The sequence below is a fragment of the Streptomyces sp. CLCI03 genome (assembly GCF_053615355.1).
Map to the genome: position 1 here is coordinate 4,248,152 of NZ_CM132132.1, position 106,849 is coordinate 4,355,000.

Genomic DNA, 106,849 nt, shown 5'->3' on the forward strand with positions numbered 1-106,849 from the left:
GTGGGCCTCGGAGGCAGGCAAGCGGGTCGTGCACGCCGGGCAGCACCTGCACGGCGGCATGGGCGCCGACCTGGACCATCCCGTCCACCGGCACTTCCTGTGGGGACGCCACCTGGACGCCTACCTGGGCTGCGGCAGCGAGCTGCTGGCCGAGCTGGGGGCCTCGATCGCGGCCGCCCCCGCATTCGCTTCGACAGCCGAGGGAGAGCAGGCATGAACGTCGGCGACACGCTGCCGCCGCTGGAGATACCGGTCACCCGCACGTTGATCGTCGCGGGTGCGATCGCCTCCCGCGACTACCAGGACGTGCATCACGACGCCGCGCTCGCGCAGGAGAAGGGCTCCCCGGACATCTTCATGAACATCCTGACCACGAACGGCCTGGTCGGCCGGTACATCACCGACCACCTCGGGCCGCGCGCCGTCCTGCGCAAGGTGGCCATCCGCCTCGGTGCCCCCAACTATCCGGGCGACACGATGACCCTCACCGGCACGGTCACCGCCGTCTCGGGGACCGCTGCCGCAGGGACCGTTGCCGCCGGGACCGTCGTCGAGATCAGGGTCGTCGGCGCCAACGGCATCGGCCACCACGTCACGGGAACGGTCACCGCGGAGGTGCCGGCATGAGCGTCCGCATCCGCGACGAGCTCGGTGGCCGGGCCGCCATCGCCGGCATCGGAGCGACCGAATTCTCCAAGGACTCCGGCCGCAGCGAGCTCAAGCTCGCCGTCGAGGCCGTGCACGCGGCCCTCGACGACGCCGGCCTCACCCCCGCCGACGTCGACGGCATGGTCACCTTCACCATGGACACCAGCCCCGAGATCGCCGTCGCCCAGGCGGCGGGCATCGGGGACCTCTCCTTCTTCTCCCGGATCCACTACGGCGGCGGCGCGGCCTGCGCCACCGTCCAGCAGGCCGCCCTGGCTGTCGCCACCGGGGTCGCGGAGGTCGTCGTCTGCTACCGCGCCTTCAACGAGCGCTCCGGGCGCCGCTTCGGGTCCGGGGTCCAGCAACGGGAGCCCTCGGCGGAGGGGGCGGCGCTCGGCTGGTCGCTGCCCTGGGGCCTGCTGACCCCCGCCTCCTGGGTGGCCATGACCGCCCAGCGTTACCTGCACACCTACAACCTCACCCCCGAAGCATTCGGGCACGTCGCGGTCACCGACCGCCGGCACGCCGCGAACAACCCCGCCGCGTACTTCCACGGCAAGCCCATCACGCTGGCCGACCACGCCGCCTCACGCTGGATCGTGGAACCCCTGCGGCTCCTGGACTGCTGCCAGGAGACGGACGGCGGTCAGGCCGTCGTCGTCACCACGACCGAGCGCGCCCGGGACCTGCGGCACGCGCCCGCCGTGATCACCGCGGCCGCGCAGGGCGCGGGGCGCCGCCAGGAGGGCATGACCTCCTTCTACCGCGACGACCTCACCGGGCTGCCGGAGATGGGCGTGGTCGCCCGACAGCTCTGGCGGACCAGCGGGCTGCGGCCCTCGGACATCGACGTCGGCATCCTCTACGACCACTTCACCCCCTTCGTGCTGATGCAGCTGGAGGAGTTCGGCTTCTGCGCGCCCGGCGAGGCCGCCGACTTCGTGGCCGCGGACGCACTGCCGCTCAACACGCACGGTGGCCAGCTCGGAGAGGCGTATCTGCACGGGATGAACGGCATCGCCGAGGCCGTGCGTCAGCTACGCGGTACCTCCGTCAACCAGGTCGCGGGGGCGGCGCACGCGCTCGTCACAGCCGGCACCGGGGTTCCGACCTCGGGTCTGATCCTCGGCGCCGACGGCTGAGAAACCGGGACCCACGGTCCCCGCCCCCTCCACCTTCAGGGGGTGGGGGCGGCCTTGTTCCTACAACCTGAGGTGGATCCACCATCGGCACCTGCGGCCGATCCCACGGCGGGCGGGCGCTCCTAGCGTGGAGACATGACCACGCCTGTGTGCACGCTCGCCTCGAATCCGACGCCGTACCCGTCGTTCTCGGCGTACGTCCGGACCCGCGGCACGGTCCTGATGCGCACCGCGCGCTCCCTCACCGCCAACCCGTGCGATGCGGAGGACCTGCTCCAGACCGCCCTCGCGAAGACGTACGTGGCCTGGGACCGGATCGAGGACCATCGCGCCCTGGACGGTTACGTCCGGCGGACCCTCGTCAACACCCGTACCTCCCAGTGGCGCAAGCGCAAGGTCGACGAGTTCGTATGCGACGAGCTTCCGGAGACCGAGGCGGTTTCGGCCTGCGACCCCGCCGAGGCGCAGGCGCTGCGCGACGCGATGTGGCGCGCGGTGACCCGGCTGCCCGATCGGCAGCGGGCCATGGTCGTCCTGCGGTACTACGAGGACCTGAGTGAGGTGCAGACGGCGGAGCTGCTCGGGGTCTCGGTCGGCACCGTCAAGAGCGCGGTCTCCCGCGCGCTGGGCAAGCTCCGCGAGGACCCGGAGCTCATGCCGGTCCGGTGAGGCGAAGGGTGTTTCACGTGAAACCTGAGGACGTCCCAAGATGTTTCACGTGAAACACGCCCTGGTTTCTACTCCCGGGTAGTGACAGACCGACCGGTACGTGCGCAGAATCGGCAGCATCCGTAGCCGCCGCAGCGCCGCAGCGCTCACCGGGAGGACGCTTTGCTCAGCACCATGCAGGACGTACCGCTCCTCGTCACCCGCATACTCCGTCACGGGATGACGATCCACGGGAAGTCCCAGGTCACGACCTGGACCGGGGAGGCTGAGCCGCATCGCCGCAGCTTCGCCGAGATCGGCAACCGCGCCACCCGTCTCGCCGGCGCCCTCCGCGACGAGCTCGGAGTACAGCAGGACGAGCGGGTCGCCACCCTCATGTGGAACAACGCCGAGCATGTCGAGGCGTACTTCGCGATCCCTTCCATGGGCGCGGTCCTGCACACCCTCAACCTGCGGCTTCCTCCTGAGCAGCTGGTCTTCATCGTCAACCACGCCGCCGACCGGGTGGTGCTGGTCAACGGCACGCTGCTGCCCCTGCTCGCACCGCTGCTGCCGCACCTGCCGACCGTCGAGCACGTGGTGGTCAGCGGCATCGGCGACCGGTCCGCGCTCGAAGGCCTGAACGTGCGGGTGCACGAGTACGAGGAGCTCCTCGAAAACCGCTCCGACAGCTACGACTGGCCGGAACTGGACGAGCGCCAGGCGGCCGCGATGTGCTACACCTCCGGCACCACCGGGGACCCCAAGGGCGTCGTCTACTCCCACCGCTCGCTCTACCTGCACTCGATGCAGGTCAACATGACCGAGTCGATGGGCCTGACCGACCGGGACACCACCCTCGTCGTCGTTCCGCAGTTCCACGTGAACGCGTGGGGGCTGCCGCACGCCACCTTCATGACCGGTATCAACATGCTGATGCCGGACCGGTTCCTGCAGCCCGCCCCGCTCGCCGAGATGATCGAGCGGGAGAGGCCGTCGCACGCCGCGGCCGTCCCCACGATCTGGCAGGGCCTGCTGGCCGAGGTCACCGCCAATCCGCGCGACCTCACGTCGATGAAGCAGGTCACCATCGGCGGCGCGGCCTGTCCGCCCTCCCTGATGGAGGCGTACGACAAGCTCGGCGTCCGCGTCTGCCACGCCTGGGGCATGACCGAGACCTCGCCGCTGGGCACGATGGCGCACCCGCCGGCCGGCCTGAGCGCCGAGGAGGAGTGGCCCTACCGGATCACCCAGGGCCGCTTCCCGGCAGGTGTCGAGGCCCGGCTGATCGGCCCTTCCGGTGACCTCCTGCCCTGGGACGGGGAGTCGGCGGGCGAGCTGGAGGTGCGCGGCAACTGGATCGCGAGCTCCTACTACGGCGGTGCGTCCGGCGAACCCTTCCGGCCCGAGGACAAGTTCAGCGCCGACGGCTGGCTCAAGACCGGCGATGTCGGTGTGATCAGCGCCGACGGCTTCCTCACCCTCACCGACCGCGCCAAGGACGTCATCAAGTCCGGCGGCGAGTGGATCTCCAGTGTGGACCTGGAGAACGCGCTGATGGCGCACCCCGAGGTCGCCGAGGCCGCGGTCGTCGCCGTCCCCGACGAGAAGTGGGGCGAGCGCCCGCTGGCCACGGTCGTCCTCAAGGAGGGCGCGACCGTGAACTACACGGGCCTGCGCGAGTTCCTCGCCTTGACCGTCGCCAAGTGGCAGCTGCCGGAGCGCTGGACGTTCATCGAGGCGGTGCCGAAGACCAGTGTCGGCAAGTTCGACAAGAAGGTGATCCGCAAGCAGTACGCCGACGGCGCCCTGGACGTCACCAAGCTCGACTGACGAGCGCGGACGCCTAACCCCGAGTGAGCCATGGCCGCAGCAGCCTGCTGACCGCGGGCATGGCCACGTAGGTCATCAGCGTGCTGAACACGAGGGCGAAGGCAGCCGTTCGCAGCACGAAGTGCAGATCCACCAGGTACGGCCCGAGCACCGCGTTGCCGATGAGCGAGATCGGGAAGATGGCCAGCCCCGAGCTGATCACCATCTTCCACCGCGGCGGCGCGGGCCGGGTCGTACCCGGCTTGGCGAACCAGGTCTCCATGCCGTGCAGTTCCCGGCGGGCTATCTCCGTGTGGTGGTGGCCGAGGCAGTTGGAGAACCACTCCGCCCGCTCCGGGGAGTCCTGCCAGCGCTCGAAGGCGGCCTGGTTGCGGAAGCGGTGGACCAGGAACCACGGCCCGCCCTCCGTCGCCGGCCGGAAGAGCCCGTACCCCAGGTGGTCCGGGAAGCCCGCGGCCGTCTCCAGGATGCCGTGGGCCCAGGCCTCGAAGGTCTCCTCGTGGCCGGGCTCCACCTGCCGTGCGATGAGCAGATTCACCTCCCCGTTGTCGGCGGGGACGGTGTGCTCGCTCGTGTTGATGATGGCCATCGGCCCAGGATTACTAGTTGGTGCCGATCTTGGCGAGCAGGTCCACGATGCGGCCCTGGACGTCCGCCGTGGTGGACCGCTCGGCGAGGAAGAGGACGCTCTCGCCGGACGCGAGCCGCGGCAGTTCGGACGGGTCGATGCCGGTCGTCGTGTAGACGACCAGAGGGGTGCGGTTCAGCTGCCCGTTCGCGCGCAGCCAGTCCACGATCCCGGCCCGCCGACGGCGCACCTGCATCAGGTCCATGACCACCAGGTTGGGCCGCATCCGCGTCGCCAGTTCCACGGCGTCGGTGTCGGCACCCGCCCGCGCGACCTGCATGCCGCGCCGTTCCAGGGCGGCGGTCAGCGCGGTCGCGATCTCGTCGTGTTCCTCGATCAGCAGCACCCGGGAAGGGTGCTGTTCGCTGTCCCGCGGGGCCAGCGCCTTCAACAGCACGGCCGGATCGGCGCCGTACGCCGCCTCGCGCGTGGCGTGCCCCAGCCCGGCCGTGACCAGTACGGGGACCTCCGCGGCCACCGCGGCCTGACGCAGGGACTGCAGAGCCGTCCGGGTGATCGGCCCGGTCAGCGGATCGACGAACAGCGCGGCGGGGAACGCGGCGATCTGCGCGTCCACCTCCTCGCGGGAGTGCACGATCACCGGCCGGTAGCCGCGGTCGCTCAGCGCCTGCTGCGTCTGCACATCGGGCGCGGGCCACACCAGGAGCCGGCGCGGGTTGTCCAGCGGCTCCGGCGGCAGCTCGTCGTCCACGGGCCGCGGCACGGGCCGATTGACCACCTCGACGGCGCCGCCCGGGCCGTCCAGCGGCTCGGGGCCCTCGTCGGAGCCGGCCTCGGGAGCCCCTATCGCGAAGGCGCGGCCCTGCGGGGCGGGCTCGGCGAGCCGGCGACGGCGGCCGGACCCGGAAGCGGCACCGGCCGCGGCGGGGTTGGCGCCGCCCGGATCGACCGAGATGCCCTGGCCGAGGGTGCCGAGCGCGCGCACGCTGATCGGCTGCGCGGCCTGGCCCTCCGCCGGGGCGTCCTGCGGCCGACGCGCACCGGGGACGGCGACCTGGCCGGAGGCCCCGTCGCCCTCGGGAGCGGTACGGGCGGCCGGAACCGGCCACGCCGGGGCGCCGGCCAGCGCGCGGCGCCGCCCGGTCGGATTCTCGGCGGAGTCCTCGGGCTGCGCGGCGGCGGCTGCGGCGGTGGCAGCGCCGGCTGCCTCGGGCTCGGGTTCGGCTGCGGGGGCGCCCAGCACCCTGCGGCCACGCCGCCCGGCCGGAGAGTCCGCGTCGGAGCCCGCCGCGGGGGCAGCCGGTGTCGGGCCGGCGGGCAGCGCGAAGCCGCCCTCGGGAGCGATGGGCCGCGCGGGAGCGGGCGTCGGCCCGAGCCCGGTCGCGGGGACGGGGCCGGCGGGCTGCGCCGCACCGGCCGGGCCCAGCGCCCGGCGCCGTCCGGCGGGATGCTCGGTCACCGGAACCGGCGGCACCGTGGGCACGGGCGGGAGCGCGGGCATGGCGGTGCCCTGTGGGGGCACGGGCCGGCCGGGACCGTCCGGCCCGCCGGGACCTTCGGCCTCGCCGCTGCCGTCACCGGCCCGGCCGCGCCTGCGTCCGGTGCCGAGCCCTGCCGGGTTCACCGGGGACTGCGCGAGTTCGGGGCCCGTCTCGGGAGCGTCCGCGGCCTCGCCCGCGCGCCGCCGCCCGGAAGGCAGCGCCAGCGCGCCACCACCCTGTGCGGCCTGTGCGGCCTGTGCGGCCGGGGGGCCGGCGGGCTCGTCGTCCAGGAAGGCGTCCACCCCGCGCCGGGCACGCCGCCCGCCGGAGACCTTGCCGGGAGCCGCGCCCCCGGCCGTCCCCGCGCCGTCCGTGGTCGGGCCGGCCGGGGGCTCCTCCTCCGGCTCCGGCAGGACCACCGTTCCGGCGCCCGAGCCGAGCGGGAGTTCCAGCACGTACGCCCCGCCGGGCGCGCCCGGGACCTCCACCGTCTGCAGGACGCCGCCGTGCGCGGCCACGATCCCCCGCACGATCGGCTCGTGGACCGGGTTGCCGCCCTCGTACGGCCCGCGCACCTCGATCCGTACGACGTCGCCGCGCTGAGCGGCGGCCACCACGATCGTCGAGTCGCTGTAGCCGCTGCCCTGGCGGGTCTTGCCGGTGGCGTCCACCCCGGCCACGTCCGCGACCAGGTGGGCCAGCGCGGTCGCGATCCGGTCCGCGTCCACCTCGGCCTCGATGGTCGGCGCGTGCACGGCGAACTGCGCGCGGCCCGGACCGATCAGCTCGACGGCCCCGTCGACGCCCGCCGCGACGACGGTGTTGATCAGGACGTTCTTCTTCGTGAGCCGGTCCCTGCCGGTGTCCAGGCGCTGGTAGCCGAGGACGTTGTCCACCAGCGTGGTCATCCGCGAGTACCCGGCCGCCAGGTGGTGCAGCAGCTGGTTGGCCTCGGGCCACAGCTGTCCGGCGTCGTCGGCGGCGAGCGTCGCCAGCTCACCGCGCAGCTCGTCCAGCGGCCCCCGCAGCGATTCGCCGAGGACGGCCATCAGCTGGGCGTGCCGTGCGGCGAGGGCGTCGTAGGGCCGACGGTCGGTGAAGGTCATGACGGCGCCGACGAGCTGCTCCCCGTCCCGTACGGGCGAGGTGGTCAGGTCGACGGCGACCGGCTGTCCGGCCTTGTTCCACAGCACCTGCCCGCGGACGCGGTGCTTGCGGCCGCTGCGCAGGGTGTCGGCGAGCGGGGACTCCTCGAAGGGGAAGGGGGAGCCGTCGGCGCGGGAGTGCTGGACGAGGCCGTGCAGTTCGCGGTTGCCGAGGTCGGTGGCCCGGTAGCCGAGGATCTGGGCGGCGGCCGGGTTGACCAGCACCACCCGTCCGTCGGTGTCGGTGCCGACGACGCCCTCGGCGGCGGCACGCAGGATCATCTCGGTCTGCCGCTGCGAGCGGGCCAGCTCGGCCTCGGTGTCCACGGTCTGCGAGAGGTCGCGGACCACGAGCATCAGCAGCTCGTCACCGGTGTAGGCGGGTTGCGGCTCGCGGTAGGCGTCGCGTCCGTCGAGATGCGCGCTGGTGACCTCGACGGGGAACTCGGAGCCGTCGGTACGGCGCGCGGTCATCCGTTTGGGTTTGGCGCGGCCGCCCTCGTCCTCGCCGGGCCGGCGCATCGAGCCGGGGATCAGCTTGGAGTCGAACTCGGGCAGGAGGTCGAGCACGCCCCGGCCGACGAGCCCGGTGCCGGGGCTCTCCATGACCTCGAGCGCGATCGAATTGGCGTTGACGACCGTGCCGTTGGCGTTGACGAGCAACAGCGCGTCCGGAAGAGCGTCGAGTATTGCTGCGAGGCGAGCAGCGCCTCGGGATGGCCTGCTGCTCACGACGAGCTTCCTCCCTGACCACAACTACCGGCAAGTCACGGGAGGAGTCTAAGGCCACAGGCCCGCGATGGGGTGGCCGATGTGTGGTGGATACCGCCCATCCCGCGCATCCTCCCAGGTCAGGAACGCCCACTCGGAAGCAGAGGTTCCAACTCGTCCCAGCGTCGGATCTCGCATCCGTCGGTCCGCCGGAACGTGGCGTCCACCTTGTGGCCGTTCCACGTTCCGGTGATCCGGGCGGTGGCGGGGCCCCCGTGCTGCATGGTGCAGATCTGCCGCTTGGAGACGGGGGCGAAGGGGTCCTTGCCCTCCCTGGCGAACTGGTTCAGCCGGGCGCAGGCCCCTTCCGCCTCCGGGTGGTCGCCGCCGACGGGGCCGCATTCGAGCCGGTACTCCCGGTCCAACTGGCGGTTTCCGGTGTCGGCCATGGCGATGGTGAGGCGGTCGGGCGTCGCCAGCAGCCGGCCCAGCGGGAGCGGCGGTAGCGGCCCGGCCACCGCGGCGGCCAGGGCGGAGGTGACGGCGAAGGCGGCGAGACGCAGCATGGGGCACTCCAGGTCGTCCGTACGTCGTACGCCTGCCCAACGACCGGAGCGCGCCGACGTTGCGTGTCGCGGCCGCTTTAAGGCTTTGCCCTCCGCCCGTCCCGCCTAGTACCGTGGGAGCGGATTGGTGAGGGGCCCTGCGCCTGTGTCATCATCTGCACGCACCTTCGTACGCGAGGGTGTGCTGGAGGCGTCGCCTAGTCCGGTCTATGGCGCCGCACTGCTAATGCGGTTTGGGGCTTACACCCCATCGAGGGTTCAAATCCCTCCGCCTCCGCACCTCATCGAAGCCCCGGTCCTGACGGACCGGGGCTTCGCTGCGTTCCGGGGCGATCCGGCCGGCTCCGACCTTTGCGCGAAGCCATCCGGATGATCTCCATCCGAGCCGTTTCCGCAGGTCAGAAGCGGTTTGGCTAATGGATTTCGCGTCCCGGCGAGGTCCATGTATTGTTGTTCTCGCAAGGCCAACGGGGCGCAAAACCCCGAGAAGCCCAAGCACTCGTAGCTTAACGGATAGAGCATCTGACTACGGATCAGAAGGTTGCAGGTTCGAATCCTGCCGAGTGCACAGCAGGACAGAGGCCCCCAGGAGAAATCCTGGGGGCCTCTGTCGTATGTCCTTGTGGTTGTCGTGAAGGCCCGGCGTCTCCTCCTTGATGGGGACGGGGTCCCCCGGAGGTTGTCGGGGGTGGGATGGCTCCTGCGGGGGACGCGGACGAGGGGCCGGCGTCGGTACGGTTTTCGGAGATCGTCCGAGGTCGGACGTCGTAAGTCGGAAATCGGGGGCACTCATGGGACTGTTCGGGAACGCTCACACCGTCGACCCCGAGTCGGCGCAGCGGGACTACGCGCGCTTGCTGGGGCAGGGGGAGCGGGTGCACGCCGCGTACCTGCTGATCCGGGACACGATCCTGTTCACCGATCGGCGGCTGGTGCTCGTCGACAAGCAGGGGCTCACGGGGAAGAAGGTGGAGTACCACTCCGTCCCGTACCGGAGCATCACGCACTTCTCCGTCGAGACCGCCGGGCACTTCGATCTCGACGCCGAGCTCAAGATATGGATATCCGGCAGCTCGACGCCGATCGAGAAGACCTTCACCAAGGGTGTCGACATCTACGAGGTGCAGGCGATCCTGACCCAGTTCGTCGCCCGGTAGGCGGCCCGGCCCTCAGAGGACGCGGGGCAGGCCGGTCACCGACATCACCAGGGAGTAGAGCGAGGTGGTGGCAGTGATGAAGAGGCGGTTGTTCTTGGCGCCGCCGAAGGCGATGTTGGAAACCGGTTCGGGGACGCGCAGGCGGCCGATCAAGGTGCCGTCCGCGGCGTAGCACCGGACGCCGTTCTCCATGGCGGCCGCCCACAGTCGGCCCTCGTCGTCGAAGCGGATGTTGTCGACGCCGGGGCAGGTGGTGAAGACGCGGTCGTCGGTGAGGGTGCCGTCGTCGGTGACCTTGAAGGCGCGGATGTGGCCGGCCCGGGTGTCCGCGGCGTACAGCTCGCTCTCGTCGGCGGAGAAGACCAGCCCGTTGGGGCCGAGGAAGCCGTCGGCGACCAGCCGGACCTCTCCGGTCGAGGGGTCGGCCCGGTAGAGGTTGCAGGAGCCGATCTCGCTGGGCGCGCGGTGGCCCTCGTAGTCGCTGGTGATGCCGAAGTCCGGGTCGGAGAACCAGACGGAGCCGTCCGAGCGGACGACCGCGTCGTTCGGGCTGTTGAGTCGCTTGCCGTCGAAGCGGTCGGCGATGACGGTGAGGCTGCCGTCCGGTTCGGTGCGGGTGACGCGCCGGTTGCCCTGCTCACAGGTGATCAGGCGGCCTTCGCGGTCCAGGGTGTTGCCGTTGGAGTGGCCGGCCGGGGAGCGGAAGACGGAGACCGCGCCGGTCGCCTCGTCCCAGCGCAGCATCCGGTCGTTGGGGATGTCGCTCCACACCAGTTGCCGCCAGGCGGGCAGATAGAGCGGGCCCTCCGCCCAGCGGCAGTCGTCGTGGAGCCGGTCCAGTCGGGCGTCGCCGTTGGCGCAGCGGCCGGTCCTGAAGCGTTCATCCAGAATCTCGTACAAGGCGAGGTCGGCTATGGCAGACATGATTCCCCCCGGAAGAGTCTCACCGAATTCTGTTCGGTCTGATGGTGAGATTGCAGGATCAGGTACCGTCTTCGCAAGGGTCGACAGGCCCATGAGAGGGAGATTGCGTGGACGACATCGACCGTGCGCTCGTCCTGCGCCTGCAGCAGGACGCCGGCCAGTCGTATGCCGCTCTCGGCACGGCCGTCGGGCTCTCGGCGGGGGCCACCCACGAGCGGGTACGGAAACTGCGCGAGCGTGGGGTGATCCGGCGGACCACCGTCGACGTCGATCCGGCGGCCGTCGGCAGCGGCGTCCTGGCCTACGTGATGGTCGACTCCAACGCCTGGATGGGTGAGTCCGGGGCAGACTTCGCCGCGATCCCCGAGATCCAGGAGGCGCACATCATCGCCGGTAGCGCGTCGGTACTGGTCAAGGTGCGGACGGCCTCGACCGAGCAGCTGCAGGACGTCCTGCGCCGCCTCTATGCCATCGACGGCGTCAGCGGTACGCACGCCACCGTCGTCCTGGACACCTTCTTCGAGCGTCCGCTCCCGCTGTGACCTGGTGGTGCACCGGGATCCGGTGGAAGGACGGGCGCCCCGCCATCGGGTGGTTCGGGGAGGGGCGCGGCGAGCGGGTGAGCGAGCTCGCGTACGGGCGGCGGATCGCCTTCGCCGCCCGCGGGGAGCGGCACTGCCTCGGTGTGCGGCGGGCCGGGAAGCGCACCCCCTGCCCCACCGCGGAGACCGTGTCGGGCCGCGCGGGGAACGCGCAGTGCCCCGAGTGTGCCCGCCTCGACCGGTCGTTCTCGGTGGCGGCCGACACCAACGCCGCCGATCCGCGCACCTACCGGGTCTACCTGGCCTGGTTCGGGCCCGGCATGGTCAAGGTCGGGATCACCGCCGAGGAACGCGGTTCGGTCCGGTTGCTGGAGCAGGGGGCGGTGGCATGGGCCTGGCTCGGGCGTGGTCCGCTGATGGCCACCCGGCGCACCGAGGAGCTGCTGCGGGCGGCGCTCGGGGTGCCCGACCGGATCGCGTACGCCCGTAAGCGCGGCGTACGGGCCCACCTGCCGGCGGCGTCCGAGCGGGCCCGGGAGGTCGCCGAACTGCACGCACGGGCGGCGGCGCTGACCGGGTGGCCGGAGTCGCTGGAGCGGGTGGGCTGCGAAGTGGTCGACCACGCCGAGGCGTTCGGGCTGGACGCCCTGCCGGGTCTGCCGGGGCCGGGACGGGTGCTCACCGAGATGGTGCCCGGCGGGTTCGTCGTGGGCCGGCTGGCGGGCGCGGCCGGTCCCGATCTGCACTTCGCCGACGGACTCGTGGTGGACACCCGGCTGCTGGCGGGCTGGGAGCTCGTCGCCGTGGGGGACGAGGCGGTGACCTCGGTCCCGACGGCGCAGATCCCGGCCGTCCTCGGGGCTCCCACCGAGCAGGACGGACTGTTCTGACACGAGTGGACCGAGGCCCGGACCCTGGCGCGGAGCACGGGGTGGAGCACGGCCCGATCGTGGCGGCCCTGGTCAAAACTTGGATCCCTTTGGCCTTCCGGGGCCGATTCCGGTGGACATGCCGGGGCGGCTCGGCCGAGGGTGTTCGACATGACCACTCAGCCGGTACCGGCCTTCGAACCGCCTTATGTCATGGCCGTTTTCAGCAACATCCGCACCGACGACGACAGTGGATATCCCGAGACCCTCGCGCGGATGAAGGAGATCGTCCGGACGAACCCGGGCTACCTCGGCTACGAGTCCGCCCGCACCCCCGGGGGCCTGGGCATCACCGTCGCCTACTTCCGCGACCACGAGTCCCTCACCGCGTGGCGCAAGGACCTCGAACACCAGGCGGCCATGAAGCAGGGCCGCTCCGACTGGTACGAGAGCTACACCCTGCACGTCGCCACCGTCGAGCGGAGCCACGGCTTTGTCCGCAACGGCTGAGGCGGTCCGCGCCTTCCGGGAGCGGCTCGGGCTGCCCGGACTGGTCGACGTCCACACCCACTTCATGCCCGAACGGGTCCTGGACAAGGTGTGGGACCACTTCGACGCGGTCGGCCCGCTGACCGGCGTCGAGTGGCCCATCACCTACCGGCACGAGGAGGAGCGGCGCGTCGCGCTCCTGCGGGAGTTCGGGGTCCGCGCCTTCACGGCCATGCTCTATCCGCACAAACCGGCGATGGCCGCCTGGCTCAACTCCTGGTCCGCCGATTTCGCAGCCCGCACCCCCGACTGCCTGCACACCGCGACGTTCTTCCCGGAGGAGGGCGTGAGCGGGTACGTCCGCCAGGCCGTCGAGTCCGGGGCCCGGATCTTCAAGTCGCATCTCCAGGTCGGCGGCTACGACCCGAACGACGACCGGCTCGACCCCGTCTGGGGGCTGCTCGCCGAGGCCGGCCTGCCGATCGTGATCCACTGCGCCTCCGGCCCCGTCCCGGGCAAGCACACCGGACCCGAGCCGATCGCCCGGCTGCTGGCCCGCCACCCGAGGCTGCCGCTGGTCATCGCGCACATGGGCATGCCCGAGTACACCGATTTCCTCGACCTCGCCGACCGGTACGCCGAGGTACGCCTGGACACCACCATGGCCTTCACCGACTTCTCCGAGCGGATGTGCGGCTTCCCACCCGGGGACCTCGGACGCCTCGCGGACCTCGGCGACCGGATCCTCCTCGGCACCGACTTCCCGAACATTCCCTACCCCTACGAGCACCAGCTCGCCGCGCTCGAACGGCTCGGCCTCGGCGACGACTGGCTGCGGGCGGTCTGTCACGACAACGGAGCCCGGCTGTTCCGACTCGACGGCTGACGCCCCGGCCCGGATCGGGCACGGCCCCCGGCGTGCGGTCCCGATGTCCGGATCCGTGGTCCTGCCTCTTCCCTGGAATGCCTTTCTCAGGAAATTCACAGGAAGGCACAAGAACGCTCTCAGAGGCACGGGACAGCGTGATCGGTATGACTGCGACGACCACCTCCCTTGCGTCCACGTCCACCAACCACCCCGCGGCCCTGGTGCGGCCCGACGGCGGGCCCTGCCGGGTGCTCGTCGTCGACGACGAGGCCTCGCTCTCCGAGCTGCTGTCCATGGCCCTGCGCTACGAGGGCTGCGAGGTCCGCAGCGCCGGTGACGGGGCGGGCGCGGTGCGGGCGGCCCGGGAGTTCCGGCCCGACGTGGTCGTCCTCGACATCATGCTTCCCGACATGGACGGGCTGGCCGTCCTCGGCCGGCTGCGCCGGGAGATCCCCCAGGTCCCCGTGCTGTTCCTGACGGCCAAGGACTCGCTGGAGGACCGGATCGCGGGCCTCACGGCAGGCGGTGACGACTACGTCACCAAGCCCTTCAGCCTGGAGGAGGTCGTGGCCCGGCTGCGCGGCCTCGTCCGGCGCTCCGGGGCGGCGCAGGCCGCGCGCGGCGGTTCGGTGCTGGCCGTCGGCGATCTGCGGCTGGACGAGGACAGCCACGAGGTGGTGCGCGGCACCCGGGAGATCCACCTGACCGCCACCGAGTTCGAGCTGCTGCGCTACCTGATGCGCAATCCCCGGCGCGTGCTGAGCAAGGCGCAGATCCTGGACCGGGTGTGGTCCTACGACTTCGGCGGTCAGGCCAATGTGGTCGAGCTCTACATCTCCTACCTGCGCAGGAAGCTGGAGAGCGGCCTCGGTATGCCGCCGATGATCCACACCCGACGCGGCGCCGGATACCTGATCAAGCCGGCGGAGCCGGCCGAGCCGGCCAAGACGGCCCGGTAGTGGTCCTGCGCAGGAAACGGCGGCCACGTGGCCGCCGGCCCTGGTCGCTGCGCACCCGGCTCGTCGTCTCGGCGGTGGCACTGATCGCCGTGGTGGGCGCGGCCATCGGGACCGTCACCACCTTCGCCCTGCGGTCGTACCTGGTCACCGAGCTCGACGACCAGCTGAAGGCCTCCGTGAGGATGGCCGTCCGGGCGCCCGGTGCGAAGCCGGCCCGGGAGAACAGCGCCGGCTTCGTCATGGCACCCGGCAGCCCGCTCGACGCCGCCGGGGTCCGGCTCGATCCCGCCGGGACCGTCCTCGGGACGGCTCGCAACGTCCGCGCCGAGGGATGGTCGGTCGACCAGCCGCCGCCGCTGACCGAGGCCCAGGGCAATGCCCTCGCCGAGGCCGCGCGGAAGTCCGCGCAGGGTACGCCCGGGCCGGTGGACGCGGAGCTCCCCGGTCTCGGCAGCTACCGGGTGCTGATCTCCCACGAGGGAAGCCTCGCGCTCGCCTTCCCGCTGGGCGACGTCGACTCCACCGTGCGCACCCTGGTCGGGGTGGAGCTGTGCGTCACCCTGGCCGGGCTGATCGCGGCCTCCCTTGCCGGGCAGGCCTTGGTCGGGGTCGCCCTGCGCCCGCTGCGCCGGGTGGCCGCCACCGCCACCCGGGTCTCCGAACTCCCGCTGCACAAGGGCGAGCCCGCCCTCCACGAGCGGGTCCCGGACGCCGAGGCCGACCCCCGCACCGAAGTGGGCCAGGTCGGCGCGGCCCTCAACCGGATGCTGGGCCATGTCTCCTCCGCCCTCACCGCCCGCCAGCAGAGCGAGATGCGGGTCCGGCAGTTCGTCGCCGACGCCAGTCACGAGCTACGCACCCCGCTGGCCTCCATCCGCGGTTACGCCGAACTGACCCGACGGGGCCGTGAGGAGCCCGGCCCCGACACCCGGCACGCCCTCGGCCGGATCGAGTCCGAGGCCACCCGGATGACCGGCCTGGTCGAGGACCTCCTGCTGCTGGCCCGGCTCGACGCGGGCCGCCCGCTGTCCACCGGCGACGCCGAGACCGACCTGGCCCCGCTCGTCGTCGACGCGGTCAGCGACGCCCGGGCCGCGGGCCCCGAGCACCACTGGCGCCTGAACCTGCCCGAGGAGCCGGCCCCCGTCCGGGCCGACCCGGCACGGATCCAGCAGGTGCTGGTGAACCTGCTCGCCAACGCCCGTACGCACACCCCTCCGGGCACCACCGTCACCGCGCGTGTTTCACGTGAAACATCCGCCGTCCGGCTGCGGATCGAGGACGACGGGCCCGGGATCGCTCCCGACCTGCTCCCCCGTGTCTTCGAGCGCTTCGCCCGTGGTGACGCCTCCCGCTCCCGTGCGGCCGGCTCCACCGGTCTCGGGCTGGCCATCGTCCAGGCCGTGGTCACGGCGCATGGCGGGCGGGTCGACGTACGGAGCGAGCCCGGACGGACCTGCTTCGAGGTCCTGCTGCCGCACGCGCGGCCGGACCGGCCGGACTCACAGGCAGGGCACAGGCTCAGCACACAGCGGTGACAGGGCGCCCCGGGAATGTCGGACCATGCGAACCGACACCTCTCCCGGGGCCCTTCCGGCAAGGGCGCCCCTCGCGCTCGTGGCCGGCGAGCCCGTCCTCGACGTGGTGATCCCCGTCTTCAACGAGGAGAAGGACCTCGGCCCGTGCGTCCGCAGACTGCACGAGCACCTCACCCGGACCTTCCCCTACCCCTTCCGGATCACGGTCGCCGACAACGCGAGTACCGACCGCACTCCCGAGGTCGCGCGCGGGCTCGCCTCCGTACTGGACGGCGTACGCAGCACCCGGCTGGAGGAGAAGGGCCGGGGCCGGGCCCTGCGTCAGGTGTGGTCCGCTTCCGACGCCCCCGTCCTCGCCTACATGGACGTGGACCTCTCCACCGACCTCAACGCCCTGCTGCCGCTGGTCGCACCGCTGATCTCCGGCCACTCCGACCTCGCCATCGGAACCCGGCTGGCCCGGTCCTCACGGGTGGTACGGGGCGCGAAGCGGGAGTTCATCTCGCGCGCCTACAACCTCCTGCTGCGGTCCTCCCTCGCCGCCAGGTTCAGCGACGCGCAGTGCGGCTTCAAGGCGATCCGGCGCGAGGTCGCCGAGCGGCTGCTGCCCCTGGTGGAGGACACGGGCTGGTTCTTCGACACCGAACTGCTCGTGCTCGCCGAACGCGCCGGGCTGCGGATCCACGAGGTGCCGGTGGACTGGGTCGACGACCCCGACTCCACCGTCCACATCGTCCGGACCGCCTCCGAGGACCTCAAGGGCGTCTGGCGCGTGGGCCGGGCACTGGCGGTCGGCGCGCTCCCACTGGACCGGCTCGCCCGCCCCTTCGGCGACGATCCGCGCGACCGCGCCGCACTGCCCGAAGTGGAAGGCGGACTCGCCCGGCAGCTGCTCGGCTTCTGCGCCGTCGGAGCGCTGTCCACCGTGCTCTACCTGCTCCTGTACTCCGCCTTCCGTGCCGGGACGGGCCCGCAGTTCGCCAACGGCGCCGCGCTGCTGCTCTCCGCGATCGCCAACACCGCCGCCAACCGCCGGCTCACCTTCGGGGTCCGCGGCCGGGACCGGGCCGTGCGCCACCAGGCCCAGGGCCTCGTGGTGTTCGGCATCGGGCTGGCCCTCACCAGCGGCTCCCTCGCCGCGCTCGGGGCAGCCACCGCCGAACCCGCGCACAGCACCGAACTGGCCGTGCTGATCACCGCCAACCTCGCCGCCACCGTGCTGCGCTTCCTGCTCTTCCGCGCCTGGGTCTTCCCCGAGCGGCGCGACACTCCCGTGAACGCGAAGGACGACATCCGATGACCACGGCAGCACCCTCGCTCTTCCCGGTCCCCGAGGCCCGCGCCCGTACCGGCCACCACGCGGTCGACCGCCCCCGCTGGGAACTCCCCTCCCTGGTCGGGCTGCTGATCGCCACCGCCGCCCTGCTCCTGTGGGACCTCGGCTCCTCCGGCTACGCCAACTCCTTCTACTCCGCCGCCGTACAGGCGGGCAGCGAGAGTTGGAAGGCCTTCTTCTTCGGCTCCTCCGACGCCGGGAACTCCATCACCGTCGACAAGCCCCCGGCGTCGCTGTGGCCGATGATGCTGTCCGTCCGGCTCTTCGGGCTCGGCGCCTGGCAGATCCTCGTACCGCAGGCCCTGATGGGCGTCGCGACCACCGGTGTCCTGTACGCGGCCGTGCGCCGCCAGTTCGGTCCCGGGGCCGGTCTGCTCAGCGGCGCCGCCTTCGCGCTGACGCCCGTCGCCGCGCTGATGTTCCGCTTCAACAACCCCGACGCGCTGCTGACCCTGCTGCTGACCGTCACCGTGTACTGCGTTCTGCGCGCCCTCGACGGCGCCCGCACCCGGTGGCTGGTCTGGGCCGGGGTGGCGGTCGGCCTCGCCTTCCTCACCAAGACCCTGCAGGCCTTCGTCATCCTGCCGCCGCTGGCCCTGCTCTACGCCGTCTGCGCGCCCACCCGGCTGCGCAAGCGGTTGGGCCAGCTGCTGCTGGCGGGGCTCGCGATGGTGGTGGCCGGCGGCTGGTGGGTCGCGATCGTCGAACTGTGGCCGGCCTCCTCCCGCCCGTACATCGGCGGCTCGCAGAACAACTCCTTCCTGGAACTGACCCTCGGCTACAACGGCCTGGGCCGGATCAACGGCAACGAGACGGGCAGCGTGGGCGGTGGCGGCCGGGGCGGCGCCGGCGGAGGCGGAGGCTGGGGGGAGACCGGCATCGACCGGCTCTTCTCGGGCAACATCGGCGGTCAGATCTCCTGGCTGCTGCCGGCGGCCCTGGTGCTGCTGGTGGCGGGCCTGGTGATCACCTGGCGGGCCCGCCGGGCCACCGACTCACTGGAGAGCATGGCTCGCGCGGCCTTCCTGGCCTGGGGCGGCTCGCTGCTGATCACCGCGGTCGTCTTCAGCTACATGCAGGGCATCTTCCACGAGTACTACACCGTGGCGCTGGCGCCGTTCGTGGCCGCGCTGATCGGCATGGGCGCCGCCCTGCTGTGGGAGGAGCGGGGAGGCAAGGCCGCCGCGATCACCCTGTCCGGGACGCTCGCCCTGACGGCGGTCTGGTCGTTCGTACTGCTCGGCCGCGCCACCGGCTATCTGCCGTGGCTGCGCTGGGCGGTGCTGGTGGGCGGGCTGCTCGCCGCGGTCGCGCTGCCGTTCGCGGCGCGGGCCGGGCGCCGGGCGCTGCAGGCCACGGCGGCGCTGGGCGTGGCGGCGGCACTGGCCGGGCCGTTCGCGTACTGCCTGACCACCGTGAGCACCGCGCACACCGGCTCCATCGTGACCGCCGGACCGGCGGTGGCGGCAGGCCGGGGCGGCCCCGGCGGCATGATGGGTGGATTCGGCGGACCCGGCGGGGCGGGCGGTCCCGGGGAAATGCCCCAGGGTGGCCCCGGCGGGCAGCAGAACGGTGGCCGGCCGGGCGCCGGTCAGCAGGGCGGCGTCCCGCCGCAGGGCGCGCCGACCCAGGGCCAGGGTGGCCGAGGTGCTCAGGGCGGCCAGGGCGGTCAGGGCGGGATGCCGCAGGGCATGGGCGCAATGCCGCAGGGCTTCGGCGGCCAGGGCGGACGCGGTGGCGAGCGGTTCGGTGGCGGCCAGGGCGGTCCGGGGGGCCTGCTGAACGGTGCCCGGGTGAGCGCCGAGGCCAAGACGGCCCTCACCACCGACGCCGACACGTACACCTGGGCAGCGGCAGCCATCGGCTCCCAGAACGCGGCGAGCTACCAGCTGGCCTCCGGTGCGCCCGTCATGCCGATCGGCGGCTTCAACGGAAGCGACCCCTCGCCGACCCTGGAGCAGTTCCAGCAGTACGTGCGGGACGGGAAGATCCACTGGTTCATCGGCCAGGGCACGAGCACCGACGCGGCCGGCGCCGGCGCCGCCGAGGGCGGCATGGGCGGTGGCCCCGGCGGTGGTCGTGGCGGCCCCGGCGGGGGAACGAGCTCGGCCATCGAGACCTGGATCGAGGCCACCTTCAAGGCCACCACGATCGGCGGAGCCACCTTCTACGACCTGACGGCTCCGACGAGCTGACCAGGTCTCACGGCACCGGGCAACGCTGCCCGATCAGGCCGGATCGGTGCTGCCCACCGATCCGGCCCACCGCTGTCTGATCCGCGCCGATCGACAGGCCACCGCCTAGTAGTGCTTTGTTAGCTGGTCTTGTCACGTCGGGTGTCTGGTAGTTCGCTGGTTGTATGAGGGCTGGGGAGCTTGCGGCGGCGCGGGTTCGGCTGGAGGAGTTCGCCTCTGAGGTGTTCGAGCCGTTGGTGCGGCGGGACCAGCGGTCGAAGGGCTCGTTGTATTTGCGGGGGTTGCTGCTGGACGGCCGCAGGAAGTCGATGCAGCCGATGGCAGAGCGGCTCGGGGTCGATCACCAGCAGTTGCAGCAGTTCATGACGTCTTCGACCTGGCCGGTCGATCAGGTCCGGTCCCGGCTGGCGTGGCGGGCGGTTGCCGCGGTAAGACCGCAGGTGTGGGTGGTGGACGACACCGGCTTCCCCAAAGACGGCCGCTCCTCGCCCGGAGTGGCCCGCCAGTACTCCGGCACCCTGGGCAAGGTCGGCAACTGCCAGATCGGCGTCAGCGTCCACGCCGCGTCCGACACCGCCTCGTGCCCGCTTTCCTGGCGCCTGTTCCTGCCCGCCACCTGGGACGGGCCCGAAGCCGAGGCCCGCAGGCGGGCCTGCCGGATCCCCGATACCGAACACCACCGGCCCAAGTGGCAGCTGGCACTGGACATGCTCGACGAACTCGCCGGCACCGGCCTGCGGCCCGCCGCCCTGGTCGCGGACGCCGGCTACGGCGCGAACGCCGACTTCCGCCACGGCCTGGAAGACCGCGGACTGGCCTACGTCCTGCAAGTGAAAGCCGAGATGACCGCTCACGGGCAGGACGCCGAACCGCACCAGCCCGAATACGGCGGCCTCGGGCCGCGTCCTCTGCCGCGCTACCGCACCCGCCCGGTCTCCTTACGCGAACACGTGATGGACGCCGGCCGGGACCGGGGCCGGACCCTGACCTGGCGCAAGGGTTCCAAGGGCGCGATGAGCTCGCACTTCGTGCTCCTGCGCGTCCGCCTCGCCGGCCGACGGCCCGAACCCGCAGCCGACGGAACGATCCCGCTGGTCTGGCTGATCGCCCAGTGGCCCGAAGGACACGACGCACCGGTCAAGTACTGGATCTCGAACCTGCCCGACGACATACCGGCGAAGGACCTGGTCCGGCTGGCGAAGTCACGCTGGCGGATCGAGCACGACTACCGCGAGCTGAAAACGGGGCTGGGCCTGGACCACTTCGAGGGCCGCTCGTTCACCGGCTGGCACCGCCACGTCACCCTCGTCACCGCCGCCCACCTCTTCCTCACCGAACAGCGGAGGACCCCAAAAGCCCCTGCCAGGGCCTGACCCTCTACCAGGCCCTGGACCTCCTCCAACACCTCATCGCCACCTGGACCGGCACCTGCCCAACCTGCCGACAACCCACCCCCTGGCAGCCCTACGACACCACCTAACAAAGCACTACTAGGGGGCGGAACAGGCATTCCCGGCTGATCCACCTGTCGTGAGGAGGATGCCTGCATGGTGACCGCGGCCGATCCCGGCGAGACCCGCACCAGTGTGTGGCCGGCCGCCAGGCCCGCCGCACCCGCCAGACGCCGCGGCGAGGCACCCTCAGGGTTGGACCGGGAGGGAGTGGCGACGCGGGTTGGCCGGGGCGGCTGAAGGCGCCGGCCCGCGGCTACCGGCGGGTGCCGGCGGACCACCCGTGGCTGGCTCCGCTCACCGCCGCCCACCCGAACATCGGCCCGGCTGCGGGGGGACGGTTCGGCGGGCGCCGGAGGGCGATTTCTGTCTCGCGCTCGACATCCTGATCGCGGGTATCGAGGCCAAGGCCCCGACCGACCGGCCGGAGCTGGCCCAGCCCCAGCCCCAGCCCCAGGGCCAGGCTTAGGCCTTGACGGCCGTTTCGGTGGCGGGGGCCGGCTCGTTCGACGCCGCCGGGGCGTGGGCCGCCGGCTTCGACTTCAGGGCGACCTCCTTGATGAACACCACCAGGACCAGTCCGAGCAGCGCGAACGGGGCGGCGTAGAGGAAGACGTCGCCGACGCCGTGCCCGTACGCGGACTCGATGACCTCGCGGAACGGCGCGGGCAGCTTGTCGAGGTCGGGGATCCCGCCTCCGGCGGTGCCGCCGTGGCCGAGGGCCGCGGCCTTCGGGCCGAGGGCGGCGAGGCCGTCCTGGACGTAGTGCGTGACCCGGTGGGCCATGACCGCGCCCAGCGCGGAGACGCCCATGGCGCCGCCGAGGGAGCGGAAGAAGGTGACGACCGAGCTGGCGGCGCCCAGGTCCTCCGGGGCCACCTGGTTCTGGGTGGCGAGGACCAGGTTCTGCATCATCATGCCGAGACCGAGGCCGGTCAGCGCCATGTAGATCGCGATCTGCCAGTACGGGGTGTCGTGACGCAGGGTGCCCAGCAGACCCAGGCCGGCCGTCAGCAGGACGCCGCCGGAGACGAGCCAGGCCTTCCACCGTCCGGTCTTGGTGATCACCTGACCGGAAACCGTGGAGGAGACGAAGAGGCCGGCGATCATCGGAATCGTGAGGATTCCGGACATCGTCGGGGACTCACCGCGGGCCAACTGGAAGAACTGGCTGAAAAACACGGTCCCCGAGAACATCGCGATGCCCACGAACAGGGAGGCCGCCGAGGCCAGGGAGATGGTCTTGTTGCGGAACAGCCGCAGCGGGATGATCGGGTCGCTCGCGCGGGACTCGACGAGGACGAACAGCAGGCCGAGCAGCAGCGCGCCGCCCGTCATCGCCCAGGTCTGCCAGGAGATCCACTCGTAGGAGTCGCCGGCCTGCGTGACCCAGATCAGCAGCAGCGAGACGGCGCCGCTGATCAGGAAGGCGCCGAGCCAGTCGACCTTGACGTCGCGGCGCACGACCGGGAGGTGCAGGGTGCGCTGGAGCACGATCAGCGCGATGATCGCGAACGGCACGCCGACGTAGAAGCACCAGCGCCAGCCCAGCCACTCGGTGTCGGTGATGACACCGCCCAGCAGCGGGCCGCCGACGGTGGCGACGGCGAAGACCGCGCCCAGGTAGCCGCTGTACCGGCCGCGCTCGCGCGGGGAGATCATCGCGGCCATCACGATCTGCGCCAGGGCGGAGAGGCCGCCGACGCCGATGCCCTGGACCACGCGGCAGGCGATCAGCGTGCCGGTGTTCTGGGACAGGCCCGCGACCACGGAGCCGAGGACGTAGATCACGAGGGATATCTGGACGAGCAGCTTCTTGCTGAAGAGGTCGGACAGCTTGCCCCACAGCGGGGTGGCGGCCGTCATCGACAGCAGGGCGGCGGTGACCACCCAGGTGTACGAGGACTGGGTGCCGCCGAGGTCGCTGATGATCTGGGGGAGGGCGTTGGAGACGATCGTGGACGACAGGATCGCCACGAACATGCCGAGCATCAGCCCGGACAGCGCCTTCATGATCTGCGGGTGGGTCATGGTCACGGATGCGGCCGCGGATGTGGCCGCGGACGTGGGCGGGTGGTCGGTCGTCGTCTCCGACTGGGCCATGTCTGTCCTTTGTCTAGAAGCTCGATCGGAGTCGGGCCAGCAGGGTGTTCAGTACGTCGATGTCCTGGGGGGACCAGTCGCGCAGCGATCTCTCCAGCGAGGCCGTGTAACGGGCGCCGAGCTCGGCGAGGAGCGCCCGCCCGGCCGGGGTGAGCCGCAGGATCCGGCAGCGCCCGTCGCCCGGGTCGGTCTCGCGCTCGATCCAGCCGCGTTCGGCGATGTGCGTGACGTGGCGGCTGGTCACGGAGATGTCGACCCCCATGAACTCGGTCAGCCGGCTCAGCCGCATCTCCCCGTGCCGGTCGAGCAGGGTCAGGACGGCGGCGGCGCCGGGCGGGCAGTCCGGGGGCAGGCTGCGGGCGAGCTCACGCTTGACCGCGCCGATTCCGGTGAGCTGGCGGGCCAGCTCCGCGTACGGAGCGGTGGGCGCCGGCTGCGCGGGCGGTGCCGGCTGTGCGGCCGGTGCCGGCGGTGCGCGGTGCGGGGTCGGAGCTGTCTGCGCGGTCGTCACCGGGTTCCCCCATCTTGTTGCTTGAGGCAACCATAGAAGCGCATGGTTGCTACAGGCAAATGAATCTGGGGGGTGGGGCGGTAAAGGAATCGGAAAACCGGCTAGGGTCCTGCTCCATGGCTGACAACCACAACTCACAGGTCCCCGAGGGCAACCACGACCCCGCGGGCAGCACGCAGATGTTCAAGGCCTTCGTCGAGGAGGCCGCGCCGGCCCGCCAGGCGGGTCCCGGGTCCCGTCAGCAGCGCCGCGCCGAGCAGCAGCGGTCGGGATCCTCGAACTCGACCGCGAAGATCGGGCTGATCATCGCCCTCGTGCTCGTCCTGGGCGCGGCCGCCTGGGTCGTCCTGCACTGACGCGACCGACGCGACCGACGCCACTGACGCCACGGACGCCGGCGACGCGACGGCTCGACCGGAGCCACCGACGACACGGACGCCGCCGACCCCCTCCGGGGCCGGCGCCCGCGGAGGTTCCGTCCCCGCTCAGCTCCAGGTCGCGGTGACCGTCCGGGTGTCCACGTGCATGCCCAGCGGCACCCGCCAGGACTCCACGCACACCGTGTAGGTCCGCGTCGTCGAAGCCCCGCCCGCCAGCGGCGTCGGCAGGGGCTGGTTCGTGGTGATCGTGGCCCAGTCGATGCCGAGGGCTCCGATGATGTGCGTCGCGAAGCTGACCGTGCCCGCACGGGCCGCGGTGGTTCCGGTGTTGGTGAAGGTCACGGTGACCCGCTCGCACCAGCGGTCGGCCGCGGCCGACCGGACCGGTGTGGACAGTGTCAGCCGGGCCGGTGTGGACGGCGGGGGCGGCGGTGTCGTGCCGGGTGTGCCGGGTGGGCCCGTCGGCGTGCCCGGGCCGCCCGGCGAGGTCCGGGTGGTGGGCGCCGACGGCGTGCCGGGAGTGCCGGAGGACGGTGGGGTTCGGCCCGGCCCCGGCGAGGTGCCGGGGGTGCCCGCGGAGCCGCCGGGGTCGGTGGTCGTGGCTCCGCCCGGGGCGGAGCCGCCAGTGGTCGCCGATCCCGCCGGACCGGTCGACGTATCGGAGGTCGTGTCGGACCGGGCGGATCCGGCCGTCGCGTCCTGGCCGCCGAGCTGTTCGAACTCCACCCGACCCCGCGGTGCCACGTTCTCCCCCGCACCCCGTTCGGGGCCCGGGGCCGCGGCGCCCACGGCGACATAGCCGTCCCGCGCCGGGCCGCCGCAGCCGGTGAGGCCCGCGGCGGCCGTGCAGCACAGGGCGAGCAGGGCGGTGGTGGCGGCGGTCCCTCGCGATCCCGTTCGCATCGCGCCAGTTTTCCTGACGGATAGTCAATTGGGAAGCGTGGGGCGCCGGATCACTCTCCGATGAGGCCTACGCGCAGCTGCGCGAGGGTGCGGGTCAGCAGCCGGGAGACGTGCATCTGGGAGATGCCGACCTCCTCGCCGATCTGCGACTGGGTCATGTTCGCGAAGAAGCGCAGCATGATGATCTGCCGTTCCCGGGGCGGGAGTTTGGCGAGCAGCGGCTTCAGGGACTCGCGGTACTCGACGCCCTCCAGCGCGGTGTCCTCGTAGCCGAGGCGATCCGCGAGGGAGCCCTCGCCTCCCTCGTCCTCGGGGGAGGGCGAGTCGAGCGAGGAGGCGGTGTAGGCGTTGCCCACGGCGAGGCCGTCGACGACGTCCTCCTCCGAGACCCCGAGCACGGCGGCGAGCTCCGGCACGGTCGGCGAGCGGTCCAGCTTCTGGGCGAGCTCGTCGCTGGCCTTGGTCAGCGCCAGGCGCAGTTCCTGGAGCCGGCGCGGGACGCGGACGGACCAGGAGGTGTCCCGAAAGAATCGTTTGATCTCGCCCACGACGGTCGGCATCGCGAACGTCGGGAACTCGACGCCGCGTTCGCAGTCGAAGCGGTCGATCGCCTTGATCAGGCCGATGGTTCCGACCTGGACGATGTCTTCCATCGGCTCGTTGCGGCTGCGGAATCGGGCGGCCGCGTAGCGCACCAGAGGCAGGTTCAGCTCGATCAGGGTGTCGCGTACGTACGCCCGTTCGGGGCTGTCCGCATCCAGGGCGGCGAGCCGCAGGAAGAGGGAGCGGGAGAGGGTGCGGGTGTCGATGGCTTCCGAGCGGTCGGACGCTACAGGTGCTGTGGGCGCAGGAGCGCTCTTGACGAGCGTGAGCACCTTGGAGCTGCCCTGGTCTACGGACATGCCACCCCCTTGAGGTCGCGGACGGTCGCGTACTGCGCGCCCGTCGGAGGAACGCAGCCTCCACCTGAATACCGGAGGCGGGGCTGCGGCAAACGCGGTTCACGCAGAATGTCACATGTCGGCAACGCGCTGTAGCGCCATGTCGACATATATCTCCAGCGACAGAGCAGGTCGGAGGGCGATCAGTCCGATCTGTCGGGAAACGTGTGAATGATCTCCACTCGTTCCGGTTACGCCTCGATCCTGTTTGCGGATCTCAGTCGGGCGAAGCTCCGGGCGAGGAGTCGGGAGACGTGCATCTGGGAGACGCCGAGCTCCACACTGATCTGCGACTGCGTCAGATTGTTGTAGTACCGCAGGAGCAGGATCCGTTGCTCGCGTTCGGGCAGTTGTACGAGGAGGTGGCGGACGAGGTCGCGGTGCTCGACCCCGGCCAGCTCCGGGTCCTCGTAGCCCAGGCGGTCCAGGAGTCCGGGCATGCCGTCGCCCTCCTGTGCGGCCTCCAAAGAGGTCGCGTGATAGCTGCGGCCGGCCTCGATGCAGGACAGCACCTCGTCCTCGGTGATGCGCAACCGCTCGGCGATCTCGGCGGTGGTCGGGGTGCGACCGTGGAGGGTCGTGAGGTCCTCGGTGGCGGCGTTGACCTGGACCCACAGCTCGTGGAGCCGGCGCGGCACGTGGACGGTGCGGACGTTGTCGCGGAAGTATCGTTTGATCTCGCCCACGACGGTCGGCATCGCGAAGGTCGGGAACTGCACGCCCCGGTCCGGGTCGAACCGGTCGATGGCGTTGATCAGGCCGATGGTTCCGACCTGGACCACGTCCTCCATCGGCTCGTTGCGGCTGCGGAAGCGGGCGGCCGCGTACCGGACGAGCGGGAGGTTGGCCTCGATGAGGGCCCCGCGCACCCGGCTGTGCTCGCTGGTACCCGGCTCCAGGCCCTTCAGCTGGCCGAACAGGACCTGGGTGAGGGCCCGGGTGTCCGCGCCCCTGCTCGGGGGTCTCGGCGCGACCGGGGGCTCCTCGGGCGGCTCCTGGCGGGGCTCCGGGCGGTGTTCCCGCGGGGGTTCCGGCTGGGGCGGCACCACCTGGGGGTCCTGCTGGGGTGGCACTTGAGGCGCAGTACTGGCCGGCACGGTCACGCCACCCCTTCAGTCAACTCTCATCCATCAAAAGCGGTCATAGCATCACAAGAGATGTGCACTGTGTGCAAGCACCGTATATCGCCGTGTTGGTGGCAAGTTGGGCATATCAGGGCAATACGCCCAGTAGTGGGTATGCAAAAAGCCCCCCACCCGTCGGAGTGGGGGGCCGGAAGTCCGGGAACCGCTTCAGCGTACGGGTCAGCGCACCAGTTCGGTCATGAACTCGCCGATGCCGGAGGCGGCATCCGATATCCCCTGGAAGCCTATTTCCACGATCTCGGCCGCTCTCTTCGGCTGGGTGATGATCACGAAGAGGGCGAACACGGTGAGGGCACCCGTGATGAGCTTCTTGGTGTCCACGTGCGGGCGGCCTCCCCAACCGGTCCGAGCAAGTCGGGTGAGTCTAACCGGTCAAGATTGGACACTCACCTGCCCTTTAAGGACCAATGACCCGGTACTCCGGGCCCTTTGCCGTGCGGGGGGCGGTTGCGGTGGTCGCAGGATGGGTGGAGCCCACCGGTTCTGGCAGGAAACCGGTGGGTGAGGGACAGGGCCTCGCTGCGGGGTCCGGGCCGCGGGCTTCCCCCTGAGCGCGACCCGGACCGGCAGGTCCGTCCTCGTCGGGGGAAGTGGCTTGTCCCCCGACGCCACTTCCCCCGTCCCACCCCTCGAAGGTCCCGACTCCGGTCGGGGCCTTCTTCGCGTCTCCCTCGCGACCGCGGGGGCCAGGTGGGGGCGTACGGGGCATTCGGGTGGGTCGGGGGCCTGCTCGGGGCGCGAGGGCGCGCTCAGGGCGTACGAGAGGCGCGCAGGAGGCGTACGGGGCCGGTTCGGGCGCCGCCGGGGCTACTCCAGGCCGCCGGCGAGGTCCGTGAGGGGCTGGACGGGCGCGATGACGGGGGCCAGCTGGTTCGGCAGTTCCATCAGGGCGTTGAGCTGGTTCGCGCCGGCGCTGAGCTGCGACCCGATCTCCTGGACGGACGTGGGCTGGGCCCCGGCCGGCATCCCCGGGGCGGCCGCCGGCAGGTCCGGGAGGGTGAGGGGGGAGACCGGGGCGGCCGAGGCGGCGGGTGCGGCGAGGCCCGCGGCGGCCCCCGCGAGGGCGAGGGCGGCGAGCATGCGCTGGGTCTTGGTCATGCCGTGACAACGGCCGAAGGGGCGGGCGGTCACGCGGGTGTCCTCCGGAGAGGCGATGGGAATACGCCGAGAGCCCCGACCCTTGCGGGGCGGGGCTCTCGATCGAAGCGGTAGTGGAGGGATTTGAACCCCCGATGGGTTGCCCCATACTCGCTTTCGAGGCGAGCTCCTTCGGCCACTCGGACACACTACCGAGATGGATCCTAGCCTAAGGAACCCCATCCTCTGAAATCGGTGGGTCAGGGGGCGTAGCGGCGGCCGTGAGCAGGGCTTTTCCGGGCGCTCGGCTTCGAGCCCCCGGCTCCGGACCCCGGGCCCCACTCCAGGACCCGACCCCAGGACCCGACCCCGGGCCCCGCTCCCCGAGCCCGACCGCCGGTCCGGCTCAGAGGTCGCGGAAGAAGTCCGTCAGCTGCCGCGCGCACTCGTCGGCGAGGACACCGCGGATCACCTCGGGACGGTGATTGAGCCTGCGGTCCCGTACGAGGTCCCACAGCGACCCGGCGGCGCCGGCCTTCTCGTCGTCCGCGCCGTAGACGACCCGGGCGACGCGCGACTGGACGAGCGCGCCCGCGCACATGACGCACGGTTCCAGGGTCACCACCAGGGTGCACCCCGGAAGGCGCCATTCCCCGAGCTCGGTGGCCGCCCGGCGCAGTGCCACCACCTCGGCGTGCGCGGTGGGGTCACCGGTCGCCTCGCGTTCGTTGTACCCGGTGGCGAGGATCCGCCCGTCCGGGCCCAGCACGACGGCGCCGACCGGCACATCGCCGGCCGGCACCGCCCGGGCGGCCTCCTGGAGCGCCAGGCGCATGGAGTCCCGCCACGGGTCCCGTACGGGATCGTCGGTGTGCGTAGGGACCACTAGCGGACGGCCTCCAGGACCTCGGTGGCGCCGAGGGACTCGGCGATCTCCGAGAGGGCGTCCCCGTCCAGGGTCATCAGTTGCTTGTTGGTGACCCCGAGATCGTCCAGCAGCATCGGGTCGCCGAGCGGACCGGCCGGTACCGGCTCCGTGCCGGTCCCGCCCACCTCGTCCTCATCGGAGCCCTCGTCCGTGAACGACGCGACGGCATCCTCCTCGCCGTCCTCGGTGCCGTCGAGGTCCAGGTCGTCGAGTTCGTCGTCCTCCTCGTCGCTGCCCAGCAGCTCTTTGGTCAGCATCGAGCCGTAGGAGCTGCGGGCGGCTGCGGAGGCGTTGGAAACGAAGTACCGCGGGTCCTCCTCGCCGTCCACGCGGACGACGCCGAACCAGGCGTCCTCCTGCTCGATGAGGGCGACCACCGTGTCGTCGTCGACAGCGGCGGACCGGGCGAGATCGATCAGATCACTGAGGGACTCGACATCGTCGAGTTCCATGTCGCTCGCTTCCCACCCGTCTTCGGTGCGCGCGAGCAGTGCGGCGAAATACACCGTGACTCTCCCACTGGTCTTAGGCGTGCCGGTTGGAGGTCCCCCCGGCCGGAGGTTGGGGCACAGCGGCCGTGCTGCTCGCCGTCCGTACCCCGCCCAATCGGCATCGTGGCAGAAACAGCGGCTTTGCGAGAGGTCTTCCGCGCTTGCGTCGTGCCGCGCCGTGCACCGGTGGGGGCCGCGTGGGGTTGCGGCGCGGGGGCGGCGGGGCCGTGGGGAGGGCTGTGGGGCGCGTGGTGCGGCCCGGACGTGTCGCGGCGTGCCGGGGTCCGGATGGCCGCGACACGTCAGGTCCGCACCACCCGCGTGCCGGGCCCGGGGTGTCCGCGCAGGACGGGAGGGCGGGTGGCCGGAAGAACGTTCCGGATCACCAGCGGAAGGTGCGCATGCGCATCTGCTGGCGCATACGGGCCGCTCGGGCGCGGCGGGGCTGGACACGATCGCGCAGCTCGCGCGCCTCCATCAGGTCGCGCAGGAACTGCGCGCGGCGTGCTCGACGCTGCGCCGCGGTCTCCGGCGCATCGTCCTTCGGCTGCCTGTCGGGCATCGGCCACCACCTGGCTGGTCGGTCGTCCCCCCTTGCACCCACCTTCCCCCGGACGGCGCGTTTGATGCCACCCCGCCGCAGGTCAGACGTGTCCGGACGGCCTGGGACGGTGTCAGGCGTCCTCGGACGTCCTCGGACGGCGTCAGGCGTCGTCCTTGAGGGTCGGGACCACGGCCACCGGTCCGTGCGCGTGGTGGAGCACGGCATGGGCCACCGAGCCGATCGCCAGTGACATGGCGGTGCGCCGCGGGTGGTGGCGGCCCACCACGACCAGTGCCGCCGCCCGGGAGGCGATGACGAGCCGGCCCGCCGGGTCCCCGGGCACCGCGGCCTGCTCGACCGGGACGTCCGGAAAGCGCTCCCGCAGCGGAGCCAGCCGCTCCGTCTGGGAGCGCAGCATCTCCCGTTCGGCCGGTACCCCGTCCCCCTCGTCGGCCAGCCCCTCCGGCGGGATCACCGCGAAGGGGCTGTCCATGACCAGGGTCGGCGAGGGCGGGATGGCGTACGCGGAGACCACCTGGACGGTGGTCCCCCGCACGGCGGCCTCGGTGAACGCGTAGGTCAGTACGTCGTCGGGCGTCTCGGCGGCGTGCAGCCCGAGCACCACCCGCCCGGCGGACTGCTCGGCGTCCGCGTCGGGGTGGGCGCCGCGCTCCGCGTGCGGGACCACGACCACCGGGCAGGCGGCCGTACTGGCCACGGCCCGACTGTTCGAGCCGAGCAGCAGGCTGGCGAAGCCGCCGCGGCCCCGGGAGCCCATCACCAGCATCCGGGCCTGCGAGCCGATCACCCGGAGCGCCTCGGCCACGGAGCCCTCCAGGGCCTCGTACGTGACCCCGTCGGGCAGCGTGGAGTCGTCGCCGCCGAGCAGGGACCGGACCCAGTCGCGTACGGGGTCGGCGAATTCCTGCGGCTCGGAGGCGTCGTGGAGCGAGGCCCGGCGCCCGGCGTACAACTGGGCGTGGTCGGGCAGTACATGGGCGACCAGCAGCCCGGTGTCGTGCCGGACGGCCTCCTTCCGTGCCCACTCCAGGGCTCTGAGGCTGTGTTCCGAACCGTCGACGGCCGCGATCACCGGTGTGTTGCTCATCGCTCCAGCCTGCTGGGCGTCCGCGCGGGTCGCATCCGCAAGGAAGCGGCGGGCGTGGCCGCCCTTCGGACGCGAAGGAGCCGCGTCAGCGCGTAGCCTTTTGGGTGCAGGTCGCGTCGTGCGACCGTTTTTGCAGGTCGCAGGCTGAGTTTTGGAGGATGTTGTGCGTTTGCAGGTCGTCGATCACCCCTTGGTGGCGCACAAACTCACCACCCTGCGCGACAAGCGCACCGACTCCGCCACCTTCCGGCGGCTCGCCGACGAGCTCGTGACCCTGCTCGCCTACGAGGCCACCCGGGACGTGCGCACGGAGCAGGCCGACATCGAGACCCCGGTCGCCTCGACCACCGGAGTGAAGCTCTCGGCCCCCCGGCCGCTGATCGTCCCGATCCTGCGGGCCGGTCTCGGCATGCTCGACGGGATGGTGCGGCTGCTGCCGACCGCCGAGGTGGGCTTCATGGGCATGGTCCGCAACGAGGAGACCCTGGAGGCCTCCACGTACGCGACGCGCATGCCGGAGGACCTCTCGGGCCGCCAGGTCTACGTCGTCGACCCGATGCTCGCCACCGGCGGCACGCTGGTCGCGGCGATCCAGGAACTGATCAAGCGCGGCGCCGACGACGTCACGGCCGTGGTGCTGCTGGCCGCGCCCGAGGGCGTCGAGATCATGGAGCGCGAGCTGGCGGGCACGCCGGTGACCGTGGTGACGGCCGCGGTGGACGAGCGGCTCAACGAGCACGGCTACATCGTTCCGGGCCTCGGTGACGCGGGCGACCGCATGTACGGCTCGGCGGAGTAGGACCGAGGGGGTCCGGCACGCCGTACGGCGTGCCGGCGCGTCAGCAGTTCTTGGGCGCGGGCGCGGGGTTGGCCAGCAGGGCCAGCGCCTTGTCCGCGTCCTCCTTCGTGCTCAGCTCCTTGAAGGCGTCGCCCAGGATCAGGTCGACGTCCGCGGTCTCGCGGGTGTCGGTCTGCTGGGTGGTGCCGGCGAGCTGTGTGCCGAGTACGGAGAAGACGGCCTTGTCGGTCGTGGGGGAGCCCAGCAGTATCCCCGTGCCGGGGACCTTCTTGTCGAAGGTGGCCGGGGCGTTGCCCACGTTGCCGATCACGAAGCCGCGTTTGGCCAACTCGTCACCGACGGCCTTGGCCAGACCCGCGCGCGGGGTCGCGTTGTAGACGTTGACCGTGATCTCCCCCGGCGGGGGGAGCACGACGGCGGGTTTCGCGGCGGCCGGGGCGGTGGAGGCGGCGCCTGGGCCGCTCTTGGCGGCGGTGCCGGGAGGCGTCGTGGGGCAGTCCTTGGCGCCCGCAGCCGTGTTCCGCTTCGGGCTGTCGCCCTGGAACACGTCGATGAGCTGCAGGGCCCCGTAGCCGACCAGGGCCAGCGCAAGGATCGAGCCGAGCACGGCGAGGACGATCCGGGTACGGCTCCGCTTACGACTCATACGGGGGTAGGCGGCTCCCGTGACGCGGTACTTTCCGCCCATGCCGGGGGGAGTGAGCATGCTCATGGGCGCAGCGTAGTGCGACCCGGTGTCGATGCCTACTAAATGATCTGCTGATAGGTCAATGGTGACCCGAAAGGCGCAATCCAGACGAACCCGTCAGTCCATTTCGAGGACCCGCGCGTGCAGCACCTGGCGCTGCTGCAGGGCCGCGCGCACGGCGCGGTGCAGTCCGTCCTCCAGGTAGAGGTCGCCCCGCCACTTCACGACGTGGGCGAACAGGTCGCCGTAGAAGGTGGAGTCCTCGGCGAGCAGCGTTTCGAGGTCGAGCTGGCCCTTGGTCGTCACGAGCTGGTCCAGCCGGACCGGGCGCGGCGCGACGTCCGCCCACTGCCGGGTGGTTTCCCTGCCGTGGTCGGGATAGGGCTTTCCGCTTCCGATGCGCTTGAAGATCACACGGAAAGCCTACCGGGCCGGTGCGTGCGGGCGCAGCCTCGTGGCGGTGGTGCAAAAGTGGCGAACAGCGCTATTTGGGGAGTGAAGTATGAGCGAGAGCACCGACCCCCGCACCGACCCCGCCCTTCCCGCGGACGGGACGGGCCCGGCGGGACCGGCCGCGGAGATCGCCGCCGGGTACGCCTTCACCGGACCCGCGCTCGACCTCGGGGCCCTCCTCTGGGACGGCGTCTGCCTGCCCGACCGTCAGATCCGCATCCCCCTGGCGATGCTCAACCGCCACGGACTGGTCGCGGGGGCCACCGGAACGGGCAAGACCAAGACGCTCCAGCTCATCGCCGAACAGCTGTCCGCGGGCGGCGTCCCGGTCTTCCTCGCGGACATCAAGGGCGACCTCTCCGGGATCTCCGCGCCCGGGACGCCGGGCGACAGGGTCGACGAACGGGCCCGCGACGTGGCCCAGACGTGGGAGCCCACCGGATACCCCTGCGCGTTCTACTCGCTCGGCGGGATCGGACCCGGCATCCCGCTCCGCTCCACGGTCACCAGCTTCGGCCCGGTCCTGATGTCGAAGGTGCTCCAGCTCAACCAGACGCAGGAGCAGTCCCTCGGCCTGATCTTCCACTACGCCGACACCAAGGGCCTGGAGCTCGTCGACCTCAAGGACCTGCGCGCGGTCGTCGCCTTCCTCGTCTCCGACCAGGGCAAACCCGAACTCAAGGGGATCGGCGGGCTGTCCACCGTGACGGCCGGGGTGATCCTGCGGGCGCTCACCGCCTTCGAGCAGCAGGGCGCCTCGGAGTTCTTCGGCGAGCCCGAGTTCGACACGAGCGAGTTCCTGCGGACGGCCGCCGACGGGCGCGGACTGGTCTCCGTACTGGAACTCCCGGCCGTCCAGGACAAGCCGAAGCTCTTCTCCACCTTCCTGATGTGGCTGCTGGCCGACCTCTACAACGACCTCCCGGAGGTCGGCGATCTGGACAAGCCCAAGCTCGTCTTCTTCTTCGACGAGGCGCACCTGCTCTTCAACGGGGCCTCGAAGGCCTTCCTCGCGGCCATCACCCAGACGGTCCGGCTCATCCGCTCCAAGGGCGTCGGCGTCTTCTTCGTGACGCAGACCCCCAAGGACGTGCCGGCGGACGTCCTCGCCCAGCTCGGCAACCGGGTGCAGCACGCGCTGCGCGCCTTCACCCCCGACGACGCCAAGGCGTTGAAGGCGACCGTGAAGACCTTCCCCCACTCCGCGTACGACCTGGAGGAGTTGCTCACCGGGCTGGGCACCGGCGAGGCGGTCGTCACCGTGCTCAGCGAGAAGGGCGCCCCCACCCCGGTCGCGGCGACCCGGCTGCGCGCCCCGCAGTCACTGATGGGGCCGATCGCGGCGGCGGACCTGGAGCAGGCCGTGAAGGCCTCCCCGCTCTGGTCGCGCTACGCGGAGCCGATCGACCGTGAGTCGGCGTACGAGAAGATCACCGCCGAACAGGCCGCCGCCGAGGCGCGGGCGGAGGAGGCCGCGGCCGCCGCCGAGGCCGAGAAGGAGGCCGAGGCGGCACGGAAGGAGGCCGCGCGGGCCGCGCGCAACGCCCCGAAGCCGGATCCCTCGCTGGCCGAGCAGGTGGTGGGGAGCGGGCTGTTCCGCTCGCTGGCCCGGTCGATCGGGACCCAGTTGGGAAGGGAGATCTCCCGCTCCGTCTTCGGTACGGCGCGCAAGCGGCGGTGACGCGGTGACAGACTCTGGCCCATGCGGACCGAACTCACCGACACCACGTCCAGCAAGGTCAACCGGGCCCTGCTCGAAGCCCGCCGGGCGATAGGCAGCCCGACCATGGGGCTGGTGCTGACCCTTGTCCTGGCCACCGACGAGGAGAACGCCTACGACGCCGTACGCGCGGCCTCCGAGGCCTCGCGGGAACACCCCTGCCGCATCATCGCGGTGATCCGGCGGACCTCCCGCGGCCCGCACAAGCTCCGCGCGAACCGCGTCGACGCCGAACTGCGGGTCGGCTCGGACGCCGGGACCGGCGAGATCGTGCTGCTGCGCCTGCACGGGGCGCTGACCGAGCACGCCGGCTCGGTCGTCCTGCCGCTGCTCCTGCCGGACGCGCCCGTGGTGGCCTGGTGGCCGGGCGACGCGCCCGCCGAGCCGGCGCGGGACCCGCTGGGCGAGCTGGCGCAGCGCCGGATCACGGACGCGGCCGCCGCCTTCGACCCGGTCGGCGTGCTCGACGAGCGGGCCGACGGCTACCGGCCCGGCGACACGGACCTGGCCTGGACCCGACTCACGCCGTGGCGCTCGCTGCTGGCCGCGGCCCTGGACCAGAAGCCGCTGCCGGTGACCGGCGCGGCGGTGGAGAGCGAGCCGGACAACGCGAGCGCGGAGCTGCTGGCGCGCTGGCTGGAGGACCGGCTGGGGGTGCCGGTGGACCGGGTGGCGAGCGAGGGCCCGGTGATCACCGGGGTCAGCCTGCGGACCACGGGCGGGGAGATCCGGGTGGACCGCCCCGCGGGCGTGCTGGCCACCTTGAGCCTGCCGGGGAGCCCCGACCGCAAGGTGGCCCTGAAGATCCGCAGCGGCGCGGAACTGATCGCGGAGGAACTGCGCCGCCTCGACGCGGACGTGGTCTACGGCTCCGCGCTGCGGCGCCGGCCGCTCCAGACGGGGCTCTCCGCGTAGTGGTTGTCGTAGGTCGCCGAGCTGTCCTTGATGTCCTGCACGGTGGCCTCGCCCGCGTTGACCCGGCCGAGGAGCCGGTAGTAGTCGAAGCGGCCCATGCCGGGGGTGAAGCCGACGAAGACGGCGGCGGTGTGGCCGGCCGCCGGGGCGAAGGCGTGCTTGACGCCCGGCGGGACGGCGATGAAGTCGCCGGCGCCCAGGGTGTGGATCTCGTCGTCGACGAGGATGTCGAGCTTGCCCGCGGTCACGTGGAAGAACTCGGTGGCCTTGGTGTGGAAGTGGACGGGGGCGCCCGCCGCGCCCTCGTCGAAGGTGGCGGTGTTGCAGGTGAGCTCGGCGGTGTCGGTGAGCAGGGTGATGAGGCTGCCGGGGCCGTCGTAGACGGCTTCGGCGGTGGCGGCGCGGGTCGCGATCTCTGTCATGTCCACCAATCTACGATCTTGAGCGACCGGAATCAGGGGTCAATCGAAGGCCGGTCCGGCCGGTCAATTCCTGGCCGACCTGCCGCCCGACCATGCGATCAGGAGCCGCCCGCGGCCTTGGCGGCCTTCGCGGCGGCCTTCATCTCCTGCTTGTGCGCCCGCACCTTGGCCAGCGACTCCGGGCCCGTGATGTCGGCCGCCGAACGGTAGACGTTCGCCGGGCCGTACCCGCCCGCCGCCTCCCGCCAGCCCGTCGGACGCACGCCGAACCGCTTGCCCAGCAGGGCGAGGAAGATCTGCGCCTTCTGCTCCCCGAAGCCCGGCAGCGCCTTGAGCCGCTTCAGCAGCTCCTGGCCCGTCGTGGCGTCGGCCCAGACCGCCTCCGCGCTCCCGTCGTAGTGCTCCACGAGGTACGCGCACAACTGCTGGACGCGTGTCGCCATCGACCCCGGATACCGGTGCACGGCGGGCTTCTCGGAGAGCAGCGCGGCGAAGGCCTCCGGGTCGTACGCGGCGATGGCGTGCGCGTCGAGATCGTCGGAGCCGAGCCGCTGGGCGATCGTCCAGGGCCCCGAGAACGCCCACTCCATCGGTACCTGCTGGTCCAGCAGCATTCCGACGAGTGCGGCGAGCGGGCTCCGGCCGAGCAGCGCGTCGGCCTCCGGCTGCTGGGCCAGCCGGATGGTGATGTCCTTGTCCATGGCTCCAGCGTCCCGCCTGGGCGCGCTCCCCGCGCGGTCGCCGCACCGCGCGCCTAGCGTGAGTACGGCCGTCCACGACGACGACAGCCACGAGACAACAGGTACGAGACGAGGAGTCGATCGATCATGTCTGAGTTCTCCGAAGGCGCTCCGTGCTGGGTGGACGCGATGTTCGCCGACGTGGAGGGGGCCAAGACCTTCTACGCGGACGTGCTGGGTTGGACCTTCGGCGAGGCGAGCAGTGAGTACGGCAACTACACGCAGGCCTACTCCGACGGCAAGGCCGTCGCCGCCGTGGTCCCGCCGATGCCGGGAGCCGACGCCCCGTCCCAGTGGTGTCTGTACTTCGCCTCGCCCGACGCGGCGGCCACCGCCGAGAAGGTGACGGCGAACGGCGGCGAGGTGCTGATGGGCCCCATGCAGGTGGGCACCTTCGGCACGATGTTGATCGCGAAGGAGCCGAGCGGCGCGGTCTTCGGCGTCTGGCAGCCGGGCGAGCACAAGGGCTTCGAGAAGATGGGCGAGGCGGGCTCGTACGCGTGGGCGGAGGTCTTCACCCGGGACCCCGCCAAGGCGGACGGGTTCCTGCCGAAGGTCTTCCCGTACGGCGCCCAGCAGATGGACCCGGGCGACGACCCGGAGATGGCCAACATGGACTTCAAGGTGTTCAGCGTCGGCGGCGCCGGGAACCCGGTGCTGGGTCGGATGAAGATGGACTCCGACTTCCCGCCGGACGTGCCGCCGTACATCCAGGTCTACTTCGGGGTGCCGGACTGCGACGAGGCGGTGGCGAAGACCCAGAAGCACGGCGGGAAGCTGCACTTCGGCCCGATGGACAGCCCGTTCGGCCGGTTCGCGGCGGTCACGGACCCGCAGGGCGCCGCCTTCGCCGTGATCGACATGTCGACAACGGTGGGTGAGATGCCGAGCTTCGGCTGAGCCGCCCCGGACGCCGTGTCGCCCTGCCGTGTCGCCGTGCCGGGCGACACGGCAGACTGCCCCGCACACGGGTTCCATGTGCGCGGGGGCGGATTCGATGAGACACGGGACGATTCTGGCTGCCGCGGGATGCGGACTGGCGATCCTCGCGACCGCCGGGTGCGGCCTGCCGCCCGCGCCGGAGCCGTCTCCCGGACGCTCGCCGGGACTCTCGCAGCACGGCAGCTCGCCGAAGCCGTCGTCGGCGCCGTCGTCGACCCCCTCGCCCGTGGCGTCGGCGCCCCTGCCGTCGGCGTCGGCACCTGCGCCGACGCCCTCCGTGCCGCCGCAGGCGACGGGACCGGCCGAGCCGGTCGGGGACGCCGAGGTCACGGCCGCCGACAGCCGGCTGCTGGAGGCCGTCCGCAGGGACACGGCCCCGGAGCTCCGGGTACCGGGCGACGAGTCCCTCCTCGTCATCCACCGCGAACCGGCGGGCGACACGGGCGAGCTCGCCTGGATGCCGGACGACCGGAGCTACTGCCTGGCCGTGGTCCGGGACGCCCGCGCGAGCACCACCTGCAACCCCCTGCCGCGGTCCTGGGCGCGCATCGGGATCCGGCTGGTGACCGAGGGCGCCGTGTACCCCGGCCGGACCACGATCTACTTCGCCGTCGTGGACGGCGGCCACGCCCCGTACGCGTACACCGGATCCGGCCCGCACCGCACGGACCTGAGCCCGGTCCGCGAGGCCACGGCCGCCTTCGCCTCGGGCCGGACCCTGAGCCTGCTCACCTACGAACGCCCCGTCCCCGCGATCTCACCGACCGACCGGGAGATCTGCAGCGCGGACAACGCCGTCTGCTTCCCCGCCCTCGACGTCTACGTCCCCGGCAGCCCCTGAGCGCCGGGAGAGGTTTTTCCGCGCGGCCTGTCACATCGGTGCGGCGGGGCGGGTCAGAGGAGTGAAGCAGGCGGGAGACAGACCGGAGCGACCGCGCACCGGCTCCCGCCCGAGGGGAGCTCCCATGTCCACCACCGCAGTCGTCTTCGCCCTGGTCGGCGCGTTCATGGTCGGATTCTCGGCGGCCTCGATGCTCCTCGGGGCGAAGTGGGTCGTGGAGCCGCTGGTCGAGTACGGGGTCCCGCGCTCGTGGTGGACCCCGCTCGCCACCGCGAAGGCGGCCGGCGCGGTGGGTCTCGCGGTGGGCGTCTTCGTCCCCGCGATCGGCGTCGCGGCGGCGATCGGGGTGGCCCTGTACTTCGCGGGGGCCGTGATCACGGTGCTCCGGGCGAAGTCCTACGCCCACGTGGCCTTCCCGGTGATCTACGCGGCCCCGGCGGTCGTGGCCCTGGCCCTCGGCTTCAACGGCTGAGGGCGCCCTGCGGGGTCACGAACGGCAGGTCGGCCGGGCGGACCCGGTCCAGCGGCCCGGCCGCGCGCAGCACCACGTCCAGGGCGGCCTCGGGCCGGGCGGCGTAACTGTTCGAGAACCACGGCATGTTGGCCTCGACCACGGCGTACCGGCCGGTCGCGCCGACGAGGCCGACATCGACGGTGACGGCGCTGGGCAGCTCCTGGCCCGTCGCGGCGAGCAGCGCGGCCGCGAAGCCGCGTACGTCCGCCGCGCGCCCGTCCTCGTCGAGCGGGGCGGGATCCAGACGCCCGTGGACGGCGTACCGGCTGCCGGCGGCGATCTCCCCGTCGAGCAGGAACAACCGGTACTCGGCGGCGAAGTCCACCACATCCGAGACCAGCACGGCGGTGGCGTCGGGCAGGGACCGCGGCAGCGGTGCGCCGGGCCCGTACACGGCGGGCGGGAAGGACTTCTCGCGCGGCGGCTTCACGAACGCCGGCCGCCCGCATCCGGTCAGCTCCCGCGCCGCCCGGCCCAGGGTGGTCAGCTCGATCCGACGGCCGGTGAACCGCTCGGGCAGCCGCGTGAGCCAGTCGTCGGGGGGCTCCAGCAGCCCCAGCCCGAGCGCTCCGGCCACCCGCGCGGCGGCGTGCGGCCCGCCGCACCAGTGCACGGGGCGGCCGACCAGCTCACCGAAGTCGGGGCCGAGAGCCCGGACGGCCATCCCCCGGCGGGCGGCGGCCTCCGCGAGCAGCCCGGCCGTGGCGGTCGGCCGGGCGGGTATCAGGAACACCTCGTCCGTCATCCGGCCATTGTGGCGCGGGCATCCGGCCGGGACTGGCGACGCGGAGAGGGAGAGACGCGGAAACCCGGAAAGCTGGGAACGTAGAAACCCGGAAACGTAGAAGGGCCCCGCTGCAAGCAGCGGGGCCCTTCTACAACGTGCCCGGTGAGGCACTGGCGGAGGATACGAGATTCGAACTCGTGAGGGGTTGCCCCCAACACGCTTTCCAAGCGTGCGCCCTAGGCCACTAGGCGAATCCTCCGCCGCAAACAATACAAGACGTTGAGGGGTGCTCGCGAACGTGATCGTCGGGCGGAGGGCGGGTGGGGGTCCGGCTCGATTCCGGGGGCTTCCATCCGCTAGGGTGGGGCCAGCCCCTCACGTGGCGCTATCTCACCGAACTCCCCCAGGGCCGGAAGGCAGCAAGGGTAAGTGGGCTCTGGCGGGTGCGTGGGGGGCGCTTTGCGTTCCGGGCACCGCCTCGGACACCGTCCTGGGCGCCCTTCAGGGGCTTCGGCGGGCCGCTGATGTCGGTGGGCCCGGATAACCTCGTATACGTGTCGTCCCTTGCGCTGTACCGCCGCTACCGCCCCGAGTCGTTCGCCGAGGTCATCGGGCAGGAGCATGTCACTGCCCCGCTGATGCAGGCCCTGCGGAACAACCGGGTCAATCACGCGTACCTGTTCAGCGGGCCGCGCGGCTGCGGAAAGACCACCAGCGCGCGCATCCTCGCCCGGTGCCTGAACTGTGAGCAGGGTCCCACCCCCACCCCCTGCGGGGAGTGCCAGTCCTGCCGCGACCTCGCCAGGAACGGGCCGGGGTCCATCGACGTCATCGAGATCGACGCCGCGTCGCACGGTGGTGTGGACGATGCCCGTGACCTGCGCGAGAAGGCATTCTTCGGACCGGCGTCCAGCCGCTACAAGATCTACATCATCGACGAGGCCCACATGGTCACCTCGGCGGGCTTCAACGCCCTGCTGAAGGTGGTCGAGGAGCCGCCGGAGCACCTCAAGTTCATCTTCGCCACCACGGAGCCGGAGAAGGTGATCGGGACCATCCGGTCCAGGACGCACCACTACCCCTTCCGGCTCGTGCCGCCCGGCACCCTGCGGGACTACCTGGGCGAGGTCTGCGGGCGTGAGGGCGCCAAGGTCGAGGACGGGGTGCTGCCGCTGGTCGTGCGCGCCGGCGCCGGTTCCGTGCGTGACTCGATGTCCGTCATGGACCAGCTGCTCGCCGGCGCCGCCGAAGACGGTGTGACGTATGCCATGGCCACCTCGCTGCTCGGCTACACCGACGGTTCGCTGCTCGACTCCGTCGTCGACGCCTTCGCCGCCGGGGACGGGGCGGCCGCCTTCGAGGTCGTCGACCGGGTCGTCGAGGGCGGGAACGACCCGCGCCGGTTCGTCGCGGACCTGCTGGAGCGGCTGCGCGACCTGGTGATCCTGGCCGCCGTGCCGGACGCCGGGGAGAAGGGGCTGATCGACGCCCCCGCCGATGTCGTCGAGCGGATGCAGGCCCAGGCGTCCGTGTTCGGGGCCGCCGAGCTGTCGCGCGCCGCCGATCTGGTCAACACCGGGCTCACCGAGATGCGCGGCGCGACCTCGCCCCGACTGCAGCTGGAGCTGATCTGCGCCCGGGTGCTGCTGCCCGCCGCCTTCGACGACGAGCGGTCCTTCCAGGCCCGGCTCGACCGGTTGGAGCGCAGCGGTCCGCCCGCCGCCGCCTTCGCCGCGCCGCCGGTCGCCGCGCCCGCCATGGGATATGTACCCGGGCCCGAGGCGCACGCCATGGCGCCCGCCGGTCCCGGTGGGGGTGCCGCCGCCGCGCGTGCCGCGGCCCCCGCACCCGCTCCCGCGCCCGCTCCGGCGCAGGCTCCCGAACCGGTTCCGGCCACTCCCGCGGCCGCAGCCCCCGCGCCCGCGCCCGCCCCGGCCGCCCCCGCCCCCGGCGCCTGGCCCGGTGCCGCGCAGCCCGGGAGCGGCGCGCCCGGTGCCTGGCCGGGAGCCGCGGCTCCGGCGCCCGCCGCGGGCGCCTGGCCCTCCGCGGCCGCGTCCGCCCCGGCCCCCGCTCCCGCGCCCGTGGCCCCGGCCGCCGCCCCCGCCCCGGTCGCCGCGGCGCCTTCCCCCGGCATGGCCGCCGGAGCCGGACAGGTGCAGGCGATGTGGCCCGGCGTGCTGGAGGCCGTCAAGAACCGCCGCCGCTTCACCTGGATCCTGCTCAGCCAGAACGCCCAGGTCACCGGCTTCGACGGGACCACCCTCCAGCTGGGCTTCCCCAATGTCGGAGCCCGCGACAACTTCGCCAGCAGCGGCAGCGAGGACGTCCTCAAGGCGGTCCTGGCCGAGCAGTTCCAGGTCAACTGGAAGATCGACGCCGTCGTCGGCGGCGGCTCCCCGGCCCCGGTCCAGACCGCCTCGTACGGCTCCTCGTACGGGGCTCCGGCCGCCCCCGCCTACAACCCGCCGCCGGCGCAGCAGCAGCCGCAGCAACCGTCCGCGCCGCAGGCCCCGCCCGCCCAGCAGCACACGCAGCAGCAGCCTCCCCAGCACTCGGCGCCCGCCCCGCAGCCCCCCGTACAGCAGGCGCCCCCGCCGGTGGCCCCCGAGGACGACTTCGCCGAGGAGGACGATCCCGACCTCGTCGAGAGCGCCCTGACCGGGCACGACCTCATCGTGCGTGAGCTGGGAGCCACCGTTGTGGAGGAATACACGAATGAGTAGCCGCTCCTGATTGGGTGGCCGCACGAAGCCGACCGCGCCGTCCCGGCTAGGCTGAGCAGCGTGAAGGTCCTCGTCATCGGCGGCGGCGCCCGCGAACATGCCCTGTGCCGCTCTCTGTCCCTCGACCCCGCCGTCTCCGCCCTGTACTGCGCTCCCGGCAACGCCGGTATCGCCGACGTGGCCACGCTGCGCCCGGTCGACGCCCTAGACGGTGCTGCCGTCGCGACTCTCGCCACCGAACTCGCCGCCGACCTGGTCGTCGTCGGCCCGGAGGCCCCGCTGGTCGCCGGCGTCGCCGACGCCGTGCGCGCCGCCGGGATCCCCGTCTTCGGCCCGTCCGCCGAGGCCGCCCAGCTCGAAGGCTCCAAGGCCTTCGCGAAGGACGTGATGGCCGCGGCCGGGGTCCCGACCGCGCGCAGCTACGTCTGCACCACCCCCGAAGAGGTGGACGAGGCCCTCGACGCCTTCGGCGCCCCGTACGTCGTCAAGGACGACGGCCTCGCCGCCGGCAAGGGCGTCGTGGTCACCGACGACCTGGCCGCCGCCCGCGCGCACGCGCTCGCCTGCGACCGGGTGGTCATCGAGGAGTACCTCGACGGCCCCGAGGTCTCCCTCTTCGCCATCACCGACGGCGTCACCGTGGTCCCGCTCCAGCCGGCGCAGGACTTCAAGCGCGCCCTGGACGGCGACGCGGGCCCCAACACCGGCGGCATGGGCGCCTACTCCCCGCTGCCCTGGGCCGACCCGAAGCTGGTCGACGAGGTCATGGAGCTGGTCCTCCAGCCGACCGTCGACGAGCTCCGCCGCCGTGGCACCCCCTTCTCCGGTCTGCTCTACGCGGGCCTCGCGATCACCGGTCGCGGTACCCGGGTCATCGAGTTCAACGCCCGCTTCGGCGACCCCGAGACCCAGGTCGTGCTGGCCCGGCTGCGCACCCCGCTGGCCGGCGTCCTGCTGAACGCCGCCAACGGCAGCCTGGACACGCTGCCCCCGCTCGTCTGGCGCGACGACGCCGCCGTCACGGTGGTCATCGCCTCCCACAACTACCCGGAGACCCCCCGCACCGGCGACCCGATCGAGGGCCTGCTCGACGTGGCCGCCGAGGACGAGCCCGATGCGTACGTGCTGCACGCCGGGACCCGGCGCGAGGGCAACACCGTGGTCAGCGCGGGCGGTCGCGTGCTGTCCGTGACGGCGACCGGTTCCGACCTGGCGCAGGCACGCGCGAAGGCGTATAAGGCGGTGGCGCGCATCCGTCTCGACGGCTCGCAGCATCGTACGGACATCGCGGCCAAGGCGGCCGAGGGGCGCTGACCAGCCGCTCCACGGACCCGCGGGCCCGGTGCGCACCTCGTGCGCCCGGGCCCGCGGGCGTGTCCGCGTGCGACTGCATCCGGCCGCGTTCGAACGCACCCACCTTTACCCAAAGCCATTCCATCGGGTGATCGTCACCCGGTCTGCCTGACGCCCGCGCGTGCCCCAACTAGGGTGCGATGCCAAGCATTCCGGCACTTGGCCCACCGGCATTGCGATGTCGGTGGCGGGTGTCACAGTGGGGGAGTGAGCAACGTCGCCGCAGGGCAGAGGGGGTGAGGTCCGGCCGTGTCCGGAACCGGTTCGATCATGGAAGCGAACGTGCCGTCCGCGCGTTCCCGCGCTCTGGCCGTGCTGCGCGTGCGCAGCAGGGCCTCGGCCGTCGGGCTGCTGCCCGCCGCCCTCGCGGTGGTGCTGGTGGCCGCCCGGGCGACGGGTCGGCTGGCCGGTGATCCCTGGCCCATGGTGACCCTCGTCGTGTGTGTGGTCGCCGTGCTGGTGCTGCTCGTCGGTGGTGCCTTCGCGGCGGTGGTGCTGCGGGCGAGTCCCGCCGTGACGCCGACCGTGCCGCTCTCGGAGTCCGCCGCGCCCGACCTCTACCGGCTGGTGCGGGACCTGGCCGACCGGATGGACGTGCCGCCGCCCTCCGCGATAGCCCTGACCCCGGACTGCGACAGCTGGCTGGAGGACCGCAGTCACGCGGCCCACCGCCGCGGCGCCGCCCGTGTGCTCGGCTGCGCGCCCGGACCCCTCGGGCCCGAGTCCGCGCCGGGCGCGGCCCCGGTGCTGGTGATCGGCTCGCCCTTCCTGTGGTGGATGCGCGTCGCGGAGCTCCGGGCGGTCCTCGCGCCCGTCGTCGCCGGTACGGGCCCGTCCGCGCACCCGGACATAGCCGATGCGCGCGGCTTCGTACGGGGCCTGGACGCGGCCGTGGACGTGGGCGGTCGGCGCGGCCTCGGTTGGATCGCGGCCCCGGCCCGGCTGCTGCTGCGGCTGTGCCGGACCGACGCCGCCGAGATGGAACGCGGGGTGGCCGCGGCCGCCTCGGAGCGTGCCCAGGGTGTGGACTACGGGCTGCGCATCGTCGCCCAGGAGCAGGTCGGCCTCGCCTACGCGGGCTGGGACCGGCTGCTGACCCGGGTCGCGCTGCCCGCCTGGCGGATGGGCCGCTGGCCGGCGCACCTGGACGCCGGGGTGGTCTCCGCGCTGACCGAGCTGTCCCGGCGGGACCGGCTCGCCGAGGGGTTCACCTCGCGGCTGGGCGAGCGCCCCGCCTGTGACCTGCTGGAGCAGCCCGGGTTGATCGACGAGGCGACCTCGCTGCTGGCCGCGCGGCTCTTCCACGGCGGTCCGGCCGAGGCCGGGCCGGACTGGTCGCCGGTGGACTGGGCGGCGTATCCGGAGGAGGTCGTGGACCGCAAGTGGCGGACGGAGGCGGCCCGCCTGCACGCCGCGCTGGACGCCCTGGCCGTTCCGGCGGGACGTCCCGCGGGCCCTTCGACCCCGGCATCCCCCGCGGCCCCCGCGGCCCCCGTGTCTCCCGCGTCCCCTGCGGCCCGGCCCGGCTCCCAGGGCCCCTCAGGAGCCGCCGGAGCGGCCGGTCCCGCCACGCTGGCGGCCGCCGACTCACCCTCCCCCACCGCGGACGCGTTCGCCGGCCCCACCCTGGAGCGGGTACTCGGCTACCTCACGGGCGGCGGCGGCGAGGGCGCGGCCGGCGAGGCGCTGGCCGGCCGGATCACCGGTGAGCTGGCCCGCGAGGAGCGGGCGGCCGGACCGGCCGCCGCGGCCGGGAAGGCGCGCGGCGCGGACACCCTCCCGCTGTTCCCGCTCCAGCCGCCGCGCAGCGGCCGGGACCTGCTGGCCGATCACGTCACGGCGATGGTGTGCTGCGCGGCCGTGGACTCGGCCGGGGCCACCCCGGGGCTGGACTGGCTCGACGGGCCGGTCCTGCTGGTGGGCGGCGACCGCCGTTCGGACCTGGCGCCGCGGGTGCTGTGCCTGGTGGAGGACGGGAACCCGGAGCCACTGCGGGACTGGCTCTCGGCGCTGGGCGTCCGCACGGAGAAGCCGGTCCGCCTGGTCTGAGGCGGGTCGGGGCGCCTCCCCGGGAGGGCTACGGCTCGTACGGGCAGCCGGACGTCAATGTTCCGTTCCCGTCAATTCACGACGAACAGTGACGGGCTGCGTGCGTTATGTGATGTGCTGGGACCGGTCGCGGCTGGATGTCCTGGAGCGGGTGCCGAAAAGTACTTCCTCGGCGCAGCCGGGAGCCGCGGACGGAGGCGATGTACGCCCGTTCGGGGGGTCGAGGGAGGGGAGCGGTCATGGGTGCGGACCAGATCCGGCGTTGGGAGTCAGGCGCGCTCGCGCACGCGGTGTCCGACCCCTTCGGGCAGGGCCCCCTGCCCTGGTTCCGGGGCAGCGAGCTCTACTTCGACGACACCGGCCACGTCGTGCCCTGGTACGTGGACCCGGCCGCCGCGGCCGCCGGCACCGGCCAGATCCCCCGCGCCCGCGGCAACGGCGGCCCGCGCACCGCCGACGACGTGCACCGGCAGATCAAGGGTTTCGCCTCCACCGGCGGGGTGGCCCCCGGCGAGGCCATCGACTTCCACATCACCGTCGATCCGCCCCAGCAGTTCTCCGTGGACGTCTACCGGATCGGCCACTACGGCGGCGACGGAGCCTCCAAGATCACCACCAGCCCCCGGCTCTCCGGCATCGTCCAGCCGGCCCCGCTCGCCGCCGACCGGACCGTCTCCTGTCACCACTGGTGGCTGTCCTGGCGGCTCCAGGTCCCCTCGTACTGGAGTGTCGGCGCGTACGTCGCCGTGCTCACCACCGCCGACGGCTACCGCTCCCACATCCCCTTCACGGTCCGCGACGACCACCCCGCCGACCTCCTGCTACTGCTCCCCGACATCACCTGGCAGGCCTACAACCTCTACCCGGAGGACGGCCGCAGCGGCGCCAGCCTCTACCACGCCTGGGACGAGCAGGGCCGACTGCTGGGCGAGCAGGACGCCGCCGTCACGGTGTCCTTCGACCGCCCCTACGCGGGCGCGGGCCTGCCCCTGCACGTCGGCCACGCCTACGACTTCATCCGCTGGGCCGAGCGCTACGGCTACGACATCGCCTACGCCGACACCCGCGACCTGCACGCCGGCCGCGTCGACCCCACCCGCTACCGCGGTCTGGTCTTCCCCGGCCACGACGAGTACTGGTCGGCCCCCATGCGCCGTACCGTCGAACGCGCCCGCCGGCACGGCACCTCGCTCGTCTTCCTCTCCGCCAACACCATGTACTGGCAGGTCGAGCTCGGCCCGTCCCCCTCCGGGGTCGACGACCGGCTCCTCACCTGTCGAAAACGGCGCGGCCCGGGCCGCCCCAGCCTGTGGCGTGAGGTCGACCGTCCGGAGCAGCAGCTGCTCGGCATCCAGTACGCGGGCCGGGTCCCCGAACCCGCGCCCCTGATCGTGCGCAACGCCGGGCACTGGCTGTGGGACTCCACCGGCGCGGGCGAGAACGACGAGTTGCCCGGCCTGGTCGCGGGTGAGGCCGACCGCTACTTCCCCCGCACCCAACTGCCCGAGCACCAGGACCGGATCCTGCTGGCGCACTCCCCGTACCTCGACAGCGAGGGCGCCCGCCGCCACCAGGAGACCTCCCTCTACCGGGCGCCCAGCGGCGCGCTGGTCTTCGCCTCCGGCACCTTCGCCTGGTCCCCGGCCCTGGACCGCCCCGGTCACGTCGACGAGCGGGTGCAGCGGGCCACGGCCAATCTCCTCGACCGGATCTGCAAGCACGACTGACCCCACGGACGCCCCGCCACCGACCCCGCCGGCGCCCCGCCGCCGGTCCCGCGATCGACCCGCTGCACGGACCCCTGTCCACAGGTGGGGACACAGGTGCGCGAGAATCGGGGTGCGCTTCATACAGAACCACAGGGAGACCCCGTGTCCGGATTCGTCGAAAAGCCCGAGCCGGTTCAGGTTCCGGGCCTCGTCCACCTCCACACCGGCAAGGTGCGCGACCTCTACCGTGACGAGGACGGCCGCCTCGTCATGGTCGCCAGCGACCGCATGTCCGCCTTCGACTGGGTGCTGCCCACCGAGATCCCGGACAAGGGCCGCGTCCTGACCCAGCTCTCCCTGTGGTGGTTCGACCAGCTCGCGGACCTCGTCCCGAACCACGTCATCTCCACCGACCTGCCCGCCGGCGCCCCCGCCGACTGGGCCGGGCGCACCCTGATCTGCCGCAACCTCGACATGGTCCCGGTGGAGTGCGTGGCCCGCGGCTATCTCGCCGGTTCCGGCCTCGCCGAGTACAACGAGACCCGTACGGTCTGCGGGCTCGCCCTCCCCGAGGGGCTCGTGGACGGCTCCGAGCTGCCCGCCCCGATCTTCACCCCGGCCGCCAAGGCCGCCGTCGGCGAGCACGACGAGAACGTCTCGTACGAGGAGGTCGCGCGCACCACCGGCCCCGAGACGGCGGCGCTGCTGCGCCAGACCACCCTCGCCGTCTACGGCCGGGCCCGGGACATCGCGCGCGAGCGCGGGATCATCCTGGCCGACACCAAGTTCGAGTTCGGTTTCGACCCGAAGGACGGCACCCTGGTCGCCGCCGACGAGGTGCTGACCCCGGACTCCTCCCGCTTCTGGCCGGCCGATCAGTGGGAGCCGGGCCGCTCGCAGCCCTCCTTCGACAAGCAGTACGTCCGCGACTGGCTGTCCTCCCCGGCCTCCGGCTGGGACCGCAAGGGCGAGCTCCCGCCGCCGGCCCTCCCGGCCGAGGTCGTCGCCCGCACCAGCGCCAAGTACATCGAGGCCTTCGAGCGCCTCACCGGCCAGTCCTGGTCGTAGGGACGAGAGAAGCCCCCCGGTCCGAGGACCGGGGGGCTTCTTCGTTACAGAGCGGACAACGCGACTCGAACGCGCGACATCCACCTTGGCAAGGTGGTGCTCTACCAACTGAGCTATGTCCGCAGGTGCGCCGTAACGCGAGAACTACTATACCCAACCTCGCTCGCGTGCGAGACGCACTGCGGTGTGCCGGTTCTCCGCACCCAGCTTCGTCGCCGCGGAGGACAGGTAGTTCCGTACCGTCCCCTGCGACAGCGAGGCCCGCTCCGCGATCTCCGCGATCGGTGCCCCGTCCGCCGCGAGTTCGAGCACCTCCGCCTCGCGCGCGGTCAGCGGAGAGTCCCCCGCGCTGATCGCGTCGGCCGCCAACTCCGGGTCCACGTAGCGGCCTCCGGCGTGCACGGTCCGGATCAGCTCGGCCAGCCGCTGCGCCGAGACGGTCTTCGGGGCGAAGGCCCGCACCCCCGCCGCCAGTGCCCGCTTCAGGTGCCCGGGACGGCCGTGGCTGGTCACGATCATGGTCTTGCAGCCGGGCAGTTCGGCCCGCAGGGATGTGGCGACACTCACACCGTCCGCTCCCGGCATCTGCAGGTCCAGCACCGCCACGTCCGGCCGGTGGGCCCGCGCCATCGCCAGTGCCTCCGGGCCCGAGGCCGCCTCCGCGACGACGAGCAGGTCGTCCTCCAGCGCGAGCAGCGCCGCCAACGCGCCCCGGATCAGATGCTCGTCATCGGCGAGCAGTACGCGTACGGGGCTCACGCCCGCACCTCCAGTCCTTGCAGTCGTCGGTCCGGGATCTGTGCCATCAGTCGGAACCGGCCGTCGCCGACCAGCCCCGCCTGCAAGGTCCCGTCCAGGGCCGCGAGTCGTTCCCGCAGCCCGGCCAGCCCCGAACCGGGCGGCCCGGTCGGGGTCTCGGGAGCCCCGTCGTTCTCCACCACCAGCGTCACGGCGCCCGTCTCCGCGGCGGTCAGCCGGATCAGGCAGCGGTGCGCGTCCCCGTGCCGCAGGATGTTCGTCGTCGCCTCGCGCACCACCCAGCCGAGGGCCGATTGGACCTCGGCGGGCAACTCCGTGCCCCGCGCGGCCAGGAAGTCCACGCGGCAGTCCATCCCGGCCGCGCTGAGCACGCCGCGCGCGCCCTCCACCTCCACCGAGAGGTCCGCCTGCCGGTAGCCCCGCACCACGTCCCGTACCTCCCGCTGGGACTCCTGGGCGATCCGCTGCACCTCGATCATCTGCTCCACCGCCTCGGGCCGTTCGCGCCGGGCCAGCTGTATCGCCAGCTCGCTCTTGAGCGCGATCACCGCCAGGTTGCGGCCCATCACGTCGTGCAGGTCACGGCCGAACCGCAGCCGCTCCTCCGCCACCGCGAGCCGCGCCTGGACCTCGCGCGAGCGGTCCAGCTCGTAGACCGTTCTCAGCAGCCAGGCCGAGAAACCGCAGGTGGCGCCGAAGAACAGGCTGCCGAGCAGGATGCCCACGCAGTACCCCAGGGCCGTGGCGGCCGGCGTGCCCAGGGCGAGTGCGGCCAGCCCCGTCGCGACCGCCGCCACCGGCGGGATGTACCGCATCCGCTTCACCGACCGCAGGCACAGGACCAGCGATCCCGAGGCGAACCAGATCAGCCCCGCCACCAGCGTCGGCGCCACGGCCGCCTCGGAGATGTGTCCGGTCGCCCGGAGCGTGAGCACGGCCAGGGTGCACACGGCCGTCGTGACGACCACCGCCACCGCCGCCCGGGTGGGGCGTTCGCGCCGGCCCACCACCCAGTGCAGCGCCTGGTGGGTCAGCACCCCGCACAGCACGGCATGGGCGCAGACCATGAGGAGCAGGGCGAGGGCCAGCAGGACCGAGGGTCTCGAAGGGGCGGTGGCGGCCACGGGCATCAGCCCGAAGGACGTGATCTCCAGCAGGACGAAGAGATGGAACGACCCCCTGGTGTAGAGCTCGACCTTCCCCGCGGTGCTGCGGTTCTTCCACCACCCCGTCATCTTCGACACGGTCCCCGTCCCCCGACTCGCTTCACCGGCGCGGTTCCCAACGGAACCACCTCCGCACAGAAAACACGGTGATCACGATCCAGGCCAATGTGCTCAGTCCGGCGCCCAGCAGGTCCCCGCCGGCCGCGCCGCCGCTCCACCCGGCCCGTACGAGGTCCATCACCCCGCTCAGCGGCAGCAGTTCGCACAGCGACGCCGCCAGGTCCGGCAGCGAGTCGGTCGGGACGAACAGCCCGGAGCCGAGCACGGTCGCCAGGAACAACGGCAGCGTGGTGAGGCCCGCGGTCTCCACGGTGCGGGTGAACGAGCTGGTCAGCGCGGAGAACCCGGCCAGCAGGACGATGCCCGCGAGCACGGCCACCACGAGCAGCAGGGGGTTCCGCGGCATGCGCACGTCCAAGGCGGCCGCCCCGGCCACGGCGAGGACGGTGATCTGTCCGAAGGCCAGGACGGCGGCCGGCAGGGCGGTCCCGGCGATGATCTCCAGATCGGTCGCCTCGCCGGTACGGAGCCGCTTGAGGACGAGTTCCTCGCGCCGGGCGACGTAGGCGGAGACCAGGTTCATGTGGACGACGAGGATCAGCACCATGCCGATCCCGCCGGTCAAGGTGGCCTCGCCGAGGGCCTCGGCGCCCTCGGCCCCGCTCAGCGAGGAGCGCAGGATGAACACCATCAGCAGGGGCATCAGGACGGCCAGGGTGAGCGCCGCCCGGTTGCGTACCAGCAGGGTCAGTTCCGAGCGGCCGAGCGCGACGAGCCGGCCGGGGTTCAGGGCGAGCGTGTTCATCGGGTCCCCGCCTTCATGTCCTCGGTGCGGCCGCCGCTGCTGCGGCGGTTCTCGGCGATCTCCAGGAAGGCCTCCTCCAGGGAGGCGGTCCGGGCGTCGAGCCCGGCCAGTTCCACGTCGCACTCACGGGCCCAGTCGAGCAGTTCGGCCAGGTCCCCCTGGAGGCGGTCGGTACGGATCTCCACGCGCTGCCCGTCGGCCGCCGCCCGCAGCGTCAGCGGGAGCCGGGCCGCGGGCACCTCGGCCGGCAGGGTGAAGCGGATCCGGGCCGGGCGGGTGGCGGTCACCTCGGCCGGGCTGCCGGAGAGGACGAGTTCCCCCTCGTGGAGGATGGCGAGCCGGTCCGCGAGCTCTTCGGCCTCCTCCAGGTAGTGCGTGGTCAGCAGCACCGTGGTGCCCTGGTCGCGCAGTGCCCGGACGAGCGCCCAGGTGTCCCGGCGCCCCTCCGGGTCCATGCCGGTGGTCGGTTCGTCGAGGAAGAGCACCTCGGGCCGCCCGAGCAGGGCCAGCGCGAGGTCCAGGCGCCGTCGTTCGCCGCCGGACAGCTGTTTGACGCGTACGGAGGACCGCGCGGCCAGGCCGACCAGTTCCAGCACCTCCGCCGCCGGGCGGGCGCCGCTGGTGACCCCGCCCCACATCCGGACGGTCTCGGTGACCGACAGGTCGGAGGGGAAACCGCCCTCCTGGAGCATGACCCCGGTGCGCGGGCGGACCTCGGCCCGCCGCGTGTACGGATCGAGCCCGAAGACGCGCACCCGGCCCTCGCTCGGCGCGGCCAGTCCCTCCAGCAGTTCGACGGTGGAGGTCTTGCCCGCGCCGTTGGTGCCGAGCAGCGCGAAGATCTCGCCCCGGGCCACGGAGAAGGACAGGCCCCGTACGGCCTCGAATCCTCCTGCGTAGCCGCGGCGCAGGCCGTCGACTTCGATCACGGTGTCAGTCATGATCCAAGCCTCGCGGCGCCCGCGCCGGGCGGGCAGTGCGCGCTGTCACCACCCCCGATGACATTTGTCAGGGTCGGGGTCGGCGGTGTCGAAGTCGGGGAACACGAAGAAGGCCCCGATCGTAATGATCGGGGCCTTCTCGATACAGAGCGGACGACGCGACTCGAACGCGCGACATCCACCTTGGCAAGGTGGTGCTCTACCAACTGAGCTACGTCCGCAAGCACTGCATTGCCCTGAGGCGATGCGTGCATCACTCTACCCGATCCACCGCAGTGGTTCGGAAGTGATGCAGAGCGGGTGACAGGAATCGCACACTGCGCCTTCCCTCTGGAAGAGGGATGTTCTGCTACTGAACTACACCCGCACGACCTCGGAGGCTGTGACCTGCGGTCTGGCCCCTCGGCGTGATCCACACACTAGCCGACACATGGGGGTGCATGGCAAATCGACGCTCAGTGGGCCGCGTTGTAGGCCTCGTAGATCTTCTTCGGGATGCGGCCGCGCGGCGGCACGTCGAACTGGTTCGAGCGGGCCCAGGCGCGGACGACCGCCGGGTCGGGGGCGACGGCGGTGTGCTTGAAGGCCTTCCCCGAGCGCGACTGGCGACGGCCGGCGGCCACGAAGGGGGCCAGGCCCTTCCGCAGTTTCTTTGCGTTCGCCACATTGAGGTCGATCTCGTAGGACTTTCCGTCCAGAGCGAACACGACCGTTTCCGCCGCTTCCCCGCCGTCGATGTCGTCGGAGAGCGTGACTACTACGCGCTGCGCCACGGATATCGGTCCCTTCGTGCGACGTCGCCACCTGCTGACGTGCGGTGATGTCGCCTGTGTGGATGTTTCGGGGCAATGCAACTTTCATCCGGAATCCGGAGTGATTCCTTTGTACCTCGATTCCCATTGCATTGCGAAGCCCAGTTAATTCTCTCCGCGTGTCCCGCCGCAATGCCGGGCACGTAGTTTTCCGGCGGATTTTGCGAAGCGTTGGTGAAGCCGAAACGGCGTGGTGATCAGCGCCCCGAGATATCTACCCGCGTAGAAATTTCAGCCGGGTACGCTGAGGGAACCGCCTTCGCACCAACCACCACACGGGAGTGCCCGATGGCACGCGTCGTAGTCGACGTCATGCTCAAGCCGGAGATCCTCGACCCCCAGGGCCAGGCGGTGCAGCGTGCACTGCCGCGCCTGGGCTTCGAGGGGATCGCCGACGTCCGCCAGGGGAAGCGCTTCGAGCTCGAGGTGGAGGGACCGGTCGACCAGGCCGCCCTCGACCGCATCCACAAGATGGCCGAAACGTTCCTCGCCAACACCGTCATCGAAGACTTCACCGTGAAGGTCGAGGCCTGACGGTGACCACTCGCATCGGAGTCGTCACGTTCCCCGGAACGCTCGACGACCGTGACTCGCTGCGCGCCGTCCGCCTCGCGGGGGCCGAGCCGGTCTCGCTGTGGCACCGCGACAAGGACCTGCACCAGGTCGACGCGGTCGTCCTCGCGGGCGGCTTCTCCTACGGGGACTACCTGCGCGCCGGGGCCATCTCCCGCTTCTCGCCGGTGATGGAGACCATCATCGAGCAGGCCAAGGGCGGCATGCCCGTCCTGGGCATCTGCAACGGCTTCCAGGTCCTCACCGAGGCCCACCTGCTGCCGGGGGCGATGCTCCGGAACAACCACCTGCACTTCATCTGCCGCGACCAGAAGCTGCGGGTGGAGAACGCGGAGACCGCGTGGACCGGCGACTACACCGCCGGCCAGGAGATCTCCGTACCGCTCAAGAACATGGACGGCCGCTACACCGCCGACGAGCGCACGCTCGACGAACTGGAGGCCGAAGGTCGAGTGGCCTTCCGCTACCTGGACGGCAACCCGAACGGTTCGCTCCGCGACATCGCCGGCATCACCAACGCCGCGGGCAACGTCGTCGGCCTCATGCCGCACCCCGAGCACGCGGTCGAGCCGCTGATCGGGACGGGCCGCACCGACGGCCTCCCGTTCTTCACCTCGGTCCTGAAGAAGCTGGTCAGCGCATGAGCCTCGACACCGTCAAGAACGCCACCGAAACCCCGGACGCCTCCCAGCCCTGGAAGGAACTCGGCCTCAAGGAGGACGAGTACGCCCGGATCCGGGAGATCCTCGGCCGCCGCCCCACGGGCGCCGAGCTCGCCATGTACTCGGTCATGTGGTCCGAGCACTGCTCGTACAAGAGCAGCAAGGTCCACCTGAAGCAGTTCGGTGAGAAGGCCCCCCAGAACGACGCCATGCTCGTCGGCATCGGCGAGAACGCCGGCGTCGTCGACGTCGGCCAGGGCTACGCGGTCACCTTCAAGGTCGAGTCGCACAACCACCCGTCGTACATCGAGCCCTACCAGGGCGCGGCCACCGGCATCGGCGGCATCGTCCGCGACATCCTCGCGATGGGCGCCCGCCCGGTCGCGGTCGTGGACCCGCTGCGCTTCGGCGCCGCCGACCACCCCGACACCCGGCGCGTCCTGCCCGGCGTCGTCGCCGGCATCGGCGGCTACGGCAACTGCCTGGGCCTGCCCAACATCGGCGGCGAGGTCGTCTTCGACGCCTGCTACCAGGGCAACCCGCTGGTCAACGCCGGCTGCATCGGCGTGATGAAGCACGAGGACATCCACCTCGCCCAGGCCTCCGGCCCCGGCAACAAGGTCATCCTCTACGGCGCCCGCACCGGCGGCGACGGCATCGGCGGCGTCTCGGTCCTCGCGTCCGAGACCTTCGACGACACCAAGCCCACCAAGCGCCCCGCGGTGCAGGTCGGCGACCCCTTCCAGGAGAAGCTCCTCATCGAGTGCACCCTGGAGATCTTCAAGGAGAAGCTGGTCGCGGGCATCCAGGACCTCGGCGGCGCCGGTCTCTCCTGCGCGACCTCCGAGCTCGCCTCCGCCGGTTCCGGCGGCATGCGGGTCGAGCTGGACACCGTGCCGCTGCGCGACGCGACGCTCTCGCCCGAGGAAATCCTCATGAGCGAGTCGCAGGAGCGCATGTGCGCGATCGTCGAGCCGCAGCACGTCGACCGCTTCATGGAGATCTGCGAGAAGTGGGACGTCATCGCCACCGTCATCGGTGAGGTGACCGAGGGCGAGCGCCTGGAGATCTTCTGGCACGGCGAGCAGATCGTGGACGTGCCCCCGGGCACCGTCGCCCACGAGGGCCCCGTCTACAACCGCCCCTACGCGCGCCCCTCCTGGCAGGACGCGCTGCAGGCGGACGACGCCGGCAAGCTCCCGCGGCCGCAGACCTCCGAGGAGCTGCGCGCGCAGGTCCTCGCGCTGGTCTCCTCCCCGAACCAGGCGTCGAAGTCGTGGGTCACCGACCAGTACGACCGCTTCGTCCAGGGCAACACCGTCCTCTCGCAGCCCGAGGACGCGGGCATGGTCCGCATCGACGAGGAGTCCAACCTCGGTGTGGCCATGGCCACCGACGGCAACGGCCGCTTCGCCAAGCTCGACCCTTACACGGGCGCGCAGTTGGCGCTGGCGGAGTCGTACCGCAACGTGGCGGCGACCGGCGCCAAGCCGCTGGCCATCTCCGACTGCCTGAACTTCGGCTCCCCCGAGGACCCGGACGTCATGTGGCAGTTCGCCGAGGCCTGCCGGGGCCTCGCGGACGGCTGCCTGGAGCTGGGCACCCCGGTGACCGGCGGCAACGTCTCGCTCTACAACCAGACCGGTGACATCGCGATCCACCCGACCCCGGTCGTGGCGGTCCTCGGTGTGATCGACGACGTCAACCGCCGTACGCCGATGGCGTTCTCGGAGGCCGGCCAGCTGCTGTACCTGCTGGGCGACACCGCCGAGGAGTTCGGCGGTTCGGCCTGGTCGCAGGTGGTCCACGACCACCTCGGCGGCATGCCGCCGAAGGTGGACCTGGGCCGCGAGAAGCTGCTCGGCGAGATCCTGATCTCCGCCTCGCGCGACGGCATGATCGACGCCGCGCACGACCTGTCCGACGGCGGCGTGATCCAGGCGCTCACCGAGTCCTGCCTCAAGGGCGGCAACGGCGCGCGCGTCGTGGTCCCCGAGGGCCTGGACGCCTTCACCTTCCTGTTCTCCGAGTCCGCGGGCCGCGCCATCGTGGCCGTCCCGCGCAGCGAGGAGCTCCGCTTCACCGACATGTGCGGTGCGCGCGGCCTGCCGGTCACCCGCATCGGTGTGGTGGACGGCGAGGAGATCGAGATCCAGGGCGAGTTCACCCTCCCCCTGGCCGAGCTCCGCGAGGCCCACGAGACGACGATCCCGGCCCTGCTGGCCTGATCCCACCGCCTCTGCCGCGAGCCCCCGACCCCTTCCGGCGGTCGGGGGCTCGCGGCGTCGCTGCCGTCGCCCGGCCCGCGCCTCGACGAGCGGTTCCACCGCCTACGGCACCGACACCGCGCAGCGGCGCGGTCGCACCGGGCCGGTGCTGCCGGCCCCCGAGTAGGGTCGGAGCATGCCGCCCCGAGGGAAGAAGCCGCGTACCTACGACCCCGTCCGGATCCGCACGGCCGTCACCGCGCAGTTCGCGCATGTCTGTCGGGCCGTCGCGGAGTTGGGGCCCGATCAGCTGGCGCGCCCCAGCGGGCTCGGGGACTGGAGCGTCGCCGAACTGGCCGGTCACATCGCCTGGATCGCCGACTCGTTGGCGGGGGGCCTGGCCCGGCCGCCCGCCGCCGTCGCCGAGCTGTCGGCGGTCGAGTGGCCCTTCGCCACCGCCTCCCTCGCCGGGAAGATCTCCGAGGCGGCCAGGGAGACCCTGACCGGGGCCCCGCTGCCGGAGCTGTTCGAGCGGGCGGCCGACCGGATGGAGCGGGCGCTCGCGGCGAATCCGGGTGACCGCGTGCTCGACCTGTGGATCGGGGACATGACCCTGGCCGACTTCCTGGTCACCCGGACCGTGGAACTGGTGGTCCACACCGACGACCTGAACCGGGCCGCCGGACTGGACATCCCGATCGACCGGCAGGCGCTGGCCGCCTGCACCCGGCTGCTCGCCGACGCCCTCGCCCTCAAGGCACCGGGCGGTGCGGTCGAGGTCCGCGTCCCGCCCTTCGCGGTGGTCCAGTGCATCGAGGGCCCGCGACACACCCGCGGCACCCCGCCGAACGTCGTGGAGACCGACCCGCTGACCTGGATCCGGCTGGCGACCGGGCGTACGCGGTGGGCCGCGGCGCTCGACGAGGCGCACGTACGGGCCGGCGGCGAGCGGGCCGATCTGTCGGCGCTGCTGCCGTTGATGAGCTGAGGGGAACGACCATGGTGGAACCGGTATCGCGCCCGCTCCGTCCCAGGGACATGCCTACCTTCCGGCACGTCCCCACCGCCGCGGGCCTGGCCCTCGTCGTCGCGCTCGCCCTGACCGGCTGCGGCCAGGGCGAGGACGCGCGGGGCGCCCGACTGCCCGACCCCCAGGGTTCCTGGGCCGTCGAGTCCCTGACCACGGGCGGCCGCACCCTGCACGCGCCCGAGAGCGCCCATCTCGACATCGGCCCGAACGAGGTCAAGGGCAACTACGGCTGCAACGGCTTCACGGCGGTCGCGGCCTTCGCCGGCACCTCCTCGGTGACCGTGACGCCCGGTGCCTCGACCACCATGGCCTGCGCGGACATGGAGTTCGAGACGGCCTTCGCCAAGCTGTTCCGGGGCAAGTTGACGATCGACCGCGGCCCCGACCGGCTCACCCTGAAGACCGCCGACGGGAGCACCATCGCCATGACGTCGGCCCCCGCGGTCACCGACGCCCCCCTCACCACGACCGAGTGGACCGTGGAGTCCCTGGTCAGCGGCGGGACCGCGGCCTCCCTGCCCGCCGAGGCGGCCGGGAAGGCACGGTTCACCATCGCCCCGGACCTCACCGTGAGCGGCAACCTCGGCTGCAACCGGTTCAGTGCCCAGGTGACCGTGGAGGGCTCCACGGTCACCTTCGGGCCGCTGACCTCGACCCGCATGGCCTGCGAGGGACCGGTGGGCGACGTCGAGCGGACGCTGACCGGGCTGTTCGGCGGCGGCCCGCTCACCGCGAAGGTCGAGGGCCGGACCCTCACCCTCACGGCGCCCGACGGCAAGGGCCTGACCGCGAGGGCGGCCTCCGCCGCCGAGTGAGCGCGACCGCGGTCAGGCCGGGTACGGCAGCAGCTGGGCGTCCACCTTCTCCCAGGCCGCCCGTAGCTGCGCCAGCCGGGCCGGTTCCACGGCGGCCTTGTCGGCCTGCTCGCGGACGTCCCCGGCCAGGTCGAACAGCTGGTCCTTGCCCGCCTTGCCGCGGTAGTACTTCCAGTCCCCGCGGCGCAGCGCGCGCTCGCCCCGGACCCGCCAGAACAGGTCCCGTTCGGCGACCTTCTCGCCGCGCAGCAGGTACCCGGCCAGGCTCGCCCCGTCCAGCGGGTAGGCGGGGTGCGGGCGCGCCCCGGCGACCTCCAGCAGCGTCGCCGTCCAGTCCGGGCTGAACACGGGGACGTGGCTGACCTGGCCGCCGTCCAGCCGGGCGGGCCAGCGCGCGATGTTCGGCACGCGGATGCCGCCCTCCTGGAGGGAGGCCTTGTTGCCGGACAGCGGCCAGTTGTACGAGAAGCGCTCGCCGCCGTTGTCGCTGGAGAAGACCACCAGGGTGTGCTCCTCCTGCCCGGAACGCCTCAGGGCCTCCAGGACCTTGCCGATCGAGCGGTCGAGGTCCTCGACCATCTCCTTGTACTTCTCGACCGAGCCGCCGTCCTGGTGCCACAGGGCGCGCCCGTCGCCCGCCTTGATCCGCCGGACGATCTCGGCGCTCTGCTCGGTGTCCCCGTCGGCGATCCACGGCCAGTGCGGGGTGGTGAAGTTGAGGTTCAGCAGCCACGGCTTGCCGTGGTGGTCGCGGGAGACGTACTCGCTCGCCCGCTCGGTGATGATCCGGGTGTAGTAGCGCAGGTCCTTGTACTCGGCGTCGCCCTCGTAGAGGTCGTACTCGCCGCCCAGGCCCAGCTTGGAGTAGTACTCCAGGGCGCCACCGAAGTTGCCGAAGAACTCGTCCCAGCCGGATCTGGTCGGGCTGTAGTCGGGCAGGTAGCCGGCGTGCCACTTGCCGATCAACGCGGTCGCGTAGCCGGCGGACTTCAGCAGCGAGGCCAGCGTCGGGTGCGTGGGGTCCAGGCCCACCGACCTGTCGGCGATCGGTTCGGCCAGCCCGCCCTTGGTGCGGCCCGGGTAGCGCCCGGTGTACAGGCTGAACCGGGTCGGCGAGCAGGTCGCGGAGCCCGAGTAGGCGTCGGTGAACCGGACGCCCTGGCGGGCGAGGCGGTCCAGGTTCGGGGTCTTGATGTGCGGGGAGCCGTACGAGGAGAGGTCGGCCCAGCCCAGGTCGTCGCCGAGGATGAACAGGATGTTCGGCCGACGGGACGGCCGGGGCCGCCCGGCCCGGAACTCCCGCTCCTGCGGCGCGTTCCGCCCGTCCCCGGGGGTCGGGGCCGCGGCGGCCGGAGCGGCGCCCAGGCCTACCGCCGCGGCGGCCGCGCTCACGCCGACCGCGCCGCCGAAGGCGCGCCGGGACAGGTGGGGTTCGTACGAGGTCACAGGTACTCCAAGGCATGGCCCGCCGGCCCGCCCCGGGCGGCGCGGGACGGCGCGCGGCACGACAGGGCAGGCTCGGGCAGGGATCAGGAAGAAAAAGAACGAAAAGCGGCGTGTGACTACGCAGAACAGCGACAGATGGCGCTCGCGACACGGACAAGGTCCACGTGCCGGCGCTCGACGAGGGTGACGGTTCGGTCACCGAGAGGCTGCATGAGGCGAGAGCCTGTACGAATGCCCAGGGGGCTGTCAACAAGGGCATTCCGGATACCGAGACGGAATGGATCGGTCACCCTCTGTGCTGTGACATTTCCCGGCCGTCCCCAATTCGGACCAGTGGTCGATCTCGCCTACACTCGGAAGCGTGCCTCGTGGTGATGGACGACTCAACCACGACCTGCTCCCCGGCGAAAAGGGCCCCCAGGACGCTTGCGGCGTCTTCGGTGTCTGGGCTCCGGGTGAAGAGGTCGCCAAGCTCACCTACTTCGGACTGTATGCACTGCAGCACCGCGGACAAGAGTCCGCGGGAATCGCTGTGAGCAACGGTTCCCAGATCCTCGTCTTCAAGGACATGGGCCTCGTTTCCCAAGTCTTCGACGAAACCTCTCTCGGCTCGCTCCAAGGTCATATCGCGGTCGGTCACGCCCGCTATTCGACCACCGGGGCCTCCGTCTGGGAGAACGCTCAGCCGACCTTCCGTGCGACCGCCCACGGCTCCATCGCCCTGGGTCACAACGGCAACCTGGTGAACACCGCCGAGCTTGCCGAGATGGTCGCCGACCTCCCCCGTCAGGACGGCCGCGCCACCCAGGTGGCCGCCACCAATGACACCGACCTGGTCACCGCCCTGCTCGCCGGTCAGACCGACGACGAGGGCAAGCCCCTGACCATCGAGGAGTCGGCCGCCAAGGTCCTGCCTCAGGTCAAGGGCGCCTTCTCCCTCGTCTTCATGGACGAGGGGACCCTCTACACCGCCCGTGACCCGCAGGGCATCCGCCCGCTGGTCCTCGGCCGCCTGGAGCGCGGCTGGGTGGTCGCGAGTGAGACCGCCGCCCTCGACATCTGCGGCGCCAGCTTCGTCCGCGAGGTCGAGCCGGGCGAGCTCATCGCGATCGACGAGAACGGTCTGCGCACCTCGCGATTCGCGGAAGCGAAGCCCAAGGGCTGTGTCTTCGAGTACGTCTACCTGGCGCGCCCGGACACCGACATCGCCGGCCGGAACGTCTACCTCTCGCGTGTCGAGATGGGTCGGCGCCTGGCCAAGGAAGCCCCGGTCGACGCCGACCTGGTGATAGCGACGCCGGAATCCGGCACGCCCGCCGCCGTCGGATACGCCGAAGCCAGCGGGATCCCCTACGGATCCGGCCTGGTCAAGAACGCCTACGTGGGCCGGACCTTCATCCAGCCCTCGCAGACGATCCGCCAGCTCGGCATCCGGCTCAAGCTCAACCCCCTCAAGGAAGTCATCCGGGGCAAGCGCCTGGTGGTCGTCGACGACTCGATCGTCCGCGGCAACACCCAGCGCGCGCTGGTCAAGATGCTCCGCGAGGCCGGTGCGGCGGAGGTCCACATCCGGATCTCCTCGCCGCCGGTGAAGTGGCCGTGCTTCTTCGGCATCGACTTCGCCACCCGGGCCGAGCTGATCGCCAACGGGATGACGGTCGACGAGATCGCCACCTCCATGGGCGCGGACTCGCTCTCCTACATCTCGCTCGACGCGATGATCGAGGCGACCACCATCCAGAAGCCCAACCTCTGCCGTGCCTGCTTCGACGGCGAGTACCCGATGGAGCTGCCCGACCCGCAGCTCCTGGGCAAGCAGCTCCTGGAGACCGAGCTGGCCGGCGGCACGGACGCCGCCGACGCGCTCCGTCGCCCGTAGCCCTGGCTCAACCTGCGCCGGGCCCTGTCTTTGAGGCTTCTCCCAGGGCCCGGCACCACACGCAGTAACGACACGAAAGCTCTCTCCTGTCATGACAGAGAAGACCACCGGTGCCAGCTACGCAGCCGCAGGCGTGGACATCGAAGCGGGCGACCGCGCCGTCGAGCTGATGAAGGAGTGGGTGAAGAAGACGCAGCGCCCCGAGGTCCTCGGTGGCCTCGGCGGCTTCGCCGGCCTCTTCGACGCCTCCGCCCTCAAGCGCTACGAGCGCCCGCTGCTCGCCTCGGCCACCGACGGCGTCGGCACCAAGGTGGACATCGCCCGCCAGCTCGGCGTGTACGACACGATCGGCCACGACCTGGTGGCGATGGTCATGGACGACATCGTCGTCTGTGGCGCCGAGCCGCTCTTCATGACCGACTACATCTGCGTCGGCAAGGTGCACCCCGAGCGGGTCGCGGCGATCGTCAAGGGCATCGCCGAGGGCTGCGTCCTCGCCGGCTGCGCCCTGGTGGGCGGCGAGACCGCCGAGCACCCCGGCCTGCTGGGCCCGGACGACTTCGACGTGGCCGGTGCCGGAACGGGCGTCGTCGAGTACGACCGCCTGCTCGGCGCGGATCGCATCCGTACGGGGGACGCCGTCATCGCGATGGCTTCGTCCGGCCTTCACTCGAACGGGTACTCGCTGGTCCGCCACGTCCTCTTCGAGCGCGCCAAGATGTCGCTGGAGAGCCACGTGGAGGAGCTCGGCCGCACCCTCGGCGAGGAGCTCCTGGAGCCGACCAAGATCTACTCGCTGGACTGCATGGCCCTCACCCGGACGGCCGAGGTGCACGCCTACTCGCACATCACGGGCGGTGGCCTCGCGGCGAACCTGGCCCGGGTGATCCCGGACCACCTGCACGCCACGGTCGACCGTTCGACCTGGGCCCCCGGCGCCATCTTCGACCTGGTCGGCAAGGCCGGTCAGGTGGAGCAGCTGGAGCTGGAGAAGACCCTGAACATGGGCGTCGGCATGATGGCCGTCGTTCCGCAGGAGTCGGTGGACGTGGCGCTGACCGCGCTGGCCGACCGGGGTGTCGACGCGTGGGTCGCGGGCGAGATCCTGGACCGCGGTGACCACACCGAGGGCGCGACCATGACCGGTTCCTACGCGAGCTGAGCAGCACTGAAACCCGGCCCGGGGCGATGCCCTGGACCGGGTTTCAGTCTTTTGTCCGTCGTGCAGACGCCTCAGGGCGTCAAGCGCCGCGACGCTGTGACGACGGCCCGGACTCCTCGTCCTCGTCGTCGTCATCCCTGTTGTAGAGGTCCGCGTACCGAGCGTACGGGTCGTCCTCGTCCAGTTCGTCGTCGTCTACCTCGACCGGCTCGCTGACAGGCAGCGGTTCTACGGTCGATGCGCCCAGCTCGTTGGCCAGACGCGAGAGGTCAGTCCCGCCGCTGCTGTACTTCAGCTGGCGGGCGACCTTCGTCTGCTTGGCCTTTGCCCGGCCGCGCCCCATGGCTCGACCCCCTCGGTGACGGGGCTCGACGGCCCCAGAGTCTGACACGCGTTCATGGTTCGGAGCGGGCTCTCCGTGGAGAGACCGTCCGTAGGGGTTTAACGGTACCTGCTTCCGCGGCCATACGGTACGCCGCCCGCATGACGCGCCCCGGTGCAGAACCAACAAGGCGCCCCGTCCTCGCTGGTCAGCTGCGATTTTAACCTTTTCCTGGCGGGCGACCCGCCGAAGTGCAGTGAGTTCCGTCTCGCCGCACCCCGGCGGGCAGGCCCAGGAGCCCCTGGAAGTGCCTAGACCGCGCGCGCGGCGCGGCCGTCGGCCATCCGCTGCTCGGCGATCCGGTCGGCCGCGGCGGCGGGCGGAATGCCATCCGCCTTCGCGCGAGCAAAGATCTCCAGCGTGGTGTCGAAGATCTTCGTGGCCTTGGCCTTGCAGCGGTCGAAGTCGAAGCCGCGCAGCTCGTCGGCGACCTGGATGACACCGCCCGCGTTGACCACGTAGTCGGGCGCGTAGAGGATCCCGCGGTCCGAGAGGTCCTTCTCGATGCCCGGGTGGGCGAGCTGGTTGTTCGCCGCGCCGCAGACGATCGTCGCGGTGAGCGCCGGGACGGTCTCGTCGTTCAGGGCGCCGCCGAGCGCGCAGGGGGCGTAGATGTCCAGGCCCTCGACACGGATCAGCGCGTCCGTGTCGACGACCGCGGTGACCTTGCCCGGGTGCTTGTCGAGGATGCGCTGCACCGACTCCTGGCGGACGTCGGTGATGACGACCTCGGCGCCGTCCTCCAGCAGGTGCTCGACCAGGTAGTGGCCGACCTTGCCGACACCGGCGACCCCGACCTTGCGGCCGCGCAGGGTCGGGTCGCCCCACAGGTGCTGGGCGCTGGCGCGCATGCCCTGGAAGACACCGAAGGCGGTGAGGACCGAGGAGTCGCCGGCGCCGCCGTTCTCGGGGGAGCGTCCGGTCGCCCAGCGGGTCTCGCGGGCCACGACGTCCATGTCGGCCACGTAGGTGCCGACGTCGCAGGCCGTCACGTAGCGACCGCCGAGGGACTCCACGAACCGGCCGTAGGCCTGGAGGAGTTCCTCGCTCTTGAGGACGTCCGGGTCGCCGATGATCACGGCCTTGCCGCCGCCGAGGTCGAGGCCGGCGAGGGCGTTCTTGTACGACATGCCGCGCGAGAGGTTCAGCGCGTCGAGGACGGCCTCCTCGTCGGAGGCGTACGCGTGGAAGCGCGTACCGCCGAGGGCGGGGCCCAGGGCGGTGGAGTGGATGGCGATGACGGCCTTCAGGCCGGTGGCGCGGTCCTGGCACAGCACGACTTGCTCGTGGCCGCCCTGCTCCGAACGGAACAGGGTGTGCAGGACGCCGTCGGTCATTTCGGTCACGGTGGTGACTCCCATGGAAGAGATGCGGCGGAAAGACGCCCGCCCTGCGGGTGGGGGAGGGCGTGCTGGGAGCAGAGTAAGACCTGAGGGCCGTCCGTAGGTGACCTGTCCGAGGATCGAAACACTCCCGTGGTGCGAGGGCGCGCGGGCGCCCGGAGGTGAACCGGGGCCCGCGGCAGGGCAGTACGAGAGCGTGAGCGAATCCTCCGATCTCCCGCTGCCGTCCGCGCGCTCGGCGCCGACCGTCCCGTACGCCTCCTACCTGCGCGTCTACGAGCCCTTGGCGGCCTTCGCCGAGCCGGAGCGCACGCACTGGGCCGACTACGCCCGGCGCGGGGCGACCCCGACCGCCCAGGACGAACTGCGCCGGTCGCTGTCGGACTTGGTGCGGGTCCCGGTGGTGGGGGTGCCGGCCCACGAGAGCGCGGACGCCTTCACGGTGGTGGTCGACGGGGTGCTGCTGATCTGCCCGTGGCGCACCCGGCTGCGCGGCTGGCTGGCGCTGCAGGAGCTCGTCGAGTGGTTCCCGCGCCCGGTCCTGGACGCGGCGCTCCCGCCGGGGACGCGCCGGCAGGCGGCCGAGGACTACGAGCGGTGGCGCGAGCGGAACCCGGACGCGCGCCCGTGGATCCGTACCGGGGTGTGGCAGGTCCCGCTGCGCTGGTTCGTCCTGGTGGCGGACGAGGAGCGGGACCACGTGCCGGGCGAGCGGCTGCGCTACCGCACGCCGATGGTCCAGGCCCGGCGGCGACTCGCCCGGGCGCTGCGGACCCTGCGCGACGCCGAGGGGTACGGGTCGCTCACGGACGGGCTGGTGGAGGTGGGGAGCTGGCTGGAGGAGTTCCACCCGCGCTCGCTGGTCGAGCTGGACTACGGCGGGTTGGTGCACGCGTTGCCGGCGGACCGGCTGGCGGCCGACCGCTCGGCCGCGGATCTCGCGGCGGGCATCGCGGCCCTGCGGGCCGGGGACAGGGAGGGCGCGACCGAGGTCTACGAGGGGCTGGCGGAACGTTGGCGAGCGGTCCGGGAGCGACTTTTCGCGAATTAGGCCGAAAGGGGCCTATGTGGCTGGTTTCACCCGAGAGAGGGTCGCGCGTATCGTCCGGTATCGGTCGATCGGTCAATAATGGCTGATCAGAGGCCTGATCATGGCATTTGGGACGTAGTGCCAGGACCTACGTCCCGATACGGGCCATTGGCCCAAGCGTGACGGACCGCACTAACTACACCCTTGCGCCCTTCCCCTACCCTCGTGCCAAAATAGGACAAGGAGTCCGGGGAGGGTTCCTTCCGTCCAACTAAGGGCGGAATGCTCGGCATTGCACTCTACGGGGGGTCTGACGACTCCTGATCGCTCTGTGACTGATCGTCACAGTGGGGTGACTGTCCGTTATGGGACGGTCCATCGGCTTCCGCCGCTGATGAACACCTCGGAGGGCAATTCCGTCGGTTTGGCCGTCGAGGCTGGACGGATGGTGTAGTTGTAGTGCCGAGGACAAGCCGTTCGTCCTATAACCGACTCGGCCCGCGTATGTCCATTTCGGGCAACGCGGGCCAAGGTGCAGAATTTAGAGGAAAGAACCGAGATGGTTCGGTTCTCCCGAGGAGGCCGCTCATGACCGCTCGCACCCCTGATGCCGAGCCGCTGCTGACCCCGGCTGAGGTTGCCACGATGTTCCGCGTGGACCCGAAGACGGTCACCCGCTGGGCCAAGGCTGGCAAGCTCACGTCCATCCGCACCCTGGGTGGACACCGCCGGTACCGCGAGGCCGAGGTTCGCGCACTGCTCGCGGGAATTCCGCAGCAGCGCAGCGAGGCCTGAGGTCGCGTAAACACCCCGCTTTAACGGGTTTATCGGGTCCCCCAATCCGATGAGACCCACATAGCTTCAAACGACCGGGTCTGCCCCAACAGGTCCCAGGTCGTTCGATCGCGCTGGACTCCGCCGGGTCCAGCGCGATCTTTTTTATGCCCAGGTCAGGGCGGTCTCGATCGCGCGAGGGACTACCGGCGGGGTAGGTGCCATTGCACATATTCTATCGAGCGGGCGTATGGGTGCGATAAAAGTATGAGTCTCAAAAACTCATACGGTGACTCCCGTCACAGATGATCACTCTTGTATATCCGGTAATGCACCCCGTAAAGGGGAAGCGCATCACGCGGCGCATCATGCGAACGGGGGATTCCGGGCGGCGACCCTCGGTTCGCCCCCACAGCGCCCCTTCCGCGCCCCCTCCGCGGGCCACGGCCGCGTACGTGGGGTCCGGGGCCGGCCGGGGTTCCGTCCGCACGAGGTCGGCGGGCGCGCCCGCAGGGGCCCCGGAGAGGGGACGAAGACGGCCAGGAGACGTTCACGGGCGGCGCGGGCGCTCCACGAGCCCCAGGCGCCTCCCAAGGCCGCCCGGGCGCTGTCACCCGCCAACGCGTCAGGGCCCGCATCCCCAGAGGGATACGGGCCCTGACGTTTCTGCGAACCTGACGGGACTTGAACCCGCGACCTCCACCTTGACAGGGTGGCGAGCTAACCAACTGCTCCACAGGTCCTTGATTTGCGGCCGCTCGGCGGCTGCGAATCAGACTGTACCGCAGCTCAGGGGGTGCAGTCGAACCGGATCACGGCGCCGGTCACGGAGCCGCCGCGTCCACCGCCTTCACGATGCGCTTGTCGGAGATCGGGTACGCCGTCCCGAGCGCGTGCGCGAAGTAACTGACGCGCAGTTCCTCGATCATCCAGCGGATGTCGGTGACCGTGGACGGGACCGGCCGTCCCTTCGGCAACTGCTCCAGCAGCCAGGCGTACTCGTCCTGCATCTCGTGGACCTTCTCCATGCGCGTGGTGTCGCGCTGGACGCCCGTGGGCATCTGCTGGAGCCGCCGGTCCGCCGCCACCAGGTAGCGCATCAGGTCCGGCAGCCGGCGCAGCCCCGTGAGCGTCACGAAGCCGGCCGGCATCAGGGCCGCCAGCTGCGTCTTGACGTCCTGGATGTTCGCGACGAGCGCCAGGCTGCCCGTGGCCTTCAGTCGGCGCTCACAGGCCTGCCAGGCGGCCAGCACCTGCTGCACCTGGCTCACCGTGCGCACGGTCGTGTCGACCAGGTCGGCGCGGACGGCCTCGTAGAGCTTCCGGAAGCCCGCCTCGTCCCAGGCCGGGCCGCCGTGGTCGGCGATGAGCTTGTCGGCCGCCGCGGTCGCACAGTCGTCGAAGAGCGCCTGGATGGAGCCGTGCGGGTTCCGGGACAGGGCCAGCTTCTGCTGGTTGCTCAGGTGGTCCGAGGCGAACTTCGCCGGGTTCACGGGGATGTTCAGCAGGATGAGCCGCCGGGTGCCCAGCCACATCGCCTGCTGCTGCTCGGCCTCGGTGTCGAAGAGCCGGACCGAGACGCTGGAGCCCTCGTCCACCAGCGCCGGGTAGGCCTTCACCGGCTGGCCGGCCCGCCGGGTCTCGAAGACCTTGGTCAGGGTGCCGATCGTCCAGTCGGTCAGCCCGGTGCGCTCCACCGACTCCCCGCCCGCCCGCTCGGCGGTGGCCGCGGCGGCCTTGGAGAGGGCCTGGCGGGCCTTCGGCCTCAGTCGCAGCCGCAGGGCCTCCAGGTCCTTGTCCTCGGCGAGGTTCTTACGGCGCTCGTCGACGATCCGGAAGGTGATCTTGAGGTGGTCGGGGATCCGGCCGAGGTCGAAGTCCTCGGCCGAGACCGGGACACCGACCATCCGCTGGAGCGCGCGCGCCAGCGTGACCGGCAGCGGCTCCTGCAGGGGCACCGCCGTGTCCAGGAAGCGGCCGGCGTAGTTCGGCGCGGGTACGTAGTGCCGGCGGATCGGCTTCGGCAGCGAGCGGATCAGCTCGGTGACGACCTCCTCGCGCAGGCCCGGGATCTGCCAGTCGAAGCCCTCGTCGGTGACCTGGTTCAGCACCTGCAGCGGGATGTGCACGGTCACGCCGTCCGCGTCCGCGCCCGGCTCGAACTGGTAGGTCACCCGGAACTTCAGCTGCCCCTGCCGCCAGGAGTCCGGGTAGTCGGCCTTGGTGACCCCGGCCGCCTTCTCGGTCAGCAGCATCTCGCGCTCGAAGTCGAGGAGTTCGGGCTCCTCGCGCTTCTTGTGCTTCCACCACGAGTCGAAGTGCGCCCCGGAGACCACGTGCGCCGGGATCCGCTGGTCGTAGAAGTCGAAGAGCGTCTCGTCGTCGACCACGATGTCGCGGCGCCGGGCCCGGTTCTCCAGCTCCTCCACCTCGGTGAGGAGCTTGCGGTTGTCGGCGTAGAACTTGTGGTGGGTCCGCCAGTCGCCCTCGACGAGAGCGTTGCGGATGAACAGGTCGCGGGAGACCTCCGCGTCGATCCGGCCGTAGTTGATCTTCCGCTGGGCCACGATCGGTACGCCGTACAGCGTGACCTTCTCGTACGCCATCACGGCCGCCTGGTCCTTCTCCCAGTGCGGCTCGCTGTACGTGCGCTTGACCAGGTGCTGCGCCAGCGGCTCCACCCACTCGGGCTCCACCTTGGCGTTCACCCGGGCCCACAGCCGCGAGGTCTCCACCAGCTCGGCCGACATCACGAACTTGGGCTGCTTCTTGAAGAGCGAGGAGCCCGGGAAGATCGCGAACTTGGCCGACCGCGCGCCCAGGTACTCGTTCTTGTCCGTGTCCTTGAGCCCGATGTGCGAGAGCAGACCCGCCAGCAGCGAGACGTGCACGACCTGCTCGGGGGCGTCGGCCTCGTTGACGTGGATGCCCATGCCCTTGGCGACCGTGCGCAGCTGGGAGTAGATGTCCTGCCACTCGCGGATCCGCAGGAAATTGAGGTACTCCTGCTTGCACATCCGGCGGAACGACGACGAGCCGCGCTCCTTCTGCTGCTCGCGCACGTAGCGCCACATGTTCAGGAACGAGAGGAAGTCGCTGGTCTCGTCCTTGAAGCGGGCATGGTTCTGGTCGGCCTGGGTCTGCTTGTCCGAGGGCCGCTCGCGCGGGTCCTGGATGGAGAGGGCCGCCGCGATGACCATGACCTCGCGGACGCAGTTGTTCTTGTCGGCCTCGATGACCATGCGGGCCAGCCGCGGGTCCACCGGGAGCTGGGACAGCTGGCGGCCCATCTGAGTGAGCCGCTTCTTGGGGTCCTTCTCCGCCGGGTCGAGCGCCCCGAGCTCCTGGAGGAGCTGGACGCCGTCGCGGATGTTGCGGTGGTCCGGCGGGTCGATGAAGGGGAACTTCTCGATCTCGCCGAGGCCGGCCGCGGTCATCTGGAGGATGACGGAGGCCAGGTTCGTCCGCAGGATCTCGGCGTCGGTGAACTCGGGACGGGCGTCGAAGTCGTCCTCGGAGTACAGCCGGATGCAGATGCCGTCGCTGGTACGGCCGCAGCGGCCCTTGCGCTGGTTGGCGCTGGCCTGCGAGATCCGCTCGATCGGGAGGCGCTGGACCTTGGTGCGGTGGCTGTAGCGGGAGATCCGGGCGGTGCCCGGGTCGATCACGTACTTGATGCCGGGGACGGTCAGCGAGGTCTCGGCCACGTTGGTCGCGAGGACGATCCGGCGCCCTGTGTGCTGCTGGAAGACGCGGTGCTGCTCGGCGTGCGAGAGGCGTGCGTAGAGGGGGAGGACCTCGGTGAAGCGGAGGTTCCGTTTGTTCAGGGCGTCCGCCGTGTCGCGGATCTCCCGCTCACCGGAGAGGAAGACCAGGATGTCGCCCGGACCCTCGCCCTGGAGCTCGTCCACGGCCTCGCAGATCGCGGTGATCTGGTCCCGGTCGCTGTCCTCGGAGTCCTCCTCCAGGAGCGGCCGGTAGCGCACCTCCACCGGATACGTGCGCCCGCTGACCTCGACGATCGGCGCCTCGCCGAAGTGCCGGGAGAAACGCTCGGGGTCGATGGTCGCCGAGGTGATGACGACCTTGAGGTCGGGACGCTTCGGCAGCAGCGTGGCCAGATAGCCCAGCAGGAAGTCGATGTTCAGCGACCGCTCGTGGGCCTCGTCGATGATGATCGTGTCGTAGGCGCGCAGCTCGCGGTCCGTCTGGATCTCGGCGAGCAGGATGCCGTCCGTCATCAGCTTCACGAAGGTCGCGTCCTGGTCCACCTGGTCGGTGAACCGGACCTTCCAGCCGACGGTCTGCCCGATCTCGGACCTCAGCTCCTCGGCGATCCGCTCCGCGACCGTGCGGGCGGCGATCCGGCGGGGCTGGGTGTGCCCGATCATGCCCCGGACGCCGCGGCCCAGCTCCATACAGATCTTGGGGATCTGCGTGGTCTTGCCGGACCCGGTCTCGCCCGCGACGATCACGACCTGGTGGTCGCGTATCGCCTCGGCGATCTCGTCCTTCTTCTGGCTGACGGGCAGGTTCTCGGGATACGTGACCTCCGGCATCCGCGAGGCACGGCCGGCCAGACGCTCGGCGGCCTTGGTGGCCTCCGCGGCGATCTCGTCGAGCACGGCCTGCTTGGCCTCGGGCTTGCGGATACGGCGGGCGCCTTCGAGGCGGCGGCCGAGGCGGTGCGCGTCACGGAGGGAGATCTCACCGAGAAGCGTCTGCAGGGCGGCGAAGGAAGTAGACATACCTGATCGAGGATCTCACCTGGGCCCTCCGGGTGGCGAACGCATTTGTCGGGTGGACCCGTACCATTTCGGGACGAGTCCGTCGGTCGTCCGTATGAGAGGCAGCCCACCTTGTCCCGCCCCCGCCTCTTCGGCTGCGCCGTGCTCGCGGTACTGGCGGTGTTGCTGGGCTGCGCGGCCCAGGCGGTGGCGCTCGCCCCGACGCCCGGAACGGCCCCGGCTCCGGCCTCGGCCCCGCCTCCTGTCGCGGCCTCGGACCCGGCATCGGCCTTGGCTCCGGCTCCGGCCTCGGCCTCGGGCCCGGGCCCGGTCTCGGCCCCGGCTCCGGCCTCGGCCCCGGGTCGTGCCTCGGTCTCGGGCTCGGTCCTGGACCCGGCTCCTGCCTCGGCCTCGGCCTCGGCTTCGGCCTCGGGCCCGGCAGCCGTCCCGGTCTCGGCCCCGGGCACCGGATCGGCCGTGGCGTGGCCGCGGGCGGCCGTGTCCACCGACGCCGACGGTCCCGCCTGCGCGCCGACGGCTCCGGGCCACGGCGGCTCGCCCGCCGTCCCCCGGCGTGCCGCGGGCGAGCAGCACGCCCAGGTCCCGCCGGTCCGGGCGGTGCCCGAGGACGCCGGTCCGGCCGCGGCCGTCACCGCGCGGAGCCCCGTACGCGGCCCCGACCGCCCGGCCCCCGACCGGCTGCGGCTCTGCGTGATGCGGGTCTAGACGGACCGGTCCCCCGGTCCCGTCCCACCCACCCGCAGCACTGGAGCACCCGCATGCCCTCTTCCCCGAAGCCCGCCGCCAAGAAGCCCGCCAAGAAGTCCTCCGCCAAACCCCTGCTGATCTCCGCCGGGGTGGCCCTCGCCGCGATCACCCTCGGGCTCGTCTCCTGGCAGGCCACCGCACCCGACTCGACCGGCTCGGCCGGCTCCGCCGCCGCGCCCGCGCCCGCGACCGACCCCACCGCCGAGCTCAAGGCCCTGGCCCGCCGTGAATCCGGCGACAAGCTCGCCGTCGGCCGCGCCGACGCGCCCGTCGTGCTCATCGAGTACTCCGACTTCAAGTGCGGCTACTGCGGCAAGTTCGCCCGGGACACCGAGCCCGAACTGGTGAAGAAGTACGTGCAGGACGGCACCCTGCGCATCGAGTGGCGCAACTTCCCGATCTTCGGCGCCGAGTCCGAGGCCGCCGCCAAGGCCGCCTGGGCGGCCGGGCAGCAGGACCGTTTCGACGCCTTCCACGCGGCGGCCTACGCCGGCGGCTCGAAGGAGAAGGGCTTCGCCGAGCCCCGGCTCGTGGAGCTGGCCCAGGAGGCCGGGGTCCCGGACCTGGAGCGCTTCAAGGCGGACATGGCCGGTGAGCAGGCCGCGGCGGCCCTGCGGAAGGACCAGGAGGAGGGCTACCGCATCGGTGTCACCTCCACCCCGTCCTTCCTGCTGAACGGCAGGCCCATCGCCGGCGCCCAGCCGCTGGACACCTTCACGGCGGCCATCGCCAAGGCGAAGGCCGAGGCGGCGAAGCGGTGACCGACATCGGGTACCTGGCCGCCCTGCTGGGCGGCCTCCTCGCGCTGCTCAGCCCGTGCAGCGCGCTGCTCCTGCCGGCCTTCTTCGCGTACTCCATCGACTCCACCTCGCGGCTCCTGGCGCGCACCGGGATCTTCTACGCGGGCCTCGCGAGCACCCTCGTACCCCTGGGGGCGGCCGGCTCGTACGCCGGGCGGTTCTTCCACAGCAACCGCGACCAGCTCGTGTTGGCCGGCGGTTGGCTGATCATCGCGCTCGGCCTGGCGCAGATCCTGGGCCTCGGCTTCGCCCCGAAGCGGATCTCGGAGCTGTCGGGCCGGATCCGGCCGACCACCGCCCTGTCGGTGTACGCGCTCGGCGCGGTCTACGGGCTGGCAGGCTTCTGCGCCGGCCCGATCCTGGGCAGCGTGCTGACGGTCGCGGCGGTCAGCGGCAGCCCCGTCTACGGCGGCGTCCTGCTCGCGGTCTACGCCCTGGGGATGGCCGTGCCGCTGTTCCTGCTGGCCCTGTTGTGGGAGCGGTTCGACCTGGGCAGGCGGCGCTGGCTGCGCGGGCGGGCCCTGCGCGTCGGCCGCTTCGAGCTGCACACCACCTCGCTGCTGTCCGGGCTGTTCTTCATCACGCTGGGCGTGCTGTTCCTCGCCTACGACGGGGCGAGCGCACTGCCGGGGCTGCTGGACGTGGACGACTCGTTCGCCGTGGAGCAGTGGGTCGGCTCGCTGGCGGACGCGGTCCCGGACGCGGCGCTGCTCGCCCTGGTCGCCGCCGGGGCGGCGGCTGTGGGCGTCGTGCAGTGGCGCCGCAGGGAGCGCGCGGCGGCGGCCGAGGCGGAGGGGGAGTAACCACAGAAGGCCCCGTCCGACGGACGGGGCCTTCTTGATGGTGGCTGGGGCCGGGGTCGAACCGGCGACCTATCGCTTTTCAGGCGATCGCTCGTACCAACTGAGCTACCCAGCCACGAAACCGTTTCCGGCTTCAGCGATCCTGACGGGACTTGAACCCGCGACCTCCACCTTGACAGGGTGGCGAGCTAACCAACTGCTCCACAGGACCTTGCAGTGTGCGAGACCAAGTCTTGCACACGGTAATGCGTACCCCCAACGGGATTCGAACCCGTGCTACCGCCTTGAAAGGGCGGCGTCCTGGGCCACTAGACGATGAGGGCTAAAGGCCCGCCGGGCACTTCTCAGCGCGTCGGGGACGTGAGAAGCATATGGGATCCGGGGAGCTATCGCCAAAACGGTTTCCCCCGGAGCGACAATGGCCGGGTGCTGGAGATGACGCGCGAGGAGTTCGAGGAGCTCGTCGCAGAGGCCCTGGACCGGATTCCGCCGGAGCTGACGCGGCTGATGGACAACGTGGCGGTGTTCGTCGAGGACGAACCACCCGCCGACGACCCCGAGCTGCTCGGCCTGTACGAGGGAACTCCCCTGACGGACCGCGGCGAGTGGTACGCCGGGGTGCTGCCGGACCGGATCACCATCTACCGCAATCCCACATTGCGCATGTGCGAGGACCGGGAGAGCGTGGTCGCCGAGACGGAGGTCACCGTGGTGCACGAGATCGCCCATCACTTCGGGATCGACGACGACCGGCTGCACGCGCTGGGCTACGGGTGACCCGGCCGGGTCCGGGGTCGGCTGCGGGGCAGGTTCCCGACGGGCCCGTTCCCGACGGGCCGGCGGAGGCGATCGATCCGGACGTCGACCTGCACGTACCCGCGCAGCGCGCCGAGCCGCAGGCCCGGGTCCTCGCGGCGGTGGCGGTGGGCGGCGCGGCCGGGGGCGCGGCGCGGTACGGGGTCTCCCTGCTGTGGCCGGCCGCGCCCGGGGCCTTCCCGTGGGCGACCCTGTGGATCAACGCCTCCGGCAGTGCGCTGATCGGCGTCCTCATGGTGCTGATCAGCGAGGGCGGCCGGACGACGCCGCATCCGCTGCTGAGGCCCTTCGTCGGGGTCGGCGTGCTCGGAGGCTTCACCACCTTCTCCACCTACGCGGTGGACTTCTCGCGGCTCCTGGACGAGGGGGAGGCGGGGACCGCCCTGGCCTACGGCGCGTTCACGGTGGTGGCGGCGCTCGGCGCGGTGTGGGCGGCGGCCTCGATGACGCGGCTCGCGCTCCGCGGGCGCGGCCCCGGACCCGGCGGCGGTCCGCGGTGAACTGGCTGCTCGTGGTGGCGGGCGCGGCCGTCGGCGCGCCGCTGCGCTACCTGCTGGACCGCGCGGTGCAGGCACGGCTGGACGGCCCGGACGCCGTCTTCCCCTGGGGCACCTTCGTGGTCAACGCGACCGCCTGCCTGATCCTCGGGACGCTGTCCGGGGCGGCGCTCGCGGGGGCCGCCTCCTCGCGGTGGCAGCTGCTGCTCGGGGCCGGGCTGTGCGGGGCGCTGAGCACGTACTCGACGTTCTCGTACGAGACGCTGCGGCTGGCCGAGCGTGGCCGCGGGTTCCTGGCCGCGGCGAACGTGGTGATGTCGGTGCTGGTCGGGCTGGGCGCGGTGCACCTCGGCTCGCAGGTCGCGCGACAGCTCCTCGGCTGAGTTCCGCCGTGTTCCGCGCGAGGTTCGGGCCAGGGGTTCGGCCGAAGGCGTGTCCCTTGTGGGTCAAAGGGAGTTGGGCACATTGACCCGCACATGCGGAAAGTTCATCCACAGGCTCCGGAGGTGCCCCCGTGCGCCAGTTGTCCGCTTCCCTCCGACTGGCCGTCACCGCGCTCGCGGTCGCGGCGACGGCCGGCTGCATGAGCGTCGGTGAGGACGCGGCGAAGCCCGGGCCGGCCGCTTCGGGAGACCGCCGCAGCGGCGCCGAGGCGGGCGCCGGCACCGTCTCGGGGCGGGGCTCCGGGGTCCGCGGCAACGGGCACGGCACGAAGGACGGTACGGGGAGCCAGGGCGGCCGGTCCAAGGAGGACGGCAAGGCCTCCGGCGCGACCGGGGCCTCGCCGAGCGAGGGCGCGCCGAGCGGGCGGCCGGGGGTGCCCGCGCCGTCGGCCGGCCCGGCCGGCGGTGCGGGTGGCGGTGCGGGCGGGCAGGGCCCGCAGCAGCCGACCACGGGTGGTTCGGGCGGACCCGGCGGTCCGGGCGGTTCGGCCGGCGGGCAGCAGACGGCCGGCCCGACCCCGGCGCCGCCGGCGACCACTCCCCCTGTGACGGAACCCACGCCGATTTCGCAGAGTCCGCAGCCGGAGCCGACCGTGGCGCCGGTGCCCGAGCTCTAGGCCCGGCGGGCGCCCGACCGGGCCCGACCGGGCTCGGTCCGGTGCCGCTCCTCAGGGAGTTTCCGCAGGTCAGCGTCCTTTTGGAGGGAGCGACTTGCCAGACCCCGGGGAGGGTGCGTATGGTTATAGATCGTTTGATCCCATTGCCCGGCGCCGAATCCGAAGAGCGCCGTGTGGCGCGTACTCTCCCTAGCCGTGGCTGACCGCATTGAGGCGGTCGATTTGCGATTCACGGAGTTTGGGCGCGTGCCGAGACTCCGGAAGGTTTCGCATTTCGCATGTCCATTTCCAGTTCTGACCGTTCCGTCATGCCCGAGAACGACACCAACGAGATCATCGACGCCGAGGCCCTTGTGGTCACCGAGGCGATCGAGGCCGCTGAGGCGGACGAGATCATCGAGGCTCTTGAGGCCGACGTGAACACCGACGAGTCCTTCGAGGACTCGACCACCGACTTCGACGACGCCGACGCGGACGCCGAGCCCTCGATCACCTTCGGCGACCTCGGTCTCCCCGAGGGCATCGTGCGCAAGCTCGCCCAGAACGGCGTCACCGCTCCCTTCCCGATCCAGGCCGCGACCATCCCGGACGCCCTGGCCGGCAAGGACATCCTCGGCCGTGGCCGTACCGGCTCCGGCAAGACCCTCTCCTTCGGTCTGCCGACCCTGGCCTCGCTGGCCGGTGGTCACACCGAGAAGAAGAAGCCCCGCGCGATCATCCTCACGCCGACCCGTGAGCTCGCCATGCAGGTCGCGGACGCGCTCCAGCCCTACGGCGACGTGCTCGGCCTGAAGATGAAGGTCGTCTGCGGCGGTACCTCCATGAGCAACCAGATCTACGCTCTGGAGCGCGGTGTCGACGTCCTCGTCGCCACCCCCGGCCGTCTGCGCGACATCATCAACCGTGGCGCCTGCTCCCTGGAGAACGTCCAGGTCGCGGTCCTCGACGAGGCCGACCAGATGGCCGACCTGGGCTTCCTGCCCGAGGTCACCGAGCTGCTCGACCAGATCCCCGGCGGCGGCCAGCGCATGCTCTTCTCCGCCACCATGGAGAACGAGATCGGCACCCTGGTCAAGCGCTACCTGTCCAACCCCGTCACGCACGAGGTCGACAGCGCGCAGGGCAACGTCACGACCATGACGCACCACGTCCTCGTCGTGAAGCCGAAGGACAAGGCGCCGGTCACGGCCGCCATCGCCGCCCGCAAGGGCCGCACCATCATCTTCGTCCGCACCCAGCTGGGCGCCGACCGCATCGCCGAGCAGCTCGTCGAGGCCGGCGTGAAGGCCGACGCGCTGCACGGCGGCATGACGCAGGGTGCCCGTACCCGCGTCCTCGCCGACTTCAAGGACGGCTACGTCAACGCGCTCGTCGCCACCGACGTCGCCGCCCGCGGTATCCACGTCGACGGCATCGACCTGGTCCTGAACGTGGACCCGGCCGGCGACCACAAGGACTACCTGCACCGCTCGGGCCGTACCGCCCGCGCCGGCAAGTCCGGTGTCGTGGTCTCCCTCGCGCTGCCGCACCAGCGTCGCCAGATCTTCCGCCTGATGGAGGACGCGGGCGTCGACGCCTCGCGCCACATCGTCCAGGGCGCCGGCGCGTTCGAGCCGGAGGTCGCCGAGATCACCGGCGCGCGTTCGCTGACCGAGGTCCAGGCCGACTCCGCGAACAACGCCGCCAAGCAGGCCGAGCGCGAGGTCGCCGAGCTCACCAAGCAGCTGGAGCGCCTGTCGCGCCGCGCCGTGGAACTGCGCGAGGAGGCCGACCGCCTCGTCGCCCGTTCCGCCCGTGAGCGTGGCGAGGACCCCGAGGCCGCTGTCGCCGAGGTGGCCGAGGCCGCCGAGGCCGAGGTCGCGGCCGCTGCCGCCGCCGCTGCCGCCGAGCTGGCCGCGCAGGAGCGCCGCGAGGAGCAGCGCGCCCAGCGTGACGACCGTGGCAACTTCGAGCGTCGCGACAACCGTGGCGGCGACCGCGGTGGCGACCGTGGCGGCTTCCGCCGCGACGACCGCGGTGACCGCGGTGGCCGTCCGTCCGGTGGCTTCAACCGCGATGACCGTGGTGGCGACCGTGGTGGCTTCCGCCGTGACGACCGTCCGTCGGGTGGCTTCCGTTCCGGTGGCGACCGTCCGTCCGGTAGTTTCCGTCGTGACGACCGTCCGTCCGGTGGCTTCAACCGCGATGACCGTGGTGGCGACCGTGGTGGCTTCCGCCGTGACGACCGTCCGTCGGGTGGCTTCCGTTCCGGTGGCGACCGTCCGTCCGGTGGTTTCCGTCGTGACGACCGTCCGTCCGGTGGCTTCAACCGCGATGACCGTGGTGGCGACCGTGGTGGCTTCCGCCGTGACGACCGTCCCTCCGGCGGCTTCAACCGCGACGACCGTCCCTCCGGCGGCTTCCGTTCCGGTGGCGACCGTCCGTCCGGTGGTTTCCGTCGTGACGACCGTCCCTCCGGTGGCTTCCGCTCCGGTGGCGGCGACCGCCCGTACGGCCGCCGTGACGACCACCGCCCGTCCGGTGGCTCCGGCTCCGGTTCCACCGGTGGCTTCGGTGGCCGTCGTGACGACAAGCCGCGCTGGAAGCGCAACGGCTGATCGCGGCTGAGCTGAACCCCTGAGAAAGGGCCCGTACGACACCACGGTGTCGTACGGGCCCTTTCCGCACTCCCGGGAACTGATGACCAGTAACACCCCTTCGGAAGCCGGTCCCAGGCCCTGCGCGACGCCACCGGACCGCCGGCGACAGGCCGGTCGGCGGATACCCGATCGGCTGACCGGCGCGGTCCGGCTATGCTCTGGGGTGAGCACCTGGAGGGCCATTAGCTCAATTGGCAGAGCAGCGGACTTTTAATCCGTTGGTTGTCGGTTCGAGTCCGACATGGCCTACCGCTCCCGGCGCCCCGTCCGCACTGTGCGGACGGGGCGCCGTGCTGTGTCCGGGGCCGCCGTAAATCGGGTGAACCCCGGGGCGGCCGGCGGTAGCGTCACCGCCGTGACTCCGGTTCTGCGTACCGCGCGCCTGCTGCTCGACCCGTACACGCCCGAGGACGAGGAAGCCTTCGTGGCCCTCTTCCAGGACCCCCGGGTCTCCCGGTGGATGGGCGACGGCCCCGCCACCGAGGCCGAGGACCGCGCCCTGTTCGGGCGGGTCTTCACGAAGGTCTACGCCGAGGGACTCTTCGACGTCTGGGCCGTGCGCAGGGACGGCCGACTGGTCGGGCACGCCGAGATCAAGCGGACCGACGAGGTCGACGGCCACGAGATCATCTACGCTCTGGCCCCCGAGGCCTGGGGATCCGGCCTCGGCACCGAGATCGCGGAGGCGGTCGTCGCGTACGGCTTCACCGGCCTCGGCCTGGCCGAGGTGCACGCCACGGTGGCCGCGCCCAACACCGCCTCTCTCGCGCTGCTCACGCGCATCGGCTTCGCCCACGTCCGTGACGTGCGCGAGGACGACGGCTCCACCACCCATGTCCTGACCCGCCACCGCGAACGGGCCGCCGCCTGACGGCATATCCGCGCGCAACGGGGAGCGCCCCGCCCGAGGGATCGGGCGGGGCGCTTCGGGGTGTGGGGAGGTGCGATCAGGCGTGGGTGCGGCGGCGACGGCCGAGCCAGGCGGCAGCCGCGCCGAGCGCGACCAGCGCCGCGGCGAGGCCGGCGTACAGGCCGGTGGACGAGCCGGCGCCGGTGGTGGCCAGCGAGCCCGTGGAGGAGCCCGTGGTCGTCACGTTGGAGTTGCCCGTGGAGGTGGCGACGGCCTGCTGCACGGCGGAGGAGGAAGTGGAGGAGGGGGTCGGGGACGGGGTGGTGGTGGTCGGGTTGGTCGTCGGCTCGGTCGGCGCCGGCGCCGTGCTCGGGACCAGCGGGAACTGCACCGGGACGGTCATGAGCGGCCAGGTGTTGCCCTCGGCCTTGCGGACTTCGGCCTCCATCGTGATGACGGTCCGCTTCGTCAGCTTGGTGTCCTTGCCCAGGCTGAGGCGCAGCGGCTGGGTGTGGACGCCGGAGGCGGCGCCGAAGCCCTTGGCGATGCGCGGCAGCTCGTAGCGGCTGTCCTTGGCGTTCACGTCCTGCCAGCGGCCGTCGATCAGAGCCTGGAGCCGGAAGTCGGCGTTCTGCGCGCCCGGGTGCGACAGGGTCAGGCTGGTGGCGAGGGCGGTGCCGAACGTGCCGTCGCCGGTGGCCTGGTAGTTCAGGTCCAGGTGGGCGCGCGGCTCCTGGCCGTCCTGGCCCCAATTGACCTGCTTGAACCAGGTCTTCAGCTCGCCCGTCTTGATCTGCGGGTCGACCTTGAAGAGGTGGGAGTCGGCGCCGCCGGGGGCGACGGAGTTGTTGTAGCTGGTGGCGGTGAAGTTGAAGTCGCCGTTGTTCGTGGGGTAGTTCGCGCCGAGACCGATGGTGACCTTCCAGGTCATCTTGCCGTTCGCGGGGATGTCGAAGCCGGCGCCGGGCTTCTTGGCGGACGGGGAGAACAGGCCCTGCCACTCCCCGTCCTGCCCGCCCACCGAGGACTTGGTCGCCGGGGCGTCCACCGCCTCGACCTTGAAGACGACGTCGTTCTCGTCCAGCAGGCTCGGACCCTTCGGGTCGAGGAGCAGCCACGGCTTGTACTCGACGGCCTTGCCGGTCGGGTTCTTCACCGTCAGGTCGAAGGTCTCGGTGGCGCCGCCGCGGGACAGCGGGCCGCTGGGGACGGGAGCGCCCATCTCCGTGCGCAGTACGGCGTGGTCGTCGGCGGCGGGTGCGGCGGACGCGGCGGTGGCCGAGAGCGGCAGCAGAGTGGTGACAACGCCGGCGACGACTGCGATGGCGGCTGCGGTGCGAACGGACATGGTGGACTCCCCCCAGGAATCACGAGGGCATCGGCAGAGTGCCGAGCCGGTTGGTGTGGTCTGTGTCGTCCGGCCGGTTCGTGTTCCCCCTGGCCTCGGCGACAGATGAATCTTCGCCCGGATCCGATCGCGGAATCATCCGTGCAGTGTCACTGCCGTGCAACAGAGATGATCTTCGTTCGCGGGGTGCTGGATTCGGCCATCTTTAGGGCCTTGACCTGCGGCGATGCCGGTTCCGGGGTGGGTCGGGGACCAATTGGTGAAGGGCTCCTCCCCGATGGCGTAGAGTTGTGTTCACCGACGCGGGGTGGAGCAGCTCGGTAGCTCGCTGGGCTCATAACCCAGAGGTCGCAGGTTCAAATCCTGTCCCCGCTACTGAAGACGAAGGCCCGGTTCCCTTGGGAACCGGGCCTTCGTCGTGTTCCCGTTCCTCCTCGTGCCCTGTCACCCGTCACCTGTCACCCGTACGGCCACCGCCGGGTCGCCGTACGCCCGCTCCTGCCGCCAGCCTTGAGGGGCGCGGCGGCGGGCCCGCACCCGTGGAGCGCGGGGACCGGGCGGCAGGAGAGCGTGTGGTGGGGCTGGGCCGGAAGAGCGGGGGTGGCGGGCGGCGTGCGGCCGGCGTCGGGAGCGGTCCGGCCCGCCGGGTGCTCCGGGTGCTGCCGGGCGTGCTGATCGCCGTCGGGATGGTCTTCGACGTGCTGACCCCGCCCAGTTTCACCGGGTCCCCGTTCTTCACCGCGGCCCCGCTGATCGCCGCCCCGCTGTTCACCCTGTGGGCCACGGCCCTGACCGGCGGTCTGGCCGTGTGCGCCGTGTTCGTGCTGCACATCCTCAACGGCACCAGCCTGCAGGTCGAGGCGCTGACCGAGTTGGTGACCGTACTGACCGTCGCCGGGCTGGCGCTCCTGATCAACCGGATGGTGCGGCGCAGCGGTGAGCGGCTCGCCTCGGCGCGCGGGATCGCCGAGGCCGCGCAGCGGGCGGTACTGCCGAAGCCCGCCGAGCGCATCGGGGGGCTGCACGTCTCCGCCTGGTACGAGGCCGCGCAGGCGGACGCCTTCATCGGCGGGGATCTGTACGCGGTCCAGGAGACCCCGTACGGGGTGCGGCTGGCGGTGGGCGACGTACGGGGCAAGGGGCTGGGGGCGGTGGAGGCCGTCGCGGTGGTCCTCGGGGCGTTCCGGGAGGCGGCGGAGACCGAGCCCACGCTGGAGGCGCTGGCGCAGCGGCTGGAGCGGGCGCTGGCCCGCGAGGGCACGCGGCGCGACAGCCTGGACGCGGTGGAGGGGTTCACCACGTGCGTGCTCGGGGAGGTCCCGCCGGGCGCGGGCGCGCTGCGGCTGCTCAACCGGGGCCACCCCGAGCCGCTGCTGCTGCACGCGAACGGGGACCTGGCGGTCCTCGCTCCGGCGGAACCGGCCCTGCCGCTCGGCATGGGGGAGCTGGGTGGTTGGCCGGACCTGGTGCAGGAGTGGGCCTTCCCGGCCGGGACCACCCTGCTGCTGTACACGGACGGGTTGACCGAGGCCCGGGACGGCGTGGGGGATTTCTACGATCCGGCGGCCCGGTTGCGCGGGCGGATCTTCCCCGGTCCGCAGGCGCTGCTCAGCGCGCTCAGCAGTGACGTGCGCCGGCACACGGGCGGCGGGGCGACGGACGACATGGCGCTGCTGGCGGTGGGTCGGCCGGGGGAACGGGAGCCGGAGCGCCGGCGGACCGTGCCGGTGGTGCCGCGCGGCGATGCGATGTGACGTTCCGTAGGTGAATGAATGCTTTCCGCAAGCAACGTGACGGATCGTCATTTCAGGCCTGTGGCTGAACTGATAGGGGAGTCGCTTGATTTTTGCCCTGGTTGGGATGGGTTTGCTGGAGAAAGGTATGGCCAAAGCCAGTCGGTGTGTGGCTGATTGGTGGGAACGATCAAGCGGAGAAGCTTGGAATCACTCCCCTACGTCTATTACCTTTCGATAACGCAGCGCGGTCGTCCCAGCCGTCGCAAGAGACGGCACCGTGCGCGCGCGCGTCTCTGCGCGTCGATGAGGAGTGTGCCCCGGTGGCCTCCAACTTGCCTGCCCCTGAAGGCATCGAGATCCAGGAGCAGCCGCCCACCGCGGGTGCCTGGGGCGAGTGGAATCCCACCGAGGACTCGGTGCGCCCGGTCCGCGGCAAGCATCGGGTCGCCAAGCAGCGCGGGGGACTTGCCCGCAGCTCCACCGTGCTCGGCGTCGGCGTCATCGCGGCGGTCGGCGCGGGTGGCATCGCCACCGCGCAGGACCGGCCCCAGGTCGCGATATCCCTGCCGGCCCTCCCCGACATGATGACCGGGGGCAAGGCCCAGCAGGAGGAGGACGGTTCCGGATCGGCTGCCGCGACGGGCGAGCGGACCGGGATCATCGCGCAGCAGTCCGCCGAGGGCCCGGACGCCGGCGAGGTGCTGCGCAACCGCATCCTCCAGCAGGCCGAGTCCCAGCAGGACGCCGCCGAGGCGAAGGCCCGGGCGGACGCCGAGCTGGCCGCGCAGCAGGCAGCCGCGCAGGAGGCCAAGCAGAAGCTGGAGGAGGCCCGCAAGGCCGCCGAGGAGGCCAGGACGCAGGCCGAGGCCAAGGCCAAGGAGGAGGCCGAGGCGAAGGCCGCGGAAGCGGCGGCGGCCAAGGCCGAGCAGGAGCGCCTCGCCCAGCCGTCCGGCAGCTACTCCCTGCCCACCTCCGCCTACACCCTCACCTCGCACTACGGCGACTCCGGCTCCATGTGGTCATCGGGCCACCACACCGGCCTCGACTTCGCGGCCCCGACCGGGACCCCGGCCAAGGCCGTGGCCGCCGGGAAGATCACCTCGGCCGGCTGGTCCGGCGCGTACGGCTACCGCATCGTGCTGGAGCTCCCGGACGGCACGGAGATCTGGTACTGCCACCTCTCCTCGATGTCGGTGACCTCCGGCACGGTCGGCGCCGGCGAGACCATCGGCCGCGTCGGCGCCACCGGCAACGTCACCGGACCTCATCTCCACCTGGAAGTACGCAAGGGCGGTTCGACGCAGGACCCGTTGGCGTGGCTGAACTCCAAGGGCCTGAACGTCTGAGACCCGGGGGCGTCGTCAGTCCGACGCGGTCCGGGCACGTCCGTCCGCGCGGCCGCCGGGTCCAGCGGGTCGAACCACGGCGGAATCAGTTCCTCCATGACCGCCGCCCGGGCCAGCGCGGGACCCGCCGTCGCCCGCGACCGCCAGAGCCGGTCCAGCAACTCCCGCTCCCGGCGGGCGAAATCCCGCTCCCGTGCGGGGCCGCCGCGCCGCGCCCGGTGCCGTAGCAGTGCCAAGGCCGCCGCGTCCGCCTCGTAGCGGGCGACCGTACGTCCGGCGGCCCGGCCCCCGCTGTCCCGGGCCAGGGCGCGGGCCAGCGAGCGGGCCGGCATCGAAGCCAGGGCCGGGACCTCGGCAGGGCCGAGCCAGCCCGCGGCCGCGTACGGCGCGAGCTCGTCCTCGACGGCCCGCAGCCGGTCCCGCCTTATCCGCACGGCCAGCCACACCAGCAGCCCGAACACCGGAACCATCACGCAGCTGTAGACCACGTAGAACCCGTGGTCCCCGAACTGCGAGGAACCGTTCCACAGCGCGTGCATGCCCATGGCCAACGCCAGGCCGAGCAGCGGCGGCCAGATCCGGCGCGCACGGCGGGCGCCGAGGGCGGCCACGCCGAAGCCCAGTCCGGTGAGCACGGTGAACAGCGGGTGCGCGAACGGCGACAGCACTATCCGTACGAAGAAGGTCGCCGCCGTCACCGATTCCAGCGCGCCGCTGCGGTCGGCCAGGTCCTCCACGAAGGCGTTGCCCAGGTAGAGGATGTTCTCGGTGAAGGCGAACCCGGTGGCGGTGAAGCCGGCCACCACGAACCCGTCGGCGGGGCCGGTGAAATGCCGTCTTCGGAACGTGAACACCAGCAGCAGGGCGGCCGCCTTGGCGCTCTCCTCCACCACCGGGGCGACGGCCACCGAGCCGAGGTGATCGGCCGCGGAGGCGTCGGTGGTGGTCGCGGCTATCCACTCGGTGGCGAAGTTGTTGGCCAGTATCGCGATCAGAGCCGCGGTGCAGGCCCCCCAGCCGAAGCAGAACAGCAGCTGCGACCAGGGCGCGGGCGCGGCCCGGCCCAGCCACCGGAAGGCCGCCATGAGCGGCGCCACCGGCAGCAGGGCCAGACCGAGACCGACGAGGAAGCCGGAGGTCCCGGTCTGTTCCCGCACGAGTTCGAGGATCGCGATCCCGGTCGCGGCGAGCAGGCTGAGGAGCACGCAGGTGCGGACCGTGCCGGACGGACGTGGCAGTACGAGTTGGAGCGCTCGGTACACACCACGACCCTAGCCGGCCGCTCTGACACGCGCGGTGACCTTGTCAGTTCTCCGTGCGACGGAAGAGCAAGTCGTGTACGAGGTGGCCCTTGTCGAGGCCCTGGCCCTCGAAGCGGGTCAGCGGCCGGAAGGCGGGGCGCGGGGAGAAGCCGCCGTCGGGCTGCGTGTTCTCGAAGTCCGGGTGCGCGGTGAGCACTTCGAGCATCTGCTCGGCGTACGGCTCCCAATCGGTCGCGCAGTGCAGTACGGCCCCCGGCGCCAGGCGGGTCGCGGCCAGCGTGAGGAAGTCGGGCTGGATCAGCCGGCGCTTGTGGTGGCGGGCCTTGGGCCACGGGTCCGGGAAGTACACGCGCATCCCGGCCAGGGAGTCGGGCGGCAGCATCTCGCGGAGCAGGATGATCGCGTCGCCGTTGGCCACCCGGATGTTGGTCATGCCGCCGCGCTCGGCGAGGGCGAGCAGGTTGCCCTGCCCGGGGGTGTGCACGTCGGCGGCGAGGATCCCGGTGTCGGGGTCCTCGGCGGCCATCTGGGCGGTGGCCTCGCCCATGCCGAAGCCGATCTCCAGGACGACGGGGAGCCCGCCGAAGAGAGCGTCGAGGTCGATGACCTCGTGGCCGTCGATGTCCAGGCCCCAGGTGCCCCACAGGCGCTTCAGGGCCTCGCCCTGGCCGGTGGTGACCCGGCTGCGCCGGGGCTGGAAGCTCCGGATCCGCCGCTCGTGGTGCGAGCCGGCCGGGTCCGGCGCGGGCCCGTCGGGGAAGCGGGGCTCGGTGCGCCACTTGGGCGGCACGTACGAGTTCGTCTCCGGCGCGGCGTCCGGGAGGCGGGGCGACTGGGGATTCAGGGACTCAGACACAATGCGCTGATTCTACGACGGGGGGTGCGGGAGCCGCCGCGCGAGCGGCTCCCGCACCCCTCCCGAAGCGCCGCTCAGGCCGAGCCGAGGGTCCGCAGGGCGCGGGTGGCGATCTCGCGGCCGATCGGGAGCGAAGCGGTCGCCGCGGGCGAGGGAGCGTTGAGGACGTGGACCGTGCGCGGGGCGTCCCGGATCAGGAAGTCGTCCACCAGGGTGCCGTCGCGCAGCACGGCCTGGGCGCGGACCCCCGCCGCGGCCGGGTGCAGATCGGCGGCGGTGACGGCCGGCAGCAGGCGCCGTACCGCCCGGGTGAAGGCCTGCTTCGACAGCGAGCGGTGGATCTCGCCCGTCCCGTACCGCCAGTGCCGTGCCGCCATCCGCCAGGATCCCGGCCAGGCCAGCTCGTCCGCGATGTCCCGGGGCCGCACCGTCGACCAGCCGTACCCCTCACGGGCCAGCGCGGGCACGGCATTGGGTCCGACGTGGACGCCGCCGCCGATGCCCCGGGTCAGGTGCACCCCGAGGAAGGGGAACGCCGGGTCGGGCACCGGATAGACCAGGCCCCGGACCAGGTCCGGCCGCGCCAGGTCGTAGTACTCGCCACGGAAGGGGATGATCCGCATGCCCGGGTCGTCTCCGGCGAGGCGGGCGATCCGGTCGCACTGGAGGCCCGCGCAGTTCACCAGCACCCGCGCCCGGACCACCAGGCCGGACGTGGTGCGCACCGCCACGGCCGACGCGCGCCGGGAGATCAGGTCCACGGCGCCGCCGTAGACGATCTCCGCGCCCGAGGACTCCGCGAGCTGGGCGCTCACCTGGCCGTAGTCGACGATCCCGGTGCTGCCGACATGGATCGCGGCGAGCCCGCGCACCTCCGGCTCGTACTCCGTGATCTGCGCCGGGCCGAGCTCGCGCACCGGGATGCCGTTCTCCCGGCCGCGCTGGACCAGGGCGTGCAGCCGCGGCAGCTCCTCCCGCTCCGTGGCGACGATCAGCTTGCCCGTCACCTCGTGCGCGATGCCGTGCTCCGCGCAGAACTTGACCATCTCGGCCGCCCCGCTCACCGCGAAGCGCGCCTTCAGGGAACCCGGGCGGTAGTAGATCCCGCTGTGGATCACCCCGCTGTTGCGGCCCGTCTGGTGCCGGGCCGGACCCGACTCCTTCTCCAGGACCACGACCCTGGTCCCCGGAGCCAGGCGCGACAATGCATGCGCCGTCGACAGGCCGACGATTCCGCCGCCGATCACCAGCACATCGCAGTCCACGCCGCCACCCACGCTGACACCTCCCACCCCTGCATACTGCACCCCGGCACCGACAACCCGGCCACGCGGCCCCCGGAAGACAGGTCCTACGCCGGCGCCACCAACAGCGGCCGGGCCCGCTCCCGCAGCTCCGCCACCCGCGGCTCGTCCCCGTACGGTTCCAGGCGGTGCAGCAGGTCCCGTACGTATTCGGTCGTCCGCGCCGAGGAGATCCTGCCCGCCACTTCCACCGCTCGGGTGCCCGCCGCGCAGGCCGCGTCGAGATTGCCCGACTCCAGCTCGGCGACCGCGCTCACCACCAACCGCAGGCCGTGCGAGCGCACGTACTCCTCGGTGGGCCGCGACAGGGCCTGCTCGGTGAACCGCCGTACCTGCCGGGGCAGTTTCAGGTCCCGGTAGCACTCCGCGGCATCGGCCGCGAAACGGTCGTACGAGTAGAAACCCAGCCAGGTCGGATCCGGATCGCCCGCCCGGGACCGCTCCAGCCAGCCCTCCGCCGCCCGCAGCGCCGCCCCGGCGGCCGTCGAATCGCCCGCCTTCGCGTGCGCCCGCGCCTCGACCAGCCGGAAGAAGCTCATGGTGCGGGCGGTGGCCAGCCCCCGGTTGCGCTCGACGGCGGCCTGCGCGAGGTCCACCCCCTCGTCTGGGAAGTCCCGGTAGGTCGCCTGCAGCGACATCGAGGCCAGCACGTAGCCGCCGAGCGGTACGTCCGCGGCCGCGCGGGCGAGCCGGAGCGCCTGGATGTAGTAGCGCTGGGCCGCTTCCTGCTGACCGGTGTCGAAGGCCATCCACCCGGCCAGTCGGGTCAGTTCGGCGGTCGCGCCGAACAGCGCGCGGCCCACCTCGTCCGTGTAGGAGCCGAGCAGCAGCGGCGCCGCGTCCACCCGCAGGCACTCGGGCACCATCGACGAACGCCAGTCCCCGCCGCCGTACTTGGAGTCCCAGCGGCGCGCGTCCTCGGCGGCCTCGCGCAGCTTGGACACATCGCTGTGGCCCACGCGCTGGCCGTGGTCGCGCGGCGTTTCGGGTCCGGGCTGGGCGGGCACAACGGTGGACGGCGGGCCTGTCGCCGGTCCCGTCATCGCGCCTGCCAGACCTGTCATCGGGCCGGTCGTGCGGCCGTCCGGGGAGGACCGGGGACCTGGCGCCGTCGCCTCGCGCGCCGGTACGTCGTGAGCCGAGGGGGTCGCTGATACGGGGCTCCGGACCATGGAATGCCGCGCCGCGGGGTCGAGCGTCGCGGAGCCGCCGTCGGTCGAGCCGTCGGTCGCCGCGTCGTCGGCCGTCGGGGCACCGGGCGTCGGGGCGTCGGCCGCCGAGACACCCGTCGTCGCGGCATCGGCCGTCGTCGGGCCGGTCGCCGTCGGGCCGGGCGTGAGGTGCGGGGCCCGGCTGCCCGCCGGTTCCCGGGCCACCGAGCTGTCGGCGGGAGATATCAGCCAGCGCGAGGCGGGCGTCGCGTACGCCGCCACGGAGAACGAGCCCGCGAGCGACTGCCAGATCCCGCCACCGCCGCGCCGCCCGGCGAGGTCGAGCCGGTAGAGGTCGGTGGCCGAGCGCACCGCCGCGCCCACGTCGCGCGGGAAGGCCAACCCGACCTCGGGCGCGGGGTCCGCGTCCGCCAGTCCGATCTCGTGCAACGGCACCGGCCGGCCCAGCTTCGCGCCGATCGCGGCGGCGATCAGATGCGGGGCGGCGCCCTGCGGCACCATCCCCTTCGACACCCACCGGGCCACCGACGTCTTGTCGTACCGAAGCGTCAGGCCGCGCTGTGCGCCGAGGTCGTTGACCCGCCGGGCCAGCCCGGCGTTGCTGATGCCCGCGAGGGCGAGGACGGCGCCGAGCTTCTCATTGGGCTCGCGGAGCTCCCTGGACATGCGCCACCCCTCGTCACACGCGGAACGCAGACGCCGCCGGGGCATAGGCGCCCGGCATTTCGTAAACCCAGCGTAGTTCCCCGCCTCCCAAGCGTTAAGGCCCTTACTTCCGTATGGCGGGATTGTTGTCCGTTTGCACAGTCCGCCCCGGACCCGGTGCCGGGGCGCACGTGTCAGCGCGTGCTCCGCCCGTGTGGCCGTGCGCCCGCCCGTGCGCTCTGGCCGGTCCCCGGACCCGGCGATTCGATGTGCGGTGCGTGGGTCGGCCCGCCGCCTGACCGGGCGGGTCGGGGGATGCCGCTGCCTCAATCCCCGCGGGTGGCGGAACGGTCCGGGGGGTGGAATGCGCCCCCCGGACCGCGCCCCCGCGTCGGGTGCCGGCGGCCCGTGACGGCTCTTCCGGCGGCCGAAGAATGGCTGAAAGCGACCTATGGGGCGGTGGGAACGGAACGCCAAATACCGAGTTGCCGGGGCGTGTTCGTTTGCGTGTGCGCCCCCTTTAACCACTCTCGCACGCCTGTCCCGTGGCAGCATGGACCCCGAGCCACCCGGGGTCCCGCGGCCGCGCCCTCAGCGCTGTCCGTGCTGCCTGTGCCCCGGTCATGTGCCCACGGGCTGGGGAGGCGGCGGTGCGCTGGTTGGTGGGTTGGAGCAGTATCGCCGCGAGCTTCGGCACGGCCGGAAGGGTCTCCGGCCAGAGCTCCGGTCAGGCCTCCGGCCAGGGCGGATACGGCCAGGGCGGATACGGCGACGGCGGATACGGCCACGGCGGTGCGCCCCTGCGCGGCGGCCTCGCGGACGCCGCCCATGCGGACGACCCGGGCGCGGACGCGGAACGCACCGTCCACCCCGTCGGCGCACAACTGCTCTGGGGAGACCCCGACCCCCTCTGGGCCGTCGGCGACTGGCGCCCCGACGAGATCCGCACGGTCACCGCCGATCCCGCCGACCCCTTCACCCGGCTCGCGGTCCTCGGCTGCTGCGGCGCGACCGACGCCGAACTGCGTCGCGCCCTCTACGCCGCCCGCGGCGGCGCGCTGCGCCACCTCACCCAGTGGTCCGGCAGCTACACCGCCGTCGTCCAGGCCGGCCGCCGCATCACCGTCGTCGGCGACCTCGCGGGTGCCCGGCCCGTCTTCTACACCCCCTGGGCGAGCGGCACGGCGTACGCCACCGCCGCCCTCCCGCTCGCCGACCTCATCGAGGCGCAGCTCGACATCGGCCATCTCGCCGCCCTGCTGGCCTGCCCGGACAGTCCCGAGGCGCTGGGCGACGGCACACCGTACGCCGGGGTCCGGCGCATCCCGCCCGGGCACGCGCTGATCCTGCGCGAGGGCTCCCGCGAGATCACCGGCTACGAGCAGGTCGCCTCGCTCGCCGTGGCCGCCCCCGAGGCCGACGCCGAGCGCGCGGTGGAGGGCGTACGGGAAGCGTTGGTGGATGCCGTGCGCGCCCGGCTCACGGCTCCGCGGCATGCTCCCGACACCCTGCCGCCGTACGATCCCGGCCCCGTGCCCGGAATGGGGCCCGCCGATCGGCGTGCCGCCCGGGGCGCCCCGGCCCCCGGGGTGGGCGCCGACCTCTCCGGCGGCAGCGCCTCCGCGACCCTGGCGCTGCTGGCGGCCGGACTGCCGGGCGCGCCGGGCACCCTGCTCAGTCCCGCCGGGGCGCGGCTGTTGGCCGTCACCTTCAACGACCTGGCGACCCCGCAGGGGCGCGAGGCCGAGCTGGAACGGGCCAGGGTCATCGCGGCGGACCCGCGCCTGCACCACGTCGTGGTCGCCGCCGCCGCGGAGGCCCTCCCGTACGCCGAGCTCGACGGCCCGCTGACCGACGAACCCGGTCCCTCGCTGGTCTTCGCCGCCCGAGAACGGCGCCGACTGGCGGCCGGCTCGGCCGACCACTTCACCGGCCACGGCGCCCGCCAGGTCCTGGACGCCCACCCGGCCCGCATGGCCGACCTCCTGATGGACCGCCGGCGACGGCACCTGCTGCGCCCGGTGGCGGCGCTGGCGCGTTCGGCCTCCGCCTCCGGAGCCTCCGGGGAGTCCCTGCTGGTGCCGCTCACCGTGTACTCGGCGGCCCGAAGACTCGCCCGTACGTCGTACCGCGCGGGCATGGAGGCCGCCGCGGCCCGGCTCCGCGAGGGCGGGGTCACCGAGAGATCCTCCGGTCCGGTGGACGCTTCCCTCGCCGCCCTGACCTGGTCCCGCCCGGGACCGGCGGCCGGCTGGCTCACGGGGGAGGCGCTGGCGGAAGTATCGATCCGTCTGACGGTCGCGGCCGGCCGGCCGCCGCTGTCGCTGCGGCCCGGGGAGGCCCGCGCCCGCTCGCTGCTCGCCCGCCACGCCGCCGACCACCGGGTCTTCGAGCAGGCCGTGGAGGTCCGCAGCCAGCGGTTGCACGCCCCCTTCCTGGACAACCAGGTCGTACGGGCCGCCCGCGCCCTGCCCGAGTCCCTGCGGGTCCAGCCCGGTGCCCGGGCCGCGATCCTGCGCAGCGTCCTGTCCTCGGCGGGGGTGCGCGAGTTCCCGCCGGGCTGGGGTGCCACCGACCGCGAGCCGAACGAGACGGCGACCCGGCTGGGGCTGCGCGCCGCCCTGAACGGCCTGTTGGACCTGTTCGAGTCGCCGTTGCTCGCGGACGCCGGGCTGATCGAGGCCCGGGTCGTGCGCCAGGCCCTGCTCGACGCGGCGGACGGGCACCCGGTCCCGCTGGACGGGCTGGCGGAACTGGTCTCGATGGAGCTGTGGCTCGGCCGGCTGCTGGCCCGGCGCGGCACCTGCTGGACGGGTACCTCCGCGGCGCGGCGCCGGGCGGTGCCCGAGGGAGTCCCCGTGCACCGCCCGGCGCTGTCATGACGGTCGCCCCGCCGGCCGCTGCTCCCGCTCCTGCTCCTGCTCCTGCTCCTGCTCGGGTTCCGGGTCCGGGTCAGGCGGCGAGCACCAGGGCGGTCGCGATCGCCGGGCCGAAGGCCCCGCCCAGCTGGTAGCAGAGGGCGAACAGGCCGATGGCCGTGGGGCGCTGGGGATCGGGGGCGCTCGACGCGGCGTGCATCGACAGCACCGCGTTGGCGCCGGTCGCCGCGAAGGTCCCGCCCACGGTGGCGACCAGCAGCAACGGCCCCCAGCTCGCGAAGACCGCGATCGCCGCGGCCGCCGCGCCGACCCCGACGAGCACCGAACGGACGGCCACCCGGCTCATGCGGGCGGACGCCGCGGCCAGGAGCCAGGAGAGCGCGGATCCGGTGAGCAGCGCCACGAGCTGACCGGTGCCCGCGGTACCGGCGTCCCAGCCGGCCCGGTCGGCGAGCAGCCGGGGCACGGAGAACAGCAGGGTGAAGTACGAGCCCGAGAGCGCGAGCGCGAGCAGCGCGGAACCGAGGAAGAGCGGCTTGCGGATCAGCGAGGCCGGGACGAATCCGTCGGGCTGCCGGCGGAAGTGGAGCGCGAGCAGCGTGGCGGCGACGGCCGAGGAGCCGAGGGCGGCGACCGGCGCGTGGGGCAGCAGGACCAGGGCGGTGACGAACGCCGTGAGCAGCGCCGCGCCGCGGACGTCGAACCTGCCTCCGGGTGCGGTCCCCGGGGCCGTCGGGGCCGCCGAGGCGGCCGGGGTCGTCGGGGTCGTCGGGGTGGCAGAGGCCGTCGCGTACCGGCTCACCATGGGGACCGCCAGGACCGCGATCACGGAGACGCAGAGCGAGAGGCGCCACGAGACGGCGTGGGCGAGCTGTGCGCCGAGGAGCGGGCCGGACGCGCCGAGGATGCCGAAACCGGCGCTGATCACGCCCATCCGGCGGGCCGAGCCGGCCAGGCTCATGGCGACCGCCGTGAGGCCCGCGCCGCCGGCGGCCTGCGCGGCCCGTCCGGTGAGGGTGAGCGGCAGCCAGGGGGAGGCGGCGACGAGGAGGGTGCCGCCGACGAGGAGCGCCGAGGCCACGCGGAGCGCTGCCCGCAGGCCGCGGCGGCGCAGCAGTCCGGCCAGCAGCGGCGTGCCGACGGCCATGGCCCAGGCGTAGGAGGCGACCAGCCAGGTGGCGGTCGAGCCGCTCACCCCGAGGGCACGGGCCATGTCCGGAAGGATCAGGACGGGGGCGTTGGCCCCGGCGGCCAAGGGGGTGGCCAGCAGTGCCAGCCATAAGACGGGAACGGGGCCGAGCCGGGGGCGGGACGCGGCGCGCGCTGTCGTGGTGGCCGTCGTGGCGCTGGCAGTGGCGGTGGCAGTGGTCGTGGTCATGCGGGTGCCCCGTTCCATTCATCTCAAGACTGAGAATCTCAACGTTGAGATAAAATCATCCACTCCTCTCAACGTCAAGTGTCTCAACGTTGAGATATCTTGTCGGTGTCAGGGATCGAGGGACGCGAGCGATGGAGGACAGCGCATGAGCGACGCAGTGGACGCGATCGTCGGCCAGTGGACGGCGGAGCGCCCCGATCTGGCGGCAGGCCTGTGGCCGGTGGAGGTGGTGGCCCGCATCCAGCGGATGACCCGCGTCATCGACAAGCAGCAGAAGGCCTTCGCGGCCGAGCACGACCTGGAGGTGGGCGAGCTCGACATCCTCTTCACCCTCTGCCGCTCCGGCCCCCCGTACGCGCTGACCGCCGGCGCCCTCATCCCGGCCGCCATGGTGACCTCCGGCGCGATCACCAACCGCATCGACCGCATGGAGGCCAAAGGCCTGGTCGAGCGGGTGCGGGACGGTCGGGACCGCCGCACCGTGCGGATCCGGCTGACCGAACAGAGCCTCGCGCTGACGCAGTTGATGATCGCCGAGCATCTGCGCGGCTACGCGGAGCTGCTCGCCCCGCTCGACCCCGCCACCTGCGCCACGATGGCCCAGGCCCTGCGCACGCTCCTGGAAGTCAACGGGGACACCTCGATCTCCTGAGGTGCGGCCGGGCGCCACGCCACCCCGACAAGCCGTGCAGAATTGCCCGGTGCGGTATCTCATCCTCGGCGTCACGGAGGCGCGCGACGAGACCGGCGCCCCTCTTCCCATGGGCGGCGCCCGCTTGCGCGCGCTCCTCGCCGCCCTCGCCCTCCGGGCGGGCCGCCCGGCCTCCGTCGCCGAACTCGTCGACGACGTCTGGGGCGACGACCCGCCCCACGACGCCCCCGCCGCCCTCCAGGCCCTCGTCGCCCGGCTGCGCCGCGCCCTCGGCGGTCGGGACGCCGTCCGCTCCGTTCCCACCGGCGGCTACCTCCTGGCCGCCGCCCGCGACGACATCGACCTGCACCGCTTCGACCGGCTGGCGGTCCAGGGCGGCCAGGAACTGGCCACCGACCCGGCCGCCGCCTCCCGCACCCTGCGCACCGCCCTCGCCCTCTGGCGCGGACCCGCCTTCGCCGACCTGCCCGAGCCCGCCCGCGCCGCCCATGCGGCCGTCGCCGAGGCACGCCGCTCCGGCGCCCTCCGCCAGCGCATCGAGGCCGACCTGCGCTGTGGCGCGACCGCTCCGGCGGCACTCCTGCCCGAGATAGAGGCGCTGGTCCAGGAGTCCCCGTACGACGAGTCGCTTCGCGCGCAGCAGCTGCGTGCCCTGCGCGCCGCCGGTCGCCCGGCCGAGGCCCTCGCCGCGTACGAGCACACCCGCCGCGCCCTCGCCGACGGCCTCGGCACCGACCCGGGCCCCGAACTCGCCGCCCTGCACGCGGAACTCCTCCGACCGCAGCCCCTGCCCCCGCAGCCCCCGCAGCCACAAGCGCAGCCCCGACCCGAGTTCCCCGACACCGCGGGCGCCGACGAGACCCCTGACGCCGCCGAGGTCGTCCGTGGGAATCTGCGGCCCCGTCTGACCTCGTTCGTCGGCCGCGAGCCCGAACTGGCGGCCCTCCGCGGCGACCTGGGCCGCCTGCGGCTCATCACCCTCACCGGCCCCGGCGGTTCCGGCAAGACCCGCCTCGCCGAGCACGCCGCCGCGGCCCACCCCGAGGCCGGCTGGATCGTCGAACTCGCCCGGTTGGACCAGCCCGCCGCCGTGCCCGGCGCCGTCCTGAGCGCCCTCGGCCTACGGGAGAGCTCCCTCGTCGCCCGCGAGGCCCCGACCCCGGCCGCCGACCCCACCACCCGCCTCGTCGAACACTGCGCCCACCGCCGTCTGCTGCTCGTCCTCGACAACTGCGAGCACGTCATCGGTGCCGCCGCCGAGCTCGCCGAACGGCTCCTCACGCACTGCCCGGGCGTACGGATCCTGGCCACCAGCCGCGAACCCCTCGGTGTCCCGGGGGAGACGGTCCGCCCCGTCGAGCCCCTGCCGCCCGACCCGGCCCACCAGCTCTTCGCCGACCGCGGGGCCTCGGCCCGCCCCGACTTCAGCCCGACCGACGACCCGGCCGCCGTCGCCGAGATCTGCGCCCGCCTCGACGGGTTGCCGCTCGCGATCGAGCTGGCCGCCGCCCGGTTGCGGCTGCTCACGCCGCGCCAGATCGCCGACCGTCTCGACGACCGCTTCCGGCTCCTGACCGGTGGCGCCCGTACCGTCCTGCCCCGCCAGCAGACCCTGCGCGCCGTGGTCGACTGGTCCTGGGAGTTGCTCGACGAGGCCGAGCGCACCGTCCTGCGCCGGCTGTCCGTGTTCGCCGGTGGCTGCGACCTCGCCGCCGCCGAGGCCGTCTGCGCCGACCCGGCCGACCCCGACCCCTACGACGCCGCCGACGTCCTCGGCTCCCTCGTCGACAAGTCCCTGCTCCTGGCCGAACCGGACCAGGGGCACGGCGACCACGGCGACCAGGACGACCGCAGCGGCGGCCCTGGCATGCGCTACCGCATGCTCGAGACCATCCACGAGTACGCCGCCGAGCGCGCCGCCGCGCACCCCGCCGACGCCCGGGCCACCGCCCGCCGCCACGCCGCCCACTACCTCGCCTTCGCCGAGGAGGCCGAGCCCCTGATCCGCTCCGCCGCCCAGCTCCCCTGGATCCGGCGCGTCGAGACCGAGCTCGACAACCTCCGGGCCGCCCTCCACAGCACCGTCGTCGAGACCACCGACGCCGAGGCCGGCCAGCGCCTCGTCTTCGCCCTCGGCTGGTTCTGGTGGCTGCGCAACTACCGCGCCGAGGGCGCCGAGTGGACCACCCGCACCCTCGCCCTCACCCCCGAGGTCCCCCCGGAGGGCACTCCCGCGTACTGGCGCTTCATGCGCCTGCTCGTCCTCGACATGTTCCTGCTCGCCGAGAGCAACTCCGCCGAGAAGTTCCGCACCTCCGACTACCGGGACCTGGCCACCCGCATCAAAGAGACCTTCCGGCACGGCTCCCCGGAGACCACCCGCTTCCCCGGGATGCTCTGGCCCGCGACGACCTTCCTCACCGGCACCTCCCACGACTTCCACACCGACCTCGACCGGTCCGTCGCCAACTGCCGTGTGCACGCGGGTGAGTGGGAGCTCGGCATCGTCCTGATGCTCCGCGCCCACGTCGCCATCGACGTCACCGGCGGCCTGGCCGATGTCGACGCCGACCTCGTCGAGCTGCACGCGCTCTCCCGGCGCGTCGGCGACCGCTGGACCCGCGCCCAGGTGGCGAGCGCCGCCGGGGAGGTCGCCCTTTCGCGCGGCCGGTACGCCGACGCCCGCGTCGAGTACGAGGAGTGCCTGCGCCTCGCCCGTGAGGTCGGGGCGAGCGTCGAGGCGCCCTTCGCCATCGCCCGGATAGCGGAGGCCGCCTACTGCCCGGGGGACCTCGACGACGCCCAGCGACTGCTGGCGGAGGCCGAGAAGGAATCCGACCGGTACGGCGGGGTGTACGACGTCAACACCTTCGCCCGGCTCCTGTGCGCCCTCGTCGCCCTGCAGCGCGGCGACACCGTGCGGGCGCGCGAGGAGTGCGACCGGGCCCGCGCCGAGGCCGACCGGTTCACCGTTCCCGCGCAGCTCACCGCCGGGCTGGCCACCATCGACGCCGTCCTCGCCGGCCGCGAACAGGGCCCGGTGGCCGGTCTGACCCGGATCGGGCCCGCCCTCACCGTCGCCGTCGACGCCCGCTGCGCCGAGCGCATCCTGGCCGGCATGGCCGAGGCGGCGGCCGTGCTGCTGGCCGACGCCGACCGGCCGGCCGAGGCCGTACGGGCCCTCGCGGCGGCCACCGCCTGGCGTGCGGGCCATCCGCGCTCGGTTCCGGAGAGCGGCGTCGTGGACGGCCTCCTGCGGCGGACCCGCGCCCTGCTCGGCCCGGAAGGTCACCGCCGCGAGGAGGAGGCCGGCGCCACCCTCACGCCGGGCGCTCTCGCGGCGACACTGACCGAGGGGTTCAGCGGCAGCTGAGCACGGCGTCCGCCCAGCTCGCCAGCGTCGGCAGGCTGCCCGGCCCGGCCCTCTCCACCATCAGCCGCAGGGTCTTGCGCCCCGTGAGGGGGACCTGCACGGCCGCGGGCGGGTCCTCGTGCCCGAGGGCGGCGGACTGCCACAACCGCTCCCCGTCGGCGTATACGGAGAACCGCACCGCGCCGTCCGTGAACAGCGACAGGCCGTCCACCCCCGCCTGCGCCGAGAAGGTCGTGCACTGCCGGTTGAGGGTGATCTCCACCGAGGAGCGCGAGTTGACGGTGATGCCGTGCCCGAAGCGTCGGCCGCCCACCTCCAGCCCGCGGCGCTGCCACACCCAGCCGCTGCGCCAGGTCGCCACCTCCGGGCCGGTGTGGTCCCCGTGGACCGAGTGGGGGAGTCCGGCCAGCTGGAACCCCTGCGGCGGCTTCGGGGCCGGCGGCGGTGTCGGCTTCGGCGAGGGCAGCTGCGGCGACGGCGTGGGCGAGGCCTTCTCCCGGCCGGCGGAGGGCGACGGAGACGCGGAGGGCGTCGGAGCGGGAGCGGTCGAGGCCGCCGCCGAGGGCGTCGGTCCGGGCCGCGGGGCCAGGGTGCTCTGCGCGGCGGGGGGTTCCTGCGCGGGCGGATCCGGCTCGGCAGGCTCCGGGGACGGCGCGGGAGACTTGGGCACCGACGGCACGGCGGGCGCCGCCACACCGGGCGCGGCATTCGCCCGGGGCCGCGGCTCGGTGTCGTCCCCGGCCAGCGCGAACACCACCCCGGCGGCCGCGGCCACCGCGATCCCGGCGGCGATGGCCGCCTTGGCCGGCAGCCCCAGCCCTTCGGCGGCCACGGCTCCCCCGGCTCCGCCGCCTGCCCCGGCCCCGGCAGCGCCACCCCCGGCCCCGGCGGCGCCACCCGTGGCCCCGGCCGTCCCCGCTCCCGCGGTCGACCCGCCGGCGCCGGCAACGGCGGCGGCCGCCCCGGCCCCGCCCGCGGCGACGGCTCCACCGGCCAGCACCCCGGCGGCCTTGCCCGCGTACCCGGCGGCGAACCACCCGATGACCGCGACCGGCAGCAGTGCCGGAATGCCCGCGTTGACATCCTGGAGCTCCCCGGCGGCCAGCCGGCACTTCACGCACTCCTCCAGGTGCTTGCGCAGCCCCCGCTCCGCCCGCATCCGCAGCCCGCCCCGCGCGTAGGCGCCCAGCCGGTCCGCGTACCGCGCGCAGTCGCCGCCCTCGCTCAACGCCGTACTCACATGGGCCTGCAGATACGCCTGCTTGAGCCCCTCCCGGGCCCGACTGGCCAGCACGGCGGTGGCGTTGGCGCTCAACCCGAACAGCGGCGCGATCGCACTCGGCGACGCCTCCTCGACCGTGGTGTGCCACAGCACGGCCTGCCACCGCTCGGGCAGGCTGCGGAAGGCCTGTACGGCCAGCGACCGCTCGGCCTCGTGCATCGCCCGTACGTCCGCGCCCAGTTCGAGCGTGTCGCCGCCGGAGAAGCCGGAGAGCCCGGACAGCGTGGCGGCCCCACCCTCCGTACCCGTGGAGGCCTGCTCGGCGAAGACGGCGAAGTCCTCGACGAGCTGCTCCCGCTTGGCGGTCTTCGCCCAGGCGGCGGCGACCCTGCGCACGGTGGTCAGCAGATAGGCCCGCACCGACTGGTCCGGCCCGGCCCCGCCCCGTACCGCCTGCAGGGTCCGCGCGAACACCTCGGCGGTCAGGTCGTCGGCGGTGTGCGCGTCCCGGCAACAGGACCGTGCGTAGCGGCGCACGGAATCGGCATGCCGACGGAACAGCTCCTCGTACGCACCGTCGTCACCGCCCCGCATCCGGGCGATCAAGTCCCCGTCGGACAGCGGCAGCTCGCCCCCGGTGCCTCCCGGTCCGGAAGAGCCCGAGGGGCGTAGGTGCCGCCCGCCCGGGTCGCGCTGGGCCGGCACCTGTCGGGCGGGCGAACTCCCCGCCTCCACCTCGCTGCCGCCGCCACCGCGTGGCTCTTCCCGACCGTCAACGCTCATCGCGGAGACTCCCGCACGACACACTCAACCGGTACACCGGGCAAGCGTGTCACACGGGGGACGGGCGCCGAACCCCTCTGCGCGCCATCCACTCATCCGGGCACATTCCGGCGAATCGCCCTACCGGGCCCTCGCCGACACCCGCCGAGGTCACACCGTCCGGGACCGCAGCCCTTCGAGCAGGATGTCGAGCAGCCGCGTCGAGGCCGCCGCCTGCTGCGCCGGGTCCGGCAGCGCGGGCGCCGCCGTCGCTATCACCAGCAGCACATCGGCCACCGTGACATCGCCACGCAGTTCACCGGCCTCCCGCGCCCGGTGCACCAGCCGGCCGACGACCTCCAGCAGCGCACCCGCACCCGCGTCGTCCGAGGGCTCGTTCTCGACGGAACCGCGCGTCCCCACGACCCGCAGGTCGGGAGCCCCGGCGGCCGGCACGGCCTGCCGCTGGTGCGGAACCCGGGCGGCCTCCACCTCCTCGGCCTCGTCCTCGACGGCCGAGCCGACCCGCAGGACCTGCGGCGGCAGCAGCCGCCCGGCACCCGAGGCCACGGAGGTGCGCAGGAAACGCGACAGCGCCTGCCACGGCTCCTCCTCCTGGCCCAGCGCGGCCTTGGCCTGCTCGGTCAGTCGGGCGGTCTCCTCCTCGGCTATGCGCCGCACCAGGACGTCCTTGCTCGGGAAGCGTCGGTACACGGTGCCGACACCGACCCGGGCGCGGCGAGCCACGTCCTCCATCGGAGCCCCGTAGCCCAGCTCGCCGAAGACCTCACGAGCCGCCCGCAGGACGTGCTCCAGGTTGCGCTGGGCGTCGACGCGCAGCGGCGTGGACCGGCCTACACCGTGCGTGGTGCCGCCCGTCAGACCGCGCCCGTTGCTCTCGACCGAGAGCGCGGTCACAGAACCATGGAAATCGGAAATGTTCATATGTATCCCCCGGTAATCATTTGTCTCCCCCCGGAGACACTCCCCGCCTTCACGTCGAGGGGGCCACGGTCTCGGGCCCGGTCCTACTCCTCGACGAGATACGAACATAGTTGAGCCAGAGTCAATTCAGAAGAGGCAGCCCCGGACGGAGCACCGCCCGATCGGAGCATTCACCCCCACTTTTCCGTTCCGTGCCTCCGGAATGTCACATTCTGCATGCCCTGACCTGCATATTTTCGCCACAAGCTGACGTCCTCTTGCACCCCGCCCCAGCACTCACTCCGGTCACACAATTTGCCGGGCCTGTGGACAAACTCCCGGCCACGATGCGTCATGGGATGGTGAAGGCTGCTAACTCCCGGGGCACGGCCCCCGGTACCCCGCCCCGTACGCGCATCCTGATCGTCGGCGGCGGCTACGTCGGCATGTATACGGCGCTCCGCCTCCAGCGAAAGCTGAGAGCCGGCGAGGCCGAGGTCACTGTGGTCAGCGCCGAGCCCTACATGACGTACCAGCCCTTCCTCCCCGAAGCGGCCGCGGGCGCGATCTCCCCGCGCCACGTCGTCGTCCCGCTGCGCCGCGTCCTCGGCAAGTGCCGCATCGTCATCGGCGAGGCCGAGCGCATCGATCACGCCAAACGGACCGTGACCGTCAGCACCCTCGCCACCGCCGACGAAGGCACCGGCCCCATCGAGATGGAGTACGACGAACTCGTCCTCGCCCCCGGCTCCATCTCCCGCACCCTCCCCGTCCCCGGACTCGCCGACTACGGCATCGGGTTCAAGACGGTCGAAGAGGCCATCGGGCTGCGCAACCACGTCATCGAACAGATGGACATCGCCTCCTCCACCCGCGATCCCGCCCTCCGCGACGCCGCCCTCACCTTCGTCTTCGTCGGCGGCGGCTTCGCGGGCGTCGAAGCCCTCGGCGAACTGGAGGACATGGCCCGCTACGCCTCGCGGTACTACCACAACATCAAGCCCGAGGACATGAAGTGGGTCCTCGTCGAAGCCAGCGACCGGATCCTCCCCGAGGTCGGCCCGAAGATGGGCGTCTACACGGTCCGCGAACTACGCCGCCGCAACATCGACGTACGCATGGAGACCCGGCTCGAATCCTGCGAGAACCGCGTCGCCGTCCTCAGCGACGGCGCCCGCTTCCCCACCCGCACCGTCGTCTGGACCGCGGGCGTCAAACCGCACCCCATCCTGGCCGCTTCCGACCTCCCCAGGAACGAACGCGGCCGCCTGGTCTGCACCTCCTTCCTCACCGTCGAAGGAGTCGAGCACGCCTGGGCCGCGGGCGACGCCGCCGCCGTCCCCGACATCACCGCGGGCGAGGAGGGCCGCGAATGCGCCCCCAACGCCCAGCACGCCGTCCGCCAGGCGAAGGTCCTCGCCGACAACCTCCTCGCCGCCCTGCGCGACGAGGTCCTGACCGAGTACGCGCACAAGTACGCGGGCTCGGTCGCCTCGCTCGGCCTGCACCGGGGCGTCGCCCACATCTACGGCCGCAAGCTCAAGGCCTACCCGGCCTGGTTCATGCACCGCGCCTACCACCTCAGCCGCGTCCCGAGCTTCAACCGCAAAATGCGCGTCCTCGCCGAATGGACCCTCGCGGGCCTCTTCAAGCGTGAGATCGTCTCCCTGGGTTCCCTCGAACATCCCAGGGCAGAATTCGAACTGGCCGCAGGCGGCGGCCCCAAGCCCCCTCCTCCACCCCCCGCCTCCAACCCCCCGCAGAACGGCCAGGGCTGACGTTGTCAGTGCGGTCGGCCACACTGGACGTGTGACCATAGGTGCGCTCACCCCTGCACAGAGTGACATCGTCCAGTCAGCGACCGCCCACGAGCGACACAGCGACCACTCGCGACACCACGAGGCTTGAACGCAGTGAACTTCACGCGCTGGAGCGCCCGGTTTCCCGGAACGCAGCGCCGCGCCGCCGCCCGGTCCGAACACGCCGCCGCCCAGGCCAAGCGAGGTGAAGGCGCGGTCCCGGCGGCCCGCGGCGGCCGCGCCGACCCCGGAGCCGAGCGGTCCACGCCCGCCGACGGCCACCCCGCCGACCCCACGGTCTCCGGGACCGGAAGCGGCGTCGGCACCGGCACCGGCACGTCCCCGTCCGCGACCCCGGCAACGTCCCCACCCCGCGGAACGGGCGTCCTCACCGCCGTGCCCTCCCTCGACGAGCTCTCCGTACGCGAGGTCCTCGGCCGGCTCCCGGCCCTGGTCGCCCTCGTCCACGGCCCCGAGCACCGCGTCGCCTACGTCAACGACGCCTACACCGCCGGCTTCGGAGCCCGCACCCCCGGCGCCCCCGCGCACGAGGCGCTCCCCGAACTCGGCGAGCTCGGCCTCCTCCCGCTCCTCGACCAGGTCCAGCGCAGCGGCAAGTCCCGTACCGCCAAGAACCGCACCGCACCGGGCGGCGGCAGCTCGTACACGGTCACCTGCACCCCCGTCGAGTTCCCCGCGTCCGACACCGCCGGCGAGCCCGACCCCCACCACACCGGCGTCCTGATCCACCTCGCCGACGTCACCGACCACGCCGAAGCCGTCGAACGCCTCCGCGCCAGCGAACGCCGCCAGCGCGAGGCCGCCGTCACCCTCCAGCGCTCCCTCCTCCCCCAGGAGCTCGAACAGCCCGACGACCTGCGCGTCGCCGCCACCTACCAACCCGGCGGCACCGAGGCCGCCGTCGGCGGCGACTGGTACGACGTCATCACCCTCGGCGCCGGCCGCACCGCCCTCGTCATCGGCGACGTCATGGGCCGCGGCGTGCGCGCCGCCGCCGTCATGGGCCAGCTGCGCACCGCCGTCCGCGCCTACGCCCGCCTCGACCTGCCCCCGCACGAGGTGCTCCAGCTCCTCGACGGCCTCGCCGCCGAGATCGACGCCAGCCAGATCGCCACCTGCGTCTACGCCGTCCACGACCCCAACGAGGGCCTGCTCGCGTACGCCTCCGCCGGCCACCTCCCGATCCTCGTCCGCGACGAGGACGGCACCGTACGCAGAGCCGCCGACCCCACCGGCCCACCGCTCGGCACGGGCGGCTGGCTGCACACCTCGGGCACCATCGCCCTCGGCCCCGGCTCCACCGCCGTCCTCTACACCGACGGCCTGGTCGAACGTCGCGGCGAGGACATCGACGAGGGCGTCGCCGCCCTGGAGCGAGCCCTCTCCGGCGCCCAAGGCACCCCGGCCGTCATCTGCGACCGCCTCATGCGCGCCCTCGGCGTGGACGCCGACCACGACGACGACGTCGCCGTGATGGTCCTCCAGCAACCCGCCCGCACCGGATCGGACGCCGAGCTCTTCCACAACGCCGCCCTGGAACTCCTCGGAGGCATCGAGGCGGCCCCGCGCGCCCGCGCCTTCGCCCAGGGCGTCCTCGCCTCCTGGCGGTTCCCCGTCGAGCTCTGCGACCTCGGCGTGCTCGCCGCCAGCGAGCTCGTCGCCAACTCCCTCCAGCACGGCACCCCGCCCATGCGGCTACGGCTGCGCCGTACCGACCGCCGGCTGATCATCGAGGTCACCGACGGGGACGACCACCTCCCGCGCCGCCGCCGCGCCGAGCCGGCCGACGAGACCGGCCGCGGCATCTCGATCATCGCGACCATCGCCTCCGCCTGGGGCTCCCGCCGCACCCCGGGCGGCGGCAAGGCCGTCTGGTGCGAGTTCGCCCTCCCGGACAAGTAGCCGAACGCACGGAAGGCCCCGATCCACCCGGACCGGGGCCTTCCGTGCGGCCGCACGTATATACGTACGACCATCCGCTCCCTACGTGTTCCTACGTGTGCCTACGGGCTCACGCGTGAACGGGCTCGACGGCGACGTCCTTGCCTTCCGCACCCTTGCCCACCACGACCGGACCACCCTGCGCCACGACCCTGCTCGCCACCCACGGGTTGTCCTGCATGGGGCTCAGCCGCCTGCCGAGCCGCAGCGCGAGCGCGGCGATCCCGAGCGACACGAGCACGAAGACCCCGATGTAGAGCATCGGAACCCCCGCACCGAGCGGCACCCCGAGCGGCCCCAGCGCCAGCGCCATCTGCTTGACCAGCGCGAAGGCCGAGTTGTACTGGCCCACGGAGCCCTCGGGCGCCAGGTCGGCCACCAGCGGGGCCAGGGTCGGCGACAGCATGGCCTCGCCGATGCCGAAGAGCGCGTACGTGGTGATGAACGCGGCGGCGGCCATCATGGCGCTGCCGTGCCCCAGACCCGAGAACCCGGCGATGACCCACGCCACGGTCCAGATCAGCCCGACGAGCGCGATCACCCGCGACCGACGGCGCTTCTCGACCAGCTTGAGCACGACGAACTGCGCGACGACGATCGCACCGGTGTTGGCCGCGAGCGCGAATCCGAGGGTGGAGGGGGAGATCCCGGCGGCCTCGGTACCGAAGGCGGCCAGACCCGACTCGAACTGTCCGTAGCAGGCGAAGAACACCACGAAGCCCAGCACGCACAGCTGCACCATGGCCTTGTGCCGGAGCAGCCGCTTCCAGCCGCTGCCGCCCGCCTGGGACGGGTCCTTCGGCATGGCGTCCTTGATGGTCGGCACCTGCGGCAGCCGCACGCTGAGGATGACGCCCGCCAGGACCAGGAACATCACGGCCTCGATGCCGAACAGCAGGGTGAAGCTGCCGGGCCGGCTCTCGTCGACGATCTGACCGCCGAGCAGACCACCGATGCCCAGGCCCAGGTTCTGCATGAAGAACTGCAGGGCGAAGGCACGGGTCCGGGTGGACGGCGTGGAGCACCACACGATCATCGTGGCCAGAGCAGGCTGCATCACGGCCTGCCCGGCGCCGAGCGCCAGGGCGGAGAACAGGATCGCCGTGATGCCGGAGGAGAGCCCGAGCGAGAGCGCCCCGACCGAGGCGGTGAGGGCCGCCCCGATGACCACGGGCACCGGACCACGTCGGTCGATGACCCGACCGGTGAAGGGCAGCGCGACGAGAGCGCCCAGGGCGAAGGCCACGAACGCGCTCGTGGCGGCCATGGAACCCAGATCTCGCACCTGCGCCACATAGATGTAGAGGAACGGAACCGTGAAGCCGATGCCGAACGCGGTCAGCGCGTTCCCGGCCTGGATCCGCCGCATCGCAGCGCCCATCACCTTGGTCACTTCTCACCTGCCTTTGAGACCTGAAGCCTGAAGACTTCATACCTAAACTTCAAGCCTTAACAGTACACACCGAAGGAGTTAGACGCCAACGAGCTCGTGCGATACTTCGACCCATGGGTGACACCCCCGACGGCACTGCGCCCGTCCCCGAGCCGAGCCTCGACGAACAGATCGCCGTCTATCAGCGCGAGTTCCAGGACCTGGACCCCCAGGTGGAGAAGGTCGTCTCGGCACTGAGCCGCCTCAACCGCCGCATGAACGTGGCGTACGGACGCCAGACGGCGGCCCTGGGCATCAGCAACGCGGAGTGGGAGGTCCTCAAGGCCCTCGTCATCTCGGGCGCCCCTTATCGGATGGGCCCGAGCGAACTGGCGAAGCAGCTGGGCCTCACGCCGGCGGCGATGACCCACCGGATCGACCGCATGACGGCGGAGGGCCTGGTCACGCGCGAGCGGGACGAGTCCAACCGGGTCCGCGTGATCGTGGAGCTCACCGACGAGGGCCGCAGCAAGTGGCTGGACGCGATGCGGGCGGCCACGGTCTTCGAGGAGGACCTCCTCCAGGACCTCTCCACCGCGGAGCGCGGGGTGCTCGGCGACATGCTCGCGCGCCTGCTGGACCGCGTGGAGGACCTCCAGTCCCCCAGCTGACCACCGGGGTTGACACGAGCCCGGGGGATCCGTAAGGTTCTTCGAGTTGTCCCAGAGCCGGAAGGTTTTGGCGACAACGAATCCCGCCGCCTCGTTGCGGCATCCAACTCTGCAGGGTCTCCCACCGGGAACGAATTCGGCATGCCCGAATTTCTTTCCGAAGGTCGATTATGAATCGCCGGGGAAATCCACTAGAGTTCAGGAGTCGGAAGGGCCCAACAGCCCGGAAGACAAACCCCGCTGACTGGGGGTCAGGCCCGAAAGGATCTGATAGAGTCGGAAACGCAAGAACAGAACGAAAGCCCGGAGGAAAGCCCGAGAGGGTGAGTACAAAGGAAGCGTCCGTTCCTTGAGAACTCAACAGCGTGCCAAAAATCAACGCCAGAAGTTGATACCCCGTCCACTTCGGTGGATGAGGTTCCTTTGAAAAAGACCTGTGAGGTCGCCTTCGGGTGATGCTTGCAGGCAAAAACACAGCGAGGACGTTGTGGCGCG

General features: G+C 72.2%; 92 protein-coding genes, 13 tRNA genes and 1 other RNA gene (1 of these 106 only partly in view). 58 read left to right on the top strand and 48 right to left on the bottom strand.

Annotation, left to right across the window (positions count from 1 at the left end; all coding sequences use genetic code 11):
- The 5 genes from ACWG52_RS19575 to ACWG52_RS19595 all read left to right on the top strand — a co-directional run.
- On the top strand, positions 1 to 217 hold the 3' end of the coding sequence (locus ACWG52_RS19575; RefSeq protein ID WP_453125458.1) for an acyl-CoA dehydrogenase family protein. Its footprint begins 842 nt before the window's first position; 217 of the gene's 1,059 nt are visible here — the last part of the coding sequence; the start codon falls outside the window, past its left edge; it ends in the stop codon at positions 215 to 217.
- Positions 214 to 627, top strand: a complete 414-nt coding sequence (locus ACWG52_RS19580) for a MaoC family dehydratase (RefSeq protein WP_389804573.1) — start codon at positions 214 to 216, stop codon at positions 625 to 627. Before ACWG52_RS19575 ends, ACWG52_RS19580 begins: the two co-directional genes overlap by 4 nt.
- On the top strand, positions 624 to 1,790 hold the full coding sequence (locus ACWG52_RS19585; protein WP_453125461.1) for a lipid-transfer protein: 1,167 nt from the start codon (positions 624 to 626) through the stop codon (positions 1,788 to 1,790). Before ACWG52_RS19580 ends, ACWG52_RS19585 begins: the two co-directional genes overlap by 4 nt.
- Before the next feature lie 135 nt (positions 1,791 to 1,925).
- Positions 1,926 to 2,459, top strand: coding sequence for a SigE family RNA polymerase sigma factor (locus ACWG52_RS19590; RefSeq protein ID WP_033223349.1), 534 nt, complete (start codon positions 1,926 to 1,928; stop codon positions 2,457 to 2,459).
- A 162-nt stretch (positions 2,460 to 2,621) separates the two neighbouring features.
- Entirely contained in the window at positions 2,622 to 4,271 is a 1,650-nt protein-coding gene (locus ACWG52_RS19595; protein ID WP_390168559.1) for a long-chain fatty acid--CoA ligase, read from the top strand.
- A gap of 13 nt (positions 4,272 to 4,284) precedes the next feature.
- Here ACWG52_RS19595 and ACWG52_RS19600 read toward each other — a convergent pair whose 3' ends face one another.
- The 3 genes from ACWG52_RS19600 to ACWG52_RS19610 form a co-directional block, all read right to left on the bottom strand.
- Positions 4,285 to 4,860, bottom strand: coding sequence for an antibiotic biosynthesis monooxygenase (locus tag ACWG52_RS19600; protein ID WP_051763499.1), 576 nt, complete (start codon positions 4,858 to 4,860; stop codon positions 4,285 to 4,287).
- Between the two features lie 13 nt (positions 4,861 to 4,873).
- Complete coding sequence (locus ACWG52_RS19605; RefSeq protein ID WP_390139395.1) at positions 4,874 to 8,218, bottom strand: response regulator; 3,345 nt, start codon at positions 8,216 to 8,218, stop codon at positions 4,874 to 4,876.
- A gap of 119 nt (positions 8,219 to 8,337) precedes the next feature.
- On the bottom strand, positions 8,338 to 8,763 hold the full coding sequence (locus ACWG52_RS19610) for an SSI family serine proteinase inhibitor (protein ID WP_453125464.1): 426 nt from the start codon (positions 8,761 to 8,763) through the stop codon (positions 8,338 to 8,340).
- 186 nt (positions 8,764 to 8,949) lie between these two features.
- Here ACWG52_RS19610 and ACWG52_RS19615 point away from each other — a divergent pair.
- From ACWG52_RS19615 to ACWG52_RS19625, 3 genes are all read left to right on the top strand, one after another.
- Positions 8,950 to 9,040: transfer RNA gene (locus ACWG52_RS19615), tRNA-Ser, on the top strand.
- A gap of 218 nt (positions 9,041 to 9,258) precedes the next feature.
- A tRNA-Arg gene (locus ACWG52_RS19620) sits at positions 9,259 to 9,331 on the top strand.
- 223 nt (positions 9,332 to 9,554) lie between these two features.
- Positions 9,555 to 9,920 (top strand): PH domain-containing protein, encoded by a 366-nt coding sequence (locus ACWG52_RS19625; protein WP_033223355.1) that lies wholly within the window; start codon positions 9,555 to 9,557, stop codon positions 9,918 to 9,920.
- A 12-nt stretch (positions 9,921 to 9,932) separates the two neighbouring features.
- On the opposite strand, the gene ACWG52_RS19630 is transcribed toward ACWG52_RS19625, so the two are convergent.
- Complete coding sequence (locus tag ACWG52_RS19630) at positions 9,933 to 10,844, bottom strand: SMP-30/gluconolactonase/LRE family protein (RefSeq protein ID WP_389804588.1); 912 nt, start codon at positions 10,842 to 10,844, stop codon at positions 9,933 to 9,935.
- Between the two features lie 107 nt (positions 10,845 to 10,951).
- On the opposite strand from ACWG52_RS19630, the gene ACWG52_RS19635 reads away from it, so the two are divergent.
- The 9 genes from ACWG52_RS19635 (at position 10,952) to ACWG52_RS19675 (ending at position 21,013) form a co-directional block, all read left to right on the top strand.
- On the top strand, positions 10,952 to 11,386 hold the full coding sequence (locus ACWG52_RS19635) for an Lrp/AsnC family transcriptional regulator (RefSeq protein WP_033223357.1): 435 nt from the start codon (positions 10,952 to 10,954) through the stop codon (positions 11,384 to 11,386).
- A complete protein-coding gene (locus ACWG52_RS19640; protein ID WP_453125467.1) occupies positions 11,383 to 12,276 on the top strand; it encodes a DUF2797 domain-containing protein in 894 nt (297 codons plus the stop codon). The genes ACWG52_RS19635 and ACWG52_RS19640 overlap by 4 nt, the downstream gene beginning before the upstream one ends.
- A 150-nt stretch (positions 12,277 to 12,426) precedes the next feature.
- On the top strand, positions 12,427 to 12,765 hold the full coding sequence (locus ACWG52_RS19645; RefSeq protein ID WP_266383378.1) for an antibiotic biosynthesis monooxygenase family protein: 339 nt from the start codon (positions 12,427 to 12,429) through the stop codon (positions 12,763 to 12,765).
- Positions 12,749 to 13,630 (top strand): amidohydrolase family protein, encoded by an 882-nt coding sequence (locus ACWG52_RS19650; protein WP_389804595.1) that lies wholly within the window; start codon positions 12,749 to 12,751, stop codon positions 13,628 to 13,630. Before ACWG52_RS19645 ends, ACWG52_RS19650 begins: the two co-directional genes overlap by 17 nt.
- A gap of 146 nt (positions 13,631 to 13,776) precedes the next feature.
- Positions 13,777 to 14,571, top strand: a complete 795-nt coding sequence (locus ACWG52_RS19655) for a response regulator transcription factor (RefSeq protein ID WP_389804598.1) — start codon at positions 13,777 to 13,779, stop codon at positions 14,569 to 14,571.
- Positions 14,571 to 16,109 (top strand): sensor histidine kinase, encoded by a 1,539-nt coding sequence (locus tag ACWG52_RS19660; protein ID WP_389804600.1) that lies wholly within the window; start codon positions 14,571 to 14,573, stop codon positions 16,107 to 16,109. The genes ACWG52_RS19655 and ACWG52_RS19660 overlap by 1 nt, the downstream gene beginning before the upstream one ends.
- Positions 16,110 to 16,134: 25 nt before the next feature.
- Positions 16,135 to 17,409 (top strand): glycosyltransferase, encoded by a 1,275-nt coding sequence (locus tag ACWG52_RS19665; protein ID WP_389804603.1) that lies wholly within the window; start codon positions 16,135 to 16,137, stop codon positions 17,407 to 17,409.
- Positions 17,406 to 19,640, top strand: a complete 2,235-nt coding sequence (locus tag ACWG52_RS19670) for an ArnT family glycosyltransferase (protein ID WP_389804606.1) — start codon at positions 17,406 to 17,408, stop codon at positions 19,638 to 19,640. Before ACWG52_RS19665 ends, ACWG52_RS19670 begins: the two co-directional genes overlap by 4 nt.
- Positions 19,641 to 19,804: 164 nt before the next feature.
- On the top strand, positions 19,805 to 21,013 hold the full coding sequence (locus ACWG52_RS19675) for an IS701 family transposase (RefSeq protein WP_389808411.1): 1,209 nt from the start codon (positions 19,805 to 19,807) through the stop codon (positions 21,011 to 21,013).
- 543 nt (positions 21,014 to 21,556) lie between these two features.
- On the opposite strand, the gene ACWG52_RS19680 is transcribed toward ACWG52_RS19675, so the two are convergent.
- Both ACWG52_RS19680 and ACWG52_RS19685 read right to left on the bottom strand, forming a co-directional pair.
- Positions 21,557 to 23,122, bottom strand: a complete 1,566-nt coding sequence (locus tag ACWG52_RS19680) for an MDR family MFS transporter (RefSeq protein WP_389804945.1) — start codon at positions 23,120 to 23,122, stop codon at positions 21,557 to 21,559.
- Positions 23,123 to 23,207: 85 nt separating this feature from the next.
- Positions 23,208 to 23,600, bottom strand: coding sequence for a MarR family winged helix-turn-helix transcriptional regulator (locus ACWG52_RS19685; protein WP_389804948.1), 393 nt, complete (start codon positions 23,598 to 23,600; stop codon positions 23,208 to 23,210).
- A 221-nt stretch (positions 23,601 to 23,821) separates the two neighbouring features.
- Between ACWG52_RS19685 and ACWG52_RS19690 the strand changes: the two genes are divergently transcribed.
- Complete coding sequence (locus tag ACWG52_RS19690) at positions 23,822 to 24,061, top strand: hypothetical protein (RefSeq protein WP_389804609.1); 240 nt, start codon at positions 23,822 to 23,824, stop codon at positions 24,059 to 24,061.
- 129 nt (positions 24,062 to 24,190) lie between these two features.
- Here ACWG52_RS19690 and ACWG52_RS19695 read toward each other — a convergent pair whose 3' ends face one another.
- The 10 genes from ACWG52_RS19695 to ACWG52_RS19740 form a co-directional block, all read right to left on the bottom strand.
- The gene (locus ACWG52_RS19695) at positions 24,191 to 24,988 is read right to left on the bottom strand and encodes a hypothetical protein (protein WP_389804612.1); all 798 of its coding nucleotides are present in this window, start codon (positions 24,986 to 24,988) and stop codon (positions 24,191 to 24,193) included.
- Between the two features lie 50 nt (positions 24,989 to 25,038).
- A complete protein-coding gene (locus ACWG52_RS19700) occupies positions 25,039 to 25,890 on the bottom strand; it encodes an RNA polymerase sigma factor SigF (protein WP_033223368.1) in 852 nt (283 codons plus the stop codon).
- A 230-nt stretch (positions 25,891 to 26,120) separates the two neighbouring features.
- Positions 26,121 to 26,978, bottom strand: a complete 858-nt coding sequence (locus tag ACWG52_RS19705) for an RNA polymerase sigma factor SigF (protein ID WP_389804951.1) — start codon at positions 26,976 to 26,978, stop codon at positions 26,121 to 26,123.
- A gap of 255 nt (positions 26,979 to 27,233) precedes the next feature.
- Positions 27,234 to 27,395, bottom strand: a complete 162-nt coding sequence (locus ACWG52_RS19710; protein ID WP_167745563.1) for a hypothetical protein — start codon at positions 27,393 to 27,395, stop codon at positions 27,234 to 27,236.
- A 486-nt stretch (positions 27,396 to 27,881) separates the two neighbouring features.
- Positions 27,882 to 28,205: a hypothetical protein gene (locus tag ACWG52_RS19715; RefSeq protein WP_030726202.1), complete on the bottom strand. Its 324-nt coding sequence runs from the start codon at positions 28,203 to 28,205 to the stop codon at positions 27,882 to 27,884.
- A gap of 75 nt (positions 28,206 to 28,280) precedes the next feature.
- Positions 28,281 to 28,365 (bottom strand) — tRNA-Ser (locus ACWG52_RS19720).
- A 192-nt stretch (positions 28,366 to 28,557) separates the two neighbouring features.
- Positions 28,558 to 28,986 carry a tRNA adenosine(34) deaminase TadA gene (gene tadA / locus ACWG52_RS19725; RefSeq protein WP_033223457.1) on the bottom strand — a complete coding sequence of 143 codons (429 nt, stop codon included), beginning with the start codon at positions 28,984 to 28,986 and terminating at the stop codon, positions 28,558 to 28,560.
- 50 nt (positions 28,987 to 29,036) lie between these two features.
- Entirely contained in the window at positions 29,037 to 29,585 is a 549-nt protein-coding gene (locus ACWG52_RS19730; protein WP_389804616.1) for a tRNA adenosine deaminase-associated protein, read from the bottom strand.
- 367 nt (positions 29,586 to 29,952) lie between these two features.
- On the bottom strand, positions 29,953 to 30,132 hold the full coding sequence (locus ACWG52_RS19735) for a hypothetical protein (protein ID WP_266352444.1): 180 nt from the start codon (positions 30,130 to 30,132) through the stop codon (positions 29,953 to 29,955).
- A gap of 142 nt (positions 30,133 to 30,274) precedes the next feature.
- The gene (locus tag ACWG52_RS19740; protein WP_389804619.1) at positions 30,275 to 31,222 is read right to left on the bottom strand and encodes a universal stress protein; all 948 of its coding nucleotides are present in this window, start codon (positions 31,220 to 31,222) and stop codon (positions 30,275 to 30,277) included.
- A gap of 163 nt (positions 31,223 to 31,385) precedes the next feature.
- Between ACWG52_RS19740 and upp the strand changes: the two genes are divergently transcribed.
- Positions 31,386 to 32,021, top strand: coding sequence for a uracil phosphoribosyltransferase (gene upp / locus ACWG52_RS19745; RefSeq protein WP_390168547.1), 636 nt, complete (start codon positions 31,386 to 31,388; stop codon positions 32,019 to 32,021).
- A 40-nt stretch (positions 32,022 to 32,061) separates the two neighbouring features.
- Here upp and ACWG52_RS19750 read toward each other — a convergent pair whose 3' ends face one another.
- Both ACWG52_RS19750 and ACWG52_RS19755 read right to left on the bottom strand, forming a co-directional pair.
- Positions 32,062 to 32,733 (bottom strand): LytR C-terminal domain-containing protein, encoded by a 672-nt coding sequence (locus ACWG52_RS19750; protein ID WP_033223377.1) that lies wholly within the window; start codon positions 32,731 to 32,733, stop codon positions 32,062 to 32,064.
- Between the two features lie 93 nt (positions 32,734 to 32,826).
- Positions 32,827 to 33,123, bottom strand: a complete 297-nt coding sequence (locus ACWG52_RS19755; protein WP_030726217.1) for a type II toxin-antitoxin system VapB family antitoxin — start codon at positions 33,121 to 33,123, stop codon at positions 32,827 to 32,829.
- Between the two features lie 88 nt (positions 33,124 to 33,211).
- On the opposite strand from ACWG52_RS19755, the gene ACWG52_RS19760 reads away from it, so the two are divergent.
- Positions 33,212 to 34,843: a helicase HerA-like domain-containing protein gene (locus ACWG52_RS19760; protein WP_453125475.1), complete on the top strand. Its 1,632-nt coding sequence runs from the start codon at positions 33,212 to 33,214 to the stop codon at positions 34,841 to 34,843.
- A gap of 21 nt (positions 34,844 to 34,864) precedes the next feature.
- On the top strand, positions 34,865 to 35,797 hold the full coding sequence (gene opcA, locus ACWG52_RS19765; RefSeq protein WP_390141011.1) for a glucose-6-phosphate dehydrogenase assembly protein OpcA: 933 nt from the start codon (positions 34,865 to 34,867) through the stop codon (positions 35,795 to 35,797).
- Here opcA and ACWG52_RS19770 read toward each other — a convergent pair.
- Both ACWG52_RS19770 and ACWG52_RS19775 read right to left on the bottom strand, forming a co-directional pair.
- Complete coding sequence (locus ACWG52_RS19770; RefSeq protein WP_389804630.1) at positions 35,746 to 36,219, bottom strand: cupin domain-containing protein; 474 nt, start codon at positions 36,217 to 36,219, stop codon at positions 35,746 to 35,748. The two genes, opcA and ACWG52_RS19770, sit on opposite strands and share 52 nt — an antisense overlap.
- 98 nt (positions 36,220 to 36,317) lie before the next feature.
- Complete coding sequence (locus ACWG52_RS19775) at positions 36,318 to 36,920, bottom strand: HhH-GPD-type base excision DNA repair protein (RefSeq protein ID WP_389804632.1); 603 nt, start codon at positions 36,918 to 36,920, stop codon at positions 36,318 to 36,320.
- A gap of 126 nt (positions 36,921 to 37,046) precedes the next feature.
- On the opposite strand from ACWG52_RS19775, the gene ACWG52_RS19780 reads away from it, so the two are divergent.
- From ACWG52_RS19780 to ACWG52_RS19790, 3 genes are all read left to right on the top strand, one after another.
- Positions 37,047 to 37,859, top strand: a complete 813-nt coding sequence (locus ACWG52_RS19780) for a VOC family protein (RefSeq protein WP_390141009.1) — start codon at positions 37,047 to 37,049, stop codon at positions 37,857 to 37,859.
- A gap of 268 nt (positions 37,860 to 38,127) precedes the next feature.
- Entirely contained in the window at positions 38,128 to 38,742 is a 615-nt protein-coding gene (locus ACWG52_RS19785) for a hypothetical protein (protein WP_389804637.1), read from the top strand.
- A 124-nt stretch (positions 38,743 to 38,866) separates the two neighbouring features.
- Positions 38,867 to 39,214: a DoxX family protein gene (locus tag ACWG52_RS19790; RefSeq protein ID WP_389804639.1), complete on the top strand. Its 348-nt coding sequence runs from the start codon at positions 38,867 to 38,869 to the stop codon at positions 39,212 to 39,214.
- Here the strand turns inward: ACWG52_RS19790 and ACWG52_RS19795 are convergent.
- Both ACWG52_RS19795 and ACWG52_RS19800 read right to left on the bottom strand, forming a co-directional pair.
- On the bottom strand, positions 39,204 to 40,001 hold the full coding sequence (locus tag ACWG52_RS19795; protein WP_389804642.1) for an ATP-grasp domain-containing protein: 798 nt from the start codon (positions 39,999 to 40,001) through the stop codon (positions 39,204 to 39,206). The two genes, ACWG52_RS19790 and ACWG52_RS19795, sit on opposite strands and share 11 nt — an antisense overlap.
- A gap of 153 nt (positions 40,002 to 40,154) precedes the next feature.
- Positions 40,155 to 40,242, bottom strand: a tRNA-Ser gene (locus tag ACWG52_RS19800).
- A 107-nt stretch (positions 40,243 to 40,349) separates the two neighbouring features.
- On the opposite strand from ACWG52_RS19800, the gene ffs reads away from it, so the two are divergent.
- From ffs to ACWG52_RS19830, 6 genes are all read left to right on the top strand, one after another.
- An RNA gene (ffs, locus tag ACWG52_RS19805) (signal recognition particle sRNA small type) lies at positions 40,350 to 40,448 on the top strand.
- Between the two features lie 89 nt (positions 40,449 to 40,537).
- Entirely contained in the window at positions 40,538 to 42,706 is a 2,169-nt protein-coding gene (locus ACWG52_RS19810; RefSeq protein WP_390141006.1) for a DNA polymerase III subunit gamma and tau, read from the top strand.
- Positions 42,707 to 42,766: 60 nt separating this feature from the next.
- The gene (purD, locus tag ACWG52_RS19815; protein WP_389804720.1) at positions 42,767 to 44,020 is read left to right on the top strand and encodes a phosphoribosylamine--glycine ligase; all 1,254 of its coding nucleotides are present in this window, start codon (positions 42,767 to 42,769) and stop codon (positions 44,018 to 44,020) included.
- Positions 44,021 to 44,329: 309 nt separating this feature from the next.
- Positions 44,330 to 46,108 carry a hypothetical protein gene (locus tag ACWG52_RS19820; RefSeq protein WP_453125478.1) on the top strand — a complete coding sequence of 593 codons (1,779 nt, stop codon included), beginning with the start codon at positions 44,330 to 44,332 and terminating at the stop codon, positions 46,106 to 46,108.
- A 239-nt stretch (positions 46,109 to 46,347) separates the two neighbouring features.
- Positions 46,348 to 47,835: a N,N-dimethylformamidase beta subunit family domain-containing protein gene (locus ACWG52_RS19825; protein WP_389804725.1), complete on the top strand. Its 1,488-nt coding sequence runs from the start codon at positions 46,348 to 46,350 to the stop codon at positions 47,833 to 47,835.
- Between the two features lie 144 nt (positions 47,836 to 47,979).
- Complete coding sequence (locus ACWG52_RS19830) at positions 47,980 to 48,885, top strand: phosphoribosylaminoimidazolesuccinocarboxamide synthase (protein ID WP_389804728.1); 906 nt, start codon at positions 47,980 to 47,982, stop codon at positions 48,883 to 48,885.
- Between the two features lie 50 nt (positions 48,886 to 48,935).
- Here ACWG52_RS19830 and ACWG52_RS19835 read toward each other — a convergent pair.
- The 8 genes from ACWG52_RS19835 to ACWG52_RS19870 all read right to left on the bottom strand — a co-directional run bounded on the left by ACWG52_RS19835 (position 48,936) and on the right by ACWG52_RS19870 (position 53,389).
- Positions 48,936 to 49,008: transfer RNA gene (locus tag ACWG52_RS19835), tRNA-Gly, on the bottom strand.
- A gap of 24 nt (positions 49,009 to 49,032) precedes the next feature.
- Complete coding sequence (locus ACWG52_RS19840) at positions 49,033 to 49,644, bottom strand: response regulator transcription factor (RefSeq protein WP_030009443.1); 612 nt, start codon at positions 49,642 to 49,644, stop codon at positions 49,033 to 49,035.
- On the bottom strand, positions 49,641 to 50,888 hold the full coding sequence (locus ACWG52_RS19845) for a sensor histidine kinase (protein WP_453125481.1): 1,248 nt from the start codon (positions 50,886 to 50,888) through the stop codon (positions 49,641 to 49,643). Before ACWG52_RS19845 ends, ACWG52_RS19840 begins: the two co-directional genes overlap by 4 nt.
- A gap of 22 nt (positions 50,889 to 50,910) precedes the next feature.
- Positions 50,911 to 51,675, bottom strand: coding sequence for an ABC transporter permease (locus ACWG52_RS19850; protein WP_389804732.1), 765 nt, complete (start codon positions 51,673 to 51,675; stop codon positions 50,911 to 50,913).
- Complete coding sequence (locus ACWG52_RS19855) at positions 51,672 to 52,616, bottom strand: ABC transporter ATP-binding protein (protein WP_453125483.1); 945 nt, start codon at positions 52,614 to 52,616, stop codon at positions 51,672 to 51,674. Before ACWG52_RS19855 ends, ACWG52_RS19850 begins: the two co-directional genes overlap by 4 nt.
- Positions 52,617 to 52,764: 148 nt before the next feature.
- Positions 52,765 to 52,837: transfer RNA gene (locus ACWG52_RS19860), tRNA-Gly, on the bottom strand.
- Between the two features lie 74 nt (positions 52,838 to 52,911).
- Positions 52,912 to 52,983, bottom strand: a tRNA-Gly gene (locus tag ACWG52_RS19865).
- A gap of 88 nt (positions 52,984 to 53,071) precedes the next feature.
- The gene (locus ACWG52_RS19870; protein WP_301369297.1) at positions 53,072 to 53,389 is read right to left on the bottom strand and encodes a histone-like nucleoid-structuring protein Lsr2; all 318 of its coding nucleotides are present in this window, start codon (positions 53,387 to 53,389) and stop codon (positions 53,072 to 53,074) included.
- A 327-nt stretch (positions 53,390 to 53,716) separates the two neighbouring features.
- Between ACWG52_RS19870 and purS the strand changes: the two genes are divergently transcribed.
- From purS to ACWG52_RS19895, 5 genes are all read left to right on the top strand, one after another.
- On the top strand, positions 53,717 to 53,962 hold the full coding sequence (gene purS, locus ACWG52_RS19875) for a phosphoribosylformylglycinamidine synthase subunit PurS (RefSeq protein WP_030009438.1): 246 nt from the start codon (positions 53,717 to 53,719) through the stop codon (positions 53,960 to 53,962).
- Between the two features lie 2 nt (positions 53,963 to 53,964).
- Positions 53,965 to 54,645 carry a phosphoribosylformylglycinamidine synthase subunit PurQ gene (gene purQ / locus ACWG52_RS19880; RefSeq protein ID WP_030768819.1) on the top strand — a complete coding sequence of 227 codons (681 nt, stop codon included), beginning with the start codon at positions 53,965 to 53,967 and terminating at the stop codon, positions 54,643 to 54,645.
- Positions 54,642 to 56,891, top strand: coding sequence for a phosphoribosylformylglycinamidine synthase subunit PurL (gene purL / locus ACWG52_RS19885; protein WP_033223408.1), 2,250 nt, complete (start codon positions 54,642 to 54,644; stop codon positions 56,889 to 56,891). The genes purQ and purL overlap by 4 nt, the downstream gene beginning before the upstream one ends.
- Positions 56,892 to 57,066: 175 nt before the next feature.
- The gene (locus ACWG52_RS19890; protein ID WP_389804739.1) at positions 57,067 to 57,858 is read left to right on the top strand and encodes a maleylpyruvate isomerase family mycothiol-dependent enzyme; all 792 of its coding nucleotides are present in this window, start codon (positions 57,067 to 57,069) and stop codon (positions 57,856 to 57,858) included.
- Between the two features lie 50 nt (positions 57,859 to 57,908).
- On the top strand, positions 57,909 to 58,715 hold the full coding sequence (locus ACWG52_RS19895) for an META domain-containing protein (protein ID WP_389804742.1): 807 nt from the start codon (positions 57,909 to 57,911) through the stop codon (positions 58,713 to 58,715).
- Between the two features lie 12 nt (positions 58,716 to 58,727).
- On the opposite strand, the gene ACWG52_RS19900 is transcribed toward ACWG52_RS19895, so the two are convergent.
- The gene (locus ACWG52_RS19900; protein ID WP_389804745.1) at positions 58,728 to 60,161 is read right to left on the bottom strand and encodes a sulfatase-like hydrolase/transferase; all 1,434 of its coding nucleotides are present in this window, start codon (positions 60,159 to 60,161) and stop codon (positions 58,728 to 58,730) included.
- A 116-nt stretch (positions 60,162 to 60,277) separates the two neighbouring features.
- Positions 60,278 to 60,373 (bottom strand): putative leader peptide, encoded by a 96-nt coding sequence (locus tag ACWG52_RS19905; RefSeq protein ID WP_324617183.1) that lies wholly within the window; start codon positions 60,371 to 60,373, stop codon positions 60,278 to 60,280.
- Positions 60,374 to 60,522: 149 nt separating this feature from the next.
- On the opposite strand from ACWG52_RS19905, the gene purF reads away from it, so the two are divergent.
- Positions 60,523 to 62,040 (top strand): amidophosphoribosyltransferase, encoded by a 1,518-nt coding sequence (gene purF, locus ACWG52_RS19910; RefSeq protein ID WP_030726287.1) that lies wholly within the window; start codon positions 60,523 to 60,525, stop codon positions 62,038 to 62,040.
- 91 nt (positions 62,041 to 62,131) lie between these two features.
- The gene (purM, locus tag ACWG52_RS19915) at positions 62,132 to 63,202 is read left to right on the top strand and encodes a phosphoribosylformylglycinamidine cyclo-ligase (protein ID WP_033223414.1); all 1,071 of its coding nucleotides are present in this window, start codon (positions 62,132 to 62,134) and stop codon (positions 63,200 to 63,202) included.
- Positions 63,203 to 63,281: 79 nt separating this feature from the next.
- Here purM and ACWG52_RS19920 read toward each other — a convergent pair whose 3' ends face one another.
- Positions 63,282 to 63,545 carry a DUF3073 domain-containing protein gene (locus tag ACWG52_RS19920; RefSeq protein ID WP_030009392.1) on the bottom strand — a complete coding sequence of 88 codons (264 nt, stop codon included), beginning with the start codon at positions 63,543 to 63,545 and terminating at the stop codon, positions 63,282 to 63,284.
- A 290-nt stretch (positions 63,546 to 63,835) separates the two neighbouring features.
- A complete protein-coding gene (locus ACWG52_RS19925) occupies positions 63,836 to 64,930 on the bottom strand; it encodes a Leu/Phe/Val dehydrogenase (protein ID WP_389804749.1) in 1,095 nt (364 codons plus the stop codon).
- A 193-nt stretch (positions 64,931 to 65,123) separates the two neighbouring features.
- On the opposite strand from ACWG52_RS19925, the gene ACWG52_RS19930 reads away from it, so the two are divergent.
- Positions 65,124 to 65,978, top strand: a complete 855-nt coding sequence (locus ACWG52_RS19930) for a hypothetical protein (RefSeq protein ID WP_389804752.1) — start codon at positions 65,124 to 65,126, stop codon at positions 65,976 to 65,978.
- Between the two features lie 567 nt (positions 65,979 to 66,545).
- Positions 66,546 to 66,752, top strand: coding sequence for a developmental transcriptional regulator BldC (gene bldC, locus ACWG52_RS19935; protein WP_003949541.1), 207 nt, complete (start codon positions 66,546 to 66,548; stop codon positions 66,750 to 66,752).
- A 648-nt stretch (positions 66,753 to 67,400) separates the two neighbouring features.
- Here the strand turns inward: bldC and ACWG52_RS19940 are convergent.
- Positions 67,401 to 67,474 (bottom strand) — tRNA-Asp (locus ACWG52_RS19940).
- 81 nt (positions 67,475 to 67,555) lie between these two features.
- Positions 67,556 to 71,479 (bottom strand): ATP-dependent RNA helicase HrpA, encoded by a 3,924-nt coding sequence (hrpA, locus tag ACWG52_RS19945; RefSeq protein ID WP_453125486.1) that lies wholly within the window; start codon positions 71,477 to 71,479, stop codon positions 67,556 to 67,558.
- A gap of 111 nt (positions 71,480 to 71,590) precedes the next feature.
- Here hrpA and ACWG52_RS19950 point away from each other — a divergent pair, with 111 nt between their 5' ends.
- The 3 genes from ACWG52_RS19950 to ACWG52_RS19960 are packed head-to-tail and all read left to right on the top strand — an operon-like array spanning position 71,591 to position 73,829.
- The gene (locus ACWG52_RS19950; RefSeq protein WP_453125487.1) at positions 71,591 to 72,184 is read left to right on the top strand and encodes a hypothetical protein; all 594 of its coding nucleotides are present in this window, start codon (positions 71,591 to 71,593) and stop codon (positions 72,182 to 72,184) included.
- Positions 72,185 to 72,237: 53 nt separating this feature from the next.
- Positions 72,238 to 72,987: a DsbA family protein gene (locus ACWG52_RS19955; RefSeq protein WP_389804760.1), complete on the top strand. Its 750-nt coding sequence runs from the start codon at positions 72,238 to 72,240 to the stop codon at positions 72,985 to 72,987.
- On the top strand, positions 72,984 to 73,829 hold the full coding sequence (locus tag ACWG52_RS19960) for a cytochrome c biogenesis CcdA family protein (protein WP_390168505.1): 846 nt from the start codon (positions 72,984 to 72,986) through the stop codon (positions 73,827 to 73,829). Before ACWG52_RS19955 ends, ACWG52_RS19960 begins: the two co-directional genes overlap by 4 nt.
- A gap of 38 nt (positions 73,830 to 73,867) precedes the next feature.
- Here the strand turns inward: ACWG52_RS19960 and ACWG52_RS19965 are convergent.
- The 3 genes from ACWG52_RS19965 to ACWG52_RS19975 form a co-directional block, all read right to left on the bottom strand.
- A tRNA-Phe gene (locus ACWG52_RS19965) sits at positions 73,868 to 73,944 on the bottom strand.
- 22 nt (positions 73,945 to 73,966) lie between these two features.
- A tRNA-Asp gene (locus ACWG52_RS19970) sits at positions 73,967 to 74,040 on the bottom strand.
- A 39-nt stretch (positions 74,041 to 74,079) separates the two neighbouring features.
- Positions 74,080 to 74,152 (bottom strand) — tRNA-Glu (locus tag ACWG52_RS19975).
- A gap of 103 nt (positions 74,153 to 74,255) precedes the next feature.
- Between ACWG52_RS19975 and ACWG52_RS19980 the strand changes: the two genes are divergently transcribed.
- The 7 genes from ACWG52_RS19980 to ACWG52_RS20010 all read left to right on the top strand — a co-directional run bounded on the left by ACWG52_RS19980 (position 74,256) and on the right by ACWG52_RS20010 (position 79,712).
- A complete protein-coding gene (locus ACWG52_RS19980; protein ID WP_030726307.1) occupies positions 74,256 to 74,606 on the top strand; it encodes a metallopeptidase family protein in 351 nt (116 codons plus the stop codon).
- Positions 74,603 to 75,145 carry a FluC/FEX family fluoride channel gene (locus ACWG52_RS19985; protein ID WP_389804766.1) on the top strand — a complete coding sequence of 181 codons (543 nt, stop codon included), beginning with the start codon at positions 74,603 to 74,605 and terminating at the stop codon, positions 75,143 to 75,145. Before ACWG52_RS19980 ends, ACWG52_RS19985 begins: the two co-directional genes overlap by 4 nt.
- Complete coding sequence (gene crcB / locus ACWG52_RS19990; protein WP_033223423.1) at positions 75,142 to 75,525, top strand: fluoride efflux transporter CrcB; 384 nt, start codon at positions 75,142 to 75,144, stop codon at positions 75,523 to 75,525. Before ACWG52_RS19985 ends, crcB begins: the two co-directional genes overlap by 4 nt.
- Before the next feature lie 131 nt (positions 75,526 to 75,656).
- Positions 75,657 to 76,202 carry a hypothetical protein gene (locus ACWG52_RS19995; RefSeq protein WP_389804769.1) on the top strand — a complete coding sequence of 182 codons (546 nt, stop codon included), beginning with the start codon at positions 75,657 to 75,659 and terminating at the stop codon, positions 76,200 to 76,202.
- 278 nt (positions 76,203 to 76,480) lie between these two features.
- Positions 76,481 to 78,799, top strand: coding sequence for a DEAD/DEAH box helicase (locus ACWG52_RS20000; protein WP_453125490.1), 2,319 nt, complete (start codon positions 76,481 to 76,483; stop codon positions 78,797 to 78,799).
- A 218-nt stretch (positions 78,800 to 79,017) separates the two neighbouring features.
- Positions 79,018 to 79,090 (top strand) — tRNA-Lys (locus ACWG52_RS20005).
- 106 nt (positions 79,091 to 79,196) lie between these two features.
- On the top strand, positions 79,197 to 79,712 hold the full coding sequence (locus ACWG52_RS20010; RefSeq protein ID WP_266352410.1) for a GNAT family N-acetyltransferase: 516 nt from the start codon (positions 79,197 to 79,199) through the stop codon (positions 79,710 to 79,712).
- Positions 79,713 to 79,788: 76 nt separating this feature from the next.
- Here the strand turns inward: ACWG52_RS20010 and ACWG52_RS20015 are convergent, their stop codons facing one another.
- Positions 79,789 to 81,039: a hypothetical protein gene (locus ACWG52_RS20015; RefSeq protein WP_389804855.1), complete on the bottom strand. Its 1,251-nt coding sequence runs from the start codon at positions 81,037 to 81,039 to the stop codon at positions 79,789 to 79,791.
- Positions 81,040 to 81,340: 301 nt separating this feature from the next.
- Here ACWG52_RS20015 and ACWG52_RS20020 point away from each other — a divergent pair.
- The 3 genes from ACWG52_RS20020 to ACWG52_RS20030 all read left to right on the top strand — a co-directional run bounded on the left by ACWG52_RS20020 (position 81,341) and on the right by ACWG52_RS20030 (position 84,121).
- A tRNA-Met gene (locus tag ACWG52_RS20020) sits at positions 81,341 to 81,414 on the top strand.
- A gap of 200 nt (positions 81,415 to 81,614) precedes the next feature.
- Positions 81,615 to 82,793, top strand: coding sequence for a PP2C family protein-serine/threonine phosphatase (locus ACWG52_RS20025; RefSeq protein WP_389804857.1), 1,179 nt, complete (start codon positions 81,615 to 81,617; stop codon positions 82,791 to 82,793).
- 302 nt (positions 82,794 to 83,095) lie between these two features.
- Positions 83,096 to 84,121, top strand: coding sequence for a M23 family metallopeptidase (locus tag ACWG52_RS20030; RefSeq protein WP_389804860.1), 1,026 nt, complete (start codon positions 83,096 to 83,098; stop codon positions 84,119 to 84,121).
- Here the strand turns inward: ACWG52_RS20030 and ACWG52_RS20035 are convergent.
- The 4 genes from ACWG52_RS20035 to ACWG52_RS20050 form a co-directional block, all read right to left on the bottom strand.
- A complete protein-coding gene (locus ACWG52_RS20035) occupies positions 84,040 to 85,383 on the bottom strand; it encodes a PrsW family intramembrane metalloprotease (RefSeq protein WP_389804862.1) in 1,344 nt (447 codons plus the stop codon). The two genes, ACWG52_RS20030 and ACWG52_RS20035, sit on opposite strands and share 82 nt — an antisense overlap.
- A gap of 43 nt (positions 85,384 to 85,426) precedes the next feature.
- Entirely contained in the window at positions 85,427 to 86,173 is a 747-nt protein-coding gene (trmB, locus tag ACWG52_RS20040) for a tRNA (guanosine(46)-N7)-methyltransferase TrmB (RefSeq protein WP_389804960.1), read from the bottom strand.
- A gap of 140 nt (positions 86,174 to 86,313) precedes the next feature.
- Positions 86,314 to 87,546: an L-2-hydroxyglutarate oxidase gene (gene lhgO, locus ACWG52_RS20045; RefSeq protein WP_389804865.1), complete on the bottom strand. Its 1,233-nt coding sequence runs from the start codon at positions 87,544 to 87,546 to the stop codon at positions 86,314 to 86,316.
- A gap of 44 nt (positions 87,547 to 87,590) precedes the next feature.
- Positions 87,591 to 89,381, bottom strand: a complete 1,791-nt coding sequence (locus tag ACWG52_RS20050; protein ID WP_453125494.1) for a sporulation protein — start codon at positions 89,379 to 89,381, stop codon at positions 87,591 to 87,593.
- 629 nt (positions 89,382 to 90,010) lie between these two features.
- Here ACWG52_RS20050 and ACWG52_RS20055 point away from each other — a divergent pair.
- Complete coding sequence (locus tag ACWG52_RS20055) at positions 90,011 to 92,242, top strand: asparagine synthase-related protein (RefSeq protein ID WP_389804870.1); 2,232 nt, start codon at positions 90,011 to 90,013, stop codon at positions 92,240 to 92,242.
- A 70-nt stretch (positions 92,243 to 92,312) separates the two neighbouring features.
- On the opposite strand, the gene ACWG52_RS20060 is transcribed toward ACWG52_RS20055, so the two are convergent.
- Entirely contained in the window at positions 92,313 to 93,617 is a 1,305-nt protein-coding gene (locus ACWG52_RS20060) for an MFS transporter (RefSeq protein ID WP_453125496.1), read from the bottom strand.
- Positions 93,618 to 93,762: 145 nt separating this feature from the next.
- Between ACWG52_RS20060 and ACWG52_RS20065 the strand changes: the two genes are divergently transcribed.
- Positions 93,763 to 94,269, top strand: coding sequence for a MarR family winged helix-turn-helix transcriptional regulator (locus ACWG52_RS20065; RefSeq protein ID WP_389804876.1), 507 nt, complete (start codon positions 93,763 to 93,765; stop codon positions 94,267 to 94,269).
- Between the two features lie 49 nt (positions 94,270 to 94,318).
- Positions 94,319 to 97,642, top strand: a complete 3,324-nt coding sequence (locus tag ACWG52_RS20070) for an ATP-binding protein (protein WP_453125498.1) — start codon at positions 94,319 to 94,321, stop codon at positions 97,640 to 97,642.
- Here the strand turns inward: ACWG52_RS20070 and ACWG52_RS20075 are convergent.
- Together ACWG52_RS20075 and ACWG52_RS20080 are read right to left on the bottom strand one after the other, a co-directional pair.
- Positions 97,629 to 99,647, bottom strand: a complete 2,019-nt coding sequence (locus tag ACWG52_RS20075) for a sigma-70 family RNA polymerase sigma factor (protein WP_390168497.1) — start codon at positions 99,645 to 99,647, stop codon at positions 97,629 to 97,631. The genes ACWG52_RS20070 and ACWG52_RS20075 overlap by 14 nt on opposite strands.
- Positions 99,648 to 99,797: 150 nt before the next feature.
- Positions 99,798 to 100,571 carry a TetR/AcrR family transcriptional regulator gene (locus ACWG52_RS20080; RefSeq protein WP_389804884.1) on the bottom strand — a complete coding sequence of 258 codons (774 nt, stop codon included), beginning with the start codon at positions 100,569 to 100,571 and terminating at the stop codon, positions 99,798 to 99,800.
- Between the two features lie 338 nt (positions 100,572 to 100,909).
- Here ACWG52_RS20080 and ACWG52_RS20085 point away from each other — a divergent pair, with 338 nt between their 5' ends.
- Both ACWG52_RS20085 and ACWG52_RS20090 read left to right on the top strand, forming a co-directional pair.
- Positions 100,910 to 102,328, top strand: a complete 1,419-nt coding sequence (locus ACWG52_RS20085; RefSeq protein ID WP_389804886.1) for an NAD(P)/FAD-dependent oxidoreductase — start codon at positions 100,910 to 100,912, stop codon at positions 102,326 to 102,328.
- A gap of 135 nt (positions 102,329 to 102,463) precedes the next feature.
- Complete coding sequence (locus tag ACWG52_RS20090; RefSeq protein WP_390141022.1) at positions 102,464 to 104,272, top strand: ATP-binding SpoIIE family protein phosphatase; 1,809 nt, start codon at positions 102,464 to 102,466, stop codon at positions 104,270 to 104,272.
- 109 nt (positions 104,273 to 104,381) lie between these two features.
- Here ACWG52_RS20090 and ACWG52_RS20095 read toward each other — a convergent pair whose 3' ends face one another.
- Entirely contained in the window at positions 104,382 to 105,692 is a 1,311-nt protein-coding gene (locus ACWG52_RS20095) for an MFS transporter (RefSeq protein WP_389804966.1), read from the bottom strand.
- A gap of 125 nt (positions 105,693 to 105,817) precedes the next feature.
- On the opposite strand from ACWG52_RS20095, the gene ACWG52_RS20100 reads away from it, so the two are divergent.
- Positions 105,818 to 106,354, top strand: a complete 537-nt coding sequence (locus tag ACWG52_RS20100; protein ID WP_389804888.1) for a MarR family winged helix-turn-helix transcriptional regulator — start codon at positions 105,818 to 105,820, stop codon at positions 106,352 to 106,354.
- The last annotated feature ends 495 nt before the right edge of the window (positions 106,355 to 106,849 follow it).

Coding starts and splice junctions, on each gene's coding strand:
- ACWG52_RS19580 (WP_389804573.1), top strand. CDS start 214: ATGAACGTCGGCGACACGCTGCCGCCGCTGGAGATACCGGTCACCCGC.
- ACWG52_RS19585 (WP_453125461.1), top strand. CDS start 624: ATGAGCGTCCGCATCCGCGACGAGCTCGGTGGCCGGGCCGCCATCGCC.
- ACWG52_RS19590 (WP_033223349.1), top strand. CDS start 1,926: ATGACCACGCCTGTGTGCACGCTCGCCTCGAATCCGACGCCGTACCCG.
- ACWG52_RS19600 (WP_051763499.1), bottom strand. CDS start 4,860: ATGGCCATCATCAACACGAGCGAGCACACCGTCCCCGCCGACAACGGG.
- ACWG52_RS19610 (WP_453125464.1), bottom strand. CDS start 8,763: ATGCTGCGTCTCGCCGCCTTCGCCGTCACCTCCGCCCTGGCCGCCGCG.
- ACWG52_RS19625 (WP_033223355.1), top strand. CDS start 9,555: ATGGGACTGTTCGGGAACGCTCACACCGTCGACCCCGAGTCGGCGCAG.
- ACWG52_RS19630 (WP_389804588.1), bottom strand. CDS start 10,844: ATGTCTGCCATAGCCGACCTCGCCTTGTACGAGATTCTGGATGAACGC.
- ACWG52_RS19645 (WP_266383378.1), top strand. CDS start 12,427: ATGACCACTCAGCCGGTACCGGCCTTCGAACCGCCTTATGTCATGGCC.
- ACWG52_RS19655 (WP_389804598.1), top strand. CDS start 13,777: ATGACTGCGACGACCACCTCCCTTGCGTCCACGTCCACCAACCACCCC.
- ACWG52_RS19665 (WP_389804603.1), top strand. CDS start 16,135: ATGCGAACCGACACCTCTCCCGGGGCCCTTCCGGCAAGGGCGCCCCTC.
- ACWG52_RS19670 (WP_389804606.1), top strand. CDS start 17,406: ATGACCACGGCAGCACCCTCGCTCTTCCCGGTCCCCGAGGCCCGCGCC.
- ACWG52_RS19675 (WP_389808411.1), top strand. CDS start 19,805: ATGAGGGCTGGGGAGCTTGCGGCGGCGCGGGTTCGGCTGGAGGAGTTC.
- ACWG52_RS19680 (WP_389804945.1), bottom strand. CDS start 23,122: ATGACCCACCCGCAGATCATGAAGGCGCTGTCCGGGCTGATGCTCGGC.
- ACWG52_RS19690 (WP_389804609.1), top strand. CDS start 23,822: ATGGCTGACAACCACAACTCACAGGTCCCCGAGGGCAACCACGACCCC.
- ACWG52_RS19695 (WP_389804612.1), bottom strand. CDS start 24,988: ATGCGAACGGGATCGCGAGGGACCGCCGCCACCACCGCCCTGCTCGCC.
- ACWG52_RS19700 (WP_033223368.1), bottom strand. CDS start 25,890: ATGTCCGTAGACCAGGGCAGCTCCAAGGTGCTCACGCTCGTCAAGAGC.
- tadA (WP_033223457.1), bottom strand. CDS start 28,986: ATGCGCCTGGCGCTCCAGGAGGCCGCCCGGGCGGTGCCGGCCGGCGAT.
- ACWG52_RS19735 (WP_266352444.1), bottom strand. CDS start 30,132: ATGCCCGACAGGCAGCCGAAGGACGATGCGCCGGAGACCGCGGCGCAG.
- ACWG52_RS19740 (WP_389804619.1), bottom strand. CDS start 31,222: ATGAGCAACACACCGGTGATCGCGGCCGTCGACGGTTCGGAACACAGC.
- ACWG52_RS19750 (WP_033223377.1), bottom strand. CDS start 32,733: ATGAGCATGCTCACTCCCCCCGGCATGGGCGGAAAGTACCGCGTCACG.
- ACWG52_RS19760 (WP_453125475.1), top strand. CDS start 33,212: ATGAGCGAGAGCACCGACCCCCGCACCGACCCCGCCCTTCCCGCGGAC.
- opcA (WP_390141011.1), top strand. CDS start 34,865: ATGCGGACCGAACTCACCGACACCACGTCCAGCAAGGTCAACCGGGCC.
- ACWG52_RS19770 (WP_389804630.1), bottom strand. CDS start 36,219: ATGACAGAGATCGCGACCCGCGCCGCCACCGCCGAAGCCGTCTACGAC.
- ACWG52_RS19775 (WP_389804632.1), bottom strand. CDS start 36,920: ATGGACAAGGACATCACCATCCGGCTGGCCCAGCAGCCGGAGGCCGAC.
- ACWG52_RS19780 (WP_390141009.1), top strand. CDS start 37,047: ATGTCTGAGTTCTCCGAAGGCGCTCCGTGCTGGGTGGACGCGATGTTC.
- ACWG52_RS19790 (WP_389804639.1), top strand. CDS start 38,867: ATGTCCACCACCGCAGTCGTCTTCGCCCTGGTCGGCGCGTTCATGGTC.
- ACWG52_RS19795 (WP_389804642.1), bottom strand. CDS start 40,001: ATGACGGACGAGGTGTTCCTGATACCCGCCCGGCCGACCGCCACGGCC.
- ACWG52_RS19820 (WP_453125478.1), top strand. CDS start 44,330: ATGGAAGCGAACGTGCCGTCCGCGCGTTCCCGCGCTCTGGCCGTGCTG.
- ACWG52_RS19825 (WP_389804725.1), top strand. CDS start 46,348: ATGGGTGCGGACCAGATCCGGCGTTGGGAGTCAGGCGCGCTCGCGCAC.
- ACWG52_RS19850 (WP_389804732.1), bottom strand. CDS start 51,675: ATGAACACGCTCGCCCTGAACCCCGGCCGGCTCGTCGCGCTCGGCCGC.
- ACWG52_RS19855 (WP_453125483.1), bottom strand. CDS start 52,616: ATGACTGACACCGTGATCGAAGTCGACGGCCTGCGCCGCGGCTACGCA.
- purS (WP_030009438.1), top strand. CDS start 53,717: ATGGCACGCGTCGTAGTCGACGTCATGCTCAAGCCGGAGATCCTCGAC.
- purL (WP_033223408.1), top strand. CDS start 54,642: ATGAGCCTCGACACCGTCAAGAACGCCACCGAAACCCCGGACGCCTCC.
- ACWG52_RS19890 (WP_389804739.1), top strand. CDS start 57,067: ATGCCGCCCCGAGGGAAGAAGCCGCGTACCTACGACCCCGTCCGGATC.
- ACWG52_RS19895 (WP_389804742.1), top strand. CDS start 57,909: ATGCCTACCTTCCGGCACGTCCCCACCGCCGCGGGCCTGGCCCTCGTC.
- ACWG52_RS19905 (WP_324617183.1), bottom strand. CDS start 60,373: ATGCAGCCTCTCGGTGACCGAACCGTCACCCTCGTCGAGCGCCGGCAC.
- purM (WP_033223414.1), top strand. CDS start 62,132: ATGACAGAGAAGACCACCGGTGCCAGCTACGCAGCCGCAGGCGTGGAC.
- ACWG52_RS19920 (WP_030009392.1), bottom strand. CDS start 63,545: ATGGGGCGCGGCCGGGCAAAGGCCAAGCAGACGAAGGTCGCCCGCCAG.
- bldC (WP_003949541.1), top strand. CDS start 66,546: ATGACCGCTCGCACCCCTGATGCCGAGCCGCTGCTGACCCCGGCTGAG.
- hrpA (WP_453125486.1), bottom strand. CDS start 71,479: ATGTCTACTTCCTTCGCCGCCCTGCAGACGCTTCTCGGTGAGATCTCC.
- ACWG52_RS19955 (WP_389804760.1), top strand. CDS start 72,238: ATGCCCTCTTCCCCGAAGCCCGCCGCCAAGAAGCCCGCCAAGAAGTCC.
- ACWG52_RS20000 (WP_453125490.1), top strand. CDS start 76,481: ATGTCCATTTCCAGTTCTGACCGTTCCGTCATGCCCGAGAACGACACC.
- ACWG52_RS20015 (WP_389804855.1), bottom strand. CDS start 81,039: ATGTCCGTTCGCACCGCAGCCGCCATCGCAGTCGTCGCCGGCGTTGTC.
- ACWG52_RS20050 (WP_453125494.1), bottom strand. CDS start 89,381: ATGTCCAGGGAGCTCCGCGAGCCCAATGAGAAGCTCGGCGCCGTCCTC.
- ACWG52_RS20060 (WP_453125496.1), bottom strand. CDS start 93,617: ATGACCACGACCACTGCCACCGCCACTGCCAGCGCCACGACGGCCACC.
- ACWG52_RS20065 (WP_389804876.1), top strand. CDS start 93,763: ATGAGCGACGCAGTGGACGCGATCGTCGGCCAGTGGACGGCGGAGCGC.
- ACWG52_RS20075 (WP_390168497.1), bottom strand. CDS start 99,647: ATGAGCGTTGACGGTCGGGAAGAGCCACGCGGTGGCGGCGGCAGCGAG.
- ACWG52_RS20080 (WP_389804884.1), bottom strand. CDS start 100,571: ATGAACATTTCCGATTTCCATGGTTCTGTGACCGCGCTCTCGGTCGAG.
- ACWG52_RS20085 (WP_389804886.1), top strand. CDS start 100,910: ATGGTGAAGGCTGCTAACTCCCGGGGCACGGCCCCCGGTACCCCGCCC.
- ACWG52_RS20095 (WP_389804966.1), bottom strand. CDS start 105,692: ATGGGCGCTGCGATGCGGCGGATCCAGGCCGGGAACGCGCTGACCGCG.
- ACWG52_RS20100 (WP_389804888.1), top strand. CDS start 105,818: ATGGGTGACACCCCCGACGGCACTGCGCCCGTCCCCGAGCCGAGCCTC.